We start from the raw sequence: 81,561 nt of genomic DNA, 5'->3' as shown, positions 1-81,561 counted from the left end.
CTGGGTTCAGAACGTCGTGAGACAGTTCGGTCCCTATCTGTTGCGGGCGTGGGAAGTCTGCGGGGGGCTGTCCTTAGTACGAGAGGACCGGGATGGACCGACCGCTGGTGTACCGGTTGTGGTGCCAACTGCACCGCCGGGTAGCTAAGTCGGGAAGAGATAAGCGCTGAAAGCATCTAAGTGCGAAACTCGCCCCAAGATGAGACTTCCAAACAGGGCCGTCAGAGACGATGACGTTGATAGGCTGCAGGTGTAAAGCCAGAGATGGCAAAGCTGAGCAGTACTAATAGCCCGAAAACTTGAATAGCTGATCGGCATTGCATTTTCCGCAAGACACTGTCATAAAACAAAAGCATCACGGTAGCCACTAAGGCACCCGTAAAGACATAGGCGGCCCGGCGCAGGGGACCCACCTCTTCCCATCCCGAACAGAGAAGTTAAGCCCTGCAGCGCCGATGGTACTGGGGTTACACCCGGGAGAGTAGGTCGCCGCCTCATTTATTCAAAAGCCCTTTGGTAAACACCAGAAGGGCTTTTTTTATGCCCTATTACCCCGGAGCAGAAGAAGTATTCACCACAGATTACGCAGATTCGCACAGAGAAAATCCAAAACAAACCCCTTTTATCTTCTTCTATTCCTTATATGGTTCCCTTATTTTTTGAACCATATAAGTGATAAAAGGAAACATAAAGTTTCGGTGGAACCGGAGAAATGCATTGGTTAAATCACCGGGCTAGCTACAAAATACGCAGGTTGCACAGATAGCATAGGGATAGGGATGTGGTGTAAATCTGTCTGTCAAAAATTTAGCAACTACATTTTTCCATCCCGATCTGCACCGGCACATTAAATCGGCTCAATTCAGGCTGGCAACGGTAAGGGCCAGTTTTTTGTGATCCGGGCTGATAGAGATCCGGCTGATATCGCCGGGTATGTCAAAGGTGGCAATTTTCTCCCACTGTATACTTTTATTTACTTGTCGCAGGTACAATTCCTTGCCTCTCGCCATCAGTAATTTGTTTTTATCTACCCAGCAAAAATCCTCTGATCCCCCCAAAGCCAGGCCCAAACTTGATGTTTCCCTGGTCTCCGTATCGAAAGATTTGAGTTCATAGGTCGTTCTGCCATCTGCTACGATATTGCTGTTTTTGTCCAGAAACACAATTTCCGTGGTATTTGGTCTCTGTTGGATAGATCGACCTGGATTGAGGGCGACTTCATGTACATCTTCCCTGCTATAGGGATATACCAGCCTGCTGGGTTCGTCGATGACAGACAGGGCTGCTATGTCTTCATGCCATCCATAATATCCTACAGGTTGGATGTCATCATAAAGTAGCTCCGGCTCTCCCAGGTTGATTGGATACAACCAAAGCCTCTGGCTACTGTCTTCTTCTACGGTAATGGCCGATATGTATTGCCCACAATTGGTTAAATCGGGGGAAAATTCATGCTTATTTTGTGTCCTGGTCATATTGGAGAATTTTCCGCTCTCCCAGTTATACATGATAACGTCAAAGTTACCTGAGGGATCTTCGGCAGAAAATACAAGTTGTAAATCGTTGATGAATTTAGGCTGGTTATTGTACAATTCACCCTTGGTGATTCTCGTCGCTGTTTTAGGAAAAATTTTAAATCCCAGAATATTATTTTTGGTGTCTACCAGATAAATATCTGCAGGATCCTGCGCATGGGCGTAGCTTATAATTCCGATTAGCTGAATGAGTATTATGATCGTAATGTAAGCGAAAGGCTGTTTTTTGAAGCTATGTAAAGACATAAAAAAAGCTGGTTTAAATTTAATTCAAAACCAATTTACAAAATAGCTGTTATATTTTCAGTGGGAAAATTAGATTTATATACAGACAGGCACTTAAACCTGTTGAGAGGCCGTACAGACGAGCTTGCGGACAAGGCGGTTCAGGAACTCATTACAGATAAATCGTTGGTACTTGCTATCAACTCCTGGGAAAGCCTACCGGAAGAGCTCCCGGAAACATTTCCACCAGCTTTGATCAGGTATTTTCGGTTTTTTCGCAAGAAGCCTGCAACCAGGGATCAATCCTTTATCCGGGACATCCAGGCTTTTTTTGCATCTCATTCCGGATTGGTTTTATCTTTACTTGGTTTTTACTCATTGCCCTATACCTATGCATTCGGAGATGGTGCGGAGGTCTTGGTGAGATCTGAAAAGCTGGTGAAGAATCCAGGTAAGCGATTGGCCGAAACTGCCCTTTTTGTCCTGGAATGCTACCGTCCCGGGGCCTTTATGACCGACCAAAGGATTTTACTGGTGCTTGCCAAAGTGAGGCTGATTCATGCGATGTCCAGGTATTTTATCCGTAAATATGCTCGCGACTGGGATCCTGAATGGGGTCAACCGATCAATCAGGAAGACTTGCTCGCCACCAACCTATCTTTCAGTCTGCTGATCAGCAGGGGAATAAAAAAATCAAACCAATTTCTCTCTTCATCTGAACGCGAAAAACTTCTGGCCTATTGGGGATTGATCGGTTATTACCTGGGGGTAGAGCTGCAGTTTTGGCCGGAAACCAACAAGGAGGCCTTTGAATTGGAAAGAAAGATCAGAAAAAGGCATTTGAGGCCCTCCGAGGCGGGTACAACACTGCTCCAATCCCTCATGGGTTTTTATCGGCAAAACCTGGTGCATCCGGAGGTGTTGCCCTTTCTGGAGGATCTCCTACAATACTATATGGGGAAAGAAGTAAGTGTGGCGCTGAAATTGAATGCTTCCGGTAAAGTGCCGGATTGGCTGCTAAGAAATGTAATGAAATTAAATCTCTTTGGACAGCATCCGCGAGGTAGCAATTTTGGCCTGATTTACCGGAATTTTTTAAAAAACACCCGGCATTCACTGGGGTTTGATGTGGCCATCGATTTATCTCTTCCACATGGTAATAGTGCTTAAGGGCAATTTTTTTGTTGTCACATTGTTCATAAATGAACATAAATTGTAGTAAAATCGTACAGCTAGATTCTGAAAGATCCCCTGATTGGTCGCTACTCAGCTTTTTTATAAGTGGCATTCATTTCGTATGTTTATTCCTATGCCAAAGAAACCAACAGGACTGGTAGAAGGGATCATCTGGGTTTTAGCGCTTCTGGGAATATATTTTTTTGGAAGCTCCGGTGAACACCATTTTAGTCTTTGTCCTCTCGATATGCTTGGATTACCCTGGTGCCCCGGTTGTGGTCTGGGCAGGTCCATGCACCATCTGATGATGGGGCAGTTTCAATTGTCCTGGGAATTGCACCCTTTGGGAAGCTTTGCCCTGTTGGTCATTGTTTGGAGAATAGTCACGTTGATACACTTTATTAAAAAACAAAAAAAGTTATGGCAAATGTATTGAAACACTTACCTGAATTGGAAGGAATGGAATTGGGATACATTCAGGGAATACTTAAGGATATGAATGAAGAGCAGGCCGAGCTTTTTTCCCAGGTATACCGCGCCAGGAGAAAGGACAGCCAGATGATCCTCATTTTAACCCTGATCGGGTTTTTCGGTTTTGCCGGATTGCATCGTTTTATTCTGGGGCAGATTGGATTGGGTATCTTGTACCTGTTGACCGTAGGTTTGTGTTTCATAGGTACCATCGTAGACCTTGTGAATTACAAAAGTCTGGCATACGAATTCAATATTAAAGTGGCCCATGAGACACTTTCGCTAATGTCTGTAAATAGTAGTTTAAAAAAGGAGGATAAAAATGAATAATTCCCGTTTGCCCGCTATGGTTTCGGTGTTTATCCTCTTTCTGGCCGGCTGCAATCCGTTGCCTATGGAAACCATTTCGGATCTGGAGACATCTTTTGATGGCATCAGAAAAATTTCTGTCCGGGGCGGAGCACTGGAGGTGAGTTATACCGGTGGAGATGATACAGACAAAGTGTATCTGAGTGCCTACATTACCTCGACCGATCCTGAAATGCAAGGAGTGGTATTTCAGAGGTCCGGTGATGAGTTGATTGTTGAGTTCGATCCTGATCTGGATTTTTCCTTCTTTTTTGGAGATAGGGTTAAGGGTTTTATCAGCTTGGACGGCCCCTCGGAAATGGCGCTGGACATGCAGAACTCCTCCGGGACGCTGGAAGTCAGCCACGTGAAAAACGATTTTATCCATCTCCGGGGCAGTTCTGGTAAAATTGTAGCCAGCAACCTGGATTCTCCCAATCTTGAAGTCAAGCTTTCATCGGGCAAGGCCGAGCTGGAAAATATCCGTGGAGCATTGAAGCTGGCCCTGTCCTCGGGGATGGGGTCGCTCAAGGGAATGGAGGGGAACGTCGATTTTTCTGGTTCCAGTGGCATGGTGACCATTTCGGATGTCAATGGTCTGGTTTCCGGTGAGATGAGTTCCGGAAAAGCAGATCTCAGCAGGGTTCAGCGACTTGGAGAAATTTCCCTGTCATCAGGTATGCTGTCTGCTGAAAACTGCGGCTTCGGCAAGGAAACCCGGTTGTCCGCTTCTTCCGGATACATGAAAATAACTACAGATACAGACCTCAATTCTTTCAATTATGATTTTCAGGTAGGTAGTGGCAGGTTGAGTATAGGTGAAAGATCCAGCAGTGAGGATATGAAAATCCGCAACGGAGCGGAGTTTACCATTACAGGTAAATTGCAGTCCGGTCGGATGGATATTCAGGGGAGCTAATAGGGTTTCAGGGGTAGTGCAGCCCGCAATAGAGAGCCCTCTTATTGCTTAAAAAATGCCTGTCCCCGGCGGCGGGCAATGAAAATGATGTTTGGGCTCAGCAGTAGGAAGTATAGGGATTGATCCTAATAGTCCGACGTTAGCTTATCAGCAAAGCTGTACCTTGAGCCAGTCCGAACTTAGCCATAGGGTAGCCGAAAAAACAAAAAAGCAACCCTTTTGGGGTTGCTTTCCATTACTGATGTCAATGTTATGTTATGCGTTAACTACCTTCACATTCACTGCATTCAGACCTTTTCTTCCTTCTTTAAGATCGAAGGATACATCATCGTCTTCTCTGATTTCGTCGATAAGTCCAGAGACATGCACAAAATACTCTTTTGATGACTCGTCATCAATGATAAAACCGAATCCTTTGGACTCATTAAAAAATTTTACTTTTCCTGTGTTCATAATTGAAATTAATTGATTGTATTAATGGCAGTAAAGGTAAGGAAACTTTTTGCAAATAAAACTGTTATTAAAATTATTTTTTATGATTTAACGATTTCTTAAAAAGCAATTTTGAATAAAAAAGGAACTTCGACAATAAATATTCTTTTTACTTGTTTTTATTTCATTAAATCAATTCCTTCCTCCAGGCATTTTTTTACCTCATCTTCCGGCCAAATTCCTGATTGGACTTCTCCGATATGCTTTTTTCGTAATAGAAACATGCAGGTTCTGGACTGCCCGATGCCTCCACCTATGCTTTGCGGCAGTTCTCCGTTTAATAATTTTTGATGAAAAAACAGGTTTTTTCTTTTTTCTTCACCTGACATTTTCAATTGTCTTTCCAGGGTAGGCGCATCCACACGGATACCCATGGAGGACAATTCAAATGAGTTTTGCAGTACGGGATTCCAGACCAGTATATCACCATTTAATCCTTTGTGTCCCTCTGAGTTGTAACTGCTCCAGTCATCGTAATCAGGAGCCCTGCCGTCGTGCTTTTCTCCATTGCTCAGCAGATCTCCGATACCGATCAGAAATACGGCTCCATAGGCTTTGCAGGCCTCATATTCCCGTTCTTTCGGCGATAAACCGGGATATTGCTGCAGCAGTTCTTCTGCTTGTATGAAGGTAATCCTGTCTGGCAAAAATGGCTGCAGGTCCGGGAAAGCAGCGTTAATGGATTTTTCTAATTCCTGAAAAATACCGTAGATATTTTCCACGACAGCTTTCAAATAATCCAGGTTTCTTTCGGTGGTAGAAATCTTCTGTTCCCAGTCCCATTGATCTACATAAAGAGAGTGTAACGGAGAATAGTCTTCGTCTGGCCGCAGTGCCCGCATATCCGTCAGAATACCTTCACCTTCCTTGGCTTCCAGCTCTGCCAGCTGCCACCGTTTCCATTTGGCAAGCGACTGCACGACTACAGCAGAGGCGTCGGATTGGTTTTTAATGGGAAAGCGCACCGGTCTTTCTATGCCATTGAGATCATCATTGATGCCTGTTCCATCCATAATGGCCAGGGGACAAGATATTTTAAACAGGTTGAGTCTCTCTGCCATCATCACCGGGAAACGGGTTTTGATCAAGTCGATGGCCCGTTCAGTTTCTCTTCTGGTCAATATGCTCTTGTATTTCAGCTCACTGGGTGCTGCCATTTTGTTGTTTTTTCTTATGACAAATTTGAAAATTGGCGCAATATAAAATAAAAGAATTGAATACGGAGACTGTAGTCTCCGATTCAGGATTTTATGGCAAAAAGTTTATATAAACGGGTTTATGCATCTCAAAGCGGTACTCCGTCGGGCTTAAGGTGCCGGTTTTTGGATTTCTACTAAAAACCAACAGGTTATTTGAGTTTTGATTCCCTGTAATCAGATATTTTCCGTCGGGGGTAATGTTAAAATTCCGGGGCGCCAGCCCCCCCGATTCAATCGTCTGCGTATGCTTCAGCTTTCCCTGAGCATCAATCTGAAAAACGATGATTTCGTTTGCTTCTCCCCGATTGGATGCATAGAGGAATTTTTGATCCGGGCTTAGGCGAATTTCAGCCGCTCCTACAGATCCTGAAAACCCCTCGCTCAGCAGGCTATAGGTTTTCAGATGCTCCAAAACGCCATCCTCGTAGCGATAAACGCCGATTTCTGCGGTGATCTCATGGATGAGATACAAAATTTCTCCCGCTTCATCAAATACCATGTGTCTGGGACCAGCCCCTGGTTTTACCTTCAGCCTGAAAGAAGCTTCTGTATTCAGGGGTTTCTCTTCATCCGGGTTAAAATCATATACCACTACCTCGTCTGTTCCCAGATCAGCCACCAGCAGGCGGCTATCCTCCGGATGAAATAGGGCTGCATGGGCATGGGGCTGCTTCTGCCGGTTTGGGTGGACACTGCTTCCCTGGTGGCTGACTACCTGCACAGCGGCATGCAAGCGTCCATCATTTCCAATGGGGATCAGGGAAAAGTTACCGGACGAGTAGTTGGCCGCAACAATATATCTCTCAGAGGGGTCCATACTGAGGTAGCATGGCGCATCTCCTTCCGCAGATACAGAATTGATATAGGTCAGCCCTTCGTCTGTTAGAGCAAAGGAACTCACCTTTCCTCCTCCGTCTCCTCCTGTTTCTTCAACAGAAAAAACCAGATTTTGATCTTTATTGCTTACAACAAATGAAGGGTTATCCGGCTCCGAGGCAGTAGCAATCAAATTGAAACCGCCATTTTCAGGTTTGAATTCTAGCAGGTGGATACCCTGTTCGGGGGTGGAAGTATAGGTACCCAGTAAAAAGGAATAGGTTTGGGACATCTCATCCAGGCTTTTTTCGGCGCTATGATCTGTCGACTGTCCACAGGCAGCGACCATCACTATAGCCGGAATCAGGTTATTGATTTTCATTTTCTTTTGTCTCGTGTTCACTTGCAAGTTCATGGCTTTTGGGATGGTACTTGCCTTTAAGATCATCCAGTTTTGATCCCCGCCATAATTTTACCCCGGTAAAATACGATGCCCTGCCAATCATATGGGCACCCACAGGGGCAGTAAGCAGCATGAACAAAATGATGGCCATCACACGGGAATAGATGCCAAATTCGTTGAAGTAAACGCCGGCAGCAATCAGCAGCAAACCGATGCCCAGGGTAGCAGCCTTGGTAGTCACTGAAATTCTTAGGTACAGGTCCGGCATCCGTACCACACCCACGGCTGCCAGCAATATAAAAAGGGCGCCAAGTGAACTGAGCCCGATGATTACGTATTCATTCATTTTTTTCTCTTTTTTCAAGGTAATAGGAAAAAGCCACGGTGCCCAGGAAAGCGATCAGGGCCATGATCATGGCGATGTCCAGAAATGCCGGTTGGTTGGTATGAATGCTGTAGATGGTAATGATGCCTATCCCTGTGGTCAGTAACAGATCAAGCGACACCACCCGGTCCGATAGGCTGGGGCCGATAATAAAGCGGATAAATATCAATAAGGTAGATACCGCCAATACAGGTAATATGATATAATATAAATAATCGTATATACTCATCTCAATATCTCTAATAACTTGCGTTCGAAGCCGTTTTTAATATCCGCAATAAATTCGTCCCTGTCATGAACATACATGGCATGCACATACAACACTTTCCGGTCATCTGATACATCCAGGCTCAGCGTACCCGGGGTGAGAGAAATCAGATTGCCGAGCAGGGTAATCTCCAAATCTGATTTTGCCGTGAGCGGTATTTTGATGATGCCGGGTTTCATGTAGAAACTGGGGGTAATCACGTCATAGGCCACCTGAAGATTGGCTTTGATCAGTTCGTACAGGAAAAAAAACACAAAAGCAATCAGTTTTGGTCCCCGGTAAAAGTATTTGTTTTCCCTGCGGTCTTTCGAAATGAGCCACATGAGAAAGAAACTCAATACAAATCCAAAGACAAAATTCACAAATGAAAACGATCCGGTCACTGCCAGCCAGATGAAGGAGAGCAGTAGATTGCTGAGAAACCTGGTTTTTATCATTTTTCCTTTGATTTAAATACCCAAAACGGCCTGAATGTAAGCGGACGGATCCATCAGGTTTTCGGCTATGTGGATGGCCATCTGCATGATCCACTCTGCTCCGAACCCAATAGCCAATGAAATCAATGACAAGAAGGCGATAGAACTGATCATTGCTTTCCGTTTCAAGGGTTTCAATTCTTCAAAATATTTGATTTGTTTCTTTTTAGGTAATGCGGCCCCATCTTTCCAAAACACAGCTGCCCACATCCTGGCTATTATGAATAAGGTAAGGAAACTTCCCAATATAATAAAGGCAATGATCAAAATATTTGAAGTAGCGATTGCACCCTTTATCAGCATCAATTTTCCCCAAAATCCAGACAAGGGCGGAATGCCCACCAGCGAAAACAAGGGCACTGCCATCAACAGGCTGAGCAGGGGCTTGTCTTTGTAAAACCCGCCCAACAGTCGCATCGAGTAGGTGCCTTTAAACTTAAATATCAATCCACTGACCATAAACAGGTTCGTCTTCACGATGATATCGTGTACCAGGTAAAATATCGCTCCCGCGATGGCAATGGTACTGTAAATCCCCAATCCTGCCAACATAAAGCCGATATGGCAAATGATCAGGTAGCTAAACACCTTTCGGATATTGTTCTGGATTAACGCTCCGACACCTCCGGTTAGCATGGTCAGCATGGCCAGGATGGCAATGACCGATGCCAGGAAATCATCCGGAACAAATATCAGGGAGAATACCCGCAACAATGCATAAACCCCTACTTTGGTAAGTAAACCTCCAAATATCGCTGAAATAGCAGGAGGGGGGGTATGGTAAGATGCCGGCAACCAGAAATACAGTGGGAAAACCGCTGATTTAATGCCAAAGCCAATCAGGAACAGGATTGCGGTCACGTTTACCAGGCCCCGGTTTTCAACCTGTGCTATCTGCAGGGAAAGGTCAGCCATGTTTAGGCTGCCAGTCAATCCGTACAAGATGGCGATAGCGGTAAGGAAGATAACTGAGGCCAGCAGATTCATGGTGACATACTTGATCGCTCCTTCAATCTGCGCTTTTTCCCCCCCGATTGTAAGCAAAACAAAGGAAGAAATGATGATGATTTCAAACCAAACATACAGGTTAAAAATATCACCGGTGAGGAAAGCGCCGCTGAGGCCCATGATCAGGAGGTGGAGAATAGGGAAATACCCAAACTTCACCCTTGCATTCCGGATACTTCCTACTGAAAATACACTTACAGCCAGACCGGATATTGCTGTCAGCAACACCAATAGCGCACTGAAAGTATCTGCGACGAAAGTAATGCCGAAAGGAGCCATCCAGCCCCCTGCCTGCATGGATTGAATGCCTTCCTGCCGTACTTGTATCAGGAGCAACAGACTGATCAACAAAGCAATCAGCGAACCAATGACTGATATCAGCTTTTGAAGGTTCTTGCTGTTCCAGGAAAACATCAGGATTACCGCGACAAAAAGCTGGAATATTACCGGTAAAACAATAAAGGGATTATTCATAAGTCTTCGTCGGTTGCATTCATTTCGTCCAGATCGTCTGTTTTTACCACTTTATAGGCCCTTTTGATCAGAATAATCGCAAATGCCTGCAGGCCAAAACTAATGACAATCGCAGTAAGTATCAGCGCCTGGGGTACTGGGTCAGCATAGAGTTCCCCAAGCATTTTTTCGGTTTCTTCAATGATGGGTGGTTTGCCTTTTACAATTTTACCCAGTAAGAAAATAAGCAGATTGGCTCCGTTGCCAAGCAGGATCAATCCGATAATTAGCTTGACCAGGCTTCTTCTCAGCATCATATAAATGCCTGCTGCATACAAAAGTCCAATGATGATAACGAGCAATATCTCCATATTACAAACCTTCCGATATGGTAAAAATAATCGTGAGCGTCACTCCGATGACAACCAGATAAACCCCGGTATCAAAAAATAAGGCGGTACCCACCGACCCTATCACAGGTACAGCTTGCTTCATCCATAGACCTGTCATGAATGTTTCACCAAACAGTAGCGGCAGGGCCCCTGCAAGAAGCGCTAAAAGCAGGCCGACCGGCATCAGGAAGCCGGGATGGAATTTCACAATATTTTTGGTCCGCTCTATGCCATTGGCAAAGGAATGGATTACAAATGCGATGGCTGCCATCAAGCCCCCGACAAAGCCGCCTCCGGGAAGGTAATGGCCCCTTAGCAATATAAATACGGAAAACAGCAACAGCAAAGGGAGTAGGTAAGCAGAAGCTGTTTTAAATATTAATGTTTTCATTGGTCTGAGTTTTCGTTTGCTGTGTGTACCCTGCTTTCTGTACCCGATCCGACAGCCCTATCCGGCTTCCTTTCATCAGTCAGGTTTTTGGACATCATCTCCTTATATATCGGATAAAGCAGGTTCATATTCAAGACTTATTCTTTTTCTGTACTTCTCAAGTGTAATTTTAAAAGGCCAAATACGCCAATGGCGGCGATGGCCAGCACGGTGATTTCCACCATGGTATCAAATCCCCTAAAGTCTACCAGGATTACGTTGACCACGTTTTTTCCCTTTCCCAATACATAGGCATTTTCGGCGTAGTACTGACTGGTTTCCTTGTCTACAGATTCATTCATAACCTCTATTGTAAGCAGACTGATAAGTGCGCCGAAAAACAGGGAGAGCAGTCCATCACGAATACGGTCCCGTGTTTCCGATAATTTTAAATATTTCGGCAAATTGTAGAGTACCAGTACGAAAAGGATGACAGTAAGCGTGTCTATGGAAAACTGGGTCATCGCCAGGTCCGGAGCAGAATAGAAAAGGAAGATGAGACAAAAGGAGTATCCGACAACCCCCATAGAGGCCACCGCCACAAGCCTTGACTTGGAAAATACCGTAAAAAGGATAGCTACTGCCATGATCACCAATACCACCACTTCGTAAAAGGTCACTGCCGTCATGCTACTGGTGTCCAGATACAAAGTCACACCGGTGAAGAGCCGATAGGCCAGCAGCAGAGAAAGGAAACTCAATATGGTGATCAGATAATATCGCAGGTATCCATTTTGAAAAAATTTAGTCCAGCCACTACTAAACCGGGTAAATCCCCCCGATGCCAGCATGGCGATGGATTCCGGAGAAATGCGTTCGAAGCGGCTTACCATGGCCAGTAATTTTTCCGAAGGTTTGATGATAAAGTAAAGGGCTGTTCCGGCGCCGATAGTGACAGCACTCAGAAGCAGGATCAGATTGAAGCCATGCCATAACTTCAGGTGAATATCCGGCAGAGTTTCTGTAAAGCTACTCACAACCGGCTGGATGAGGCTGCTTTCTAACAAAAAGGGTAGCAGGCCAAAGAACATACAGAGGACACCAAGTATCAGTGGTGGGATATACATGGCCGGTCCGGGCAAATGTAGTTTTGCAAATCGTTCTGGCAATTTGCCAAAAAAGGGTTTGATACCTGCCAGAAAACCCGCAAATAGCAAGGCAATATTGGTGATCACAGCGAGTGTGGTCAGGATCCAGGCCAGATCTCCCATCCCGAGCGTGGCATCATAAATCAGGTCTTTGCCTACAAACCCAAAGGAAGGCGGGATCCCTGCATTGGATATGGCCGCCAGCAAAGCAGCTACACCTACCGGCAGCATCACTTTGTTTAGCCCTCCCAGCTGGCTGATATCCCTCGTGCCGGTCTCATGATCGATGATCCCGGTTACCAGGAAAAGGGTGGCCTTGTACAGGGCATGTACCAGGATAAATACCGCCGCGGCCAGAAATGCGGCGGAAGTCCCCAAACCGATTAGAAAAACCAAAATGCCCAAAGCCGAGATGGTAGAATAGGCCAGAATGCCTTTGAGATCCAGGCGGAAAAGGGCATGAATGGCAGCATATACCATGGTGATGGCTCCCACAGTGATCAGGGTGCCGTTCCACCATTCATGGCCTCCCAAAACCGGACTGAAGCGGGCCAGCAAATAGATACCCGCCTTGACCATGGTGGCCGAGTGCAGGTAAGTAGAAACCGGAGTAGGTGCCTTCATGGCGCCGGGCAACCAAAAATGAAAGGGAAACTGAGCCGATTTGGTAAATGCAGCCAAAAAAAGGAAAACTATTATCCACCCGTACAAGTTATCAGCCTGGATGATCTCACTCAGCGAGCTCATTTCCGAGATCTGATTTACCTGGGCGGTATGGCCCAGACCAACCATGGCCGCCAGCAGAAAAAGGCCTCCAATACCCGTTACGGATAGGGCAGTAAGTGCCGACCTGCGGGAGGCCTGGTTGTCGTTATTGAAACCAATCAGAAAAAAGGAACTGATACTGGTGAGTTCCCAGAAGATAAACAATGTGTAAATATTGTCAGACAATACCAGGCCAAGCATGGAGGCCATGAACATGGAAAGGTAGGCATAAAATCTATCCAGAAAAGGATGTCCCTTTAGGTAGGTTGAGGTATACACGAAAACCAGGCTGCCGATGCCACTGATCAGCAATACAAACAACATGGACAAACCGTCCAGATAAAAGTCGAGATTGATGCCTATGCTGGGTACCCAGCTATAGCTGACCTTTACTGATCCATCGTTTTGGATTTCAGGAAGGTGTAAGAGAAAAAATGTGAATATCGCAAGCGGCAACAATGCCGTCCAAATTGTCGTTTTTGATTTTGACTGCGCCATTATCCATGGTACCAGCAAAGCAAAAACGAATCCCGAAATTACGGCTATTAACATTAGCGGTGGATTAGAATGTTGGTTTTCAAAGGCCCAAAATACAAAAAAATATTCGATTGTCAGGGATCCTTATTCCGGATTCCATAAGTGGTGAAGCGGGTATACAGAATAAGTTACTGATAGTAAGGAAAATAAACAGGGCGCCCTATTCAAGCGATTAAAATATCCGGAGTAATTAATGCATGGAAGCAAAAAAATGTGCATTTTTGAGTAATTGGAAAGATTAAAATTAATCCCATCAACCATGGCAAACATCTACGAAACTGAAGTAGCAAAGCGCTTTACTATTTATAACAGTCTATTTTTAGACCTGCCCTTCGACCAGATATACCGGACCGGTACGCTCTTACCCATTTTGTCGGAAGCATGCCAAAGTGGCTTTCAGAAAAACAAAACGCCCAAAGAGATCATCGAGCAGTTTTTTGAGGAACTGATGGCCGAAAAACCTGCGAAGGAAAGACACGATCTGCTGTTTAAGATGGTGCAATACATCGAAAGACAGGTGGTTTTGTTTGATTCTATCGAGGATGCGGCCTACGAAAAATTCAATGACATCAAGGGAAAGGGTACGATGACGGCGCTGATCTCCCGTGCCGAGACGGACCATAAAAGAGAAGAGCTGATCCAGAAACTGCAAAATTTCTCTGTCCGGCTTACACTCACGGCCCACCCTACACAATTTTATCCCGGAAATGTGCTGGCCATTATCACTGACCTGGAGCAGGCGATCCGAAAAAATGATTTGGGAGACATCGATCTGTTGTTAAGGCAGTTAGGCAAAACTCCCTTTATCAATAAAGAAAAACCTTCTCCTTACGAAGAAGCAGTCAGCCTGACCTGGTTTTTAGAGTATGTTTTTTACCCCAGCATTTCGGATATCATGATCCGTATGCTCAATCAACTAAACATCCCCTTGCACGATTGGGAAAATCCCAATTTGCTCAAAGTAGGTTTTTGGCCGGGGGGCGACCGGGATGGCAACCCCTACGTAACGCATGACATTACCAAAAAAGTAGCGGACAAACTCCAGAACAGCATCTTAAAGTGCTATTACCGGGACATCCGAAAGGTCAGAAGGAGATTGACTTTTTTCAATGTGGAAAATCACCTGATCAAAGCTGAAAAAGGAATATACAACACCCTATTCGGGGGACAGGGTGAAGTATTTCACTCTAAAGACGAATTGCTCGAAATTCTTTACCAGGCAAGAAAAGGGATCATCGAAGATCACGGGGGGTTGTCTCTTGAGCTATTGGATGAGTTTATCCTCAAAGTCAGGGTTTTCGGTTTTCACTTTGCCAGCATGGACGTCCGGCAGGACAGTCGAAAGCATGATGGCCTTTGGGATGCCATCATTACCAAGACTGAGGGCGAGCAAGCCCTGGAAGAGTACCACCGGGGCGATGAGGAGAGCAAGATTGCCAAGGTGTTATCCACCAAGGGCTTGCCCGATTCAGGAGAGATGGAAGATGAGTTTCACAAAGAAATGCTTGAAAGCATCTCTTCTATATCCTATATTCAGAAAAGCAATGGTCCCATGGGCTGCCACCGCTACATCATTTCCAACAACCAGTCGGCCCTTCATGTGTTGGAGGTTTTTCAGCTCAATAAGCTGATACTGGCTCAAGACAAAGACCTGTTTTTGGATATTGTACCTTTATTTGAAACGATCGATGATCTGGCAAATGCGCCGGGAGTAATGCGGTCGCTGTATCACAACAAGGTGTATCGCGATCATTTGCGCCAAAGAGGTAATAAGCAAACCATTATGCTGGGCTTTTCTGATGGAACCAAAGACGGAGGCTATATTCGCGCAAACTGGTCCATACTGAGGGCCAAAGAAGAGCTTACCAAAGTCGCCAGAGAGGAAGAGATCGATGTGATATTCTTCGATGGCAGGGGCGGGCCTCCGGCAAGGGGAGGTGGGAACACCCACAATTTCTATGCTTCTCTGGGACCGAATGTAGAAAACCGAGAGATCCAGATCACCATTCAGGGCCAAACCATCAGTGCAAACTATGGTAAACCGGTGAGTTGCTCTTATAACCTGGAGCAATTGCTCAGCGCGGGGATGGAAAGCCATTTGTATCCTTCCAGTGAAAACAGCCTTACGGAAAAACAGAAGGCGCTGATAGACGAAATGGCCGAGATCAGTTTTCAGGAGTACAAGGGACTGAAAAACCACCCGCAGTTTGTGCCTTATCTTGAAAAGGTTACACCTTTGAAGTTTTTTGGCATGACCAATATCGGCTCCAGGCCGGTGAAGAGAAGCAAGGGAGGAAGCATGAAATTCGGGGATCTCAGAGCAATTCCATTTGTGGGTGCCTGGGCACAGATGAAACAAAATATTCCCGGATTCTTTGGTGTTGGTAAAGCCATCGAAGAGATGGAGAAACGAGGTAAGCTCAAAGATGTGAAGCAGTTGTACCAGGATTCACTGTTTTTCCGCTCGCTGCTGGGCAATTCCATGCAATCTCTGGCGAAGGCATTTTATCCGGCAACAGCTTATTTAAAGGATCATGCTGAATTTGGTGGGTTTTGGGAACTCATGTACGGAGAGTACCAGCGGGCTTACGAACAGATTCTCAAGGTGGCCGGAATGAGTAACCTGATGGAAGATAGCCCCCTGAGCAGGGATTCGATCGGGATTCGCGAAAAAATTGTATTGCCCCTAATCACCATTCAGCAGTATGCGATACAGACTATTCTGGAAAAGGGCAAAGAGGATGCAGACTTGCAGAAACTGATCCTGCGGACTATGTTTGGCATCATCAACGCAGCAAGAAATGCTGCCTGATGTTCGCTTATGAGACTAAGCCTAAAGCCTCCGAAACACTTTTCGGAGGCTTTTTCGTTATGCAGTTGCCGGACCATTAGATCGCTTGCCCGACCCTTAAGAGCGACTACGGCCAACTCAAGATCGCAAATACCTTCTGAGCAAATAAAGTCAGTTATAGGGAAGACAGATAGGTCGATACAAAATTTGGGCTGGAGTAGCGTGAAAGCATACCTTTAAAAACAATGGAGCGGGTAATCGGGTTCGAACCGACGGCCTTCAGCTTGGGAAGCTGACGCTCTGCCAACTGAGCTACACCCGCTGGATGGAATATAAAAATACTGTTTTTTTGCTTTGAAAGTAAGTCGATATCCCAATTTTTTCACATAAAAAATTGAGATATATGTTTTTGCCAACTATCTTCATATTCATGCTCCTGGTCACTTGTGCCGTCATTCGAAATTCGCAAAATTTAATACTCGCAGTACAACGCTCCGAAGAAATGCGTATGCCCCTGAAATGGGAATTTCCGGGAGGTAAACTGGAAGCCGGTGAAACCGAAGAACAGGCTCTCATCCGGGAGATTCAGGAAGAATTGGCTCTGGATATTCTTCCGCAGGGCAGAATGAATCCCGTATACCATCACTATGGTGCTTTTTCCATCTGCCTGGTACCTTACTGGGTCAGGATAGTAAAGGAGGAGATACAGCTAAAGGAACATATCGGCTACCGGTGGATGCATCCGAACGATCTTACTGAACTGGATTGGGCAGGGGCGGACCTCCCTGTGGTGCAACAAATTCTGGACAGTGAGCCCTGGTTTTTCTGATGGAAAAAGCGTAACTTTTTGAAGTTATAAGATATTTCAACAACCAATATCGCAACGCATGGATCCCTACACCTCATTCCAGGTCCCTACAGGAGACCGACCTAAGTTTACCGGCAAAAAGCTGGTCATGCTGGCGCCAGATGCCAGCATGAAAAATATTGACGCCGAAGCTGCCGGAGCAGCGCTCCGGCTCGCTCCTTCCGGAGCCTACCGTAGCCATGAGGAAGATTACCTGAAAGCCTTCGAAGAGGGAGATGGGATAGTTTTTGAAAAATTTCGTGTAGCAGTCATCAATGCCAACCATGAGGAACAAATAAAATCCCTGGTTTATGCCGGCAGGAGTTTCCGGTATGAGGAACCGGAGCGTTTTCTGTATGCGCTGGATGCGCCCCGCAGCAGTAATTTCGGAGTCCTGCTCTGGCAAATGATTTGTCGCTTGTTTGGTATTAAAAAAGATGGACCGGTAACCGATCCTGGCACCAAACCCAAAGACCCGCCCCCGGTAAGTCCGCCGGTTTTTGAAAACACGGTAGAGGCTTATTGGGGACTGCATGCGCTGAATGCCCTTTCAACCTCCTATACTGGCAAGGGCGTAAAACTGGCAGTGCTGGACACTGGCATGTATCTGGCTCATCCGGATTATGCGGCCAGAGAGGTGGTTTCTAAATCCTTTATACAAGGAGAAACTGTGGACGATGCCCATGGACACGGCACCCACTGTGCGGGTATCGCTGTTGGCGGCGTACGCGGGGACAATGGCCGGCGTTACGGGACGGCATCGGATGCCGGTTTGTACGTTGGGAAGGTGCTATCCAATGAGGGTGTAGGGAGTGACAGCAGCATACTTGCAGGCATGGAATGGGCAGTAGAGCAGGGTTGTCGGGTGATCTCCATGTCCCTGGGCGCATCGGTGGAGGAGAATACGGCGTATTCCAACATTTACAACGAGCTGGCCGGAACAGCGATGGATATGGGTACGCTGATTATTGGCGCAGCCGGTAATGACAGCCGCCGCAGCCAGGGGATCGTCAGGCCTGTGAACCACCCCGCCAACTGTCCCAATATACTGGCAGTAGCAGCACTGGACCGCCGTTCGGCAGTCGCTGATTTTTCCTGCGGTGGTCTGAACCCTGACGGAGGCCTGGTGGACATTGCAGGTCCGGGAGTAGAAGTATTCAGCTCCTGGAAACTTCCCCAGGAATACGCCATCATCAGCGGTACCAGTATGGCTACACCATTCGTGGCCGGAGTAGCGGCCCAGTTGCTGGAAGCTTTTCCGGAAGCTACTGCCCGCGAAATATGGGACAAGCTGGTGGCCCAGGCCAGAGCCTTGTCGCTTCCAACCCGTGATGCTGGTGCAGGTCTGGTGCAGTCTCCACAGTAGAAGAAGTTAAGTAACCATGAAAAGGAACTTTATTGCATCGATAGAGCGGGAATCCGGAATTCAAATAGAGCAGATCGCCAGAGAGCTGCAGGACAAGGGCTGTACTATTCGCCGCATATTAAAACTCGCCGGAGTGATCAGCGGATGCAGTTCCGGAAAGGAAAAAAGCCTGCAGGAGCTCAAGATTCCCGGTATCCGTCATATCGAGGAAGACCGGCAGCTCCGCGCTTTAGGAGAAAAGGACTAAGCCTCCTTCCCACCACCCTATCTCCGGTTCAGGGCAGATCTACAGGCGTAGATTTAATCGTATGCGCCTTCCCGAAACCCTTTGTGTACGATATCCCAAAGGGAAATTCAGATTTGTTTTTTTTCAGACAGTTGGGTTTTTTCTGATGACAATTGGCTCTCACATCAAAGTATGGGCAAAGTTCACTATTTGCGTACAAATGATGTCTGAATTATCTATTGGTTTACGATGGGGATGGGCCTGCCTGTCCTTTGTCAGTCTTTTGCTGGCTGGTTGTGAGAAAGAAGATATGGATCCGGAGTTCCCGGCTGAGGTAGTCCCGACTTCTCCGGGAGTTGAAGCCGAATTGCTTTCCATGGGCATCCTGCAGGTAACAATGCCCAGTTTGACATTTGAAGCATTGATGCCAGCGGTGCTGACCTGAAGCGGCTTACCGACAAAAGGTACAGTGTGTTTCTTTCATTCATATGGGAGTAAGGTCAATCACCTGATCCTGTTTTTGGGCAGGTATTGCGTTCAAGCAGCAGTTCAGTTCAGTAGGTAAAATTCAATAGACATAGAAAAACACCGGAAAGGTACCGATAGCAGGACAAGCAATCGAATGCAATCAAAAAAAGCAATATGTCTGCGAATGGAAATGCATGAATCCACTATGTCGAACAGAATGCCGCGAAGCTGGCTGCAGCGGCTAACCTGCTGCCAATTGAATTGCCTGTTCTACCGGAGAACAAGCTGTACCAGATAGGGAGAACTCTTCCTTTAACAATAGCGGAGGTTGAGCCATGAAGCGGGGATTTATTCCGCTGTGCGCCTGAGCAGCATGGACCAGAAAGGGATGGCAAAGATAGATTGTTCCGGCCTGTCCTGTTGCGAATAATTTTTCCCGTGGAGGCAATTCCTCCAGCCGATTTGCCAGTTCCAGAAAAGAGAGGCCAGAGTCATCCTTTTGTAATAGGATTTTCGCGACGTCAATGTGAGACCCTTTGTAAATGATTGTTGGGGCATCATTTTCACCAACATCGGAATACAGTACCAGCATCAGCAGGGCACGTCCCCTGGACCGCGCATTGATCCGCCACTCAAAAACATTTCCGGGATCCTTACCGGGAAAGCTTGCATCTACATGTTTTCCCACATCATTGGGGGGCACTGCTGAAGGGAACCGTACCGGAAAGGTTCCCACACTCCGGCAGGGAATCCATTTGTCCTGGCCAACCAGCTCGTCGAAAACCGAATACAGATAGGGGCTGTTTACGGAATCAATGAACGGCCAATCACTATACATGCCCAGGCGGATCACCGGGGCTGTCCAGGTGGCCGGATTATTTTTATCACAAGGCAGGCCTTCCCACAGGATTTTCCGAACCGCCCGGGCAGTCTCGTCGGGGAAGGCATCGGGAAGGCATAAGAAACCCTCCTGGATAAATTGGGAAATTGCTTCCTGGCTCAGCACTGTCCGCATGATTTTATTGTTTAAACCCAGGGTAATTAAATCGACTATTGTTTGTATTCCAAATACAGTAAAACACGCCTCACTTAGGAGAGCAAATGCTCCAGGATGAGGCAATTCATTGAATCCGGGCCCATCGGGTAAGAAGACTACCTTTATTTCTGATCAGCTCCCAGGGGCTTTATCTGGTCGGTTCCTTTAAACTCGATAATTTTTCCTGGCAGCGGTACGCCGGCTTTCTCCAAAGCCTCCAGAACTGCCAGAATAGCATTTGAGCGAACCTGAGCATCTGGCTGTTGCCGGTTATAGGTATTGACCCAATACGTTACCTGTACTTGCAGGGAACTGTCCCCCAATTCATTTACCAATGCGACGGGCCCCCTTTTATCCTGTAATACACCAGGTACCTGTTGAAGTGTACTGACAATCAGTTCCAGAGCCTTGCGGTAATCATATCCATATCCCAGTCCAATCGTAAATCCATAACTCAGGTAACCATCTATTGTGAAATTGATCAGTGGGCTTTTAATAATGGAAGCGTTTGGGAGGAATACGTCTTTGCCGTCCAGCGTTTTGATCTGGGTGTCCCGTAAGTTCAGCGCCAATACTTTCCCTCTCAATCCCTGGATTTCCACCGTGTCGCCATTCTTGAAAGGCCTTTTGAAAGCCAGCAGTATTCCTGCCAGAAAGTTTTCTCCGATATCTTTTAGCGCAAAGCCAATGATAAAGGCCGTTATGCCAGCCCCTGCCAATATCCCGCTAACCACTCCCGTGAGTCCCAGAAAGCGAAGTATGAGTGTAATGCCAAAGAGGAGGATCAGCAGCCGAATGCTACCGGCAATAAAACTGGGCAATAAACTGCCTTTCCGTTTCCTGCCCATCCGGTTAAGAACCAGTGTTCTCACCCATCGGGACAGATAAATGAAAAAGACCAGAATACCCAGGCCAATCAATAAGGCTACGAGTAACTGGCGAAGATCAGCAAGGTCGCCGGTTACCAGTGAAGAAAGTTTTTCCAGAGATTCGGTAAAATTCATGGCATAGAGATTTATCGCGGCAAAAGGGGACGGTTATCTTTCAGGATGAGCTGCTGAAACCATTTTTCTGCAAGCCCTGGCCAGGTTTCGGCGGCCACATTCCCTTTTCGCATGCCATAACCATGTCCTCCTTCCGCCAGGAAGTGAAGCGTAACAGGAATTTTTTTGTCCCGTAAAGCAGCGGCCATTACCAGGGCACTGTTTCCATAGCGGTCGTCGGCGGTGCCGAAGAGAAACTGCGGAGGCGTATCCGTTTTAAGGACAAGCTCTGGTGTCAGGCTGCGGCTATCTCCCTCGTCCAGGTAGGCCGGATAGATCAGCAAGGCAAAATCCGGACGGGCAGAAAGACTGTCTATTTGGTCCTGAATGGGGTAGGATTGCCGATCAAACTGCGTGCTGGCTCTGGCCGCAAGACTTCCCCCGGCCGAAAAGCCAATAAGTCCTAATCGTGCGGGGTCAACTTCCCAATAGTCAGCGCTGCTTCGGATCAGACGAATCGCACGCTGCAGGTCGTAGAGGGCTTGTTCCCGTTTGTCAGGAACCCGGTACTGCAATACAAAAGCGGTGAATCCCAGTTCATTGAGCCATGTGGCTACCTCATACCCCTCTTTGTCTATCGCCAGGATATTGTATCCCCCTCCGGGACAGACGATGATTCCGGCTCCATTTCCGGCTCCTTTTGGTTTGAATACCACCATGGCCGGGTCGGTGATGTCGGTAATCCGGGTGACATTTCCACTGGTATTGGCCGTTTGAACCGGGGGATGCCTGGCTTCGGTCTCTCCAGGAACTTCGTTTGGCCATAGAACGAGCGTGTCAGTTCCTTGTGCCCTGCTGTTGAGGGAAACGAACAGTAAAAAGAGACATGTTAAATATAAGTTCATCTATATTGGACTTTGTCAGTTGGTAGGTTAGGTTTGTTGCATGCTACGCCAAACAAATCATGTTAAGTTACTGGTTTTATTTTAATCTGACGGCAAGAAATAAAAAATCCGGGTGTAATACCCGGATCGAAAATAATTTGTAAAAAAATGGGCAGACAAGGACCCTGGTATATTACTCGTCCATTTGCAGTTCCTGACTGATGACCTCAACCTGAAGTGTATTTGCGGTAGAGGCAATGATTTTCCATTTCTGTACTTGAGTACCACCCCAATAGGGAGCGGTCAGGGTCAGGATTTCACCCTCTCTTTCCCAGGTGCCTTCATAGTCACTGGTGATTATCGGCGGTGTTCCGCACCAGCCACTATTGGCGCGGTGGATCAATTTACCATCGCCTAAAAAGCGATATCCATAGGTGTTTTCGCGTAGCCGGTCCACTTTTTCGAGAGCGATGCCATTTTCCTGGTATTCCAGATTAGTCCAGTTGCCTACCGGTATGGGGCCGGCCTCCAGTGCAGATAGGTTTTGATCTTCCATGCAGGAAAAAAGCAGCAGACCAAATACAAAAGTAAATACAGTGATTCTCATAGGAAATGTTGATTGGTTACATCACGAAGACGGAGGCTACAGGAAAAGTGTTGAGCTTTCGAGACTAATATTTTATTTTTTTTGGTTTTTCCAACTGGTTTTTTTGTCAGCACCTGATTTTACCAGATCCTGAGGAGCCGGGTGGCTTCTGACCCAACCGGTATGGGGCATCAGTCAGACTTCAGTCAAGCAGATCACAAGTCTGGTAACAGGCCTATTTATAGTGTAAGCTTGATTTTTTTGGCTTACTTGTACGAAGATGTCGATTTAATTTCCAAGCAGTTGGTACTTTTTTCTCAAATTCCTGATTGGTTTATGACTTTATGGAGATTATTGACAAAGAGAAGTTGTTTAGTTAAAAAAAATAAAAACTCTTTCAGGAACAGCCGGAAAATACATACCTTTAAACCATTAAAAATTTGGTTGGTATGTCAATTGAACTTTCGATGATTAAGCTGTTGGTGATCAGGATATTCAAACGCACAATACTTTTCGATTCTGCCAGACTGCCAATAATCCCGGAAGTCGTAACGCATGAAAATGCCCCAGTTGAGATGCTGCAAATTTCTTAATGTCCTTTTATTTCAAACCTTTATCCTAAGTTATGAGAATAATTTTATCAACCATGTACGGATTGGTCCTCATGCTTTTTCTGAGCATTCAGGCCCATTCCCAAACGAGGGTCCTCACAGGTACTGTGGTGGCTGAAGCAGATGGTAACCCTATCCCCGGTGTCACGGTACTGGACAAGGCTAACCAAACCGGTACGACCACGGATGTGGACGGAAGGTATTCTATCAGTGTCAACGAAAACACTGTTTTGGTATTTTCGTTTATAGGCTTTGCCAATCAGGAGTTTACCGTGGGTAACCGCAGCCAGCTCGATGTAGAAATGTCTGAGGATGCGAGTGAGTTGAATGAAGTAGTGGTCACCGCCCTGGGTCTGACCAAGGAAAAGAGAAAACTAGGCTATGCCGTCACCACGGTAGATAGTGATGTGATGGACAAGGCCCGGGAGCCAAACGTAGCCAACTCCCTGACCGGTCAGGTAGCCGGTTTGGTGGTGAAAGGCACCAACGGTGGTCCGCAAGGTTCTTCCAACATTGTGCTACGAGGCCTTCCCAGTATTTCTGGAACGGGATCTCCCCTTTTTGTTATCAACGGAGTTCCTATGGACAATACGCAGCGTGGTTCGGCAGGTCAATGGGGTGGATCAGACAATGGCGATGGCATAGGTAACCTGAGCCCCGATGATATTGAATCCATGACTGTACTGAAAGGGCAGGCAGCCTCTGCTCTTTACGGGGCAAGGGCCTCTAATGGGGTGATCTTGGTAACTACCAAATCGGCGAAAAAAGGAGGTGACTGGTCGCTGAGTTACAATGTAAACGTGATGACTGACCAGGCTGTGGATTTTACCAATTTCCAGAATGAATACGGACAGGGTAGAGGCGGACAAAGGCCACAGTCCGAGTCAGATGCACGTACTACAGGAAGATTTGCATGGGGAGAACCCATGGGAGGCAATGTGATCGGTTACGATGGCAATCAATACCCCTATCTGCCTTCCAATGAAACCTATCTCGATTTTTACCGATTGGGTACCAATATCACGAATTCCGTATCCGTTTCTAAAGGATTGGGAGAAGACGGCGCATTCAGGCTATCCATATCTAACCTGAATTCCAATTCAATTGTCCCCAACAGCGGTAACGACCGATTGAATATTAACCTGAACGTGGATCAGAATATCACCGATAAACTCAACGTCTCTGCTATGATCAATTATATTGATCAGAAGAGCGACAATATCCCCAACCTGAGTGACGGGCCTAAAAACCCTAACAACTTCTTGTTCCTTGCGCCAAATATCGCACCGAGTATTTTCGCTCCCGGTTATGATGAAGAGGGACGAGAAATCGTCTTTAGCGATGATATATTCGTGACCAATCCATATTTCATCGCAAACAGAGGAATCAACGATAGAGGTAGAAAAAGAACCATTTCCACCCTTTCTGCGAGATATAGCTTTACGCCAAAGGTTTATGCCTTGCTCCGAATGGGCAACGATGTATCCAATGATGATTTTTTCGGAGTCGATCCTACCGGACTGGCTTATGCCGCTGACCTGAAAGGTAACCTCAACAGCAGGAGCCTGTCTACCCGATCAGAGCTGAATGTGGATGCTATTTTTGGAGCGGACGTGATGTTGAACCAGGACATTTCCCTGGATGCCCTTGTGGGTGGTACCTTCCGGAACAACCGATTTGAGGAAGTAGGTGTGGGAGGTTCAATGTTTGTAATTCCCGGATTGTATTCTCCGTTTAATGTGGAGGTATTCAATCGCTCTTATGGGTTTAATGAGCGGGAGGTTGTGTCCGGTTATTATTCCATGGGTTTTGGATACAGAGATTTTCTGACCCTGACCACCACAGGACGATATGATGTGTACAGTACACTGCCTGTCGACAACAACAGCATTTTCTCCCCCTCAGTGACTGCAGCATTTCTCTTTGATCAGTTCCTGAATATTCCTGCATTGGATTTCGGAAAATTAAGGAGTTCGTATGCCGTCACCAGTGGAGAGCCCTTTGCTGCTTACCAAACCCAGTTTTACTACAATTCTGCCAATTCCTACAATGGTGTTGCGGCAGGATCCTCCCCCCTGAGTTTGCCAAACCTGTTTCTGAAGCCCTTCACGACGGATGAAATTGAATTGGGGATGGACCTGAGTTTCCTGAACAACAGGCTGACCTTCGATGTGGCTTACTTTTCCAAGACCACCAACAATGAGATCATGAATGCGAGTTACAGCATCGCTTCCGGATTTAACAGTGCGGTCGTGGCCACCGGATCTACCAATAACAAAGGCCTGGAATTGATGGTGACCGGTATACCGATACAAACCACAGACTTCACCTGGAGAACATCCTTCAACTTTACCAATGTGAGGAATGAGGTGCTGAGTACTAATCTGGACAACAACCCTATCAACCTCGGACAGAACAGGGCCACTCTCGGAAATGCGGTTACGGCGTATGTGCCGGGCCTTCCCGGACCTCAGATCAGGGCCTACGATTACCAATACGATGCCAACGGAGACATTGTAGTTGACAACGCGGGATTGCCCGTAAGAGGTGAACTTAAAAACTGGGGTTCTGTATTGCCTACCCACTATGGCGGCTGGAACAACGAATTTAACTACAAAGGCGTTTCTTTCTCTTTTCTGGTCGACTATAACTTCGGAAACAAGGTGCTGTCTGCTACAGAATTTTATTCCCACTTCCGGGGATTGCACCAAAACACGCTCGTAGGAAGAGAAGAGGGGATCACAACCAATGAAATCACCGCACCTGCCGAAAATTATTATCAGGCACTCGTTCAGAACGTGACCAAAACCAGTGTGGTCGATGGAGATTTCATCAAGTTGCGTCAACTGACATTCGGATATTCCTTCCCTGACAGGTGGTTTAATGCTGTGCCTGTATTTAAAGGCCTGACAGCTTCAATTGTAGGAAGAAACCTGGCCATTCTGATGAGAAAGACGGAAAATATTGATCCTGAGGCCACATTTGGATCCAACATAAACTTCCTCGGTATAGAGGGTACCAGTTTGCCTTCTACCCGTTCTATTGGGTTCAACTTAAATTTCAAATTGCACTAATCATGAAAAAATATATCAACCTATTCATTCTGTGCAGCTTTCTGGCATTCACTTCTTGTGATGAAAGATTTGAAGAGCTGAATACAGACCCCAACCGGCCAGGAGCCGATGTATTCGACCCCAACCTGATATTGCCGGTAGCTACCTACGGATATGGAGACATGCTCACCGGCTATTCAGGACCCATCCTGTTTCAGAGCATGTGGATACAAGCACTGGCCTCTACATCCACCGGCGGGGCCAATTACTATTCCAACGCTGACAAATACGTCATATCCGGTAGTACCAACTCCTACATTCAGGGTGTCTGGAACAACGGATACACCGTAGCCTCAAGGCTAAATCAAATGCAAAGCCTTGCAGAAACCAAAGGTTTCACCAATCTGGTAGCCGTAGGCGAAATCTTCAAGGTCAGCACCCTTTCCTTTGTGTCTGATGTTTATGGTGATATTCCCTATTCTGAAGGGCTCCAGGCAGAGGAAGGTATTACCCAACCAAAATTTGATAATCAGGCTGAGGCCTATCAGAACATGCTGACCGATCTGGAAACAGCCCTTAATGCGCTAAACCCGGCGGCCGACCCTATCAGGAATGATGTGATCTACGGCGGCGATCTGGCCAAATGGAGGAAATTTGGCTATTCAGTGATGCTGAAAATGGCTTTGCGTCTCGTAAAAGTTGATCCTGCTGCAGCCCAGACCTGGGTACAAAAAGCGGTAGCAGGTGGAGTATTCGAATCTCCTGATGACGACGCTTTGGTCCCTTCTGACCAGCCCAATGGCTATGCCAATACGAATGCCAATGCACTGAATGTGGTGGATGATATTTATGAAGTCAGGTGGTCTAAAGAAATGATCGATTACCTGAAATCCACCAACGATCCAAGATTGCCCATCATCGCTGAAGTTCCGCCTGCCGGATTAGCTGCCAACCGCGACGGAACCGTCGTAGGCAACAATGATCCCGCGGTACAGATTGGTTTGCCAAACGGCTACGATCTTACCGGGGGTCAGTTTGATATTTCAAACCATCCTGATTTTCCGGGTCCCACAGGCAGCGGAGGAAATGTAGCTACCATTGGTGCCTACTCCCGGCCAACAGCCATTTACCGGGATCGGGAAGCACCGGTTTTTGCTTTGACCTATGCGGAAGTTCAACTCCTGCTGGCTGATGCCGCTGTCCGGGGCCTTGCCTCCGGATCAGCTTCCGAATATTACAACAATGGTGTGGAGGGAGCCTTTGCAAGCATTGGAAAATTTGGAGGTGGGAGCGTATCTGCCGCCGATGTGATGGCCTACCTCGATGCCAATCCACTTGATCAGAGTACGGAAGAAGCCGCTCTGGAAATGATCAATGAGCAGTATTGGGCTACTACCAGTATTCTTGCCAATTACGTAGAGGCCTGGAACAACTGGAAGCGAACGGGATACCCTGAGTTGACTCCGGTGAATTTCCCCGGAAATTTCTCTTCAGGCCAGATTCCCCGGAGCCAACCATTTCCCGCAGGAGAGAGCAGTGTGAATCAGGAATCTCTTGTCAGTGCCATTTCCCGAATGGGAGGAGATGACTGGATCACCCGAACCTGGTGGGATGGCGGGAATTGATTGCTGCACATCCATAATCAGTTTTAAATAACTAAAAAAGAGGTTTCGATTTATTTCGAAGCCTCTTTTGTTTTTTATGTTGTGTATTTCCCCCGAAAATTCACAGCCAGCTTGCCTCACCTCCCCAACCAATCCTTAAATTCCGCAGTTTTTTCCGAGCTGCTGATGCATTCTTTGCTACAGGCAGGCTCCAGGTCCAGCTTGATGCGGCTGCGCGAGTAAGCGTGCATCTGCCGGATGGCATCCGCCTGCACCGTGAAACTGCGGTTTACCCGGAAAAATACTGCCGGGTCTAATCCCTCTGATAGTTGGTCCAGCGTTTCGTCCAGAATGTATTTACTACCCGAATTATCGACCAGATACACCGCTGTGTTCTCAGCAAAAAAATAGGCCACTTCCTGAATGGAAATGGATTTTATGGTGCTTCCGTAGCTGACCAAAAACCGCTTTCGGTAGCTTACTTCCCGCTTTCTGATCTGCTCGAGAAGCATTCCGATCTGTTGCTGTTGCTGGTCTGCTCCTTGCAGACTTTTCAGTTTTCGCATGCTTCCTGCAAGTTCTTCCGTACTGATGGGTTTGAGCAGATAGGAGATACCGTTGACCTGGAATGCCTGCAAGGCATATTCATCAAATGCCGTGGTGAAAATCACGGGGCAACTAACCTGTACCTTTTCAAAAATCTCGAATCCCGATCCGTCTGCCAGGTGTATGTCCAGAAAGATCAGGTCGGGTTGCTGTTTCTCCAAAAAGTTTACTGCTTCCTTTACCGTATCAACTTTCTCCAGCACCCGGACATCCGGAGCTACCTGTAGCAGCATCCGTTCCAAACGGTCAGCAGCCAACTTTTCGTCCTCTACAATTAATGTGTTGTACATATCTTGATCAGTCAGATTCGGGTATCAAGGGTATTTCCGCACAGAAATACCCCTCTTTTTCATAAAATTTAGCTTGCTTATTGGCTACCAATTGCAGACGCTGTGCCATGTTCCGCAGACCGGTACCGGTAGATGCTGCGGGGATGCTCCGCTTCTGCAGGTTATTGCGTACCACCAAGGTATCACCCGCCAATTCCATCCGAATGACCAGGGGACGCTCTTTCAGAATGACATTGTGCTTGATGGCGTTTTCAACGAGGTTTTGCAAAATTAAGGGTGGTATTTGATATTGGTCCAGTTGTTTTTCCAGTTGGTGTTCGAACTTCAGGTGATCACCAAACCGGATTTTCAGAAGATAAACAAAGGAAGATACAAAATCCATTTCCTCTCTTAGAGAAACAAAATTCCTGTCTTTCACCTCCAGCACATACCGGTAGATCAGGGCGAATTCCTGCACAAATTTTTCCGCCTTGACCGGGTCTACCGGAATAAGGGAAGCAAGGCTGTTCAGACTATTGAAAAGAAAGTGAGGATTTACCTGATTTTTCAGGCTTTCAAACTGCAGGCGGGCAGCCGTTTTCTTTAACCGCTCACTTTCCAGCAAGGAGGATTTCCACAGGTCAAAATAAAAAACACTTTCATACACAATGGCAATAATGGCAGTAATAAACAGGCCCATGATCAGGATACGCTGGTGGAAATCCCACGCATAAGGGATCCAGTCAATCAAATGGAAAAATAAGGTGACCAGGGTACCGGCAAGTAGGGTATAGGAAATGGAAAGTCCGATTTGGGTAAATATTCTTCTACTGGTTTGTTGCATAAGTGGAAAACGCTCCCTGACCCAACCTACAAGCTGGTAATTCCCTTCCCAAAAGGCAAAGGTATAGGCCAGGTTGACCAGAACATAAGGCCAAAAGTTTGCGTCATGTCCGAAATAGGCCAGAATACTAGCCAGGCCCAGCATCAACAGGTATCGGTCAAAAGGAGCTTTTATTTTCATTTTACAGACAGCTTTGCTGACAATATACTCAAAGCTATTGGTTAAAAGGTAAGCCGGTACTGAGGAATGGGGAATATCCCCAACTGGTAACTGTTCACCACGGATTCGGTAATGGGATTATAGGTTTGCCGGAACAAATTCTGGTGATTGGTCAGGTTTTGTATGTCCAGTGACCATTCGTGCGTCAGGTTTTTCTTGTTTACCCTGTAATTTAATTTCAGATCGGTCCGGAAATAATCGGGATTTTTTACCGAATAGGCCCTCTCCTCCTGATAAACGGCCTGGTTTTCCATGATGCTGCGTTCCAAATCGATGGGAGTGATGTATTGCCCGCCGGCAAAGGTGATTTTGAAGTCCAGGGATAAAATGCGATTGGGACTTCCTATTTGCCATTCCTTGCCAAGCAGACCATTCAGTACATATTGGCTGTTGAAGGCGGTATTTCTCCATTCTCCATCACTGCCCTTGTATTTGGAATCAAACAAGGATGTGGTGAGCAGAAAATAAGGTCCTCCGCTGAATTGTTTTTCAAGAGTAAGTTCGAGACCATAATTTCTTCCCCTTCCGCGATTGGTCAGGCTGTCCACATCCGGTATGCCAAAATCGGCACCTGCATTCAGCATGGAAAAGCTGCTGGCATTTTCTTCCACGGCAATGCCATACAAGTGCTGGTAATAAATCTCAGATTTCAGGTGAATGTCCGGGCTTATTTGATACCTGTATCCGGCTACAAAGTGATGCGATTTGGTAAAATCCAGATTTTCGTTTGTTCTCCTATTTTCCCTGGTTGAAACCTGAGATTCCAGAAAATAAACGGGTAAGGGTTGCAGTTGGCTGTGCAGTCCGTAGCCAAGACTAAAGGTATTTCTTTCGTTTTGGTCAAAGGAAAAACCCAGCCTCGGTTCGAGTTGTTGGGCATTGTTTAGCATAAAGTTTAGGTAATGTATCCCAATATTGGCTTTAAACCTTTGGTCAAAACGGTGCTGCCATTGCAGGTGGGATTGAAACAGGCCGGAATTACCGGATTCATTTCTCAAATCCCGGAAGCGTTTTTCGTCGGCCTGGTACAGGCTGTCCCGCAGATTGAAGTTCAGGTAGTCGTAATTGATACCCGCCCGAAAATTGTTTTTGTTGTCCACTTTGCGGTGTACTTCGTATTGCGCCCTGATTTTGCTCAAACCATAATGGTTGCGGTAGAGCGGTACCGCTTCCCTGTTTTCCATGCTCAAAGAATCCACCCGGTTTCCAGAAAAACTATGATCGGCGGATAAGGTGATCACGGCAAAGGTTTGGGGATTGTAATATTGTGTGTGGTTGATGCCTACCACACCCATTTTAGCACGATTATAAATGTTTTGGGACATTTCGGAATATAAATCTGTGGTGCTGCTGTCGGATTCCGAGCCCAGCAAATCGATATTGCTTTTTCCGCCCAAGGCAAAGAAAGAAAACCGCCCCATTTTTTCAGTGGGCAGATCCACTTTCATGGAAAAATCCTGGTAATAAGGCACTGCATTACCGGTGCCGGCGGAGAAACCTACTTCCTGCATCATTGCAATGGTAGAATAGCGGTAATTCAGCAGGTAGGAAGCATTGTTTTTGCCACCCAGGGGACCTTCTGTGCCAAGCTCAAATCCATTGAAACCCATTTGGACCAGATGCTCCCTGCTAAAGGCGTTTCCTTTCCTAAAATTAAGATCAAAAACCCCTGCAGTGGCGTTTCCATAGGCAGCTGGAAATGCCCCTGTGATAAAATCACTTTTGTCCAGGAGGTTGCTGTTCAGGATGCTTACCGGACCTCCTGTTGTACCCATGGCCCCGAAATGGTTGGGATTGGGAATGTCTACTCCCTCTAATCTCCACAATACACCTGTGGGTGAATTGCCCCGGATGATGATGTCGTTCCGGGAATCATTGGCACCACTTACCCCGGCAAAATTCTGAGCCATTCGGGCAGGATCATTTCTGCTTCCGGCATAGCGATTGGTGGCTTCCATATCAAAACCCCTGGCAGAAACGGTGGCCATTTCATTTCGGGCTTCCCGGGAATCCCCTCTGGCCTGTACCACCACCTCTTCCATTTGTTCCAGGTTTTCCTGTAAGCCGATCGTCAGTACGACCTCCTTGCCACTGGTGATGGGGACTTCCCGAAGACTGGTAGATTCATACCCCAGATAACTGATCTGGATGGTAGCCCTGCCGGTAGGTACTTCCTTCAGAACGAACTCACCATTCAGGTCAGTGGCGGCTCCTTTTAGTGGATCCGTACCCGGGATACTTACCGAAGCTCCCGGCAGGGGAGATTGACTTACCATATCCAGTACTTTGCCCCTCACTGTTTGGGTGTACGGTTTCGTTTCCTGGGCTGCTGCCCAATGGCTCAGGCTTAGCAGCATCATTAGTGTGATTAGTTGTTGTCTCATGTCGTGTGTGGTTATCATGCTGGCAAAGTAAAGGGCATGGCAGGCTGGGAGAAAATCAACCTGGATGGACTCGTGTATATTGCCGATGAATCCGTATATTAAATGGATGGTTTTATTTCGGATAGGTACAGACCATTTCCGAGTGATCTATTTGTTTGAATAAATCTTAAAAAATGTCAGCACTTTCAGTGAATTGGTTGGTTTTAGCCGATTACTCCTTTTTGGTATTGCACACCACCCTTATCCTTTTCAATTTATTTGGGTGGATGGTAAAAAAGTGGCAAAGAGCACATTTTTTGACGATTTCGCTTACTTTTTTGTCCTGGTTTTTTCTGGGTATCTGGTATGGTTGGGGCTATTGCTTTCTCACAGACTGGCATTGGCAGATCCTGAGAGATCTGGGGGAATCCAGTATGCCCAATTCTTATATCAGCTACCTGTTCAGTAGGTTTTTCGGCATTTTGCCTCCAGCGCGATGGGTGGATTTCTTTACCGTTTTACTGGCCTTTCTGGCATTGATTGCCTCAGTTTGGGTCAATTTTTTCCAAACCAAAAGATGAAGAAAATTTGATGGTTGGAAGTTCAACCCCGATTAGGTATTAGATTTCATAATACCGGGAAAAGGGGAATTGGGCAAAAAAAAATAGTTGCACCTGAGGGTAATAGGCCAATACTGCGAATAGGGTTCTGTAACAGATCTTGATTTCAGGTCCATTGAAGTCAAAGAATCTACCGGAATTGTATTAGTACTGCAATCAGATAATATCCTTATTCTGTCAAAACCGATAAACAGGCTTCCTGACATTTGCGGCAGGCCTTGGCACAGCGCTGACAATGCTCGTGTTCATGTTTTTCACATTCATCGGCACATGCTCCGCATATTCTGGCACAAAATTTCAGTAATTCATCCAGGGGACCGAAAGACATGGATAATAGTTTTGCAGTGGTACTGCAGGTTTCCGCACAGGCTCTGTCGGTCCGGATGCAGTCTACCATGTGCTGAATATTCTCCTCATCCAGGCAGGCATTTGCGCAATGGTTACAACTCATGGCACATTCATTAAGAATTTGGATCAAATCAGTACTTTTCATGGTTTTGTCATTTGGGTTTAAAAGGAAAAAGTCCAAAAACCATGCCCTTTTTAAGCTGAATGTAGTTTGCGTAATAGATATTACCTGCCAAAATCCCTGAAGGCTTTTAAGGCAATCTTTCCGATAGCAGACTCTGCTTCCTCCATGGATTCAAAATTTTCTACAAATACGGACAATATCAGTGGTTTATCCCCTAAGATTATCCCGGCATCTCCACGCACATAATCGAGGGTGCCGGTTTTGTGCGCCACTACCGTACCTGCAGGCAATAGGCTGGGAATGGTGCTGTTGTCTGCACATCCTTTGAGGCAGTGCATGATTTCCGCTCTTGAATCCTCTTTTAGCCATTTTCCCTCCCAAAGGTTTAAAAGTATGTCGTTAATTTCCCGGGGACTGGTATAATTCTGTCTACCTTCCTCTATCGCCTTAAAATCCATCATCAACCGGTTCAATTGGGTATCCCTGTAGCCATTTTTTTTCAGCCAGTCCTGTATGTAGCCCATTTCTATGGCCCGGATCAGGATATTGGTGGCGGTGTTGTCGCTGATACGGATCATCTCCTCAGCCAGGTAGCGGAAAGTAATCCCGGACCCGTCCGGAAGATGCTGCAGCTCCCCTGCACCACCCACCTTGTCTGTTGCTTGTAAGGAGTAGCGGGCATCAAGCGTTATTTCCCTATTTTCCACTTTTTCCATAAGGGCAATCAGAATAGGAATTTTTATGATGCTGGCGGAGGGAATGCGCTTGTCCGCACTTTGGGAGAATAGCGTTTGGCCTTCCTCATCCTGAATGAGCAGTGAGACTTGCAGGTGTTCCGGAATTTTTTCCATGAAAACCTCCCATGTCTCCTGTGCCTTTGCTGCCTGTGAAAGGACTGAAAGGCAAAGCAGCAGTAACACACACCATGTTGATTGTTGGATAGTAATCATGTTTTTCAAATGCTACAGGGAGGGATAGGTATAGGTTGATTGTAATCCCAATGGTATTCCCAGAGTCCAGTAAATCAGAAGGAAAATGGTCCAGATGACAAGCAGATAAAGGGAATAGGGCAACATCAGGGAGACCAGTGTGCCTATGCCCGTCTGCTTCACATAGCGCTGACAAAAGATGACTACCAGCGGAAAATACGGTAATAAGGGGGTGATGATGTTAGAGACAGAATCACCCACCCTATAGGCCGCCTGTGTCAAATCCGGAGAGATACCCAATTGCATCAACATGGGGACAAAGATCGGACTGATCAAGGCCCATTTGGCAGAAGCTGAACCTACAAGAAGATTTACAAAGGCACTCAAAAAAATAATACCCACCACCGTTACCTGTGAGGGGAGCTGCAGACTTTGAAGAAAGGATGCACCTTTCAGGGCCGTCATCGCGCCGATATTGGATTGGGTAAATGCATCAATGAACAGGGCGCAGAAAAATGCCATGACGATGTAATGTGCCATGCTCCCCATGGCCTTGCTCATGGAGGCAATCACATCTTTGGAATTTTTATAGCTACCGGAGATAAAACCAAATATGACACCGGGTATCCAGAACACCAGAAAGATCAAGGGAACGATAGATTGCATCAGCGGAGCCGAAAAAGCGGTGATTCGCCCGTCCGGACTCCTCAGACTGGAGTTATCCGGAACTGCCCACAAGAACAGCCCGATCAGGCCCAACAGCATGACCATGCTGGCAATTTTGAAGCCCTTCTTCTCTGCTGGCTGCAATGCATCCATTTTTGGGACATCCGTCAGATCCTGGTCTACCGGATTCGTCCGGTTCAAACGGGGTTCTATGATCCGGTCTGTCAGGTACCAGCCCACTCCGATCACTACAAAGCTTGAAAGTCCAGTGAAAATAATATTATTCAGGGGGTTGAGGCTGATTTCCGGGTCGATGATTTGTGCAGCCGATTGGGTGAAGGTTTGAAGGAGCGGGTCTATTGCAGAAGGGATAAAATTGGCGCTGAAGCCTCCCGAAACCCCTGCGAAAGTTGCGGCGATACCTGCAAGTGGATGTCTGCCTGCCGCATAAAAAATGACTCCTCCCAAGGGAATAACCAGGACATAACCTGCATCTGCCGCAGTATGGCTTACGATGGCTACCAATACCAATATAGGGGTAAGCAAACTTTTGGGAGTAAACCCCAGCAGGTATTTCAATCCGGCCGGAATAAATCCGGAGTACTCCGCTACCCCTACACCCAGCATGGCGAGTAACACGACACCCAAAGGCGGGAAGTTGATGAAAACAGCAATCATTCTTGAGAGGAAATCGGCCATCTTTTCACCTGTTAGCAGGTTTTGGATGTATAGCTTTTCGCCCGAGGTCGGATTGATTTCGCCAAAATCTATGGGAGAGAGCAAAGCCGATAACATCCAGGTCAGCAGCATCAGAAATAAAAACAGGATGGCAGGATCGGGGAGCTTGTTCCCTGCTTTTTCAATAGCATTTAGAAAGCGATCCAACAGGCTGTTTTTTTGTAAGTTATCGTCCATTTCTGTTTTTAGAAAACCAAAATTAATAACCTGCAGCGCATTTCCCCGATCCTTAGGTAAAAAATTATGCGATAATTTGATCAGGCCGTGAAAACAATACCGGTCTTGATAGAAGATAACTCCCGCTGCCCGGCACCGCGAAATTTCACCACCTACGCAAACCCATCATCTGCCAACGCTAAAGCGGGTAAAGAACCGCCTTCCCGCAGGGGCATTTTGTATTGCATGACATTAACGGAGCGGAGGCTTATCTTACTCATTCCCTTTTGCCACTGGCAGGTTATTTCTGGACCATTCACTCCAGGATCCTACATACAGCTTGGGTATGGGCAGGCCTGCATGGGCCATTGCCAGGAGGGTGTGGCAGGCGGTGACCCCCGAACCGCAATGAACAATGACCTCGTCCGGGGACCGGGCAAGCGCGGAGGCATACTTCTTTTTCAATTCATCCGGAGATAAAAAACTGCCTTGATCGTCCAGGTTTTCCGAGAAGGGGATGTTGACTGCACCCGGGATATGACCGGCGATCAAATCTATGGGTTCGGCAATTCCCAGATATCTCTCAGCTTCTCTTACATCCAGCACTATTTTTTGCCTGTCTGTAGCTGCTATCTCCACTTCTTCGAGATCCGCCAGCGGCAATTGCCAGCCGGATACCGGATAGGATGCTTGTGGCTCAGGTACTTCTATTTTCTGGCTGACAGGAAAACCCGCTTTGATTGCTGCTGCTTTGCCTCCGTCCAGCACCTGTACCTTGTCATGGCCCAGGGCCCGGAGCATCCACCAAAATCGCGCAGCGGACATGCCGGCGTACTTGTCGTCATAGACTACTACATGGCTTTCCGGCCTGATGCCAAGTACACCCAGGGTTTTTGCAAATTCCTCCGGTTGGGGTAGGGGATGGCGCCCGCCAAAGGCGGCATCTTCACCGATTTCTGACAGTTGGCGGTTCAGATCCACATGTAGCGCTCCCTGCAGGTGGATGGTTTCGTAATTTTTTTTGTCAAAACTGGCATCTATTAGTACCAGCTGTTTGTCTTCTTTCAATTCCAGCAATTCTTTTGGCGAAATAACAGGGTTGGTAGAGGTCATATATACGCTATTTATGGTTGATTGGCTTCAAAGATAGAGGGGATTGCACAGGCATCTCGGAATATAATTGAAAAATGATTCAGATATCAAGCAAATCATAAATTTTTCTCCCGGATGAATCGTTTGTGTGCCACTGTGCTTTCACAGGTGGTTACTTATTGCGGTTATAGTTGTGACGCAGGTGATAAATACAATCTCTAAAGATCCGTCAAACCGATTTAAAATTAAAGAAAATAACTTTTGAAAATGAACGGCCTTTTCTATATTTGCTCCAGCTTATGAAAAAAACGAATCAAATCTGGTGGTGGCTTGCTTACTTCTTTTAGAGGGAGAACAGCTATCCATTGCCCAAATTTGAATAAACAAAGATACTTAGGCTTGCTGGACTCCCGGCAAGCCTTTTTTTTATGTTAATATACGTCCAATGAAACCTATAAGAATAAAAACCCGGTACAAAAAGCTGCTGGCAGATACCATTACTCCGGTGAGTATTTATCTGCAGATCCGTGACAGGTACAACAATACCATTCTTCTGGAGAGTTCTGATTATCACGGAAACGAAAACAGTTATTCCTATATCTGTTGTGAACCCATGGCTTCCTTTTCTCTGGTCAGGGGCAAAATCAGAGAGTCGCTGCCCGGAAAGCCTACCAGCTTGCGTAGCCTGAGCGAAGGGGAGAAAATAATGGATGCGCTCAGGAATTTTTCGAATAACTTTCAGGACGAGCAGCTTGATTTCAAATTCATTACCAATGGCCTTTTTGGCTACATTCAGTATGACGCCGTCAATTATTTTGAAGACATCCATCTGCAAAATACAGATGAGTCAGAGGTTCCCTTAATCCACTATGCAGTCTACAAAAACATGATTGTAGTGGATCATTTCAAAAACGAGTTGCACATTTTTGAACACTATCTGGACGATGATCCGGGGGAATCCGGCATCCCCAAAATTGAAATGATCCTGAACAATAAAAACCTTCCCAGTTATGGTTTTGAACTGAAGGGGGAGGTGAGTTCTAACTACACGGATCCGGAGTTTCTCGAAATTCTGGCCAGGGGAAGAGACCATTGCTTCCGGGGAGATGTTTTTCAGATCGTTCTTTCCCGCACCTATTCTACAGCATTCAAAGGAGATGAGTTTAACGTCTACAGAGCGCTGCGTTCTATCAATCCCTCCCCCTATCTTTTTTACTTTGATTACGGCTCCTATAAGGTGTTTGGCAGTAGCCCTGAAGCGCAGATTGTAGTCAAGGGACAGACGGCAACCATATACCCCATAGCCGGAACTTTCAAGCGTACGGGCAATGACGCAGCAGACGCCCAGCTGGCTGTGAAACTATATGATGATCCCAAGGAAAACTCAGAGCACGTGATGCTGGTAGACCTTGCCAGAAACGATCTCAGCCGCTCTTCAGTCAAGGTCAATGTAGAAGTATTCAAGGAGATTCAGTATTATTCACATGTCATCCATCTGGTGTCGAAAGTCACCGGAAAACTCCCCGACGGGGCCAATCCACTTCAATTGGTCGCCGATACCTTTCCGGCGGGCACATTGTCCGGAGCACCTAAGTACAGGGCGATGGAGCTGATAGACGGTCTGGAAAATTGTGCCAGAAAGTTTTACGGAGGAGCCATTGGGTTTTTAGGTTTCAACGGGGATTTTAATCATGCTATCCTGATCAGGTCGTTTGTTTCGGAAAATAACCGCCTTCGTTTTCAGGCAGGTGCAGGGGTAGTCGCCAAGTCCTCCATCGAGAGCGAGTTGCAGGAAGTGAGCAACAAGCTTGAAGCATTGAATGTAGCCCTCAAATCCGCAGAAAGTATTTAAATAAAAAACGCTGCGTGCAGGGATTAGCACTCAGGTTGGAATGATGATCACAAGTGCGCATTAAAATGGCCGTAAAAAGATAATAAAATAGCAAATGAAAATACTGGTACTGGACAATTACGATTCGTTTACATACAATCTGGTATATATTATCCGAGACCTGGGATACAGTCCTGATATTTACAGGAATGACAAGATAAGTCTGGAGGAGGTGGGCAGGTATGATAAGATTATGCTTTCCCCCGGTCCGGGGATACCTTCCGAGGCAGGTGTAATGCCGGAATTGATCAGGAAATATGCCTCTGTCAAAGATATTCTGGGTATTTGTCTGGGGCATCAGGCCATAGGTGAAGCCTTTGGTGGAGGGCTGATCAACCTGACTGAAGTGGTGCATGGTGTGGCTTCCAAAGTACGAATCCAGCCGGATCCGCTGTTTGATGGCGTTCCGGAATTTTTTACCGTTGGCCGGTACCATAGCTGGGTGATTGACGAAACCCTTTTGCCGGATGATCTTGAGGTGATTGCCAAGACGCCAGATGGGCAGATCATGGCCGTGCGGCACAGGCGGTACAGGGTGAAAGGATTGCAGTTTCATCCGGAAAGCATTTTGACCGAAAATGGCGTGCAGATTGTCAAAAACTGGATTGAAGGAGCTTAAAAATAAATTGGAATGAAAGATATATTGAACCACCTTATTGAGCACAAGACCCTGAGTAAAGACCAAGCCAAAGCTGTGCTTAAAGAAATGACCTCCGGAGAGGTGAACAACAGCCAAATGGCTGCTTTTCTTACCGTTTTTATGATGCGCAGTGTGCGGGTCGAAGAGTTGATGGGCTTCAGGGAAGCCATGCTGGAACGCTGCATTCCGGTGGAGATCCCCGAGTATGGGGCCATTGATCTCTGCGGTACTGGTGGAGACGGTAAAGATACCTTTAATATTTCTACCCTGGCCTCTTTTATAGTAGCGGGAGCGGGTCAACCGGTTGCCAAACATGGCAATGTAGGGGTGTCCTCAGTTTGCGGCTCCTCCAATCTGCTGGCGCATTTTGGATATGAGTTTACCAACGATATCGATAAGCTGAAAAGTAGTCTGGACAGGGCGGGGATTTGTTTCCTGCATGCCCCGCTGTTTCATCCTGCCATGAAGCATATCGGACCTGTGAGAAAAGAACTGGGCGTCAAAACATTTTTCAATATGCTTGGTCCGATGGTAAACCCAAGTTTTCCCAAAAAGCAGCTTGTAGGAGTGTTTAGTCTGGAACTAGCCCGGCTATATGCGTATCTGTACCAAAACAATGATGTCAGATTCAGTGTTTTGCATGCCCTGGACGGCTACGATGAAATATCCCTGACGGGTGGTCTCAAGTGGATTTCCAACAGTGGTGAACAGGTATTGAGTGCAGAAGACCTGGGTTTTAGCACCATATACCCGGATGCCATCAAGGGTGGAAAGACAGTAGAGGAATCGGCACAGATATTTCTAAAGGTGTTGGAAGGCAGCGGAAGCACCGAACAAGAGTCTGTGGTCATCGCCAACGCCAGTGCAGCCTTACTGACCTCAAACGCGGGATGGACTTACGACCGGGCAAGAGAAGCTGCCACCGACAGTCTGAAAAATGGAAAAGCATTGCGTGTTTTTAAAGAATTGGTAGATCCGAAAACATCCATAAATATCGGTTGAACATGAATATACTGGATAAAATTGTAGCCTTTAAAAAATCAGAAGTAGAGGAAAGAAAAAGTCTTTACCCGGTCAAGTTGCTGGAAAAAAGCCTTTTTTTTGACGGCCAAACCGTATCTATGCAACAGTACTTAAAAGATCCGGAGAAAACGGGCATCATTGCCGAATTCAAAAGAAAATCTCCGTCAAAGGGCTGGATCAATACAAATGCAAAAATTGAAGAGATCACCATAGGCTACATGCAGGCAGGAGCATCTGCTTTGTCTGTATTGACCGATCAGGAGTTTTTTGGGGGTTCTGACGAGGACCTGAGACAGGCCAGAAAATTCAATTTCTGTCCGATACTTCGCAAAGATTTTATGGTCGATGAATATCAAATCATTGAGTCTCGCTCTCTGGGGGCGGATTGCATCCTGTTGATTGCCGCGGCACTGGATCCAAAACATCTGGAAGACCTGGCTAAATTGGCCAAAAAATTGGGTATGGAAGTATTGCTGGAAGTGCATGACCGTAGGGAACTGGAAGAAAGCCTTAACGACAACATTGACCTGGTGGGCGTAAATAACCGCAACCTGAAAACTTTTGAGGTCAATGTGGAAACATCTCTGCAACTGGCGGAAGACATTCCGGAAAAATTTGTAAAGATCTCAGAAAGTGGCTTGTCCGATCCGGCTACTCTGGTGCGGTTAGGCCAGGCAGGTTACGATGGATTCCTCATCGGAGAAAATTTCATGAAAACCATCAGGCCACATCAGGCAGCCTATAATTTCATGCAGCAGTACAGGAAATTAATTAGCGAACAGTACAAAACCAAAGAGGCATGATCATTAAGGTCTGTGGCATGGCAGATCCCGGTAATATTCAGGGCCTGGTGGAACTAGGCCTTGTAGACTGGATGGGAATGATTTTTTTCCCGCCTTCCAGGCGTTATGTTCCCGGTTTTGGGCATGCTCCCGACAGCTACCGCAAGTGGCCGATTCCTAGGGTCGGGGTATTTGTGAATGCATCCGCTGCCCTTATCCGGAGTACGGTACATGCCTATGGCCTGGACAAGGTCCAACTGCATGGCGATGAGTCTGTAGGGCAGGTAGAGGAAATCAGAAATGGATTTGAGGGGGAGTTGATTAAGGTTTTTCGTATGGGGGCAGATTGGTCCTGGGAGGCTCTGGAGCTTTACCTGCCTCATGTGGATTATTTCCTTTTCGATACAGATGGGCCTTCATTTGGAGGTACGGGCCATCGGTTTAATTGGGAAATTCTGAAAGAATATACCCTCGACAAGCCCTTTTTGCTCAGCGGAGGGATTGGCGCAGAGCAGGTAGCTGAAATTCTGGAATGTTACCAGAGCCTGCCAGCCATGAAGGGAATAGACATCAACTCCAGATTTGAAAAAAAGGCGGGATGGAAGGATTTGAAATTGATCCGTAAATTTGCTCTGGAAATAAAAAGCAATGCCAAGTAAATAATAATATAGATGGATAAAGCGATAATAAAAGTAGACGAAAACGGGTTTTACGGGCAGTTTGGAGGCGCCTATATTCCTGAAATGCTGTATCCCAACATAGAGGAGCTAAGGGAGAATTATGAATCTATCATGGCTTCAGGGGATTTTAGAGAAGAGTTTGACAGGCTTCTCAGGGACTATGTGGGCCGGCCCACGCCCCTGTATTTTGCCAACAGGCTATCTGAGAAATATGGCGCAAAAATTTACCTGAAGCGGGAGGATCTCTGCCATACAGGAGCCCATAAGATCAACAATACCGTAGGTCAGATCATCCTGGCCAGGAAATTGAACAAAAAGCGCATCATCGCCGAGACCGGAGCGGGTCAGCACGGCGTTGCGACTGCTACGGTTTGTGCCCTGATGGGTATGGAATGTACGGTATATATGGGTGCTGTGGACATGGAGCGACAAAAACCCAATGTCGAACGCATGCGGATACTCGGAGCCAATGTGGTACCGGCCAATTCCGGGAGCAAGACCCTGAAGGATGCTACCAATGAAGCCATGCGACAGTGGATCAATAATCCGGTAGATACGCATTATATCATCGGGTCGGTAGTGGGGCCACATCCTTATCCCGAAATGGTCGCCAGGTTTCAGTCTGTCATTTCTGCTGAAATGAAAGTTCAGTTAATGGAAAAAGAAGGCAGGGAAAATCCGGACCTGGTGATTGCCTGCGTAGGCGGTGGCAGCAATGCCGCCGGGGCATTTTATCACTATTATAACCAGGCTGATGTGAGACTGATCGCTGTAGAAGCAGCGGGTTTGGGGGTACTATCCGGTAAATCGGCGGCTACCACTGTGTTAGGAAAACCCGGGATTCTCCATGGAAGCAGGACTTTACTGATGCAGACAGCAGATGGACAGGTAGTAGAACCACATAGCATCTCGGCGGGACTGGACTACCCGGGTATAGGGCCGGTTCATGCGCATCTCTTCGATTCCGGGCGCGGAGAGTTTGTGGCAGTAGAGGATGAGCATGCCATGCAGGCTGGTATTGAGCTAAGCCGTCTGGAAGGCATTATTCCTGCCATCGAGTCTGCCCATGCTTTTCATGCCCTGAAGCAAATTAAATACCGGTCCTCGGATGTGATTGTGATCAACCTTTCCGGAAGAGGCGATAAGGATTTGGAAACATACATCAAATGGGGAAATTACTAAACTGATATGAATCGCATAGATCAACTATTTCAAAATAAGAAAAAATCGATTTTATCCATTTACTTTACAGCAGGCTTTCCCGGGTTACAAGACACCTTACCCATTATGGAAGCGATAGAAGCTGCGGGCGCAGATATCATTGAAATCGGGGTGCCTTATTCTGACCCTATTGCAGATGGGCCTACCATTCAGGAAAGCAATAACCAGGCACTGAAAAACGGGATGACGCTCCATCTGTTGTTTGAGCAATTGCAGCAGATGAGGGAAAAGGTGAGCATACCCGTTATCCTGATGGGGTACCTGAATCCGGTGGTGCAATATGGAATGGATGCATTCTGTAAAAAGTGCAAAGAAGTCGGGGTGGATGGACTTATTCTGCCTGATCTTCCTATGCAGCAGTATCTGAGCGAATACAAGTCACTATTTGATGCCCACGACCTGCGTAACACTTTTTTGATATCCCCACAAACGTCAGAAGCGCGTATTCGGGAAATCGATCAGAACACAGATGGTTTTATCTATATGGTATCTTCCGCCAGTATTACCGGAGCCAGGAAATCCGTATCTCCGGAGCAAATCGCTTACTTCGAAAGGGTTAAGGCCATGGGGCTTAAAAATCCCAGGTTGATCGGCTTTGGTATCTCAGACAGCAGTTCCTTTCAAACGGCTGCGGCCCATGCTCATGGTGCCATTATCGGGAGTGCCTTTATCCATGTACTCAGGGATTCAAAAGACCTGAAAAAGGATATTTACCAGTACATTCAAAGTGTCATATCATGATTATACAACTAAACCAGGACATCAGCAACACCCAGAAAGCTGCCCTGATGGATCAAATCAACCACATGGGATATAAAGTGACCGAAGTCAAAACCCAGGTAGGTGATTACCTGATCGGTATTGGCAAGGCAGCCATTGATATCAGGAAAATCGGCTTGCTGAATGGTATTCAGGACATACATATTGTGTCGGATGAATACAAGTTGGTGTCTAAAAAATGGAAGGTAAAACCAACCAGGATTGACTTGGGAGATGGTATTGGTATTGAAGACGGAGAAATGGCCATCATCACCGGACCCTGCTCGATTGAGTCAGAGGAGCAGATTGCAAAGGTGATCGGACACATGAAGGAAAACCAGATCAGCCTGATGCGGGGTGGTGTATTCAAGCCCAGAAGCAGCCCCTATGCCTTCCGGGGTTTGGGAATGGAAGGCCTGAAAATATGGTATCAGCAGGCCAGAGAAGCCGGCATCAAGATCGTAACAGAAGTCATGCAGGTATCCCAGATTGAGGAAATGCACGACTATATTGATGTGTTCCAGGTAGGGGCCAGAAATACACAGAATTTCAACCTCCTGGATGAATTGGGCAAAGTAGACAAGGCGGTAATGATCAAGAGGGGCATTTCTGGTACCATTGAAGAGCTGCTGCAGTCTGCCGAATATGTGTTTTCCGGCGGAAATGAAAAGCTGATTCTTTGTGAAAGGGGGATAAGGACATACGAAAAAGCAAGTAGAAATACCCTTGATCTGAATGCGGTTCCTATACTTAAGGCAAAATCCCATTTGCCGGTGGTGGTTGACCCTTCCCACGGTATTGGTATTCGGGAATTTGTGCCTCAAATGGCCCTGGCAGGGGTAATGGCAGGTGCAGACGGTATTATCTACGAATCCCACGAAAATCCGGATAAAGCTTATTCTGATGGGCAGCAAACGTTAAATTTCGCACAAAGTGCACTGCTGGCAGATCAGATCAGAAAAACCTTTGCCTTGAGGAAGACCTTTGACCTCTTGTAACTGCAGCAGCACGGTGGGGAAAGGCCCATGGAAATCATCGTCCTGTCGCCTCCTGCAGCGCAATCGTTTTGAACCGGCAGATCTCACTAAAAGCAGCTATCAGGGAGGGCAGCCTGAAAGTACAGCCGTCTGTTAAGCTAAGCGTCTTTTGGAGGCATAAAGGTTAGGGAAATCCCGAAGGTTTGCCCATCTGGATAGCTCCTCAATTCTTAAGTAGTACCGGATCTTCGTCTGGTTTTGGCATGATTTTATCTGCCATTTTTATGAATAGCAGAAGACAGGACTACAGTTTATTACGGTCAGGACTCATAAATTTAAATTTTACATTTTAAAAATATAACTTTATAGGTATTGTCAAACTGTCGGTGTGTTTTTTCGTTCTATTTATAACAATTTGTCGATAGTCCAGACACTCTGCAAGCCGATAGGAGGGCGGTTTTGGCAGGTGTGTTCCAAACGAAAAAAAATGATGGCAAGAAAACCGGACGATGTATTATCAGATCCACGTCTTGATCCGCTAAAACAGGAATATGGCAGCTACAGCCAGGAAGATTTTGAAGTGTGGAAAATTTTATTTGAACGCCAATACAAAATCCTGCCAGGGGCTGCCTCTGAAAAATTTTTGGAGGGTTTGCAGACCATTGGATTTTCAGCCGAGGGGATAGCCAATTTTGAGGAGGCCAATAAACGCCTCGCCGATATCACCGGATGGGCCATTCATGTAGTTCCGGGGTTGATTGACGACGACCTGTTTTTCGGCTTGCTGTATCACAAGCGATTTCCGGCTTCTACCTGGTTGCGCAAAAAGGAAAGCCTGGATTACCTCGAAGAGCCGGACATGTTTCACGATGCATTTGCGCACCTGCCGCTGCTTACAGACCCGGATTATACCCGCTTTCTCAAGGAATTGGCGGGCATTGCTCTGAAGTTTATTGACAATCCCCTGGCCATTGATTTGCTGTCGAGGGTTTATTGGTACACCATCGAGTTTGGTTTGATCCGGGAAAGAGGGGCTTTGAGAATTTACGGGGCCGGTATTCTCAGCTCAGCAGGCGAGACCAAATACTGCCTGTCGGAAGAACCCCAGCAGCTTCCCTACGATGTGGAAATGGTAATGAATACTCCCTTCTGGAAAAACAAGTTTCAGGACCGGTATTTTGTCATCGATGATTTCGAAATGCTCTATGCCTCGGTCCCATCCATTGAAAGAAATTTGGTAGACCTACTGGAAAAAGGCGAATAATTCCGGCGTATTTCGGGTGTTTTTTATTAATCTTGATACCACATGTTTTCTGGTAATAAATTACATCAAGATGCGCCTTTCATTGAGGAAATATTTCAATTTACTTCTCCTGGTTGTATTGGGGATCCATACGCCTTTGCTTGCCCAGGATAACCTGGACATATACCTGGCCATCGGGCAGTCCAATATGGCCGGCAGGGCAGTGGTACAGCAAGATTTGGAGGCTCCGGTTGATGGGGCTTATGTATTTACGGGAACCGATTGGCAGCCAGCTTCCAACCCAATGAATATCTACTCCAGCGTAAGAAAGGACAGCAGCATGCAGCGGCTCAGCCCAGCCTACGGCTTTGTCAGGAAAATGAAGGAACTTTACCCCGAAAAGCACATCGGCATGGTGGTCAATGCCCGGGGTGGGTTCGCCATCGAGGAATGGATGCCGGGATCCCATTTTTTTGATGAAATATTAAAAAGGGCACGGTCCGCTTCGAAATACGGCAAGATCCGGGGCATAATCTGGCACCAGGGTGAATCCAATGCGGGAGCCGTGGAGCAATATATGGCTCAGCTCGATACTTTGGTCGGCGCTTTACGCGATTCCCTGGGCTTGCCCCGCTTAGCCTTTGTGGCGGGTCAGCTATCGGAAGACAAGGCAAGCCGTAAAGCCTTCAACACAATGATGCTTGAATTGCCGGAAAAAATCCCTTATACCGCATTGGTGGCAGGTTTTGGGACCGCTACCTTCGACAGTACTCATTTTGACAGTCCCAGCCAGATACTGCTCGGAGAAAGATATGCCGATAAAATGAAAACACTTTTGGATGAAAATACCAGCTCTGAGCACTTCGCCTTTGGCCTGATCACTGATGTACAGTACGCCGATGCCGCCACCGCCGGCAAGCGAAATTACCGGGGTACGCTGACCACACTGGAGCAAACCATTCCCTTTCTGAATGCATATGACCTGAGCTTTGCAGTCCACCTGGGTGACCTCATAGACAGGGACTTTACCAGTTTTGACCGGCCTCTGGCTATCCTCGACAAGAGCAGGGCCCCCTTTCACCATGTTTGGGGGAACCACGATTTTTCGGTCGCAGATAGTCTCAAACAGGAGGTGGGTAAAAAGTTGGGCAATGAAATGGGGTATTATGCCTTCGAAAAAGGCCATCTGGTATTTCTGGTGGTAAACGGAATGGACATCAGTCTGGAAGGTCACCCTGAGGGTAGCGAAAACTACCAAAAAGCAGCCTCCCTGATGGAGGAACTGGAGGCTGCAGGAGCCAATAATGCCAAACCCTGGAATGGGGGAATTGGAGACGAACAGCTTCGATGGCTCAGTCAGCAAGTGAAGGATGCTGAGAAAGCCGGTAAAAAAGTGCTGGTTTTTTGTCATTATCCGCTCTTGCCAGAAAATGGCCTTCACCTGCTCAATAGCCGGCAAGTAATCAGGGAGGTTGGGCATTCGCCGGCACTGGTGGCCTGGTTTTCCGGGCACCACCACGAAGGGAACTATCTTCAGGACGAAACAGGACTGCACCACCTGACTTTTCAAGGGATGGTGGAGGCAAGCTCTCCGGCACTGGGAGCGGTGGTAACCGTCTACCCGGATAAATTGATCATTCACGGTATAGGTCATGAGGCAGTTCGCATTCTGAAATTCAGGTGATTGGGAGTGGCCACTGCCGGGTCTTTGAATCGGCTCAGCAAAATTCCCCTTCCCGGTACTGGATTAATTTTTATATTAGCGGTCTAATTGAAAAATCATGTATACCCGTTTTGCCAAAGTGTTTTATTTCCTTTCTATTGGACTTTTCCTTTTCTTGTTGCTCTATGTTTATGCTGCACTACCCGAGTTTGCCACCTATGCGGTCAATGACCTGGGCATGCCACAAAAACAAGTGAGCCGGGATGCTTTTTTTTATATTTCAATAGTCTTCTTTTTGATTTTCAATCTGTTGTTGGTCATACCTGCCAAGTTAATAGAAATGAAAATTAGCCTCACCTTGAAAAGGCTTTTCCCCGTGGGAGATCCCTACAGAGACAAGATTTTGGCCTGGATTTTCTCTTTCACCGGTATACTCAACCTGGCCAGTGCCGCACTGGTTTTTTATGTGCATAGTCTCAGCAACCAGAATGAAATCAGCAGTTCGGAATTTAATTTCTTTTTCTACCTGGCACCCCTGTTATTATTGGTATGGATAATGGTCCTTGTCTTCCTGCTGACAGGAAAGATGAAACAGGTGAAATCAGGTGAAATGTTAAGTTGAAAAAGCAGAATTTATGGCAGCAAACGTACAATATACAGAAGACAGCATCAAATCCCTCGACTGGAAAGAGCATATCCGGTTACGACCCGGAATGTACATCGGTAAATTGGGGGATGGTAGTGCCCAGGATGATGGCATCTATGTGCTGGTCAAGGAGATACTAGACAACAGCATTGATGAGCACATGATGGGTCATGGCAAAACCATCGAGGTAAAGATCAGTGAGCACAAGGTGGAGATTCGTGACTATGGACGAGGCATCCCATTGGGAAAAGTGATCGACTGCGTTTCCAAGATCAACACGGGGGGTAAATACGATTCCGGCGCTTTTCAAAAATCAGTAGGGCTCAACGGTGTGGGTACCAAAGCAGTAAATGCGCTTTCAGAGAGCTTTATGGTGCAGTCATTCCGCGAAGGGGAAAGTAAGGTGGCGCTGTTTCAGAAAGGAGAACTTATTGAAGACCGCAAGGTAGAAAAGACCTCAGAGCGTAACGGTACCAAAATAGTGTTTTCGCCCGACGCCTCCGTGTTTAAAAATTATCATTTTATCCCCGAGTACCTGGAAAACCAGATATGGAATTATGCTTTTCTCAATTCGGGTCTGACCATCAATTTTAACGGCGTAAAATTCTATTCCCAGAATGGGCTGCTGGATTTGCTCGACAGAAAAGTCGATGAGGACAGCCGAAGGTATCCCATCATACATTTGAAAGGTACAGATATCGAAATTGCGCTCACCCATTCCAATCAGTATGGAGAGGAATATTACTCTTTCGTTAATGGTCAGTTTACCACCCAGGGAGGTACCCATCTGGCCGCTTTCCGGGAATCCATTGTGAAGTCGGTCCGCGAGTTTTTCAAAAAAGATTATGATGCTTCCGATATCAGGCAAAGTGTGGTGGCGGCCATAGCTGTGCGGGTACAGGAACCGGTTTTTGAATCGCAGACCAAAACAAAACTGGGCTCCCACAGTGTAGGTCCGGATGGGCCTACCCTCAGGACTTTTGTTAACGACTTTGTAAAGGTAGAGCTCGATAATTACCTGCACAAGCATCCTGACACCGCCAATGCCCTGCTCAAACGGATACTGCAGTCCGAGAGAGAGCGAAAGGAGATCTCCGGCATCAAGAAGCTGGCCAATGAGAGGGCAAAAAAAGCCAACCTGCACAACAAGAAGCTCCGGGATTGCCGCGTGCACTATGACGACAACAAGGCAGATACGGAGCTGAAAGACGGCACCATGCTCTTTATTACAGAGGGTGACTCTGCTTCCGGATCCATTACCAAATCCCGTAATGTGCAGACCCAGGCAGTTTTTTCACTGAGAGGAAAGCCATTGAATTGTTATTCGATGACCAAGAAGGTAGTGTATGAAAATGAAGAATTTAACCTACTGCAACATGCCTTGAATATAGAGGATGGGATTGAGGGATTGCGCTACCGGAAAATCGTGATCGCCACCGATGCGGATGTGGACGGTATGCACATACGCTTGCTGATCATGACTTACTTCCTGCAGTTTTTTCCCGATCTGGTAAAAAACGGGCACCTCTACATTCTGGATACCCCACTTTTTCGGGTCAGAAACAAAAAGGAAACCATTTACTGCTACACCGATGAGGAGCGGCAGCGGGCCATAAATAAATTGGGGAAAACGGCTGAAATAACCCGGTTTAAGGGTTTGGGAGAGATATCGCCCGAAGAGTTTGGAGGGTTTATAGGCGAAGATATCCGCCTTGAGCCAATTATTCTGAATAAAGAGACCAAAATCGCCGATCTGCTGGGCTTTTATATGGGGAAAAATACCCCAAACCGGCAAACTTTCATCATCGATAACCTGAAAATAGAAAAAGACATCGTTTTTGATGATCCGGGAGTAAAGACAACCGAAGAGGAGACTGAAACGGTTTGAAGCTTTGTTATTTCTTAATTAAATACCACCTATTTATTTCACATTTTATGAAATAAATAGTATTATTTCATATTTTATGAAATAAAGTTTATTTTTGTCAAAAATGAAGTGATATGAACTATGTCCTGATGGCAGATATTATTGGGAGCAGTGAGTCTTCTGACCTATCTAAATTAGCCAGGTCATTTGCGGATTTAGTTGAAAGATGTAATACAGTTAACCAAAAGGAATTGATCTCTCCACTGACCATTACTTTGGGAGACGAATTTCAGGGAATTGCCAGAAGCGAGTGTTCGATTTTCAAAATAATCACCTGGCTAGAAGAAAATAAGTGGAAGGCGGATGAGGAAATACGCTTAAGGTACACGGTTGAACTGGGGGTAATTGAAACAGAAATAAATACGGAAATAGCTTATGGTATGATGGGGCCTGCTTTGACTGAAGCGAGAGAAAGTCTGATAACCTTGAAGGATGAGGGTGAATTTCTTGCTCTTGGTGGAGATATCGAGGATAAGGAGTTGAAACAAATTCAATTTAACCTATACCTGTCCTATATAAGAAATTGGCATTGGAGAGATAAAGTTTTAATTTCCAATTTATTGGAGTTGAAAGATTATAAATTGGTAGCAGAAAAGATAAAAAAGACCAGGTCATTGGTTTGGAAAAGAAATAAAACTTTGGGGATGGATAATTATTTTAAATTAAAAAGGTCTTTGGAAATCCTGTTATGTCGGTAAAATTTCTTTGTATTCTATTAGCCACCTATTTTTCCTCAGAATTCTTGGCGTTTTGGATATTTCTGATGCTCAGGAAAAAATTTGTACAAAAGGGGTTTTCTCTGAGGCCAATGATATTAGGAGTTTTAGAACGATTATTTCTTTATGTAGGTCTAATCCAGGGTTTTGGCCAATCTCTTATTTTATTTGGGGCTTTGAAAATTGGTACAAGGATTAAAAATGATGAAGATAAAATTTCTAACGATTATTTTCTTGTTGGAAATATTGTCTCGGTTTTATTGGTGTTTACTACTATAGCTATTTGGAGTTATTTGAATAAAATATGAGTGATAATGATGTAAACCCCGAAAACGGGGACGAAAGTTTGCACGATTCCATCCCTGTCACGGGGATGTACAAGGACTGGTTTCTGGATTATGCCTCCTACGTGATCCTTGAGCGGGCAGTTCCGGCCATAGAAGACGGGCTCAAACCCGTGCAGCGCCGCATCCTACACGCCATGAAGGAAATGGACGATGGTCGATTTAACAAGGTGGCCAACATTATCGGGCAGTCCATGCAATACCATCCCCATGGAGATGCTTCTATAGGCGATGCCATTGTGAACCTGGGGCAAAAGGACCTTTTGATCGAAACCCAGGGTAACTGGGGAGATGTACGTACCGGTGACGGGGCTGCTGCGGCCCGGTACATTGAAGCCAGGCTTTCCAAGTTTGCCCTGGAGGTGGTTTTCAATCCGCAAACTACGGAATGGCAGTTGTCCTACGATGGAAGAAAAAAAGAACCAGTCACCCTGCCTGTAAAATTCCCTTTGCTGCTGGCTCAGGGAGTGGAGGGCATTGCCGTGGGATTGAGTACCAAAATACTTCCCCACAATTTTTGTGAGCTGATCGAAGGATCCATTCAAATTCTCAAAGGCAAAAAAACAAACCTGCTACCGGATTTCAATACTGGTGGTCTGGCAGATTTTTCCGAATACAACGAAGGGCTCCGGGGTGGAAGGGTAAAAGTCCGTGCCAGGATTGAAGAGGAGGACAGCAAGACCCTGCTGATCAAAGATATCCCCTATGGGACCACCACCAATTCCCTGATCGAATCCATCATTAAAGCCAACGACAAAGGGAAAATAAAGATCAAAAAAGTAGTAGACAATACTGCCAAGGAGGTGGAAATCCAGATACAATTGGCACCCGGCCAATCACCCAACATGACCATAGATGCGCTGTACGCGTTTACCGATTGCGAGGTGAGTATTTCTCCCAATGCCTGTGTCATCATCGAGGAAAAACCCGTTTTCCTGACGGTAAATGAAATTTTAGAATACAATACCCATCAGACCAAAACCCTGCTGAACAGGGAGCTGGAAATCCGTAAAGGGGAATTGATGGAGAAGTTGCTTTTTTCTTCTCTTGAAAAGATTTTTATAGAAAACAGGATCTACCGGGACATAGAGGAATGCGAAACCTGGGAAGCAGTTATTGAAACCATCGATAAGGGACTGGAACCCTTTAAACCCGAGTTTTACAGAGAAATAACACGGGACGATATCATTCGGCTGACGGAAATCAAAATCAAACGCATATCCAAATTTGACACTTTTAAAGCGGATGAGCTGATGCGCAAGCTTCAGGAGGAGCTGGAGGAAGTAAACCACCATCTGGAGCACCTTACCGATTACGCGATACAATACTACAAAAATCTGCTGGGCAAATATGGCAAAGGGAAGGAACGAAAAACCGAAATACGAACCTTTGACACCATTGCCGCCAACGTGGTGGCGGCAAACAATGCGAAACTGTATGTCAACCGAGCTGATGGATTCATTGGCTATGGACTGAAAAAGGATGAGTTTGTCTGTGATTGCTCTGACCTGGACGACATCATCGTGTTTAGGAAGGATGGGGTTTGCCAGGTGACACGCATACAGGACAAGGTATTTGTAGGCAAGGACATCATACATGTGGCGGTATTCCGAAAGGGAGACGAGCGCATGGTTTACAATCTGGTATACCTGGACGGCGCTTCCGGCAGAGCAATGATCAAAAGATTTCAGGTGCTGAGCGTCACCAGAGATCGGGAATATCCGCTTACCAAGGGTACCAAGGGATCCAAAATACTGTATTTTACGGCCAATGCCAATGGAGAGGCGGAAATCATCACGGTTTACCTGACGGCAGGCAGCAAGGCCAGGATCAAGGTTTTTGATTTTGATTTTAAAGATATAGAAATCAAGGGCAGGGCAGCTCAGGGGAATATTCTCACCAAACATCCCGTGAGGAAGATCCAACTCAAAATGGAGGGGGTCTCCACCCTGGGTGGACTGAATATTTACTACGACCCCTCGGTAGGCCGGCTGAATACCGATGAGCGGGGCGACCTGGTGGGAAATTTTCTGGGAGACGACAGGATCATCGCCTTTTACAAAGACGGCAATTACGAGCTGACCAATTTTGAACTGACCAACCGCTTTGACCAGGAAAACCTGCTGCTCATCCGGAAGTATGATCCCGACCGGATAGTATCTGCCATATATTTTGACGGGGCCAGTAAGCAGTATTTTATCAAACGCTTTCAGATTGAGACTTCTACGCTCAACAAAAAATTCAACTTTATTTCCGATCACAGAAATTCACGACTGACGGTGGTCACTACAGAAAAGCAGCCTCAGGTAATGGTGAAGTTACAGAAGGGCAAGGAAGTCGACGAAAGTGTCTATGATATGGACATGCTGATAGATGTGAAAGGCTGGCGGTCGGTCGGAAACCGGCTGAGTAACCATTCGGTGAAGGCAGTAAAGCTGGTCGTATCTGAGAAAAAAAAATCCGCGAATACTGAGGAAAATCTCTCCGTCGGATCCACGGTAAATTTCGACCTGAAGAAAAAAGAGGAGGATGATGATGAGGATAAGGAGCAGTTGGGCTTGTTTTAATCCGGCTTGCATCTTGCTTCGTTTCCGATATTTTCCGGATGGCTATCTTACCATCCCCACTAATGTTATTTCTGGAATAAATACACCCGAGTAAAAGCCAGGTCATAAGCAAACTATCTTTATCCGATCAAAGGACGGTATTTGCATGTTGGATTAGCTCATCCTGATTGGACTCAGATTTGGGTAGCAGTAAGTTTTCCCGGATCAAGGACAGGCAGGTTCCTTGTAACTTGGATGGGAAAAGGTAAAATCAGTCATCAAACCATTTTTCATAGAGCCCAGTAATGTCGGAGGGGCACATTTTTTATCTGAATGTTGGCTCATTTGTCTGAGAAACATTTTCTTGGTATCCTGAATTTGCTATATTTGTACATGTTTGTGTACAGAAATAATTAAAAGCATGCTGACAACCACTTTATCCGACTTCAGGAAAAATATTAAAAAATATCTGGACAGTGTTACAGGTAATTTTGAAACCTTGATTATTAACCGCGGTAAGGATACCGGGGTAGTGATCATTTCCTTGGAAGAGTACAATTCGCTTACGGCAACTCAGCATGAATTATCCTCAAAGGCCAACGAAAAGAGGCTTGATGCGGCTATCACCAAACTTAATTCAGGTTCTTCATTTGAAAAAGGCCTGATAGAGGAATGAAGTTAGTGTTCGTGGATGAGTCCTGGGAAGACTATTTGTATTGGCAGCAGACGGATAAAAAAATGCTGAAGCGAATTAATTCCCTGATAAAGGATATTGCACGTAACCCATTTGACGGAATCGGTAAACCCGAGCCACTGAAATACAAATATTCCGGTTTTTGGTCCAGAAGGATTAATGGCGAACATCGACTGATCTATCAGGTGAAAGCGGATGAGATTTTGATTGCAAAATGCAGGTTTCATTATGATTAGGTAGAAGAGACTCAGAGGCTGTTAGGAGCCGGTTATTAAGGTGTTTGCATTTTCATTTTTACAGCCTTCCAGCCAGCATGCTGTACCTTTTGGATGCTCTTGATGTGGCAAAAAGTCAAGAGAAGCATGGGTTTATTTATTAGGGGTTTGTTGCCTCATTGCCAATCTGACTTTCTAAATCCCAGCCAATCCAGCCCCCATTATCCCAATCCCAGTGATAAGCCCGCCTTAATCTTTTATTTACCCTTGTGAATGTGCATATTTGCAATCCGTAAAAAAACACCTGTTTGTAAAGGTGAACAAAAATCTTAAGCGCAAGCATGTCAAAATCAGAAAATGAAATCAATGTAACCTTTCCGGACCAATCGGTCCGGGTTTTTGAAAAGGGAGTTACCGGCCTCGACATTGCCAGAAGTATCAGTGAAGGACTGGCGCGAAACGTGCTGGCCGCAAAAGTAGATGGTGAAGTATGGGATGCTACCCGGCCCATTCACCAGGATGTGAGCATCTCCCTGCTTACCTGGAATGACAAAGAAGGAAAATCTACTTTTTGGCACTCCTCAGCCCACCTCCTGGCCGAGGCCTTGGAAGTCCTCTACCCGGGGATAAAATTTGGGATCGGGCCTCCTATAGAGCATGGATTTTACTATGACGTGGACTTCGGGGACAGGACCCTGGAAGGGGCGGAGCTTGAGAAAATCGAGACCAAAATGGTGGAGTTGGCCCGTCAGAAAAACGAATATATCAGGAGGGAAATTTCCAAAGATGAGGCCGTTAGCTACTACCAGAATAAAGGTGACGAATACAAACTGGACCTGCTGGAAAGACTGCAGGATGGTACCATTACTTTTTACAGGCAAGGAGCGTTTACCGATCTCTGCAGGGGACCACATATTCCCCATACAGGTTTTGTAAAAGCGGTCAAGCTTCTCAATATAGCTGGCGCTTACTGGCGGGGAGACGAAAACAATAAGATGTTGACCCGCATTTACGGGATCACTTTCCCAAAGGCAAAGGAGCTGCAGGAATACCTGCACATGCTGGAAGAAGCCAGGAAAAGAGATCACCGCAAGCTGGGGCGTGAATTGGAGCTGTTTACCTTTTCAGAAAAGGTGGGCATGGGGCTGCCGCTCTGGCTCCCCAAAGGCACACTGCTGCGCGAACGCCTGGTCAGCTTTTTGAAAAAAGAGCAGGACCATTCGGGCTATCAGCAGGTCATCACTCCCCATATCGGGCACAAGGCCTTGTACGAAACTTCCGGGCATTATGAGAAATACGGTAAGGACTCCTTTCAGCCTATTGCAACGCCGCACGAAGGGGAGGAGTTTTTGCTGAAGCCAATGAACTGTCCCCACCACTGTGAAATATACAAAAGCAAGCCCAGGTCCTACAAAGACCTGCCGGTAAGGTATGCCGAATTTGGCACCGTATATCGTTACGAGCAAAGTGGTGAACTGCATGGCCTGACCCGCGTGCGGGGATTTACCCAGGATGATGCGCATATCTTTTGCAGGCAGGATCAGGTAAAGGAGGAATTTATTAAAGTCATTGATTTGGTCCTGTATGTGTTCAAGGCGCTGGGCTTTGAGGATTACACGGCGCAGGTTTCCCTACGCGATCCTGACAATATGGGAAAATACATCGGAGAAGCGGAGGCCTGGAACAAGGCAGAGGCAGCGATCATAGAGGCGGCCGCTGAGAAGGGCTTGCAGACCGTAACCGAACTGGGAGAAGCTGCCTTCTACGGACCCAAGCTGGACTTTATGGTACAGGATGCCCTCGGCAGGAGCTGGCAATTGGGTACCATACAGGTAGATTATCAGTTGCCTGCGCGCTTTGAGCTGGAGTACACCGGTGCCGACAATCAAAAACACAGGCCTGTAATGATCCACCGGGCGCCTTTTGGCTCCCTGGAGCGGTTTGTTGCGGTGTTGATTGAGCATTGTGCGGGTAATTTCCCGCTCTGGCTGGCACCTGAGCAATTGGTAATCCTTCCCATTTCCGAAAAATTTGCCTCCTATGCGGCAAGGGTTAAATCCCTGCTGGGAGATCACGGTATCTCTGGAGAAATTGACAATCGGGATGAGAAAATCGGCCGTAAAATCCGCGATGCAGAAGTGAAAAAGATTCCCTTTATGGTGATAGTAGGCGAGAAAGAGCAGGAAAAAAATGAGCTGTCGCTGCGCAAACATGGAGAAGGTGATATCGGTAGCTTTAAACTGGACGATTTTGTCAGCTATTTCCAGGGAATCATCAGGGAATCATTGAATAAATAACCGTATAATAATTTGTTGATTTTTAATATTTAAAAAATTATTAGATATTTGCAAATTGAAACTTTAAACGACAACCATAACTATTTTGAGAGGAAAAAGAACGTATACTCCGAGACAAGAGGAACCATATAAAGTAAATAATAAAATCCGGGCCAGAGAGGTCAGGGTTGTGGGAGATTTTGTAGAGGGGGGCAATGCGGTCATGGCTACTGATAAAGCCATAGCCCTTGCTGAGGAAAACGGACTTGATCTCGTGGAAATTTCTCCTTCCGCAGCACCGCCTGTCTGTAAAGTGATTGATTATGCCAAGTTCAAGTACGAACAAAAGAAAAAGCAAAAAGAGATCAAATCCAACGCAGCCAAAACGGTAGTCAAGGAGATACGTTTTGGCCCCAACACGGATGACCATGATTTTGATTTCAAATTAAAACATGCCATTGGTTTTCTCAAAGACGGGGCAAAAGTCAAGGCCTATGTTCATTTTGTGGGACGTACCATTGTGTTTAAGGAACGGGGAGAAATGCTGCTGCTGAAATTTGCACAGGCGCTTGAAGACTATGGGCAGGTGGAGCAACTTCCCAAAATGGAGGGCAAACGGATGAATATTTTCGTTTCTCCCAAGGCCGGTAAGAAATAATTTAACTAATCATATACGGTAATGCCAAAAGTAAAAACAAAATCCAGTGCCAAGAAAAGGTTCAAACTTTCTGCTACTGGAAAGATCAGAAGGAAGCATGCTTTTAAAAGCCACATCCTGACCAAGAAATCTACCAAGAGGAAGAGAAATCTGACCAAAATGGGAGAGGTTCATGAGACGGATGAGGGAAGAGTAAGAGCCATGCTCAGGATTTGATCCCCTTCAATTAATTAGGTTAAAAATTCACCAGACCTTTGGTTTGTCAAGTCTTTAGAAAAGAAAGCACCAAAAGTCAAAAACTAAAACAATTATGCCAAGATCGGTAAATGCTGTTGCTTCAAGAGCAAGAAGAAAAAAAGTATTAAAAGCTACTAAAGGCTACTTCGGAAGAGGTAAGAACGTATGGACAGTAGCGAAAAATAAATATGAAAAAGGCCTTCAGTACGCCTACAGGGACAGGAAGGTCAAGAAGAGAGAATTCAGGGCCCTGTGGATTCAGAGGATCAATGCCGGTGTGAGACAATACGGCATCAGCTATTCTCAATTCATGGGTATGCTGAAAAAATCAAGTATAGATCTGAATAGAAAGGTACTGGCTGACCTGGCCATGAACCATCCGGATGCCTTTAAAGCCATTGTGGATAAGGTAAAATAAGGATACTCCGAACATAACTACAAGAAAAGCCCTCTCCGGAGGGCTTTTTTGTACCCCTTTCTTACAATAGGCTTTACTTTTTTGAAATTTTCCTTATATTACTTTTCCTTTAGTCTTTTCCAGAAAGAAGCCCTAAAGAAAAACAGGAATGGCGGGAGAATGCTCGTCTGCAGACATGATTCGAACCCAAATTGACTTGCAGGGGATAAGCTTTATGACGTATAGCGAAACTGAGACGGGGATGTAATCCATAAAAAAAGGCCTCCGATTGGAGACCTGTATGAAATGTAGCGAGGAGGGGAGTTGAACCCCTGACCTCAGGGTTATGAATCCTGCGCTCTAACCATCTGAGCTACCTCGCCAAATGAGAATGCAAATATGTGAGGATAATCCTTGAATTGCAAATTATAGAGAAGCTAAAAGCATACTTTTTATAACCAGAATAACGAAGGCTATGGAGAAAATTAAATTTGTTGCGGATTACCAGATAAATACCTCCAAAAAAATTATTTATCCTTACCTGAGTACAGCCAGCGGATTGTCGCAGTGGTTTGCCGATGATGTGGTCATCAATGAGGATAAGGTCTATAATTTCATATATGATGGAGAAAACCACTATGCCCGCCCGGTGATCATGCGTACCCACCATCATGTAAAATTTGAGTTTTTTGACCCTTCCGAAGAGGAGGAGGATGGGACAGACAAGACCTTTATCGAATTCAAACTCGATGAAAACGAATTGACGCAAACCTTTTACCTTCGGGTAGTCGAGTATGGTGATGCGTATGATGAGCAGGAACAACGGTCGATTTGGGAGGGATTGATCGCAAACCTGAAGGAAATAATAGGTGGATAAGTGTGGCAGAATTATCTTTTTCAACATAATATGTTCAATTTTGTTTCGTCTTTTAGGTAAAGGATAGAGGCGCTTCATGAAAAAATTAGATAAACTGATCCTGGGGTCCTTTCTGGGACCTTTTTTGCTTACTTTTATCGTGGTGGATTTTATTCTGCTCACGGTGAACATGCTCAAATATTTTGACGAAATATTTGGCAAGGATCTCCCCTTTATGGTTTATCTGGAGCTGATTGGCTATTTCGTGATCAGCATCTCTCCCATGGCCCTTCCCCTGGCCGTGCTCCTGTCTTCTTTGATGACCTTTGGTAACCTCGGAGAACACTTCGAATTGACCGCAATCAAGAGCAGTGGCATTTCTCTCCTGCGGGCCATGCTCCCTATCGGTATTTTTGTTGTTTTCCTTACCGTGTTTGCCTACCTGTCCAATAATTACGTGGTACCCAGGGTGAATCTAAAAACCTTCAGCCTTTTGTATGATATTCGCATGAAGTCCCCGGCGCTGGATATCAAAGAGGGGGTATTTTACAATGGAATCCCAAGTTATAGCATCAAGGTAAACCGCAAGCTGGACGAAGTGCGGCTGCAGGAAGTGCTTATCTATGACCATACCCAGGGGCAGGGAAATCTCCATGTGATCACAGCAGATTCCGGAAGGATGGAACCTTTTTTTAACGACAGGTACATGATGTTGACATTATATAATGGAAACAGCTATCAGGAGGGCACCGGACAGCGGGGAGCCAGAGACAACCCGGTGACTTTCAGCCGGACGAAATTCGATAAAAATGAAATGGTTTTCAGTCTGGATGCCTTTGATCTGAAAAGGACACCGGAAAACCTTTGGTCCAACAGCAAATCCATCAAAAATATAGGAGAAATAAGGGTAGACCTGGATTCGATGGACAGAGAACTGAACCACTGGTATTTTTTCAATTATGCCAACACGGAGGCATCGTACAATTATTTTGGGAGAAACAGGAAACTGATGCCTCCCAAAGAGATCGTGGATAAAAAAAATGAATCCGATTCGCTCAAGAATTTAAAATACAAAGATGAGTATGAGAACCCGGAAAATGGAGTGAGGGTAAGTGAAAATCAATCCCGTCAGGATCGCGTTTCACAGGGAGAGGTCCCTGTAGGGGCCCCTTCAGACAGTACCTTGGGTGCTTCCGGCGAGAACAGTCAGGTGGCGCCTAAACGCAATGTGGCAGGAGACACTAGCGGCCAGGAAAGCGGAAAAAATCTTGCCGCTGCGAAGGGAGGTGTGCGAGATGCAGAAGTGCGGGAGGCACGGGACAGTATAAACGAACTGGCCACGCAGCCCGATATGGGTAAAATCAACAGAAACGCTGCCCTGAAATCCGAAGCGCCTGAGCCTGCCAGGCTCACTGCCGAGCAGCAGCAAAGGTTGGATTCCATCAGAGATACTCCCAGATACAGGACTTCGGAGGCTACCGTAGGACTTACTGCAGCCCGAAACATCAAGAACAACTTTACCACTAACCGCTCAAGGATTGAGGAAGTGCAGCGCAATTACCGCGCATTTAAGGTGGCCTGGTATCAGAAATATACCCAGTCCATTGCTTGTTTTGTGATGTTCATGATAGGAGCTCCCCTGGGGGCCATTATCAAAAAGGGCGGACTGGGGATGCCGGTGTTGATGTCTATTATTTTCTTTATCATGTATTATATGTTGACGATCAGCGGGGAAAAGTGGGCGAAAGAAGGGATGTCTGACACTTTTTTCGGTACATTTTTTTCCAATCTGGCGCTGTTGCCTTTTGGTTTGTTTTTTCTCCGCCAGGCCAGGAAGGACGCAAGGCTTTTTGAACCCGATTTTTATCAGGGGATATGGGATAAAGCAAAAAAGCACCTGATGCGAAAGCCTGCAACGGGAAAAGTCAACAATGAGCGAGATAAAAAGTTGAAAGAAGAAGTTTTATAATTTCGAATAAAACAGCTACCTTTGTCTCTGTTTTAAAAAAATTAACATCATATTTGACTAAGCATGTATTTAGCGAAAGAAGAAAAAGCAGAACTATTCAAAAATCATGGTCGGTTGAAGTCAGAAACAGATACAGGATCTCCTGAATCCCAAATTGCCCTATTTACCTATAGGATCAAGCACCTGACAGAACACTTAAAGACCAACAAGAAAGACCACTCATCGAGAAAGGGATTGTTAAAATTGGTAGGTAAGAGAAGGCGTTTGCTGAATTACCTGATAAAGATTGACATTGAGAGATACCGGGCCATCATATCCGAGCTGGGTATCCGTAAATAACAACCATGTGGGGTTCCCTGTTTCAGGGAACCTTACTTTTTTGCTACCTTCTGTTATTAAGCCTTACTTTTACAACTATACCTTATTCAGAATCGAAAATTTATGTTACCAAATTCAATTTCAAAAACCATCACGCTGGAAGATGGTAGGGAAATCATTATTGAGACCGGTGCCTTAGCCAAGCAGGCAGACGGGGCAGTTATGGTAAAAATGGGCAAATCCATGCTACTGGCTACAGTGGTTACCAAAAAAGAAGCCGGCGAGGGAGTCGATTTTCTTCCCATGTCCGTAGATTATCAGGAAAAATTTGCGGCTTCCGGAAAAATACCAGGAGGATTTTTAAAGCGGGAAGGCAGGTTATCAGATTATGAAATATTGATCAGCCGAATGGTAGACCGGGCCATCAGGCCTATTTTTCCGGACGATTACCATGCCGATACCAATATCACCATTACCCTGATGTCCTCCGATGAGGAGGTCTTGCCGGATTGCCTTGCCGGATTGGCTGCCTCTGCCGCACTGGCAGTATCTGATATCCCTTTCAATGGGCCTATCTCAGAAGTTCGCGTAGCTAAAATTGACGGCAACTTCGTCATCAATCCCAAGCCGGTTGATCTGGAACGGGCTACAATGGAACTGATTGTAGCCGGATCTGAGGAGTTTATCCTTATGGTGGAAGGTGAAGGAAATGAAATTTCTGAGGACGAAATGGTAGAGGCCCTTCAGTTTGCTCATGAAGAACTCAAGAGACATTGCCAGGTACAGAAGGAGCTCACAAAATTAGTAGGTAAAGAAGAGAAGAGAACCTACAGCCATGAGGTCAATGATGAGTCCCTGCTCGAAAAAATGAAGGCGGAATTGTACGACAAACTTTACGGAGTAGTCAGCAAGCAGATTCCCAACAAGCAGGAGCGTTCGGAGTTGATCAAGGCGATCAAGGAGGACTTTGTAGAAAGTCTGGGCGAAGAGCATGAGTATGACGAAGGGCTGATCGGCCGGTATTTTGGTAAAATCCACAAAGAGGCCGCCAGAAATTTCACCCTGAAAGAGAAAAAGCGGCTGGATGGCAGGAATCCGGATGAAATCCGACCCATATGGTCTGTGGTGGACTACCTGCCTTCTGCCCACGGTTCTGCGGTTTTCACCAGAGGAGAAACCCAATCTATCACCACGTGTACTCTGGGTACCAAGCTGGATGAGCAAATGGTGGATGGCGCTGTGCACTCAGGTTACAATAAGTTTTACCTCCATTACAACTTCCCCGGATTTTCTACCGGAGAAGTCAAGATTAACCGTGGACCGGGCAGACGGGAAGTAGGGCATGGCAACCTGGCCATGCGTGCATTGAAAAAAGTATTGCCTCCTGATGCCGAAAACCCCTATACCGTAAGGATAGTTTCCGATATTCTGGAGTCTAACGGTTCGTCTTCTATGGCTACCGTATGTGCAGGATCCCTGGCACTTATGGATGCAGGTATTCCCATCAAAGCACCTGTGACAGGTATTGCCATGGGAATGATTTCCGATGCCAAAACCGGAGATTATGCGATTCTTTCTGATATTCTGGGCGATGAGGATCACCTGGGAGATATGGATTTCAAGGTCACCGGTACAGCAAAGGGCATCACCGCATGCCAGATGGACCTAAAAGTAGAAGGTCTTGATTACAATGTATTGAAGGAGGCCCTGTATCAGGCCAAAAAGGGAAGATTGCATATTCTGGAGGAGATCAATAAAACCCTGGATGCGCCTCGTGCAGAGTTTAAACCGCACGCTCCGAGATCCTACAACATGCAGATTCCAAAAGAGCTGATCGGGGCAGTAATCGGGCCAGGCGGTAAAGTAATACAGGAAATTCAAAAAGACACCGAAGCCACTATCATTATTGAAGAAGTAGATAATGTAGGCAAAATCAACGTCTTTTCGACCAACCAGGAATCTATGGATGCTGCTGTTGCCAGAATCAAAGCCATAGTAGCGCAGCCTGAAATCGGAGAGGTTTATACAGGGAAGGTGAAAAATATCATGCCTTTTGGTGCATTTGTCGAGTTTATGCCAGGCAAAGATGGATTGTTGCACATCTCTGAGATCAAATGGGAAAGACTTGAATCCATGGACGGCGTATTGGAAACTGGCGAGGAAATTGCTGTAAAACTCATCGATGTAGATAAAAAGACAGGTAAGTTTAAATTGTCTCGGAAAGCCTTGTTGCCAAAACCAGAAAAAAAAGACAAATAAGCTGAAGGTTTCCTGAAAATTTAGAACAATTGGTAAAAATTGAACTTATTTTCAGGAAACTTCTGTTATCAATGCGTTAAAAATAATAGATATAATTGAATGAGGCAGCTTAAAATCAGTAAACAGATTACCAACAGGGAGAGTCAGTCCCTGGATAAATACCTTCAGGAGATAGGTAAGGTGGATCTATTGACAGCAGATGAGGAAGTGGTTTTGGCCAAAAGAATCCGGGAAGGAGATCAACTTGCCCTGGAGAAACTGACCAAAGCCAACCTGAGGTTTGTTGTCTCTGTTGCCAAACAATACCAGAATCAGGGATTGTCGCTGGGTGACCTGATCAATGAGGGAAACCTTGGCCTGATCAAAGCAGCCCAGCGTTTTGATGAGACCCGTGGTTTTAAGTTTATTTCCTACGCAGTATGGTGGATCCGTCAGTCTATCCTGCAGGCGCTGGCCGAGCAATCCAGAATCGTGAGGCTCCCGCTGAACAGGGTGGGGTCATTGAATAAAATCAGCAAAACGTTTTCTGAACTCGAGCAGAAGTTTGAAAGGGAGCCATCGCCCGAGGAATTGGCCGAGGTGCTGGAAGTGACTGCCGGAGAGGTGGTAGATACCATGAAAATTTCGGGCAGGCATGTTTCCATGGATGCACCTTTTGTCCAGGGCGAAGAGAATAGCCTCCTGGATGTGCTCGAAAATGACGGAGAGATAAAGCCGGATGACGGACTGATGAATGATTCGTTGAGGAAAGAGGTGCAACGGGCCCTTTCCACCCTTACCCAGAGGGAGGCAGATGTCATTACGCTCTATTTTGGCCTCAACGGTGAGCATGCCATGACCCTTGAAGAAATCGGTGAGAAATTTAACCTTACCAGGGAGAGGGTCCGACAGATCAAGGAAAAGGCCATCAGAAGATTGAGACATACCAGCAGGAGTAAAACCCTGAAGCCCTATTTGGGCTGATCATCAGTGCAATGATAAATTGAATAACAAGAAGGGCAATCCGCCCTTTTTTTATGTATTGAAATTTTTATAATGATATTTAAACTTTTTTGTTTTTATATTTTGTTAGTAAGCCAAAACAAATCAGAATTTATATTTATTGATTAATACCGATAAACAATGAGTCAGGATACCGATACCATAAAAGTCCTTATTGTAGGGTCAGGGCCTGCGGGATATACCGCCGCCATTTACGCTTCCAGAGCCGGGTTGTCACCGGTCATGTATACGGGTATCCAACCCGGAGGCCAACTTACCATTACCAATGACGTGGAAAATTACCCTGGATATCCGGAAGGAGTAATGGGACCCCAGATGATGGAAGATTTTAGAAAACAAGCCGAGCGTTTTGGAACGGACGTCAGGTACGGAGTAGTGACCAGTGTAGACTTCAGTCAGCGCCCGTATGTAGTGGAGGTAGATGAAAGCAAGACCATTAAGGCGGAAACGGTGATCATTTCTACCGGAGCCTCCGCCAAATGGCTGGGAATAGAAAGCGAAACCCGGTTAAATGGTAAGGGCGTGTCGGCTTGTGCGGTCTGTGACGGATTTTTCTTCCGGGGAAAGGATGTGGCTATCGTAGGTGGCGGTGACACCGCCTGCGAGGAAGCCAGTTACCTGGCCAATATATGCAACAAAGTGTACATGCTGGTGAGAAGGGACGAACTCAGGGCTTCCCAGATCATGCAGAAAAGAGTGATGAACAATGCCAAAATAGAGATCCTTTGGAACCACGAGACCGAGGAGATTCTAGGAGAAGAAGAAGTCAGTGGCGTACGGGTGAAAAATAACCAAACCGGAGAGGAAAGGGTGCTGGATGTGGCGGCTTTTTTCGTGGCTATCGGCCATCAGCCCAATACCGGGATCTTTTCCGGACAGATCGATATGGACCAAAACGGTTATATTCAAACCCTCCCGGGTAGTACCAAAACAAACGTTCCCGGAGTGTTTGCCTGTGGGGATGCCCAGGATCACGAGTACCGCCAGGCGGTAACTGCCGCTGGTACGGGCTGTATGGCTGCCCTTGATGCCGAAAGGTATATTTCCGCACTGGAGTAAGCAATGGCTTTGTCCTTCATAGGAGCAATAAGGATAAGTCAGGTAAAATCCGGCCAGTCTGTTGGTTACGCAGGCAGGATCCCATACAATCCCGGCATGAAAATCATGTACCGCGATACTTCGCAGGTCCCGGCATGGCTTCCGCTATGTGATTAAGGGCAGGTTTGGGCCATTAAAGAATTAATTATAAACATATGAAATTGAGCCTGCCCGGAGCAGTCGGGCGTGACGGAGGCGATACACAGAGGGATGATTATCATTGCGAGATTCCCTATCCGACTGGTGTCATCCGGGCGGGCATCCCGACCTTTGGTGCGGGACAAGTTATGGCCGCTTTTAGACAATAGTAAAACATATGAAATCGAGCATTAGGAGAACGTCGGACACAGGGATGATTATCATTGCGAGATTCCACCCCGATAAATCGGGGCAAGTTATCACAGCTAAAAATCAAATTATAAACAGATGAAATCGACACGATTAAAATTATCATTAAACACACAGGGCAATGATTATTTTAATCGTCAAAGATTCCATGTGGCCTATTAAAAACAAATTATAAACACATGAAATTAGATATCCTGGCTATTGCCTCTCATCCGGACGATGTGGAACTTTCCTGTAGCGGTACCCTGGCTGCTCATATTGCAAAAGGGTATAAGGTAGGTATTGTGGACCTGACACAAGGAGAGATGGGCACCCGGGGTACCCCGGCGATTCGGATACAGGAGTCGGAAAAAGCGGCGGAAATACTGAATTTGAGCGCGCGGGAGAACCTCGGTCTTAAAGACGTATTTTTTCAGGACAATCAGGAACATCAAACTGCGGTAGCCAGGATGATTAGAAAATACCGTCCCGAGATTGTGCTGGCCAATGCTGTTTCTGACCGACACCCCGACCATGGTAAGGGTGGTAGTCTGGCCTCTCACGCCTGCTTCATCAGTGGTCTCAGGAGGGTAGAAACCGATGTGGAAGGAGAGGCACAAGAAGCCTGGAGGCCGAAGTGTATCTACCACTATATACAGAACAACTACATCGAACCGGACTTTGTGGTGGACATCTCTTCCTACTGGGAAACCAAAATCAACAGTATTCTGGCTTTCCGGTCGCAGTTTTACAACCCCGATTCGAAAGAGCCGGAGAGCTTTATCTCCCGTCCCGATTTCCTTGATTTTATTGAGGCAAGGAGCCGGGAAATGGGGCATAAGATCAATGTGAAATATGGTGAAGGGTTTACTGTAGAACGTGTCCCAGGGGTAAACGACCTGTTTGATTTGATATAAATGCAGGCGGCCCGGCGGGGCAGTGCGCCCGTCAGCCGGCTATCTGCTACGAATACTTTGTTTGACCTGAAGGGTTAAAATCGGCATTGTGGATTTTTTGCCCTCCAGACGGTAGCGGATTCCACAGTGACTCGGAGGCGATATCTCCGGGGGTGAAGTACTGGCGGCTATGGTAAGGAAAGACTAAGCCGGATTCACATGCCAAAAGTGTGATTCTTCCGTGAAGGGAAGTAGAAACCCGGTAAGCATGGCGGTGTAGCAAAGTCCGCCGAGACGATACTTCAGCGCAGTCCGGCGCAAACGTATTTCCGAAACCAAGTGATTGCGTCACTTTCAGGGAGCCAGGCGCTCCATAGCCCATGCTTCGTTTCCCGAGCGGGTATAGCGGATGCGGTCATGCAGACGGGCAGGTCTGCCTTGCCAAAACTCTATTTCATCTGCCATCAGCCGGTATCCTCCCCAGGTTTCCGGGCGGATCAGTGATTCATGCTGAAATCTTGCCTGCGTTTCGGATAGGTTTTTTTCAAGAAATGCCCGGTCCGGAATGCTCTGGCTCTGTGGGCTCGCCCAGGCACCTATCTGGCTTTCCCTGGGGCGGCTGAGAAAATAGTCATCGGATTCCTCAGCAGAGATTTTTGATACCCTTCCGGATACCCTGACCTGTCGCTCCAATTCGGGCCAGAAAAAAGTAAGCGAAGCAAGGGGATTTTCGGCGAGTTGCCGCCCTTTTTGACTGCTGTAATTCGAGAAAAATACAAAGCCCTCATCAACCCCCTTTAGCAGTACAATCCTACCCGAAGGTTTCCTGTCCTTGTCTACCGTGCAGAGATGCATGGCTGTAGGTTCATTGACAGCCGCAGTGAGTGCATTGGATAACCACAACTTGAATTGTTCTAAAGGATTCGAATTCATCTCTTTTATATCTAATGTTTTAGAGGAATAATCCTTTCTAATGTCTGCTAATTTCATTTTGTCAAATTAAATCAGAAAATTAATTTAAGAATATAAATATATTGTATTTAAATTTTTTTCTTTTAAATTAAAGCCTCATATAAAACTTGGTCAATGCATTCATCCTCCAATATATCTCCTCAATCGGGAAGTTTGCTCATATCAAAGCCTTTCCTGCAGGACGAAAATTTTGTTCGTTCTGTGGTATTGCTTTGTGAAAACAACGAACTGGGCTCTTTTGGTTTGGTGTTGAACAAACTTTCTATTTTTAAATTGGACGAATTACTGGAAGGTTGTGAACTGCTGGACAAGGAAGTATATGTGGGTGGTCCCGTGGAGCAGAATACCCTTCATTTTATCTATCAGGGGGAAAAGCAACTGGAAGATAGCGTGGCTCTCGGAGAAGCACTTTGGTGGGGGGGCAGCTTCACCGAGCTGATGGATAAAAATAAACTCGGCCTGGTGGATATGGCAGATTACCGTTTTTTTATTGGTTATTCAGGCTGGGATACCGGTCAGCTTACCGCAGAGCTCACAGAAAATACCTGGATTGTATGTGACAATGCCCAGGCTAAAAATATATTCAAGTCCGAACCGGACGATCTGTGGCGGGAAATATTAAAGAATATGGGAGGTGATTTCCAGGTTTTGGCAAATTATCCGATAGACCCAAGACTTAATTAGCCCAAAATTGCTACTTTTGTTTAGTATGGTTTGATTTAAGCAGGAATACGATATTATTATGGATAAGGATAAAGAAATGTCCGGAAAAGAGGACAAGGTTACTGAAAGCCTGGTAGATAAGCAGGAATCAGGTATGGATGCAAGCGCAGAGGAAAAGGAGCAAAAGCCTGAAAATACCAGCGAGGAGGATGTCAACGAGGGTACAGAGGCACCCGAAGAAGAGGAGCATGAGGAAGAAAGCGTAGACTACAGTAACTTTGATAAAGCTCAGTTACTTAAAGCGTTGAAGGAAATTGTCAGCCAGCAGAATTTTATGAGGGGTGACAGTCTGGTGCAGGAAATAAAAAGTCATTACGAGGAATATTACAGCAAGGAAAAGGAGCTGGCACAGCAGCAGTACCTTGCCGATGGAGGGGATGAGGAAGGATTCGATTTCCGCGGAGCTGACGAGGACAGGGAGTTTTTTGCCACCTTCCAGCAATTTAAAGACAAAAGACACGAATTAATACGGGAATTAGAGCGGTCAAAAGAAAAAAATGCCCAGGAGAAGAATCTGATTCTGGACCGTCTCAGAGGCCTGGTGGATGGAGAGGAGACCACACACAGCATAGAGACCATCAAGAAAATTCAGGAAGAGTGGAAAAAAATAGGCCCTGTTCCCCATAGCCAAAACAAAAATCTGTGGGCCTCCTATAATGCCCTGATGGACAGATTTTATGATAACCGGAGCATTTATTTTGAACTGAAGGAACTTGACAGGAAGAAGAATCTGGAAAGCAAACTGGAGCTTTGTGATAAAGCTGAGGCCCTCTCTGAAACGGCAGATATTAAAGAAGCGATTCGGTCCTTGAACGAGCTTCATGAGGAATTCAAACATATAGGCCCGGTCCCCAGAGACGAGCAGGAAGCCCTCTGGCAACGGTTTAAAGCAGCTTCTGATGCCATCTATAACAGGAGAAAGGAGTATTACGAAAGTCAGAGGGAGGTTTTTAAAGCCAATCTGGAATTAAAAGTTAAATTGATAGAAAGGCTGGAAGCATTCAAGGCATTTAAGGCAGAGAAAATCCGCGACTGGAATACCAAAACCAAAGAGATACTAGCCATTCAGAAAGAATGGGAGGCCATAGGGCCGGTGCCCAGGGAATCCGGAAAAGAGATCAACAAAACCTTCTGGGGACTGTTCAAGCAATTTTTTCAGCACAAAAATCAGTTCTTTAAGGAATTAGATGAAGTAAGGCATCAAAACAAGGAAAAAGCTGAAGCATTGATTGCTGATGCGGAAGCACATATCGAAAGCACAGATTGGAAGGAGACATCCAATCACCTGATCCAATTGCAAAAAGACTGGAAGGAGCTGGGACCCTTGCCGGAGAAATTCCGGGATAGCCTGTATGGACGGTTCAAAAAAGCCTGTGATACTTTCTTTGACAACCGCAGAAATGCCAACAAGGAAACCAACAAGGCTTTTGAAGAAAACCTGGCAGCCAAAGAGGCGGTATGCGCAGAAATAGAAGCGGCCGCTAATGGCAAGGAGGATGTAAGTCCTGAACACCTGGAATCCCTTATCCAGCAATTCAATGAGATCGGCTTCGTTCCCAGGAAAAACATGAAAGATATTTCTGCCAAATTCAATGATTCGGTGAACGTTTACCTGGGTCAGTTGGATCTGGAAGGCGAAAGCAAGGATGATTTTCTGTTCAGGTTAAACCTGAATAAATTGCAGGCCGATCCCAACAGCAACAGGGTGCTGAACAAAAAGGAACATGGCATCCGGAAACAAATTTCAGATCTGGAAAACAACATCACCCTCTGGCGAAACAACCTGGAGTTTTTTGCCTCTTCCAGGACCGCAGATAAATTGAAGGATCAGTTTGAGGAGAAAATCGACAAAGCAGAGCAGGAAGTGGATAAGCTGAAAAAGAAGCTGTCAATCATCCGGGAATTTTAAATGGCAGGGTGGAAGTCGAATAGTTTTTTTAAAATTATCCGAAAAATCTTTGATTTACTAACGGCATAAAACTATATTTGCACTCGCATTTGGGGAAAGGGAGCGGTTTTGCTGATCTGCCAGATGCGATTTTCTAAAAAGGCCTCCTTAGCTCAGCTGGTAGAGCAACTGACTTGTAATCAGTAGGTCGCTGGTTCGATCCCGGCAGGGGGCTCTTGATTATCAGGCACTTACAGGTATTTTACTTGTGGTGCCTTTTTTATTTGCGCGCCATTTGTACAAGAATGAGTTCTTAGCATATCGCGATTCAGATCGTTGACAATTGGAATTCACCGCTGCAGACTCATTTTTGTTTTTTCTGCCGTTTCCTGTCCCACCAGACATAGGCTATAAAACCCACCAAGCTAACGGCTCCGACCCAAACCAGGCCTCCTTTCATGCGCTCGTAGTTTTCTCCCAGAAAGGCGATCAAAACCGTCAGGGGAAAAATTCCCAGCAGGGTAGCTCCTATAAATTTCCAGTAACCCATCCGCAGCATGCCGCCGATGATGCTGATGGCATCGTTGGAAAGAAAAGGTGAAAGACGGGTCACGATAACGGCCCAAAATCCGTAGTCTTCCAAAAAACCCGCTATCTTCTTTTCTGTATCCTCACCAAGCAATTTATCGATCACCGGTGTGCCGAATTTTACCCCTATGCCATACCCTATGCTGGATGCGGAAAATATGGCCACCAAAATGATCGCACTTCCCAGCCAGGGTCCATAGGCAAGTACCGTCACCACCATCAATAAGAAGGACGGAATGACAAACATAAACATCTGTAAGACCATGGCCAGTACAATGATGAAAGGTCCCCAATAGCCAAATTGATTCACCCAATTGGAGATCTTTTGCTCGTCATCGCTGCTGAGCACAGACCAGGCTTCTGAAAAAAAATCCTGAACGGAACTGTTGAGAAAATACAAAGCAATCAGGCTTCCTATAAAGAGAACAGAAAGCACATAGGGCCAGATGGCCTGTTTATTTTTGGACATATTTGAAAAACTAAGGATAAAATCTGGTTCAAATCTAGCATAGATTGTACCGAAAATACCAATTATATGAAAAACAATGAAGATTTTTGGAATAAGCCTGTATTTTTGAATTCAGTAGCTTTTTCCGGGGTGTAGGATCCATGCGTAAGGACGCTGGTTTTCCCTTCCGACAGTTGCTTATTTTTTTTATCCGCCAAAGTTGGTTAATTTTCCTTTACCTGATAAGTTAAATGCTTTGAGGTAGGCCAATTTTGGTTTGCGCTTTGTTCCCAGAATGCATGTATTGATCCAACCTGATTTTTGTCCAAAAATAAGCCCTTATGTTGAAGCGAAACTATTTTCCTTGGGTAATTTATTGTTACCTGTTTGCTTGTATTACCGCTTTTCAAAGCTTTGCTGCGGAAAGTGGAGATCCCTGGAAATCTCAATCGGTAAACCCAAATTCTTTTGAAGGAACGGATACAGAACGCATTATCCAGGCCATAGAAATGGCCAAAACAAGTACCCAAATGGTGCGTATTCCTATGGAAAATACCAACGGTACGAAAATATGGATGATCGATAGTGCCTTGTTGCTACCAAGCAATATGACGCTGATTTTGGACAATTGCACCTTGCAACTTTCTGATACAAGCAGAGACAACCTGTTCCGTTCGGACAATGTAGGAGCCGGCATTACCGATCCGGACTGGAACGAAAACATACGGATTTATGGAATTGGAAATGCGGTACTCAAAGGCGCGGTCAATCCCCGGGCTACTGGTGACGGTGCCAGGACGCTTAGCCTGAATCCGCAAGTGGAGCAGGAAAAGGGGAACTGGCGGGTAAGTTACGGAAGCGATGCCGGAAAACCTGGTTTGAAACAAACGGGTGACTGGAGGAATATTATGGTATTGATAGGGTATGTCCGGGACTTCAGCCTTAAAAATGTTCGCTTTGAAAACGCGCATGGCTGGACCGTTAGTTTTGAGCGAACAGTGGGAATAGATATATCCGATGTGACCATTTTCAATCAGGAGTTTGTGACGGTGGATGGACAGCAATTGATGACAGCCAATAAGGACGGGATTAACCTGAGACAAGGATGTAAAAACGTTCGGATCGATAACATCTCAGGCCTGACAGGAGATGATTTTATAGCACTTTCAAATTTGGATACTGCTCCGGATAAACCCAAACAAAATGGGGATATTAATGGGAGTATGGTCACGGCCAGTCGCTGGTACGGACCGGAAGATGATATTGAGCAGGTGGTGATTACGAATATCTCCTGTGAAAACCGGTACCGGGCTATCGCGATAAGAGGCAGCGACAGGGCAGGAATCCATCATGTCTTCATTAGTGGGGTTATTTTTAGAGCCAGGGAGGATAGGTATGAAGCCCTGCTGATTGGAGGCAGGGGATATGGAGAAGAATCGTTGCCGGGTAAAATACATACCATACAGGCCATGAACATCATGGGGAATGGCCAATCTCTGGTAAGGATACAGGCAAAAGTAGCTAACTGTCACTTTTTGAATGGCATGTACACAGGGCTAAATGAACGCGCTACCTTATATGAGATTGACTCAGCAGAAACCAGCAATGTGACCGAAAATGCATGGTTAAAGGTCAGGTGAGTGGTAATTTTCCTCTTGTTTCAGCTCCCTGAATTTCCAAAGGGTACTGATGAATAAATACTGGAACCGATCTTTCCATCTGGATCCAAAGCCACTTCCCCTTCTTGTATTATTCGAAAAGGATGGATACATTTAGAAGATCCAAAAGAAACAGTTACGGATTGAATTTGAAACCTATGAAAACGGTGAAATTATCGAACAATATTATTTTTTTGCTGGGTCTCGGGTTTTTATGCCTGACCAACCTGGTTTTTGCGCAAAGTCCCTCGCTACTGGAAGTGAACCCGCCAGACGGGCCTTCAGATGATCAGGTCAGGGCAATTGTAAATGTTCGCCTGATAGATGGGCTGGGAGGGCCGCCTCAGGAGAATGCTACTGTGCTGGTAAAAGGAAACCGGATACTCGAAGCAGGACCGGCAGATCAGGTAAACGTTCCTGAGGGAGCGGAAAAAACGGATGGCACAGCAATGAGCCTGCTGCCGGGTTTGATAGATTCGCATTTACACAACGTCAATAACAACAAGGCCTTACATGCCATCCTTACCAATGGGGTGACGACTGTCAGGGATCCCGGACACCCTTTTCGGTTTTACCAATCCCTGCATTTTGCGCAGGCAAAAATGCCACGGGTGTACCTGACAGGAGCTCATCTGGACGGGTATCCGGGGGTCTATCTGGATCAGGCCGCGCTGATAAGGAGTCCGGGCCACATCAGGTCACTGATCGGAGACTATGTAAAACAAGGAGGATCCGGCATCAAGATCTATTTCAGGCTTCCGCTGAAGTACTATGAGACAGTCTTACAGACGGCCGATTTTTACCATATTCCGGTGGTAGCGCATCTGGAACTGGTAGATGCGGATGATGCTATACTTGCCGGTTTGCGAGGGGTGGAGCACGTAACTTCTTTTGGCACAGCACTGGCCGACCCTGAGGATGCCAGGGAATTCAGAGAAGGCGTTCAGGCAGATAATAATTACCGAAGGGATGGCCGGTACCTGCTTTGGTCAAAGATAGATTTGTCCGCTGACCGGGTGAAAGAGGTACTTGACCTTGCCGTAAAAAATAAGGTAGTACTATCACCTACCCTGGCCACCTTTGAACGGCAAGCTGGCGACGTGGAGTATCAGGCAAAAGCTTTTAAGAACATGCTTGATTTTGTAGGGATGGCACATCAGGCCGGAGTCACCATTGTTACCGGTTCCCACAATTCCGGCAAATACGCACAACGCGGTTTGGCCTACCAGCGAGAGATGGAATTATTTGTGGAAGCCGGTATGAGCCCCCTGGAGGCCATTTCCAGCAGCACCATCCATAACGCCCGTTATTTCCGAACCCAGGACCGCCTGGGAAGTATTGAACCCGGGAAGCTGGCCGATCTGATCCTGGTAGCAGGTGACCCCTCCGTGGATATCAAAGCCATGTACGCCATCAAAAAAGTAATGCTTAACGGAGAATGGGTGGATAGGGAGGAAGTAGTCGAACAGGGGTTGTGAGGAGAAATTATATTGATTGAATTAATTTTGTAAACATCTGCTTTCTCCATTATTTTATCAGCTCAAAGTTTAAGTAACTCTGCATTAATTTAAAATGCTTGTCAAAACTGAAAAGGGATAATCTTTGATGTATTACTTGTTGCAGAATGATCAAATCAGGAATACCGACCTTATTAACACCTTTTTGAAGATTTAAAAGTTGGTATTTTTGGATGAGTTGCCAATCAATGGAAAGGGGAATCATTTCTAATTCAAGGAGGTTTTCCAGGATATCATATCTGCCTTTATGTTCCAAAAAAGGCGATAACTCCGTCAAAATTAATTCGTTTGTACATACCAGGTCTTCGGTTATCATCCCATCGAGAATAGGAATATTTCCAGACTTGAAATAATCAATCCAGACCGAACTATCCACCAAAACCCTGTACCCAGACAAACTATCGCTTTCTAAGCTTATCCAGGTCAATTTCCAGATCAATTGTCCCTTTGTAGCTGATCAATCGCTTTCTTTTTATGCGTGCTATTTGATCTTCCAAGGCCTCTTTTATCAACTGGCTCTTCGTTTTAGCACCAGTAAGCTCCATAGCTTCTTTTATTAGCTTTTCTGGTATTTCCAATGTAGTTCTCATAATTATTGATGTATAATGGCATAAAAATATATGCTAATTTAAACATGATTTATGAAAATTAAAGTTCAAATTCATAGTAAATAACAGTCGAAAATTAGAACGCAAACTTAAGAGGAGATTGATTCACAATCTGGTTCGCATGCCTTTTGATTTCGACCAGGCTATTGGTAATGTGATTCATGGAGTACTCCCATTTCTCAGTCTCTAAGTCCCCCAGTCTTCTAGTCACTCAGTCACTCAGTCACTTCGTCCCTCCGTCTCTAAATCTCTTCCTCCCTCAGCCTCCCTCAATCTGGCAAGAAGCATTTTAAGGCCTTTTTCCATGATCTTTTGCGTTTTTTTTCCTAGCTTAATCTCCTGTGCCGCATACCTTTTACAAATACCATAAAATACCAGACAAAATGAAAGCAATCTTTTCAATACTGCTACTACTGACATCAGTCCCCCTGTCGCAAGCCCAGGACAGGCTTTCGGGCAAGTCCTTTGCTACCCGCTCTGAAGTACTCGCCACAAATGGAATGGCGGCCACCAATCATCCGCTGGCTACCCAAATTGCCATTGACATACTTAAGCGTGGAGGAACTGCCGTGGATGCAGCCATTGCAGCCAATGCTTTTTTAGGATTTGCCGATCCCGGGAATAATGGTATCGGGGGCGATTTATTTGCCATTGTCTGGGATGAGGAAACGCAGGAATTATATGGACTCAATGCCAGCGGAAAATCACCGGCTAACTTATCAGTAGATCAATTCAAAGCCGAGATCGAAGCGGGTAAGAGCCGTACTAAAGGTCCGCTGTCTGTTACAACTCCCGGTACAGTGGGTGGTTGGTTTGCGCTGCATGAGAAATTTGGAGCCTTGGAATTCAGCGATTTGCTGCAGCCCGCCATCAATTATGCCAGGGAGGGTATTCCGGTTTCCTCCGAAGTGTCGGATAATTTTTCCACCGTCAATCTGGGGCCAGGTAATCCATCATTTGAAGCCACTTACTTTACCAGTGAAGGCAGGCTTCCCCATCTCGGGGAGCTATTTTCAAATCCGGACCTGGCCAATACCCTGGAAATCATTGCGGAGCAGGGGAGGGATGGATTCTATGCCGGGGAAGTTGCCCAAACCATCGCCGATCAGGTACAAATGGAGGGAGGCTACCTCAGCGCAGAAGATCTGGCAAACAATGCGCCCGAGTGGGTTGATCCGGTATCGATCAATTACCGGGGATACGACATCTGGGAAATGCCGCCCAATGGGCAGGGGATGGCGGCGCTTCAGATGCTGAATATCCTCAAAGGCTTCGATCTGGCCAGCATGGGTTACGGCAGTGCAGCCCATATCCATACCTTTTTAGAAGCCAAGAAATTGGCCTATGCGGACATGAGCACCTACTATGGAGATCCCAATTTCGGGACGATTCCACTGGAGCAGTTATTATCGGAGGAATATGCAGCAGAACGCAGAAAATTGATTGATCCTGAAAGGGCAGGAGCGTTCGAGGAAGGGTTAACATCCGGAGACCACACCATCTACCTGACAGTTGCGGATGGGGATGGCAATATGGTCTCCCTGATTCAAAGCAATTCGGCGCTCTTTGGTTCCAGAGTCGTTCCGGCTGGATTGGGTTTCGTGCTTCAAAACAGAGGTGCCGGATTTATTTTAGAAGAAGGGCATATCAACGTCTACGCACCCGGCAAGCGGCCATTCCATACGATTATTCCTGCTTTTGTGACGAAGGACGGTAAACCCTTTATGAGTTTCGGCCTGATGGGCGGGGACATGCAAACGCAGGGACATGCGCAGATCATCATGAATATCATCGATTTTAAGATGAACCTGCAGGAAGCAGGCGATGCCCCCCGGATTTATCACCGGGATGAGAATTTAAAAAGTGGCGGTACCTACCTGGAGTCAGGATTCGATTACGAAGTGATCCGGGACCTAATGGATAAAGGTCATACCCTGCGAATGGGAAAGGGTATTTTCGGTGGCTACCAGGCCATCATGCTCAAGGATGGTGTGTATTATGGGGCTTCCGAATCCAGAAAGGACGGACAGGCTGCGGGGTATTAGAGGTTTGTCCAATGCCTGCCTTTTACGAGCAGTCCGGACAAGCCATAACTTGGTGTTAAGGGTTAAAGAGGCTGGTACCGTAGTGGGTTAATCAGACCAGTTGTATGGCATTTAGGCTTGTATTGGGTATTTAGGTAATTGTTAAGGGTTAAATGAAGATAAAATCTTACTTTGTAATTGTTTGCTAGATCTTTTGCATAAGTATCACCACCATTTTTTTGGTATTATCGCCTTATACTCCCCAATGAAAATACAACAAAAAAGCCAAACACCGGATACCCATCCAGGTAGCCCAGGTTAAATATTACCTGTATCACTTTACATTAGGGGTATTATACTAGAAAGACAATTTTCCCTATCTTGTCCAAAAAAAGCCTATGAATCTGGACAAGGAATTACAAAAATCGATTGATAGTTTAAGGTGGAAGATTGATACCTTCTTTGTTGTCGGCATAGTACTAGCTGTCGCAGCTTTAGGTATTTACATTTCACACCTTATTTTTCCCTCCGAAATAAACGAATTTTTTGACGATGAAGGCACTGACATTGTTAATGGTTTTACAGTGCTTTTAGCCTCCCTTTCCGGAGTCCTGTTCGTCTACATCGCCTTCCTCGGACAGCAATGGCAAATGATCTACCAGCAGCAGGAGCTACGGGAAAACATGAAGGAAATGCAGGAATTAACAGCACAAAACAAAATACAAGGTAATGCGCTAAATGAGCAGATCAATAAAATGGACCGCGACTTCGTCCACCAAAACTTTTTTCGAATTCTGGAACAGCATTTTAATATTAGGGATAGGGTTAAATTTTCGTATAGTTTGGAGCCCGGGACATTTAGTAAGAGAAATACAGAAGGTAGGGGAGAAGATGGATTTGAAGCCTACTTCCGGAAAGTAGTACTCTGGGTTGATGATGAATCCGGGTGGGGTAAAAAAATGACTGAGTTCGACAAGCAGTCATTTTTTGTCGAAAATGGGTATCCATGGATATCTAAAAGAGATGATATAAAAAATATAGGCAATCCAAAAAACTGGAATTTCTACGATATTGTATTTGCAAACGACCTGACTTATGATGAGATAAAGTTTTTGATAAGGGTTGTCATAACAGAATCTGGATTTGGTCCTTATCTGCGATCATGTTATTACCTTTTCAGCTATATGTACCATAATTCTCTGGATGAATATTTGGACGCAGTGGAAGCTGGAATGAACCGCTTCGAACGGTCTTTTTTATTTTACCAAATCGCCACAAGATTTGAAGTAGACAATAAACTAATTTTAAAAATTTGGCTGATGGAACATCGATTTCTTGCCAATATTGAACCCAAACACTTACTCTCACCCGGACACAAAGGCCTTCTCTACCCAGAAGGAATCGGTCCAGAATACAAAAAAATACACAACCCTCATCCATAACTCCTCGATCTACTTTTTTCTATCTCCCCTCAATCTTGCCCCTGAGCGACAGCGAAGGGCAATCAATCTTTTTCAATCTCCTTCAATCTATTCCATCCAGCCAAAAGCCAACAGCTAACAGCCAATAGCGCCTGTCCCACCCCCATCCCTCTAATCCCGCCATTTTCGATTAACCCCACAGCGAAAATATCCCTGGAAAAGAAGACCAGTACGCTATTTGATGTTCTCCAGAAGAGGAGTCAACTTCAGACCGTCATATCCCTGAGAAATGTCCCTGATAAAACGATTCGCTGGTTAATGAAGCGCCTCAGGCCGCGGCAACACAAAAAAACCGGCCCAACTCAAGATTGCTCTCAAATTGGGCCGGTTTGTAGTTGGCCGACCAGGGCTCGAACCTGGACTCTTCTGAACCAAAATCAGACGTGTTGCCAGTTACACCATCGGCCAATACGCAAAAAAAGGAACCTCCCCCTTTTTTAGTGTCACAAATGTAGCAGGACTTTTTTTTTAATGCAACTCCCACCTGTAAGAATTTTTCCCGATCAAATTTAATGACCTTACGCTCAGATGTAAATTCTGCGTGTAGGCGAAAATATCCGAACTGGTGCAGGCCGGTCCAGGACCGTACTTCCATAGAAAAAGACTTGTTTTTTTCCTTTTTATTTTTCTTAAAACTAATCTTTCGGCCAAAGTAATAATTGACCATATAAACGGATCATTTTAGCACTGACATAATTGAATTTGGTTTGGTAGTATTTCGTAGCCATTTTTCCAAAAAATATTCCGATAGTATCTATACCGTTTAGCTCAATTCCGTTCCATGAAATTTCATTTACCGCTTTTCACCTTTCTATTTGTCTTTTTTAACACGGCTTCACTTTTTGCCCAGCAAAATTTTACCGGTACGGTTGTTGACAGCCAAACCAAGGAGCCCCTGTTTGGTGCCTATGTTTTTCTGAAGGATGCCCAGGGGGAGACATTGAGCTCTTCCTATACCGATTTCGACGGCAAGTTTCAAATCAAAAAGCCGGGGCTGAATGAATTTCTCATTGAACTGTCATTTATAGGTTATCAAACCTACCAGGAGCTGGTAAAGGCACCGCAGGGCAATGATTTGGGTACTTTTGAAATCTTGAGTGACGGGCAGGAAATGGAGGCTTTTGAACTTTCTGCAGATGCCCTAACCGGGGAAGTACGCGGCGATACAGTGGCTTTCAATGCCAATGCGTTCAAAACCCGGCCCCAGGCGGATGCAGACGAACTGGTTCGTAAAATGCCCGGGGTGGTGATTCAGAATGGGGTGATTGAGGTACAGGGAGAGGAAGTGATGGAAGTCCTGGTGGACGGAAGGCCCTTTTTTGGAGACAACCCGGCCGCAGCCCTGAAAAACCTTCCGGCACAGGTAGTGCTCAAAATTGAGTTTCTCGACCAGAGGAGTGATGAGGCCCGGTTAACGGGCTTTGATGATGGGGAGACTACCAAAACCATCAACATCATCACCAAGCCCGGTATGCGCGCCGGCCGTTTTGGGAAATTTTATGGTGGATATGGTACAGACAACAACTATATCGCTGGCGGAAACATGAACTTCTTCAATGAAGCACAGCGCCTTTCCATACTCGGGTTGAGCAATAATATCAACCAGCAGAATTTTGGGGAAGATGAATTGGGCAATATAGAAGGGGATGACAGCCGCAGGGGCGGAAACGAGCTGGCTGTGGGTGAGTTGCCCGGTATCACCAACACGAATGCGATAGGTGTCAATTTTTCCGATGAGTACCAGGATGAGAAACTAAAGGTGACCGGTAATTACTTGTTTAATGACCGGGACAATGTACTCAACCGCAGTTCGTCAAGGGAATATATCCTGCCTAATGACAGCTTGCAGATTTACGAAGAGGACCGAAACAACCAGACCCGGACCCAAAGTCACCGTATGAGTGCCCGGATTGATTACAATATCAATGAGCGGCATGCGCTTATCCTCAGGCCGAGAATCGGGCTGGACTACAGAAAGTCCACCAATATCCGGGATGCCCGAAACCTGTTTGACGCCAATACTCCTATCAGCAGCAATATCAATACAACGACCTCAGAGCGGCAGTCGCTGAACTTTAGGAATTCGCTGAACTACAGGTACAATTTTACCAAAGAGGGCAGGGCATTGTCTACCTATGTGTATACCAGTACCTACGATAGCGACAGCAATTCCGATCTGGTAGCGGTAAACGAAAACTATCAAACAGGAAACATCGACTCCCTGATTCAGTTCAGGGATAATATCTACTCCAGTTTTTACTACAGCAGCGGAGTGAGTTATTTCGAGCCGATCAGTGAGCGGTCCCGTTTGAGGATCGGATACCGCCTGTCTAACAATGCCTCTGATACGGATCAGGTGGTAGAGGTCCAGGATGCAGAGACGGACATGATCCGGCTGGACAGCGCATTGAGCAATCGCTTCGAAAACCAATACATGACCCATAGGGGGCGATTGGGATACAGTTACAATTCTGAAAAATTATCCCTTTACAGTACAGTAAGTTATGAGTCGGCCCTTATCGACAGCGACCGTTTGTTTCCGGGATTCGAAAACACCAAAAGAAATTTTTCCAACATAC

72 protein-coding genes, 4 tRNA genes, 2 rRNA genes and 1 pseudogene (1 of these 79 cut by a window edge) are annotated in these 81,561 nt (G+C 46.0%); 49 read left to right on the top strand and 30 right to left on the bottom strand.

Going from position 1 to position 81,561, the window contains the following annotated elements; genetic code table 11:
- Together BUB19_RS18915 and rrf are read left to right on the top strand one after the other, a co-directional pair.
- Nucleotides 1-307, top strand: a 23S ribosomal RNA gene (locus tag BUB19_RS18915); the annotation flags it as partial.
- Between the two features lie 79 nt (nucleotides 308-386).
- A 5S ribosomal RNA gene (rrf, locus tag BUB19_RS18910) occupies nucleotides 387-498 on the top strand.
- Nucleotides 499-857: 359 nt separating this feature from the next.
- Here rrf and BUB19_RS18905 read toward each other — a convergent pair.
- Entirely contained in the window at nucleotides 858-1,781 is a 924-nt protein-coding gene (locus BUB19_RS18905; protein ID WP_073096776.1) for a TolB-like translocation protein, read from the bottom strand.
- 60 nt (nucleotides 1,782-1,841) lie between these two features.
- Here BUB19_RS18905 and BUB19_RS18900 point away from each other — a divergent pair, with 60 nt between their 5' ends.
- From BUB19_RS18900 to BUB19_RS18885, 4 genes are all read left to right on the top strand, one after another.
- Complete coding sequence (locus BUB19_RS18900; protein ID WP_073096773.1) at nucleotides 1,842-2,930, top strand: oxygenase MpaB family protein; 1,089 nt, start codon at nucleotides 1,842-1,844, stop codon at nucleotides 2,928-2,930.
- A gap of 139 nt (nucleotides 2,931-3,069) precedes the next feature.
- Entirely contained in the window at nucleotides 3,070-3,372 is a 303-nt protein-coding gene (locus BUB19_RS18895; protein WP_073096811.1) for a DUF2752 domain-containing protein, read from the top strand.
- Nucleotides 3,357-3,737 carry a TM2 domain-containing protein gene (locus BUB19_RS18890; RefSeq protein WP_073096769.1) on the top strand — a complete coding sequence of 127 codons (381 nt, stop codon included), beginning with the start codon at nucleotides 3,357-3,359 and terminating at the stop codon, nucleotides 3,735-3,737. The genes BUB19_RS18895 and BUB19_RS18890 overlap by 16 nt, the downstream gene beginning before the upstream one ends.
- Nucleotides 3,730-4,674: a DUF4097 family beta strand repeat-containing protein gene (locus tag BUB19_RS18885; RefSeq protein ID WP_073096767.1), complete on the top strand. Its 945-nt coding sequence runs from the start codon at nucleotides 3,730-3,732 to the stop codon at nucleotides 4,672-4,674. Before BUB19_RS18890 ends, BUB19_RS18885 begins: the two co-directional genes overlap by 8 nt.
- A 255-nt stretch (nucleotides 4,675-4,929) precedes the next feature.
- Here the strand turns inward: BUB19_RS18885 and BUB19_RS18880 are convergent, their stop codons facing one another.
- The 10 genes from BUB19_RS18880 to BUB19_RS18835 all read right to left on the bottom strand — a co-directional run bounded on the left by BUB19_RS18880 (nucleotide 4,930) and on the right by BUB19_RS18835 (nucleotide 13,401).
- The gene (locus BUB19_RS18880) at nucleotides 4,930-5,127 is read right to left on the bottom strand and encodes a cold-shock protein (RefSeq protein WP_014020889.1); all 198 of its coding nucleotides are present in this window, start codon (nucleotides 5,125-5,127) and stop codon (nucleotides 4,930-4,932) included.
- A gap of 158 nt (nucleotides 5,128-5,285) precedes the next feature.
- The gene (gene asnA, locus BUB19_RS18875) at nucleotides 5,286-6,323 is read right to left on the bottom strand and encodes an aspartate--ammonia ligase (protein WP_073096765.1); all 1,038 of its coding nucleotides are present in this window, start codon (nucleotides 6,321-6,323) and stop codon (nucleotides 5,286-5,288) included.
- 91 nt (nucleotides 6,324-6,414) lie between these two features.
- Entirely contained in the window at nucleotides 6,415-7,563 is a 1,149-nt protein-coding gene (locus BUB19_RS18870) for a lactonase family protein (protein ID WP_073096762.1), read from the bottom strand.
- Nucleotides 7,550-7,930, bottom strand: coding sequence for a monovalent cation/H(+) antiporter subunit G (gene mnhG, locus BUB19_RS18865; RefSeq protein ID WP_073096760.1), 381 nt, complete (start codon nucleotides 7,928-7,930; stop codon nucleotides 7,550-7,552). Before mnhG ends, BUB19_RS18870 begins: the two co-directional genes overlap by 14 nt.
- Nucleotides 7,923-8,198 (bottom strand): cation:proton antiporter, encoded by a 276-nt coding sequence (locus tag BUB19_RS18860; RefSeq protein ID WP_073096757.1) that lies wholly within the window; start codon nucleotides 8,196-8,198, stop codon nucleotides 7,923-7,925. The genes mnhG and BUB19_RS18860 overlap by 8 nt, the downstream gene beginning before the upstream one ends.
- Nucleotides 8,195-8,674 (bottom strand): Na+/H+ antiporter subunit E, encoded by a 480-nt coding sequence (locus BUB19_RS18855; RefSeq protein WP_178371535.1) that lies wholly within the window; start codon nucleotides 8,672-8,674, stop codon nucleotides 8,195-8,197. The genes BUB19_RS18860 and BUB19_RS18855 overlap by 4 nt, the downstream gene beginning before the upstream one ends.
- A gap of 12 nt (nucleotides 8,675-8,686) precedes the next feature.
- Nucleotides 8,687-10,195 carry a proton-conducting transporter transmembrane domain-containing protein gene (locus tag BUB19_RS18850; protein WP_073096755.1) on the bottom strand — a complete coding sequence of 503 codons (1,509 nt, stop codon included), beginning with the start codon at nucleotides 10,193-10,195 and terminating at the stop codon, nucleotides 8,687-8,689.
- Nucleotides 10,192-10,545, bottom strand: a complete 354-nt coding sequence (locus BUB19_RS18845) for a Na+/H+ antiporter subunit C (protein WP_073096752.1) — start codon at nucleotides 10,543-10,545, stop codon at nucleotides 10,192-10,194. Before BUB19_RS18845 ends, BUB19_RS18850 begins: the two co-directional genes overlap by 4 nt.
- Nucleotide 10,546: 1 nt before the next feature.
- Nucleotides 10,547-10,957, bottom strand: coding sequence for a Na+/H+ antiporter subunit B (locus BUB19_RS18840; RefSeq protein ID WP_073096749.1), 411 nt, complete (start codon nucleotides 10,955-10,957; stop codon nucleotides 10,547-10,549).
- Between the two features lie 137 nt (nucleotides 10,958-11,094).
- On the bottom strand, nucleotides 11,095-13,401 hold the full coding sequence (locus tag BUB19_RS18835) for a putative monovalent cation/H+ antiporter subunit A (protein WP_073096746.1): 2,307 nt from the start codon (nucleotides 13,399-13,401) through the stop codon (nucleotides 11,095-11,097).
- A gap of 244 nt (nucleotides 13,402-13,645) precedes the next feature.
- Here BUB19_RS18835 and BUB19_RS18830 point away from each other — a divergent pair, with 244 nt between their 5' ends.
- On the top strand, nucleotides 13,646-16,198 hold the full coding sequence (locus BUB19_RS18830) for a phosphoenolpyruvate carboxylase (RefSeq protein WP_073096743.1): 2,553 nt from the start codon (nucleotides 13,646-13,648) through the stop codon (nucleotides 16,196-16,198).
- 225 nt (nucleotides 16,199-16,423) lie between these two features.
- Here BUB19_RS18830 and BUB19_RS18825 read toward each other — a convergent pair.
- Nucleotides 16,424-16,499 (bottom strand) — tRNA-Gly (locus BUB19_RS18825).
- A gap of 81 nt (nucleotides 16,500-16,580) precedes the next feature.
- On the opposite strand from BUB19_RS18825, the gene BUB19_RS18820 reads away from it, so the two are divergent.
- From BUB19_RS18820 to BUB19_RS24010, 4 genes are all read left to right on the top strand, one after another.
- Nucleotides 16,581-17,006: a (deoxy)nucleoside triphosphate pyrophosphohydrolase gene (locus BUB19_RS18820; protein ID WP_084097469.1), complete on the top strand. Its 426-nt coding sequence runs from the start codon at nucleotides 16,581-16,583 to the stop codon at nucleotides 17,004-17,006.
- A gap of 58 nt (nucleotides 17,007-17,064) precedes the next feature.
- A complete protein-coding gene (locus BUB19_RS18815) occupies nucleotides 17,065-18,390 on the top strand; it encodes a S8 family serine peptidase (protein WP_073096737.1) in 1,326 nt (441 codons plus the stop codon).
- Nucleotides 18,391-18,406: 16 nt separating this feature from the next.
- Nucleotides 18,407-18,637: a hypothetical protein gene (locus tag BUB19_RS18810; RefSeq protein WP_073096734.1), complete on the top strand. Its 231-nt coding sequence runs from the start codon at nucleotides 18,407-18,409 to the stop codon at nucleotides 18,635-18,637.
- Nucleotides 18,638-18,836: 199 nt separating this feature from the next.
- Nucleotides 18,837-19,061 (top strand): hypothetical protein, encoded by a 225-nt coding sequence (locus BUB19_RS24010; RefSeq protein WP_143156099.1) that lies wholly within the window; start codon nucleotides 18,837-18,839, stop codon nucleotides 19,059-19,061.
- 264 nt (nucleotides 19,062-19,325) lie between these two features.
- On the opposite strand, the gene BUB19_RS18800 is transcribed toward BUB19_RS24010, so the two are convergent.
- The 4 genes from BUB19_RS18800 to BUB19_RS18785 form a co-directional block, all read right to left on the bottom strand.
- The gene (locus tag BUB19_RS18800; protein WP_073096728.1) at nucleotides 19,326-20,099 is read right to left on the bottom strand and encodes a phytanoyl-CoA dioxygenase family protein; all 774 of its coding nucleotides are present in this window, start codon (nucleotides 20,097-20,099) and stop codon (nucleotides 19,326-19,328) included.
- A 143-nt stretch (nucleotides 20,100-20,242) separates the two neighbouring features.
- Nucleotides 20,243-21,124 carry a mechanosensitive ion channel family protein gene (locus tag BUB19_RS18795; RefSeq protein ID WP_073096725.1) on the bottom strand — a complete coding sequence of 294 codons (882 nt, stop codon included), beginning with the start codon at nucleotides 21,122-21,124 and terminating at the stop codon, nucleotides 20,243-20,245.
- A gap of 11 nt (nucleotides 21,125-21,135) precedes the next feature.
- On the bottom strand, nucleotides 21,136-22,008 hold the full coding sequence (locus BUB19_RS18790) for an alpha/beta hydrolase (RefSeq protein ID WP_073096722.1): 873 nt from the start codon (nucleotides 22,006-22,008) through the stop codon (nucleotides 21,136-21,138).
- Between the two features lie 172 nt (nucleotides 22,009-22,180).
- Nucleotides 22,181-22,594 carry a hypothetical protein gene (locus BUB19_RS18785; protein ID WP_073096719.1) on the bottom strand — a complete coding sequence of 138 codons (414 nt, stop codon included), beginning with the start codon at nucleotides 22,592-22,594 and terminating at the stop codon, nucleotides 22,181-22,183.
- A gap of 604 nt (nucleotides 22,595-23,198) precedes the next feature.
- Between BUB19_RS18785 and BUB19_RS18780 the strand changes: the two genes are divergently transcribed.
- Nucleotides 23,199-26,258: a SusC/RagA family TonB-linked outer membrane protein gene (locus tag BUB19_RS18780; RefSeq protein ID WP_073096716.1), complete on the top strand. Its 3,060-nt coding sequence runs from the start codon at nucleotides 23,199-23,201 to the stop codon at nucleotides 26,256-26,258.
- A 2-nt stretch (nucleotides 26,259-26,260) separates the two neighbouring features.
- Nucleotides 26,261-27,862, top strand: a complete 1,602-nt coding sequence (locus BUB19_RS18775) for a SusD/RagB family nutrient-binding outer membrane lipoprotein (protein ID WP_073096714.1) — start codon at nucleotides 26,261-26,263, stop codon at nucleotides 27,860-27,862.
- Between the two features lie 116 nt (nucleotides 27,863-27,978).
- On the opposite strand, the gene BUB19_RS18770 is transcribed toward BUB19_RS18775, so the two are convergent.
- From BUB19_RS18770 to BUB19_RS18760, 3 genes are read right to left on the bottom strand one after another with little or no spacing between them, the layout of a single operon-like run.
- Nucleotides 27,979-28,737 carry a LytR/AlgR family response regulator transcription factor gene (locus BUB19_RS18770; RefSeq protein WP_073096711.1) on the bottom strand — a complete coding sequence of 253 codons (759 nt, stop codon included), beginning with the start codon at nucleotides 28,735-28,737 and terminating at the stop codon, nucleotides 27,979-27,981.
- Between the two features lie 7 nt (nucleotides 28,738-28,744).
- The gene (locus BUB19_RS18765; RefSeq protein WP_073096708.1) at nucleotides 28,745-29,740 is read right to left on the bottom strand and encodes a sensor histidine kinase; all 996 of its coding nucleotides are present in this window, start codon (nucleotides 29,738-29,740) and stop codon (nucleotides 28,745-28,747) included.
- A 41-nt stretch (nucleotides 29,741-29,781) separates the two neighbouring features.
- Complete coding sequence (locus BUB19_RS18760) at nucleotides 29,782-32,163, bottom strand: TonB-dependent receptor (RefSeq protein WP_073096705.1); 2,382 nt, start codon at nucleotides 32,161-32,163, stop codon at nucleotides 29,782-29,784.
- A gap of 173 nt (nucleotides 32,164-32,336) precedes the next feature.
- On the opposite strand from BUB19_RS18760, the gene BUB19_RS18755 reads away from it, so the two are divergent.
- Nucleotides 32,337-32,723, top strand: a complete 387-nt coding sequence (locus tag BUB19_RS18755; RefSeq protein ID WP_073096702.1) for a DUF2784 family protein — start codon at nucleotides 32,337-32,339, stop codon at nucleotides 32,721-32,723.
- A gap of 208 nt (nucleotides 32,724-32,931) precedes the next feature.
- Here the strand turns inward: BUB19_RS18755 and BUB19_RS18750 are convergent, their stop codons facing one another.
- The 5 genes and pseudogenes from BUB19_RS18750 to BUB19_RS18735 form a co-directional block, all read right to left on the bottom strand.
- Nucleotides 32,932-33,255 carry a four-helix bundle copper-binding protein gene (locus tag BUB19_RS18750; protein WP_073096699.1) on the bottom strand — a complete coding sequence of 108 codons (324 nt, stop codon included), beginning with the start codon at nucleotides 33,253-33,255 and terminating at the stop codon, nucleotides 32,932-32,934.
- A gap of 80 nt (nucleotides 33,256-33,335) precedes the next feature.
- A complete protein-coding gene (locus BUB19_RS18745) occupies nucleotides 33,336-34,184 on the bottom strand; it encodes a serine hydrolase (RefSeq protein WP_084097467.1) in 849 nt (282 codons plus the stop codon).
- Between the two features lie 12 nt (nucleotides 34,185-34,196).
- Nucleotides 34,197-35,744 (bottom strand): AbgT family transporter, encoded by a 1,548-nt coding sequence (locus BUB19_RS18740; protein ID WP_073096696.1) that lies wholly within the window; start codon nucleotides 35,742-35,744, stop codon nucleotides 34,197-34,199.
- Nucleotides 35,745-35,899: 155 nt separating this feature from the next.
- A pseudogene (locus BUB19_RS24560) lies at nucleotides 35,900-36,004 on the bottom strand (HipA family kinase); the annotation flags it as partial.
- A complete protein-coding gene (locus BUB19_RS18735; RefSeq protein WP_073096694.1) occupies nucleotides 35,997-36,836 on the bottom strand; it encodes a sulfurtransferase in 840 nt (279 codons plus the stop codon). The gene BUB19_RS18735 and the pseudogene BUB19_RS24560, both read right to left, overlap by 8 nt.
- Before the next feature lie 424 nt (nucleotides 36,837-37,260).
- Here BUB19_RS18735 and BUB19_RS18730 point away from each other — a divergent pair, with 424 nt between their 5' ends.
- The 20 genes from BUB19_RS18730 (at nucleotide 37,261) to rplT (ending at nucleotide 58,371) form a co-directional block, all read left to right on the top strand.
- Nucleotides 37,261-38,667 (top strand): anthranilate synthase component I family protein, encoded by a 1,407-nt coding sequence (locus BUB19_RS18730; RefSeq protein WP_073096691.1) that lies wholly within the window; start codon nucleotides 37,261-37,263, stop codon nucleotides 38,665-38,667.
- 94 nt (nucleotides 38,668-38,761) lie between these two features.
- Nucleotides 38,762-39,325, top strand: coding sequence for an anthranilate synthase component II (locus BUB19_RS18725; protein ID WP_073096688.1), 564 nt, complete (start codon nucleotides 38,762-38,764; stop codon nucleotides 39,323-39,325).
- A 12-nt stretch (nucleotides 39,326-39,337) separates the two neighbouring features.
- On the top strand, nucleotides 39,338-40,348 hold the full coding sequence (gene trpD, locus BUB19_RS18720) for an anthranilate phosphoribosyltransferase (RefSeq protein WP_073096685.1): 1,011 nt from the start codon (nucleotides 39,338-39,340) through the stop codon (nucleotides 40,346-40,348).
- Nucleotides 40,349-40,350: 2 nt separating this feature from the next.
- Complete coding sequence (gene trpC / locus BUB19_RS18715; protein WP_073096682.1) at nucleotides 40,351-41,172, top strand: indole-3-glycerol phosphate synthase TrpC; 822 nt, start codon at nucleotides 40,351-40,353, stop codon at nucleotides 41,170-41,172.
- The gene (locus BUB19_RS18710; RefSeq protein ID WP_073096680.1) at nucleotides 41,169-41,810 is read left to right on the top strand and encodes a phosphoribosylanthranilate isomerase; all 642 of its coding nucleotides are present in this window, start codon (nucleotides 41,169-41,171) and stop codon (nucleotides 41,808-41,810) included. The genes trpC and BUB19_RS18710 overlap by 4 nt, the downstream gene beginning before the upstream one ends.
- Nucleotides 41,811-41,822: 12 nt before the next feature.
- Complete coding sequence (trpB, locus tag BUB19_RS18705) at nucleotides 41,823-43,013, top strand: tryptophan synthase subunit beta (protein ID WP_245802903.1); 1,191 nt, start codon at nucleotides 41,823-41,825, stop codon at nucleotides 43,011-43,013.
- Between the two features lie 6 nt (nucleotides 43,014-43,019).
- Nucleotides 43,020-43,793: a tryptophan synthase subunit alpha gene (gene trpA, locus BUB19_RS18700; protein ID WP_073096678.1), complete on the top strand. Its 774-nt coding sequence runs from the start codon at nucleotides 43,020-43,022 to the stop codon at nucleotides 43,791-43,793.
- A complete protein-coding gene (aroF, locus tag BUB19_RS18695; RefSeq protein ID WP_073096675.1) occupies nucleotides 43,790-44,809 on the top strand; it encodes a 3-deoxy-7-phosphoheptulonate synthase in 1,020 nt (339 codons plus the stop codon). The genes trpA and aroF overlap by 4 nt, the downstream gene beginning before the upstream one ends.
- A 466-nt stretch (nucleotides 44,810-45,275) precedes the next feature.
- Entirely contained in the window at nucleotides 45,276-46,052 is a 777-nt protein-coding gene (locus tag BUB19_RS18690) for a phenylalanine-4-hydroxylase (RefSeq protein WP_394333888.1), read from the top strand.
- A 70-nt stretch (nucleotides 46,053-46,122) separates the two neighbouring features.
- On the top strand, nucleotides 46,123-47,715 hold the full coding sequence (locus BUB19_RS18685; protein WP_143156098.1) for a sialate O-acetylesterase: 1,593 nt from the start codon (nucleotides 46,123-46,125) through the stop codon (nucleotides 47,713-47,715).
- A gap of 97 nt (nucleotides 47,716-47,812) precedes the next feature.
- Nucleotides 47,813-48,316, top strand: coding sequence for a DNA topoisomerase IV (locus BUB19_RS18680; RefSeq protein WP_073096669.1), 504 nt, complete (start codon nucleotides 47,813-47,815; stop codon nucleotides 48,314-48,316).
- Nucleotides 48,317-48,329: 13 nt separating this feature from the next.
- Nucleotides 48,330-50,228, top strand: coding sequence for a DNA topoisomerase IV subunit B (locus BUB19_RS18675; RefSeq protein ID WP_073096666.1), 1,899 nt, complete (start codon nucleotides 48,330-48,332; stop codon nucleotides 50,226-50,228).
- A 113-nt stretch (nucleotides 50,229-50,341) separates the two neighbouring features.
- Nucleotides 50,342-50,965 (top strand): SatD family protein, encoded by a 624-nt coding sequence (locus BUB19_RS18670; protein ID WP_073096663.1) that lies wholly within the window; start codon nucleotides 50,342-50,344, stop codon nucleotides 50,963-50,965.
- A 322-nt stretch (nucleotides 50,966-51,287) separates the two neighbouring features.
- On the top strand, nucleotides 51,288-53,894 hold the full coding sequence (locus BUB19_RS18660) for a DNA gyrase/topoisomerase IV subunit A (protein WP_073096657.1): 2,607 nt from the start codon (nucleotides 51,288-51,290) through the stop codon (nucleotides 53,892-53,894).
- Between the two features lie 400 nt (nucleotides 53,895-54,294).
- Complete coding sequence (locus tag BUB19_RS18655; RefSeq protein ID WP_073096654.1) at nucleotides 54,295-54,549, top strand: type II toxin-antitoxin system Phd/YefM family antitoxin; 255 nt, start codon at nucleotides 54,295-54,297, stop codon at nucleotides 54,547-54,549.
- Nucleotides 54,546-54,803: a Txe/YoeB family addiction module toxin gene (locus tag BUB19_RS18650; protein WP_073096651.1), complete on the top strand. Its 258-nt coding sequence runs from the start codon at nucleotides 54,546-54,548 to the stop codon at nucleotides 54,801-54,803. The genes BUB19_RS18655 and BUB19_RS18650 overlap by 4 nt, the downstream gene beginning before the upstream one ends.
- A 320-nt stretch (nucleotides 54,804-55,123) precedes the next feature.
- Complete coding sequence (gene thrS / locus BUB19_RS18640; protein ID WP_073096644.1) at nucleotides 55,124-57,079, top strand: threonine--tRNA ligase; 1,956 nt, start codon at nucleotides 55,124-55,126, stop codon at nucleotides 57,077-57,079.
- An 85-nt stretch (nucleotides 57,080-57,164) separates the two neighbouring features.
- A complete protein-coding gene (gene infC / locus BUB19_RS18635; protein ID WP_073096642.1) occupies nucleotides 57,165-57,716 on the top strand; it encodes a translation initiation factor IF-3 in 552 nt (183 codons plus the stop codon).
- A gap of 21 nt (nucleotides 57,717-57,737) precedes the next feature.
- On the top strand, nucleotides 57,738-57,932 hold the full coding sequence (gene rpmI / locus BUB19_RS18630; protein ID WP_073096640.1) for a 50S ribosomal protein L35: 195 nt from the start codon (nucleotides 57,738-57,740) through the stop codon (nucleotides 57,930-57,932).
- Between the two features lie 94 nt (nucleotides 57,933-58,026).
- A complete protein-coding gene (gene rplT / locus BUB19_RS18625; protein WP_073096638.1) occupies nucleotides 58,027-58,371 on the top strand; it encodes a 50S ribosomal protein L20 in 345 nt (114 codons plus the stop codon).
- A gap of 288 nt (nucleotides 58,372-58,659) precedes the next feature.
- Here the strand turns inward: rplT and BUB19_RS18620 are convergent.
- A tRNA-Met gene (locus tag BUB19_RS18620) sits at nucleotides 58,660-58,733 on the bottom strand.
- 92 nt (nucleotides 58,734-58,825) lie between these two features.
- On the opposite strand from BUB19_RS18620, the gene BUB19_RS18615 reads away from it, so the two are divergent.
- The 7 genes from BUB19_RS18615 (at nucleotide 58,826) to bshB1 (ending at nucleotide 67,096) form a co-directional block, all read left to right on the top strand.
- Complete coding sequence (locus BUB19_RS18615; RefSeq protein ID WP_073096635.1) at nucleotides 58,826-59,227, top strand: START-like domain-containing protein; 402 nt, start codon at nucleotides 58,826-58,828, stop codon at nucleotides 59,225-59,227.
- Nucleotides 59,228-59,303: 76 nt separating this feature from the next.
- Entirely contained in the window at nucleotides 59,304-61,175 is a 1,872-nt protein-coding gene (locus BUB19_RS18610) for an LptF/LptG family permease (protein WP_073096632.1), read from the top strand.
- A 63-nt stretch (nucleotides 61,176-61,238) separates the two neighbouring features.
- Nucleotides 61,239-61,514: a 30S ribosomal protein S15 gene (gene rpsO, locus BUB19_RS18605; RefSeq protein ID WP_073096630.1), complete on the top strand. Its 276-nt coding sequence runs from the start codon at nucleotides 61,239-61,241 to the stop codon at nucleotides 61,512-61,514.
- Between the two features lie 102 nt (nucleotides 61,515-61,616).
- Nucleotides 61,617-63,752 carry a polyribonucleotide nucleotidyltransferase gene (gene pnp / locus BUB19_RS18600; protein WP_073096627.1) on the top strand — a complete coding sequence of 712 codons (2,136 nt, stop codon included), beginning with the start codon at nucleotides 61,617-61,619 and terminating at the stop codon, nucleotides 63,750-63,752.
- Between the two features lie 99 nt (nucleotides 63,753-63,851).
- Nucleotides 63,852-64,715, top strand: a complete 864-nt coding sequence (locus BUB19_RS18595; protein WP_014021150.1) for a sigma-70 family RNA polymerase sigma factor — start codon at nucleotides 63,852-63,854, stop codon at nucleotides 64,713-64,715.
- A 159-nt stretch (nucleotides 64,716-64,874) separates the two neighbouring features.
- Entirely contained in the window at nucleotides 64,875-65,813 is a 939-nt protein-coding gene (gene trxB, locus BUB19_RS18590; RefSeq protein WP_073096626.1) for a thioredoxin-disulfide reductase, read from the top strand.
- A 566-nt stretch (nucleotides 65,814-66,379) separates the two neighbouring features.
- Nucleotides 66,380-67,096: a bacillithiol biosynthesis deacetylase BshB1 gene (gene bshB1 / locus BUB19_RS18585; protein WP_073096623.1), complete on the top strand. Its 717-nt coding sequence runs from the start codon at nucleotides 66,380-66,382 to the stop codon at nucleotides 67,094-67,096.
- A 333-nt stretch (nucleotides 67,097-67,429) separates the two neighbouring features.
- On the opposite strand, the gene pdxH is transcribed toward bshB1, so the two are convergent.
- On the bottom strand, nucleotides 67,430-68,065 hold the full coding sequence (gene pdxH, locus BUB19_RS18580) for a pyridoxamine 5'-phosphate oxidase (protein ID WP_073096621.1): 636 nt from the start codon (nucleotides 68,063-68,065) through the stop codon (nucleotides 67,430-67,432).
- A gap of 96 nt (nucleotides 68,066-68,161) precedes the next feature.
- Here pdxH and BUB19_RS18575 point away from each other — a divergent pair, with 96 nt between their 5' ends.
- The 3 genes from BUB19_RS18575 (at nucleotide 68,162) to BUB19_RS18565 (ending at nucleotide 70,893) form a co-directional block, all read left to right on the top strand.
- Nucleotides 68,162-68,731 (top strand): YqgE/AlgH family protein, encoded by a 570-nt coding sequence (locus BUB19_RS18575; protein ID WP_073096618.1) that lies wholly within the window; start codon nucleotides 68,162-68,164, stop codon nucleotides 68,729-68,731.
- A gap of 58 nt (nucleotides 68,732-68,789) precedes the next feature.
- A complete protein-coding gene (locus tag BUB19_RS18570; RefSeq protein ID WP_073096616.1) occupies nucleotides 68,790-70,679 on the top strand; it encodes a DUF349 domain-containing protein in 1,890 nt (629 codons plus the stop codon).
- Between the two features lie 141 nt (nucleotides 70,680-70,820).
- A tRNA-Thr gene (locus BUB19_RS18565) sits at nucleotides 70,821-70,893 on the top strand.
- A gap of 129 nt (nucleotides 70,894-71,022) precedes the next feature.
- Here the strand turns inward: BUB19_RS18565 and BUB19_RS18560 are convergent.
- Nucleotides 71,023-71,715 carry a TVP38/TMEM64 family protein gene (locus BUB19_RS18560; protein ID WP_073096615.1) on the bottom strand — a complete coding sequence of 231 codons (693 nt, stop codon included), beginning with the start codon at nucleotides 71,713-71,715 and terminating at the stop codon, nucleotides 71,023-71,025.
- Between the two features lie 320 nt (nucleotides 71,716-72,035).
- Here BUB19_RS18560 and BUB19_RS18555 point away from each other — a divergent pair, with 320 nt between their 5' ends.
- Together BUB19_RS18555 and BUB19_RS18550 are read left to right on the top strand one after the other, a co-directional pair.
- Entirely contained in the window at nucleotides 72,036-73,334 is a 1,299-nt protein-coding gene (locus BUB19_RS18555) for a glycosyl hydrolase family 28 protein (protein WP_143156097.1), read from the top strand.
- A gap of 176 nt (nucleotides 73,335-73,510) precedes the next feature.
- Nucleotides 73,511-74,830: an amidohydrolase family protein gene (locus tag BUB19_RS18550; RefSeq protein WP_178371534.1), complete on the top strand. Its 1,320-nt coding sequence runs from the start codon at nucleotides 73,511-73,513 to the stop codon at nucleotides 74,828-74,830.
- Between the two features lie 49 nt (nucleotides 74,831-74,879).
- Here BUB19_RS18550 and BUB19_RS18545 read toward each other — a convergent pair whose 3' ends face one another.
- Both BUB19_RS18545 and BUB19_RS18540 read right to left on the bottom strand, forming a co-directional pair.
- Nucleotides 74,880-75,296, bottom strand: coding sequence for a PIN domain-containing protein (locus tag BUB19_RS18545; RefSeq protein WP_218588578.1), 417 nt, complete (start codon nucleotides 75,294-75,296; stop codon nucleotides 74,880-74,882).
- On the bottom strand, nucleotides 75,268-75,459 hold the full coding sequence (locus tag BUB19_RS18540; RefSeq protein ID WP_073096609.1) for a type II toxin-antitoxin system VapB family antitoxin: 192 nt from the start codon (nucleotides 75,457-75,459) through the stop codon (nucleotides 75,268-75,270). The genes BUB19_RS18545 and BUB19_RS18540 overlap by 29 nt, the downstream gene beginning before the upstream one ends.
- A gap of 401 nt (nucleotides 75,460-75,860) precedes the next feature.
- Between BUB19_RS18540 and ggt the strand changes: the two genes are divergently transcribed.
- Nucleotides 75,861-77,522 (top strand): gamma-glutamyltransferase, encoded by a 1,662-nt coding sequence (gene ggt / locus BUB19_RS18535; protein WP_073096607.1) that lies wholly within the window; start codon nucleotides 75,861-75,863, stop codon nucleotides 77,520-77,522.
- A 377-nt stretch (nucleotides 77,523-77,899) separates the two neighbouring features.
- Nucleotides 77,900-78,943 (top strand): hypothetical protein, encoded by a 1,044-nt coding sequence (locus BUB19_RS18530; RefSeq protein WP_073096604.1) that lies wholly within the window; start codon nucleotides 77,900-77,902, stop codon nucleotides 78,941-78,943.
- A 374-nt stretch (nucleotides 78,944-79,317) separates the two neighbouring features.
- Here BUB19_RS18530 and BUB19_RS18525 read toward each other — a convergent pair.
- Nucleotides 79,318-79,390: transfer RNA gene (locus tag BUB19_RS18525), tRNA-Gln, on the bottom strand.
- A gap of 373 nt (nucleotides 79,391-79,763) precedes the next feature.
- Between BUB19_RS18525 and BUB19_RS18520 the strand changes: the two genes are divergently transcribed.
- Nucleotides 79,764-81,561, top strand: the 5' portion of a protein-coding gene (locus BUB19_RS18520; protein WP_073096601.1) for a TonB-dependent receptor. The gene runs 956 nt beyond the window's last position; 1,798 of the gene's 2,754 nt are visible here — the first part of the coding sequence; the start codon lies at nucleotides 79,764-79,766; its stop codon lies beyond the right edge, outside the window.

The organism is Cyclobacterium lianum, assembly GCF_900143075.1.
In the GTDB taxonomy this organism is placed as follows: Bacteria; Bacteroidota; Bacteroidia; order Cytophagales; family Cyclobacteriaceae; genus Cyclobacterium; species Cyclobacterium lianum.
The sequence above is the reverse complement of the archived record's forward strand: the minus strand, read 5'-3'. Positions and strand labels throughout refer to the sequence as shown.

Coding starts and splice junctions, on each gene's coding strand:
- BUB19_RS18905 (WP_073096776.1), bottom strand. CDS start 1,781: ATGTCTTTACATAGCTTCAAAAAACAGCCTTTCGCTTACATTACGATC.
- BUB19_RS18895 (WP_073096811.1), top strand. CDS start 3,070: ATGCCAAAGAAACCAACAGGACTGGTAGAAGGGATCATCTGGGTTTTA.
- BUB19_RS18890 (WP_073096769.1), top strand. CDS start 3,357: ATGGCAAATGTATTGAAACACTTACCTGAATTGGAAGGAATGGAATTG.
- BUB19_RS18885 (WP_073096767.1), top strand. CDS start 3,730: ATGAATAATTCCCGTTTGCCCGCTATGGTTTCGGTGTTTATCCTCTTT.
- BUB19_RS18880 (WP_014020889.1), bottom strand. CDS start 5,127: ATGAACACAGGAAAAGTAAAATTTTTTAATGAGTCCAAAGGATTCGGT.
- asnA (WP_073096765.1), bottom strand. CDS start 6,323: ATGGCAGCACCCAGTGAGCTGAAATACAAGAGCATATTGACCAGAAGA.
- BUB19_RS18870 (WP_073096762.1), bottom strand. CDS start 7,563: ATGAAAATCAATAACCTGATTCCGGCTATAGTGATGGTCGCTGCCTGT.
- mnhG (WP_073096760.1), bottom strand. CDS start 7,930: ATGAATGAATACGTAATCATCGGGCTCAGTTCACTTGGCGCCCTTTTT.
- BUB19_RS18860 (WP_073096757.1), bottom strand. CDS start 8,198: ATGAGTATATACGATTATTTATATTATATCATATTACCTGTATTGGCG.
- BUB19_RS18855 (WP_178371535.1), bottom strand. CDS start 8,674: ATGATAAAAACCAGGTTTCTCAGCAATCTACTGCTCTCCTTCATCTGG.
- BUB19_RS18850 (WP_073096755.1), bottom strand. CDS start 10,195: ATGAATAATCCCTTTATTGTTTTACCGGTAATATTCCAGCTTTTTGTC.
- BUB19_RS18845 (WP_073096752.1), bottom strand. CDS start 10,545: ATGGAGATATTGCTCGTTATCATCATTGGACTTTTGTATGCAGCAGGC.
- BUB19_RS18840 (WP_073096749.1), bottom strand. CDS start 10,957: ATGAAAACATTAATATTTAAAACAGCTTCTGCTTACCTACTCCCTTTG.
- BUB19_RS18835 (WP_073096746.1), bottom strand. CDS start 13,401: ATGTTAATAGCCGTAATTTCGGGATTCGTTTTTGCTTTGCTGGTACCA.
- BUB19_RS18830 (WP_073096743.1), top strand. CDS start 13,646: ATGGCAAACATCTACGAAACTGAAGTAGCAAAGCGCTTTACTATTTAT.
- BUB19_RS18820 (WP_084097469.1), top strand. CDS start 16,581: ATGTTTTTGCCAACTATCTTCATATTCATGCTCCTGGTCACTTGTGCC.
- BUB19_RS18815 (WP_073096737.1), top strand. CDS start 17,065: ATGGATCCCTACACCTCATTCCAGGTCCCTACAGGAGACCGACCTAAG.
- BUB19_RS18810 (WP_073096734.1), top strand. CDS start 18,407: ATGAAAAGGAACTTTATTGCATCGATAGAGCGGGAATCCGGAATTCAA.
- BUB19_RS24010 (WP_143156099.1), top strand. CDS start 18,837: ATGATGTCTGAATTATCTATTGGTTTACGATGGGGATGGGCCTGCCTG.
- BUB19_RS18800 (WP_073096728.1), bottom strand. CDS start 20,099: ATGCGGACAGTGCTGAGCCAGGAAGCAATTTCCCAATTTATCCAGGAG.
- BUB19_RS18795 (WP_073096725.1), bottom strand. CDS start 21,124: ATGAATTTTACCGAATCTCTGGAAAAACTTTCTTCACTGGTAACCGGC.
- BUB19_RS18790 (WP_073096722.1), bottom strand. CDS start 22,008: ATGAACTTATATTTAACATGTCTCTTTTTACTGTTCGTTTCCCTCAAC.
- BUB19_RS18785 (WP_073096719.1), bottom strand. CDS start 22,594: ATGAGAATCACTGTATTTACTTTTGTATTTGGTCTGCTGCTTTTTTCC.
- BUB19_RS18780 (WP_073096716.1), top strand. CDS start 23,199: ATGAGAATAATTTTATCAACCATGTACGGATTGGTCCTCATGCTTTTT.
- BUB19_RS18775 (WP_073096714.1), top strand. CDS start 26,261: ATGAAAAAATATATCAACCTATTCATTCTGTGCAGCTTTCTGGCATTC.
- BUB19_RS18770 (WP_073096711.1), bottom strand. CDS start 28,737: ATGTACAACACATTAATTGTAGAGGACGAAAAGTTGGCTGCTGACCGT.
- BUB19_RS18765 (WP_073096708.1), bottom strand. CDS start 29,740: ATGAAAATAAAAGCTCCTTTTGACCGATACCTGTTGATGCTGGGCCTG.
- BUB19_RS18760 (WP_073096705.1), bottom strand. CDS start 32,163: ATGAGACAACAACTAATCACACTAATGATGCTGCTAAGCCTGAGCCAT.
- BUB19_RS18755 (WP_073096702.1), top strand. CDS start 32,337: ATGTCAGCACTTTCAGTGAATTGGTTGGTTTTAGCCGATTACTCCTTT.
- BUB19_RS18750 (WP_073096699.1), bottom strand. CDS start 33,255: ATGAAAAGTACTGATTTGATCCAAATTCTTAATGAATGTGCCATGAGT.
- BUB19_RS18745 (WP_084097467.1), bottom strand. CDS start 34,184: ATGATTACTATCCAACAATCAACATGGTGTGTGTTACTGCTGCTTTGC.
- BUB19_RS18740 (WP_073096696.1), bottom strand. CDS start 35,744: ATGGACGATAACTTACAAAAAAACAGCCTGTTGGATCGCTTTCTAAAT.
- BUB19_RS18735 (WP_073096694.1), bottom strand. CDS start 36,836: ATGACCTCTACCAACCCTGTTATTTCGCCAAAAGAATTGCTGGAATTG.
- BUB19_RS18730 (WP_073096691.1), top strand. CDS start 37,261: ATGAAACCTATAAGAATAAAAACCCGGTACAAAAAGCTGCTGGCAGAT.
- BUB19_RS18725 (WP_073096688.1), top strand. CDS start 38,762: ATGAAAATACTGGTACTGGACAATTACGATTCGTTTACATACAATCTG.
- trpD (WP_073096685.1), top strand. CDS start 39,338: ATGAAAGATATATTGAACCACCTTATTGAGCACAAGACCCTGAGTAAA.
- trpC (WP_073096682.1), top strand. CDS start 40,351: ATGAATATACTGGATAAAATTGTAGCCTTTAAAAAATCAGAAGTAGAG.
- BUB19_RS18710 (WP_073096680.1), top strand. CDS start 41,169: ATGATCATTAAGGTCTGTGGCATGGCAGATCCCGGTAATATTCAGGGC.
- trpB (WP_245802903.1), top strand. CDS start 41,823: ATGGATAAAGCGATAATAAAAGTAGACGAAAACGGGTTTTACGGGCAG.
- trpA (WP_073096678.1), top strand. CDS start 43,020: ATGAATCGCATAGATCAACTATTTCAAAATAAGAAAAAATCGATTTTA.
- aroF (WP_073096675.1), top strand. CDS start 43,790: ATGATTATACAACTAAACCAGGACATCAGCAACACCCAGAAAGCTGCC.
- BUB19_RS18690 (WP_394333888.1), top strand. CDS start 45,276: ATGATGGCAAGAAAACCGGACGATGTATTATCAGATCCACGTCTTGAT.
- BUB19_RS18685 (WP_143156098.1), top strand. CDS start 46,123: ATGCGCCTTTCATTGAGGAAATATTTCAATTTACTTCTCCTGGTTGTA.
- BUB19_RS18680 (WP_073096669.1), top strand. CDS start 47,813: ATGTATACCCGTTTTGCCAAAGTGTTTTATTTCCTTTCTATTGGACTT.
- BUB19_RS18675 (WP_073096666.1), top strand. CDS start 48,330: ATGGCAGCAAACGTACAATATACAGAAGACAGCATCAAATCCCTCGAC.
- BUB19_RS18670 (WP_073096663.1), top strand. CDS start 50,342: ATGAACTATGTCCTGATGGCAGATATTATTGGGAGCAGTGAGTCTTCT.
- BUB19_RS18660 (WP_073096657.1), top strand. CDS start 51,288: ATGAGTGATAATGATGTAAACCCCGAAAACGGGGACGAAAGTTTGCAC.
- BUB19_RS18655 (WP_073096654.1), top strand. CDS start 54,295: ATGCTGACAACCACTTTATCCGACTTCAGGAAAAATATTAAAAAATAT.
- BUB19_RS18650 (WP_073096651.1), top strand. CDS start 54,546: ATGAAGTTAGTGTTCGTGGATGAGTCCTGGGAAGACTATTTGTATTGG.
- thrS (WP_073096644.1), top strand. CDS start 55,124: ATGTCAAAATCAGAAAATGAAATCAATGTAACCTTTCCGGACCAATCG.
- rpmI (WP_073096640.1), top strand. CDS start 57,738: ATGCCAAAAGTAAAAACAAAATCCAGTGCCAAGAAAAGGTTCAAACTT.
- rplT (WP_073096638.1), top strand. CDS start 58,027: ATGCCAAGATCGGTAAATGCTGTTGCTTCAAGAGCAAGAAGAAAAAAA.
- BUB19_RS18615 (WP_073096635.1), top strand. CDS start 58,826: ATGGAGAAAATTAAATTTGTTGCGGATTACCAGATAAATACCTCCAAA.
- BUB19_RS18610 (WP_073096632.1), top strand. CDS start 59,304: ATGAAAAAATTAGATAAACTGATCCTGGGGTCCTTTCTGGGACCTTTT.
- rpsO (WP_073096630.1), top strand. CDS start 61,239: ATGTATTTAGCGAAAGAAGAAAAAGCAGAACTATTCAAAAATCATGGT.
- pnp (WP_073096627.1), top strand. CDS start 61,617: ATGTTACCAAATTCAATTTCAAAAACCATCACGCTGGAAGATGGTAGG.
- BUB19_RS18595 (WP_014021150.1), top strand. CDS start 63,852: ATGAGGCAGCTTAAAATCAGTAAACAGATTACCAACAGGGAGAGTCAG.
- trxB (WP_073096626.1), top strand. CDS start 64,875: ATGAGTCAGGATACCGATACCATAAAAGTCCTTATTGTAGGGTCAGGG.
- bshB1 (WP_073096623.1), top strand. CDS start 66,380: ATGAAATTAGATATCCTGGCTATTGCCTCTCATCCGGACGATGTGGAA.
- pdxH (WP_073096621.1), bottom strand. CDS start 68,065: ATGAAATTAGCAGACATTAGAAAGGATTATTCCTCTAAAACATTAGAT.
- BUB19_RS18575 (WP_073096618.1), top strand. CDS start 68,162: ATGCATTCATCCTCCAATATATCTCCTCAATCGGGAAGTTTGCTCATA.
- BUB19_RS18570 (WP_073096616.1), top strand. CDS start 68,790: ATGGATAAGGATAAAGAAATGTCCGGAAAAGAGGACAAGGTTACTGAA.
- BUB19_RS18560 (WP_073096615.1), bottom strand. CDS start 71,715: ATGTCCAAAAATAAACAGGCCATCTGGCCCTATGTGCTTTCTGTTCTC.
- BUB19_RS18555 (WP_143156097.1), top strand. CDS start 72,036: ATGTTGAAGCGAAACTATTTTCCTTGGGTAATTTATTGTTACCTGTTT.
- BUB19_RS18550 (WP_178371534.1), top strand. CDS start 73,511: ATGAAAACGGTGAAATTATCGAACAATATTATTTTTTTGCTGGGTCTC.
- BUB19_RS18540 (WP_073096609.1), bottom strand. CDS start 75,459: ATGAGAACTACATTGGAAATACCAGAAAAGCTAATAAAAGAAGCTATG.
- ggt (WP_073096607.1), top strand. CDS start 75,861: ATGAAAGCAATCTTTTCAATACTGCTACTACTGACATCAGTCCCCCTG.
- BUB19_RS18530 (WP_073096604.1), top strand. CDS start 77,900: ATGAATCTGGACAAGGAATTACAAAAATCGATTGATAGTTTAAGGTGG.